Below are 107,203 nucleotides of genomic sequence, written 5' to 3'. Positions count from 1 at the left end.
ACCCAGAGTGTGGTGCGGATAGACTAAAAGTGTTACCTATGTTCCCGGTCTGATCTGTCACCTATGTATCCGGTCATACAGTAGCGCCACCGGGCAAAAGCGTCAGGCTATGGTGCAGGATAAGTATAAACCTGATGCACTGCTTCAATCTCCGCTAACACCTCTTCACTCAGGTTCAGGTGGAAACTCTCAATATTGGTTTTCAGCTGTTCCATCGTGGTTGCGCCCAGCAGGGTACTGGCAACAAACGGCTGACGACGCACGAAGGCCAGCGCCATCTGCGCAGGGTCAAGACCGTGACGCTTCGCGATATCCACATAGGCGGCAACGGCTTTCTGCGTCTGCTCGCCGCTGTAGCGGATAAAGCGGCTAAAGAGGGTGTTACGCGCCCCGGCCGGTTTCGCGCCGTTCAGGTATTTCCCCGTCAGGGTGCCGAAGCCGAGACAGGAGTAAGCAAGCAATTCCACTTCTTCATACTGCGTCACTTCGGCCAGACCCACTTCATAGCTGCGGTTAAGCAGGCTGTACGGGTTCTGAATAGTCACGATACGCGGCAGATCGTGCTTATCCGCCAGGTGCAGATAGCGCATGACCCCAAAGGCCGTTTCGTTAGACACGCCAATGTAGCGGATTTTTCCCGCACGCTGGCATTCGGTCAGCGCTTCCAGCGTTTCCAGCAGCGTCACCGCGGGGGCGCTCTCATTCCAGCTGTACCCGAGCTTGCCAAAGCAGTTGGTTGGCCGCTGCGGCCAGTGTACCTGGTACAGGTCGAGATAGTCGGTTTGCAGGCGCTTGAGGCTGGCGTCCAGCGCGGCGCGGATATTTTTGCGATCGAGGATCTGGTTCGGGCGGATCCCGGTATCGTTGTTGCGCGCGGGGCCGCTGACTTTGGAGGCAATCACCAGCTTTTCACGGTTGCCGCGTTTTGCCAGCCAGTTACCGACGTAGGTTTCGGTAAGTCCCTGCGTCTCAGGACGTGGCGGAACAGGGTACATCTCTGCGACATCAATCAGGTTAATGCCCTGGCTGACGGCATAATCGAGTTGTGCATGGGCATCGGCTTCGCTGTTTTGTTCACCAAATGTCATCGTGCCCAACCCCAGTTGGCTAATTTCCAGTGCGCTGTGGGGGATACGGTGATAATGCATAGCCGGCTTCCTCAGTAGACATATAAACCGCGTCAGGGCGTACCCGACAAAGGAATATAAACATGGCAGAGGGGAAGCAAAAGGGGAAGAAAAAAATCAAAAAGGCCAGCAAGCGACTGACCTCTCTCTGATTATCGCTCGATAATTTGCGATACTTCGTCGCGATTGATCTGCATTTTATTGCCTTCCTGGTCGCGGTAGCTGACCAGACCGGTATCATCGTCGACTTCGGGTTTACCGTCGGTCAGGATCATTCGACCATCTTTTGTCGCCATGACGTAATCGCTGCTACAGCCCGATACAGCAAACGCTAAACCGACTGCTGACACTAACACTGCCCATTTTTTCATCGTTATCGTCCTCATCTGGCTTGTATCAAATCATAATCTAGTATTAACCCGATATGGCGACTTGAGGAAGCGGTAAAATCTTAAAAAGCAGTCGATTATGTTTGAGAGCTCTCAAAATAAGTAAAAAACTATGTTTTCAACAGGAAATGACGTGCGAGTAGTGCGCCGGTGAAATTCTTTTTGAGATAAAAACCGCGCGGCAACGTCAGTATCGGCTCACCCTGCGCGCCGATTGCCTCGGTAAGGGCTTTACTGTTGGCGGCTTTTGGGCGCAGCTGTAATACCTCTCCGTGTCGGGCGGTGATGCGCTCAACCTGCCCAAGAACAATCATGTCCATCAGCTCCTCCCAGTCCAGACGCAGCTGATGCTCCTCATCCTCGTCCGGGCTCCAGAGCAGCGGCGCGCCAACGCGACGGTCGGCCAGGGGGATCTGACGCTCACCCTCAACCGGTACCCACAATACGCGCTTCAGCTTGTGACGAACGTGGCTGGTTTCCCACGTTACGCCGGTATTGCCGGTTAATGGCGCAACGCAGACAAAGGTGGTCTCAAGCGGCTTGCCCTGGCGGTCTACAGGAATGGTTTTTAGCTCCACGCCAAGGGCTGCAAAATCTTGCTCAGGTTTGCTCCCTGCGCTGGCACCCAGCCACAGCTCCAGCAGCATGCCGATCCAGCCTTTATCCCGTTTCAGATCCTTCGGGATCGGCAGCCCGGCCATTGCTGCCAGCTCGCCAAGCGAAAAACCGGCCAGACGCTGTGCCTGCAGTAGCAACTGGCTCTCGCTGGACGGTGGTGAGCCCAAGGGTGTAAGCGGATGCATGACGGTAACCTTTTGATTAAAAAATAAACGAAGAATTTGTCCCCTGTGGATAGAGTTTAACTTTTTCTGTACCAATATGACATCTCTATGATTTATAGGTTTTTTTATCGGTCTGAAATCGTTTTGCCTGGGTGGAAAAAGCGGTTGTTCAAATCTGGTCACTGACAATGAACAGGATCTTACACCATGTTATCCACAGAAAAATGGGATAACTGGGCATAACCCTGACTACTGTTTCCATTTACAGCCTTGACGTGCGATGAAAATCGAATTTTCACACAAATTGTGACTAACTTATTGGCACAATCTGTGGATAAAACCGACGCTGTTCGATCTTTCATCAGCACGACGATCCCTGGTGTGACGATCGTCACGCTATTCAGTTTTTTGTTTACGCAAATGCATCTAACTATATGAATATAATCATGTTAATGAATGCGAGCAAAAGAGGGTGTGCGACGGTCGTTGAGGTTGTTCATCGGTAATCAGACACTTCTTCACAACTATATCCACAGAAAAGGTGAATAAAATTCCCTTCGCTGTCGCTCATCTGTTTATAACTCAGCACTTATTTGTGAGTTATTCAATTGTTATTAGGTTGCAGGCCTGTAAGAGAGTGGTTTACCGCCTCCCTGTAGTGTGAAACAATCATTCATATATAAGGTTTAGTTTGGGGTAGTCCGGTGATTGATGACGATGGCTACCGCCCGAACGTAGGAATAGTAATTTGTAATCGTCAGGGCCAGGTGATGTGGGCCCGTCGATATGGTCAACACTCCTGGCAGTTCCCGCAAGGCGGGATCAATCCGGGAGAGTCCCCAGAACAAGCGATGTACCGGGAGCTTTTTGAAGAGGTCGGTTTGAGCCGAAAAGATGTTCGCATCCTGGCTTCGACCCGCAACTGGTTGCGTTACAAGTTACCGAAACGTTTGGTGCGTTGGGACACAAAGCCGGTTTGTATCGGCCAGAAACAGAAGTGGTTTCTGTTGCAGTTGGTGGGCAACGATTCAGACATCAATATGCAAACCAGTAGTACGCCGGAGTTTGATGGCTGGCGCTGGGTGAGCTATTGGTATCCTGTTCGTCAGGTCGTGTCATTTAAGCGCGATGTTTACCGTAGGGTGATGAAAGAGTTTGCAAGTGTGGTGATGCAGCTTCAGGAGATCCCGCCTAAGCCGCAGAGCGCACCTGCCTGGCGACGTAAAAGAGGTTAAGCTACGCAAATCATGCTCACCCGCTTGCGAGAAATAGTCGAGAAGGTGGCCAGCGCGCCGCGTCTGAACGAGGCGTTGAATATTCTGGTCACCGACATCTGTCTTGCGATGGAGACCGAGGTCTGTTCGGTGTATCTGGCCGACCACGATCGGCGCTGCTATTACCTGATGGCGACCCGTGGTTTGAAAAAACCACGTGGACGCACCGTTACGCTCGCATTTGATGAAGGTATCGTGGGTCTGGTTGGTCGACTGGCTGAACCCATTAACCTTGCTGACGCGCAAAAACACCCCAGCTTTAAATACATCCCTTCTGTAAAAGAAGAGCGCTTCCGCGCTTTCCTTGGCGTGCCGATTATCCAGCGTCGCCAGCTGCTCGGCGTGCTGGTTGTCCAGCAGCGTGAGCTACGTCAGTACGACGAAAGCGAGGAGTCTTTCCTCGTTACGCTGGCCACGCAGATGGCGGCGATCCTCTCTCAGTCTCAGCTTGCCGCGCTTTTTGGTCAGTATCGCCATACGCGCATTCGTGCCCTTCCGGCATCGCCAGGTGTGGCGATTGCTGAAGGCTGGATGGATGCCACGCTGCCGTTAATGGAGCAGGTTTACGAAGCCTCAACGCTTGATGAAGCGCTTGAGCGCGAGCGTCTCACCGCCGCGCTGGAAGAGGCGGCGAATGAATTTCGTCGTTACAGCAAGCGTTTTGCCGCAGGCGCGCAAAAAGAGACGGCGGCCATCTTCGACCTCTATTCGCACCTGCTTTCCGATGCGCGTCTGCGTCGTGAGCTTTTTGCGGAAGTGGATAAAGGCTCGGTCGCAGAGTGGGCGGTTAAGAAGGTCATCGAAAAATTTGCCGACCAGTTTGCGGCGCTGACCGACGGTTACCTGAAAGAGCGGGCAGGGGATCTGCGCGCTCTGGGGCAGCGCCTGCTGTTCCATCTTGATGACACCATTCAGGGCCCGAATGCCTGGCCAAAACGGTTTGTTCTGGTCGCCGACGAACTTTCGGCAACGACGCTGGCTGAACTGCCGCAGGACAGGCTGGCCGGTGTGGTGGTGCGCGATGGTGCCGCCAACTCACACGCCGCTATTATGGTGCGCGCGCTGGGCATCCCTACCGTTATGGGGGCGGACATTCAGCCGTCGGTGCTGCACCGACGTACGCTGGTGGTCGACGGCTATCGCGGTGAGCTGCTGGTCGATCCTGAGCCGGTTCTGCTCCAGGAATACCAGCGTCTTATCAGCGAAGAGAATGAATTAAGCAAGCTGGCGGAAGATGACGTTAACCTGCCCGCCCAGCTTAAGAGCGGTGAGCGGATCAAAGTCATGCTCAACGCCGGTTTAAGCCCCGAGCACGAAGAGAAGCTGGGCAGCCGCATCGACGGGATTGGCCTGTACCGTACTGAAATCCCGTTCATGTTGCAGAGCGGTTTCCCCTCTGAAGAGGAGCAGGTGGCGCAGTATCAGGGCATGCTGCAGATGTTTAACGACAAACCAGTCACCCTGCGAACCCTGGACGTCGGGGCGGATAAACAGCTGCCCTATATGCCGATCAGCGAAGAAAACCCGTGCCTGGGCTGGCGTGGGATCCGCATTACGCTCGATCAGCCGGAGATCTTCCTGATCCAGGTGCGCGCGATGCTGCGCGCTAACGCGGCGACGGGCAATCTCAGCATCCTGCTGCCGATGGTCACCAGCATCGATGAGATCGACGAGTCCCGGCGACTGATCGAACGTGCTGGCCGTGAAGTGGAAGAGATGATCGGCTATGCGATCCCAAAACCGCGGATTGGGGTCATGCTGGAAGTGCCTTCGATGGTCTTTATGCTGCCGCAGCTGGCAAACCGCGTTGATTTTATCTCTGTCGGCACCAACGACCTGACGCAATATATTCTGGCCGTCGACCGTAACAATACCCGCGTCGCCAGTATCTACGATAGCCTGCATCCGGCGATCATTCGCGCCTTAGCGATGATTGCCCGTGAAGCGGAGCAGTACGGCATTGATTTACGCCTGTGCGGTGAAATGGCCGGGGACTCCATGTGCGTTGCGATCCTGATTGGTCTGGGATATCGCCATCTGTCGATGAACGGTCGCGCTGTTGCCCGCGTGAAGTATCTGTTGCGGCATATTGACATCAATGATGCCCGCGAGCTGGCTGAACGTAGCCTTGAGGCGCAGCTGGCTGCTGAGGTTCGCCACCAGGTCGCGGCGTTTATGGAACGACGCGGTATGGGCGGTCTGATCCGCGGCGGCCGCTAAAGCCTTTCTCCCTCTCCCTGTGGGAGAGGGCACCAGCGCGCATAAAACCCTATACACATCTTTTACATCTCGGGCGCATCCTCCGCGCCCGCCTTGTGCTATGATTCGCAACTTTGGAGCCTCTGCTTACGGCAGAATCGCATTTCTACCGCTGTCCACTTTCAGCGGAATAACAACATCTTGTGGTGACAGATGAACAGTGGTTATCTGCATTTTCCGGAATTTGATCCGGTCATTTTCTCAGTAGGACCTGTTTCGCTTCACTGGTACGGTCTGATGTACCTGGTGGGCTTCATTTTTGCCATGTGGCTCGCGGGCCGTCGCGCCAGCCGTCCTGGCAGCGGCTGGACTAAAAACGAAGTTGAAAACCTGCTCTATGCGGGCTTCCTCGGCGTGTTCCTGGGTGGCCGAATTGGATATGTGCTGTTCTATAACTTCCCGGTATTCCTGAATGACCCTCTCTATCTGTTCCGCGTCTGGGACGGCGGCATGTCCTTCCACGGCGGCCTGATTGGGGTGATCCTGGTGATGGTGATTTTTGCCAAACGCACCAAACGCAACTTCTTCCAGGTTTCCGATTTTATCGCACCGCTGATCCCGTTTGGTCTCGGGGCAGGCCGTCTGGGCAACTTCATCAACGGTGAGCTGTGGGGGCGTGTCGACCCGAGCGTTTCCTTTACCATGCTGTTCCCGGGCTCGCGCGCGGAAGACATGGCGCTGCTGCCGTCGCACCCTGAGTGGCAGTCCATTTTCGATACCTACGGCGTGCTGCCGCGCCATATGTCCCAGCTGTACGAGCTGGCGCTGGAAGGCGTGGTGCTGTTTATCATCCTCAACCTGTTTATCCGCAAGCCACGTCCGATGGGGGCTGTTTCCGGGCTGTTCCTGATTGGCTATGGCGCGTTCCGCATCATCGTCGAATTCTTCCGCCAGCCTGACGCCCAGTTTACCGGCGAGTGGGTACAGTACATCAGCATGGGGCAGATCCTCTCCATTCCGATGATCGTCGCGGGTGCCATTATGATGATTTGGGCGTATCGTCGTCGTCCACAGCAACAACTTTCCTGAGGAACCATGAAACAGTATCTTGAATTGATGAAAAAAGTGCTCGATGAGGGCACGCCGAAAAATGACCGCACCGGTACCGGTACGCTCTCCATTTTTGGCCACCAGATGCGCTTCAACCTGCAAGAAGGCTTCCCGCTGGTGACGACAAAGCGCTGCCACCTGCGCTCGATCATTCATGAACTGCTCTGGTTCCTGCAAGGCGATACTAACGTTGCGTATCTGCACGAAAATAACGTTTCCATCTGGGACGAATGGGCAGACGAAAACGGCAACCTGGGCCCCGTTTACGGCAAGCAGTGGCGCGCATGGCCAACGCCTGATGGCCGCCATATTGATCAGATCACCACCGTGATGAACCAGCTGAAAAACGATCCGGACTCGCGCCGCATCATCGTTTCCGCCTGGAACGTCGGCGAACTGGATAAAATGGCGCTGGCGCCGTGCCACGCGTTCTTCCAGTTCTATGTCGCTGACGGCAAGCTCTCCTGCCAGCTCTACCAGCGCTCCTGTGACGTGTTCCTCGGCCTGCCGTTTAACATTGCCAGCTATGCGCTGTTAGTTCACATGATGGCGCAGCAGTGCGACCTGGAAGTGGGTGATTTCGTCTGGACCGGTGGGGATACCCATCTCTACAGCAACCATATGGAACAGACGCATCTCCAGCTTACCCGCGAACCGCGTGCGCTGCCGAAGCTGATTATCAAACGCAAACCGGCATCAATCTTCGACTACCGCTTTGAAGATTTCGAGATTGAGGGCTACGACCCCCATCCGGGCATCAAAGCGCCTGTCGCTATCTGATGCGGTAAAGCCTGACACAACCGGTGCTGTTTAGCGCCGGTTTTTTTTTCGCCTTTCTCCCGTTTCCCGAAGCGCTATCCAGAAGGCGTGCAACGCGCTGCAACCCTCCCAATTCTGCGGATGACGCCTCGTAAAACGATAATCCGATGCTCGTCATGTTCACGGCGCTTCGCCACACTCCCGGTATGAAAAAAGAGAACGGTTTTACGCTTATCGAAACGCTGGTCGCTGTTTCGCTTGTCGTTATCCTCAGCGCTTCAGGTCTGTACGGCTGGGACAGCTGGCAACGGCATCAGCGGCTGTGGCAAACCGCCAGTCAGGTGCGAGATTACCTGCTGTTTCTGCGCAACCATGCCAACCGCCACAACCGCGACCATGAAATTACCCGTCAGCGGGTTGGCGACAGGGACTGTCTGGTGAGCTCTGCCGTGCAGGGCTGTGAGAAGGACAGTCCCTTTGTGCTGCTCCCCCTCTGGCCTGAGGTCGCGATCGGCGAGGTCACGCCGTCGCTGGGGTTCTATGGATTACGGGATACGGCATGGGCAGGGCGGATACGCGTTCAAAGTCGTGCCGGAGACTGGCTGATTATCGTTTCAGACGGAGGGCGCATCAGGATGTGTAAGGTCTCCGAGGGAGGACAATGTCGATGAGACAGGGCGGCTTTTCGCTTACCGAAGTGCTGATTGCTACGGCCATCAGCAGCCTGTTATTGATAAACGCATCGCACTTTTTACCCGGATTGCAGCGGGTGGTATTACTGCAATCTGCCCAGCGAGAGCTGGAAGAAGAGGTCTGGCAACGCCTGTTCGCCCTCGGCAAACAGCTTCAGCGTGCAGGGTACTGCGCGGGAAATTGCCAGGGACAGGCGCTGACGATCGGCAGGCAGGGGCGCTGCATCATTGCGCGGTGGGATGCCAACAGTAACGGCTACTGGGATAGCAGCGCGTCAGAAAATGACAGCACCGGTTTTCGTCTGGAATCGGGGGCGCTGGAAACCCTGCGTGGCGCGACGTCGTGTGAAGGAAAAGGGTGGGAAAAGCTCACGGACCCGGACAGGCTTGCGATCGCGCATTTTGTCGTGAGGAAAGTCGAACATGCCGGTTTTGCGCCAGAGCTGAATATCGAACTGGCCGCGAGGCGTAAAGACGAAAAAGGGGAACCCTGGCAGGCGTTGTATACGGTCACGGGGTACAACCTGTGAATCGTCAACGCGGCATATCTTCGCTGGCGCTGGTTCTGCTTTTACTGGTGCTTGGTACTTTTATCCTGACGGGCCTCAATCAGCAGCTCACAACGTTCAGTGCACTCGTCGGCGGTGAGAGCCGCTCGCTTCAGCAGCAGGCGACGGTGCAGTCCGCGCTTGAGTGGGGGCGCGTTCAGCGCTGGGCGTCAGCGCCACCAGTCCAGTGCAAAACGACATCGGCATGGCGGGTGTGTTTGCGGCAGCTGAGCGAGGCGCGGGTACTGCTGATAGCCGGTGACAGCGACCTGCTGCTCTGGCGCACGGGAGAGATCGTCGGCGGGAAAATTCGCTTTTCGCCTCATGGCTGGAGCGATTTTTGTCCCCTTAAGGAGCGCGCGTTATGTCAGCTGCCGTGAGCAGAGAAAAAGGGTTTAGCATGGTTGAGGTCCTGCTGGCGATGGTGCTGCTGGTGGTGGTCGTGACGGCACTGTCCGGGTACCACCGGGCGCTGGCGGCGCGGTTTACCGTGTTTAATCAGTATCGCCAGCTCTGGCACCATGCCTGGAACCAGTCTCAGCTCTCAACAAATGTTCTCCCGGCAGGCTGGCAGGCCAGTCGGGGGCAGACAACGCTCGCAGGATGTGTCAGCATCACGGTTACACTTATTTCTCCTCTGGGTCGGCGCGGTGAGTTAACGCGTCTGCATTGCCCGGTTAGCCAGTAGTCGGGAGCGTCTATGTTAAGGGTCTACCACTCAAATCGTCTGGATGTGCTGGAAGCACTGATGGAGTTTATCGTTGAGCGCGAGCGGCTTGACGATCCTTTTGAGCCTGAAATGGTGCTGGTGCAGAGCACCGGTATGGCGCAGTGGCTGCAAATGTCGCTTTCCCGCAAATTTGGAATTGCCGCGAATATTGATTTTCCGCTGCCTGCGAGCTTTATCTGGGAGATGTTTGTCCGCGTGTTGCCGGATATCCCGGAGCAGAGCGCCTTCAACAAGCAAGCCATGAGCTGGAAGCTGATGGCGCTGCTGCCGGAAATGCTGCAGCACGATGAATTTGCCATGCTGCGCCACTACCTCAATGACGATACCGACAAGCGCAAGCTGTTCCAGCTGGCGTCGCGCACTGCCGATCTCTACGACCAATACCTTGTTTACCGCGCTGACTGGTTAATTCGTTGGGAAGCGGGCGAGTTGGTTGAAGGCCTGCCGGAGGCGCAAATATGGCAGGCCCCGCTGTGGAAAGCGCTGGTGGAGCATACCGAGAGACTGGGCCAGCCTAAGTGGCACCGTGCCAATCTCTACGATCGGTTTATCTCGATACTTGAAAATGCGTCGGAACGCCCGGCCCGACTGCCGTCACGCGTTTTTATCTGCGGGATATCCGCATTACCCCCTGTCTATCTGAAGGCGCTGAATGCGCTGGGTAAACATATCGATATTCATATTTTGTTTACCAACCCCTGCCGACAGTATTGGGGGGATATTCTCGACGAACGCTGGCTTGCACGGCTGGTAACTCGCCAAAGAAAGCGCCTTTTTGAAGAACGATCCATCCCGCTGTTTAAAGACGGCTCGACGGCCGGGCAGCTTTTCGATGAAGACGGTATCCAGAACCTGCCCAATCCGCTGCTTGCCTCGTGGGGGAAGCTGGGGCGTGACTACATTCACATGCTTTCAGACATCACTTCCTCAGGTGAAGGTGATGTGGATGCCTTTGTTGAGATCGCCCCGGACTGCCTGCTGCATAATATTCAGTTAGATATTCTGGATCTGGAAAACCGCGCCGTCATGGGCGTGACGGCGAACGAGTTCGAACGCAGCGACAATAAGCGAAAACTGGATCCTGACGATCGCAGCGTCACGATCCACGTTTGTCACAGCCCGCAGCGTGAGGTCGAAGTGCTTCACGACCAGCTGCTGGCGATGCTGCAGGAGGATCCCGATCTGACGCCACGCGATATCGTGGTGATGGTGGCGGATATCGACACCTACAGTCCCTTTATTCAGGCCGTCTTTGGCAGCGCGACGGGGGAACGGTACCTGCCTTACGCGATATCTGACCGTCGTGCCCGCCAGTCGCATCCGGTATTGCAGGCGTTTATCACTCTGCTTTCACTGCCGGATAGCCGGTTTATCTCCGAAGATGTCCTGGCGTTGCTGGATGTTCCCGTGCTGGCCGCACGCTTCAACATCAATGAAGAGGGTCTGCGCTGCCTTCGTCAGTGGGTGAATGAGTCTGGCGTGCGCTGGGGGATCGATGACGATAACGTTCAGGAGTTCGAGCTTCCCGCAACCGGACAGCACACCTGGCGATTTGGCCTGACGCGTATGCTGTTGGGCTACGCCATGGAAAGCAGCCAGGGCGAGTGGAATGAGGTGCTGCCTTATGATGAGTCCAGCGGGTTAATTGCTGAACTGGTGGGGCATTTAGCATCGCTATTAATGCAACTTAACCGCTGGCGATATGCGCTGTTGCAGCCGCGTCCACTTGAAGAATGGCTCCCGGTCTGCAGGGCGTTACTCAATGATTTCTTCCTGCCGGACAATGACACCGAAGCGGCGATGGCGCTCATTGAAACCCAGTGGCAGGCCATCATCGACGAAGGCGTGAATTCCCACTACCACGAGGCCATCCCGCTGTCGCTGTTGCGTGATGAGCTGACGCAGCGGCTTGACCAGGAGCGAATCAGCCAGCGTTTCCTGGCGGGGCCTGTCAATATCTGCACCCTGATGCCCATGCGTTCTATCCCGTTCAGGGTGGTCTGCCTGCTTGGCATGAACGACGGTGTGTATCCGCGCGCGCTGCCGCCGCTGGGGTTCGACTTGATGAGCGCAAACCCAAAACGGGGCGATCGTAGCCGCCGCGATGATGACCGCTACCTCTTCCTTGAAGCGCTCATTTCTGCTCAGAGCAAGCTCTATATCAGCTATATCGGCCGTTCTATTCAGGACAACAGCGAGCGTTTCCCCTCCGTACTGGTGCAGGAGCTGGTGGACTATATCGGCCAGAGCCACTACCTGCCGGGAGATGAAGAGCGCAACTGTGATGAAAGCGAGCAGAGGGTGAAAGCCCATATCACCTGTTCCCACAGCCGCATGCCGTTTGACCCGGTGAACTATATTGCCGGCGAGCGCCAGAGCTATGCCCATGAGTGGTTACCGGCGGCGAAAAAAGAGGGGAATGCGCATACTGATTTCATTCAGGAACTTGACCCGCGCCCCATCGACACCCTGACCTTCGAGCAGCTTCAGCGGTTTTGGGCACATCCGGTGCGCGCCTTCTTCCAGCAGCGACTGCAGGTCAACTTCCGCTCTGAAGAGAGTGAAATTCCTGATGCAGAACCGTTTACGCTGGAAGGTCTGGAGCGCTACCAGTTAAACCTGCAGCTGCTGAATGCGCTGGTTGAAGAGGAAGATGCGGACAAACTTTACCGTCGCTACCGTGCTGCGGGTCAGCTGCCCTACGGAGCGTTCGGGGAGATCGTCTGGGAGGCGCAGTGCCAGGAGATGACCGCTCTGGCAGAGCGCGTAAGAGCGTGCCGACAGCCGGGGAAAAGTATTGAAATTGATCTCAACTGCAACGGGATACAGCTCACGGGCTGGTTAACCCAGGTACAGCCGGATGGGCTGCTGCGCTGGCGGCCCTCAATGCTAAGCGTTTCGCAAGGATTGCAACTCTGGCTGGAACATCTTGTCTACAGTGCGGGTGGGCATAAAGGCGAAAGCCGAATTTTCGTGCGCAAAGAGGGCGAATGGCGCTTCCCGCCGATGGAAGCCGAGCAGGCGTTAGGGTATCTCTCTTTGTACATTGAAGGCTACCGTCAGGGAATGAACAAACCGCTCCTGTTACTACCGGAAAGTGGCGGCGCCTGGATAAAAGCCTGTTATGACGCGCAGAATGATGCGATGTTAACGGATGAGGCTTCGCTCCAGAAAGCGCGCAGTAAGTTTATGCAGGCCTATGAAGGAAACATGATGGTGCGGGGTGAAGGTGAGGATGTCTGGTATCAGCGTTTGTGGCGAGCGCTCGAGCCAGAATACTTTGAGGCGATCACGGAAGAGGCGCAGCGCTACCTGTTGCCGTTGTTTAGATTTAATCAGTCCTGAGCGCTGTATAAAAATTGCGCAGATAAAGGTGTTCATTTATGATGCACTTCTTATCACGGACTGATGTACCCAAAGAAAGAGATGTTGGCGTGTCCAGCACGCAGTTTGTTAATGATGTAGCCGTGATAAAGAGGTCGTAATGCCAGGCAGCACCTTGTTTAAAGCGTTTGTTTTGTTTATTGCCCTTTGGGCGCCCGTCACTCACGCAGACTCCGGTTGGCAACCCGTTCAGGAAACTATCCGTAAGAGCGAAAAAGATACCCGTCAATATCAGGCTATTCGCCTTGATAACGGGATGACCGTGCTGCTGGTTTCCGACCCGCAGGCGGTGAAATCCCTGTCGGCATTAGTGGTGCCGGTTGGGTCGCTGGAAGATCCTGACGCTCATCCTGGGCTTGCACACTATCTGGAACATATGACGCTGATGGGGTCAAAAAAATACCCGCAGCCAGATAGCCTGTCCGAATTTCTGAAGATGCATGGCGGCAGCCACAATGCCAGTACGGCACCGTACCGCACGGCCTTTTATCTCGAAGTCGAAAATGATGCGCTGGAAGGGGCTGTCGATCGCCTTGCCGATTCCATCGCCGCGCCGTTGCTGGATAAAAAATACGCCGATCGTGAACGCAATGCGGTGAATGCCGAGCTGACCATGGCCCGCACGCGAGACGGTATGCGCATGGCGCAGGTCAGCGCCGAAACCATCAACCCTGCGCACCCGGGTTCGCGCTTCTCCGGTGGTAACCTGGAAACCTTGAGCGACAAACCGAACAGCCCGGTGCTGGATGCCCTGCACGCGTTTCGCGATAAATACTACTCCGCCAACCTGATGAAAACGGTCATCTACAGCAATAAACCGTTGCCGGAGCTGGCAGCCATGGCGGCCAAAACCTTTGGCCGGGTGCCGAATAAAAATATCGACCTGCCGCAAATAACCGTTCCGGTGGTCACGGACGCGCAAAAAGGCATCGTGATCCACTACGTTCCTGCCATGCCGCGCAAAGTGCTGCGCGTGGAATTCCGCATTGATAACAACACGGCACAGTTCCGCAGTAAAACCGATGAGCTGGTCACCTATCTGATTGGTAACCGTAGCCCGGGTACGCTGTCTGACTGGCTGCAAAAGCAGGGGCTGGCGGAAGGCATTCGCGCCGACTCCGATCCGGTTGTGAACGGCAATAGCGGCGTGCTGGCGATCTCCGCGACCCTGACTGACAAAGGACAGGCCAACCGTGATGAAGTCGTAGCGGCTATCTTTAGCTACCTCTCCTTACTGCGTGAGAAAGGCGTCAATAAGCGCTATTTTGATGAACTCGCGCACGTGCTGGATCTCGATTTCCGCTACCCGTCCATCACCCGCGACATGGATTATGTGGAGTGGCTGGCGGACACCATGATCCGCGTGCCGGTGGAACATACCCTCGACGCGGTGAATATTGCCGACCGGTATGATGCCGGGGCGGTAAAAGACCGCCTGGCGATGATGACGCCGGAGAATGCCCGCATCTGGTACATCAGCCCGAACGAACCGCATAACAAGACGGCGTACTTTGTCGATGCCCCTTATCAGGTGGATAAAATCAGCGCCCAGACCTTCGCCGACTGGCAGAAGAAGGCCGGTGAGATTGCGTTGAAGCTGCCGGAGCTGAACCCCTATATTCCGGATGACTTCTCGCTGATCAAAACGACGAAAGATTACCCGCATCCGGAACTCATCATTGATGAGCCAACGCTGCGCGTCGTGTACACCCCAAGCCGGTATTTTGCCAGCGAGCCAAAGGCCGATGTTAGCGTGGTGCTGCGTAACCCGAAAGCCATGAACAGCGCCAAAAATCAGGTGATGTTCGCGCTCAATGACTATCTCGCCGGTATCGCGCTCGATCAGCTCAGCAACCAAGCCGCCGTGGGCGGGATCAGCTTCTCCACCAACGCCAATAACGGTTTGATGCTTAATGCAAACGGCTATACCCAGCGCTTGCCTCAGCTGTTCCAGGCCCTGCTGGAGGGCTACTTCAGCTACACGCCGACGGAAGAGCAGCTTGAGCAGGCTAAATCCTGGTATGCCCAGATGATGGATTCTGCCGAGAAGGGCAAGGCTTACGATCTGGCGCTTATGCCGGCGCAAATGCTGTCGCAGGTTCCTTATTTCCAGCGTGAGGATCGCCGCGCGCTGCTGCCTTCCATCTCCTTAAAAGACGTGCTGGCGTACCGCGATGCGCTGAAAACCAACACGCGTCCGGAGTTCCTGATCGTTGGCAACATGAGTGAGGATCAGGCCAAAACCCTGGCGCAGAATGTTCGCACTCAGCTCGGCTCTAAAGGCGACGAGTGGTGCCGCAACCAGGACGTGCTGGTTGAGAAAAAGCAGAATGTGATCTTTGAAAAAGCGGGTAACAGCACGGATTCCGCGCTGGCCGCGGTCTTTGTGCCAACGGGCTACGATGAATTTGCCAGTTCAGCGCAGAGCGCCGTGCTGGGACAGATTATTCAGCCGTGGTTCTATAACCAGTTACGCACAGAGGAGCAGCTTGGCTACGCGGTGTTTGCCTTCTCCATGAACGTCGGTCGTCAGTGGGGGCTGGGCTTCCTGCTGCAAAGCAGCGATAAACAACCGGCGTATCTCTGGCAGCGTTACCAGGCCTTCTTCCCGCAGGTGGAAGCAAAACTGCGTGCCATGAAGCCGGAAGAGTTTGCCCAGATCCAGCAGGCCGTCATCGCGCAGGTGATGCAGCCGCCGCAGACGCTGGGTGAAGAAGCCTCGCAGCTGAGCAAAGATTTCGATCGCGGTAATCTGAAATTTGATTCGCGTGATAAAGTAGTGGCCGAGATAAAACAGCTGACGCCGCAGAAGGTTGCCGACTTCTTCCATCAGGCGGTCATTAAGCCGCAGGGAATCACCATCCTGTCCCAGGTTTCCGGTAGCCAGAACGGGAAAACGGAATACGTGAACCCGAAAGGCTGGAAAGTCTGGAAGAGCGTCAGCGCGCTGCAGCAATCTATGCCCTGGAGTAAGAAAGAATGACCGATACCGCTGAGTCCCTTGATCCCTTACGTTTACCTCTGCAGGGTGAACGATTGATTGAAGCCTCAGCGGGAACGGGAAAAACCTTCACCATTGCCGCCCTCTATCTGCGCCTGCTGTTAGGGCTTGGCGGCAACGCCGCTTTTCCACGCCCTTTGAGCGTGGAAGAGCTGCTGGTGGTCACCTTCACCGAGGCCGCTACCGCGGAGCTGCGGGGCCGTATTCGTACCAATATCCACGAGCTGCGCATCGCCTGTCTACGTCAGAGCACGGATAACCCCCTCTACGCCAGCCTTCTGGAAGAGATTGCCGATAAGAAGCAGGCAGCCCAGTGGCTGCTGCTCGCTGAACGGCAGATGGACGAAGCGTCCGTCTTTACCATTCACGGTTTTTGCCAGCGCATGCTGAGCCTGAACGCGTTCGAGTCCGGTATGCTGTTCGAACAGCAGCTTATTGAAGATGAATCCGTGCTTCGCTATCAGGCCTGCGCGGATTTCTGGCGTCGCCACTGCTACCCCTTACAGCGCGATATTGCCGAAGCGGTACACGCGCTCTGGAAAGGCCCGGAGGCGCTGCTGCGCGCGATCGATCGTTATCTGCAGGGGGAAGCGCCGGTCATCAAATCCCCGCCGCCGGCAGATGAAACCCTGGCCACGCGGCATGAAAAAATCATCGCGAAAATTGCGGACATCAAGCAAAAGTGGATGGAGTCAGTCGGCGAGATTGACGCCATCATCGAAAATTCCGGCATCGATCGTCGCAAGTTCAACCGTGGCAATCAGGGAAAATGGATCGACAAGGTCAGCGCCTGGGCGCAGGAAGAGACGCGGGGCTACCAGCTCCCGGACGCGCTGGAGAAATTCTCCCAACGTTTCCTGGCTGAGCGGACAAAAGCCGACGGCATTGTACCTGAGCATCCCCTGTTTGTGGCGATTGAAACCCTGCTGGCGGAGCCCCTTACGCTCAACGATCTGATGATCGCTCGCGCCATGACCGAAATTCGTGAGGCCGTGGCACGCGAAAAGCGCCGCCGTGGCGAGCTGGGGTTCGACGATATGCTGAGCCGCCTGGATGCGGCGCTGTGCAGTGAAAATGGCGAAGCGCTTGCCGCCGCGATTCGCACCCGCTTCCCGGTGGCGATGATAGACGAATTCCAGGACACCGACCCTCAGCAGTACCGCATTTTCCGCCGTATCTGGCGCCAGCAGCCCGACACCGCGCTGCTGTTAATCGGCGATCCGAAACAGGCCATTTACGCCTTCCGCGGTGCGGATATTTTCACCTATATGAAGGCCCGCAGCGAGGTTGCCGCGCACTACACGCTCGATACCAACTGGCGCTCCTCCCCCGGCATGGTGGAAAGCGTCAACGCGCTGTTTAGCCGCATGGATACGGCGTTTATGTTCCGGGAGATCCCGTTTCAGCCGGTAAAATTTGCCCCGAAAAATGCCTCGTTGCGCTTCGAGTTTAACGGCGTGACGCAGCCTGCCATTAACTTCTGGCTGCTGGATGGGGAAGGCTTCGGCGTTGCCGACTATCAAAATGCCATGGCCCAGCACTGTGCCGCGCAAATCCGTGACTGGCTCAGTGCGGGAGCGCGAGGCGAGGCGCTGCTGTGGAAGGGGGATAACCCCACCCCGGTAAAGGCATCGGATATTACGGTGCTGGTGCGCAGCCGTCAGGAGGCCGCATTCATCCGCGACGCCCTGACGTTACTGAATATCCCCTCCGTCTACCTCTCGAACCGCGACAGCGTCTTTGAAACGCTGGAGGCGCAGGAGATGTTATGGCTGCTGCAGGCCGTGCTGGCCCCGGAGCGGGAAAGTACATTGCGCAGCGCATTAGCCAGCGCGATGCTCGGACTGAACGCGCGCGATATTGATGCGCTCAACAATGACGAAGCCGCGTGGGATGCGGTGGTGGAAGAGTTTGTCCACTACCGGGAAAGATGGCAGAAGCGCGGCGTGATGGCGATGGTGCGCGAGCTCATGGCTCAGCGGCACATTGCCGAGAATATGTTGGCTACCGCAGGCGGGGAGCGGCGGCTAACCGATATTTTGCACATCAGCGAACTCTTGCAGGAAGCGGGTACGCAGCTGGAGAGCGAGCACGCCCTGGTGCGCTGGCTGGCGCAGCAGATTGCCGATCCGAACAGCAATTCCTCCAGCCAGCAGATGCGCCTCGAGAGTGATAAACATCTGGTGCAGATCGTCACCATCCACAAGTCGAAAGGCCTGGAATATCCGCTGGTCTGGCTGCCGTTTATCGCCAATTACCGCGTGCAGGATCAGGCTTTTTACCACGATCGCGAGTCTTTTGAGGCGGTGCTCGATCTCAGCAACGCGGAGTCCAGCGTTGAGCTGGCAGAGGCCGAACGTCTGGCGGAAGATTTGCGCCTGCTCTACGTGGCGCTGACCCGCTCGGTATGGCACTGCAGCCTGGGCGTTGCGCCGCTGTTCCGTCGCCGTGGCGAAAAGAGCGGAGAGAGCGATTTTCATCTGAGCGCGCTGGGGCGGCTTATTCAGCAGGGTGAACCCAAAGACGCGGCGGGCCTGCGCCAGTGCATCGAATCGCTTTGTACTGAGCATGTTGCCCTGCATATTCCATCGCTGCCCGACAACAGCCGCTGGCACATGCCGGAGCCGCACGAGTCAGATCTCCATGCCCGTCAGGTGGTACGTACGATTGCCGACGACTGGCGCGTTACCAGCTACTCTGGCTTACAGCAGCACGGGCAGAGTATTGCGCAGGATCTGATGCCAAAACTGGACGTGGATGCCGCAGGCGCCGGTAGCGTACCCGCTGAGCCGGTGCTGACGCCGCACCAGTTCCCGCGCGGCGCCTCGCCGGGCACGTTTTTACACAGCCTGTTTGAAGAGCTGGATTTTACCCAGCCGGTTTCCGAAGAGTGGGTGCTGAAGATGCTACAGAGCGGTGGTTACGACGCGCAATGGCAGCCGGCTCTTACTGAATGGATCCGCGCGGTTCTGCACGCCCCGCTCACCGCACAGGGGATCTCGCTTAGCCAGTTGACCACCAAAGATAAGCAGGTGGAGATGGAGTTTTACCTCCCCATCGCCAGCCCGCTCAGGGCCGAGGCGCTTGATGCGTTGATCCGCGAGTACGATCCGCTGTCCGCCGGATGCCCGCCGCTGAACTTCCGCCAGGTGCAGGGAATGCTAAAAGGTTTTATCGACCTGGTTTTCCGCCACGACGGGCGCTACTACCTGCTGGATTACAAATCGAACTGGCTGGGCGAAGACAGCACAGCCTATACCCAACAGGCGATGGCGTCGGCTATGCAACTGCATCGCTACGATCTGCAGTACCAGCTTTATACCCTGGCGCTGCACCGTTACCTGCGCCATCGTATTGCCGATTACCGTTACGACGCGCATTTTGGTGGCGTGATTTACCTGTTCCTGCGCGGCGTGGATGCCAACGACCCGCGTTCCGGCGTCTTTAGCACGCGTCCGGCTGTGGAACTGATTGAAAAAATGGATAACCTGTTTGCCGCAGGCACGGAGGAGATGGCATGACGATGCAGGCGCTACTGCTGGACGCGGTTGAACAACGATTACTGCGCCACCTGGACGTGCAGTTTGCCATGATGGTGGCAGGCGAGGAGCCAGCCGTCATGCTTGCCGCCGCGATTCTGAGCAAAGACGCGGGGGAAGGGCACGTATGTCTGCCGCTGTCGCGTCTGGCGGTGGATGAGAAAATGCCTCCGGCTTTACAGGCGTGTTTCGCGCTGCTGGGTGACGCACTGGACTGGCAGGCGATACTACGCGGTTCGCCTGCCGTGAGCGGAGCCGATACCGGGACGCCAATGATTCTGGTCGGCGAGCGTTTGTATCTTAACCGGCTGTGGCGTAACGAACTGACGGTGGCGCGCTTCTTCAGCGAGACCAACGCCCCGCTTCCCTGCGATGAAACGCAGCTTCGGCAAACGCTGGATGCGCTGTTTTCTTCTGACGAGGCGACAGACTGGCAGAAAGTGGCGGCAGCCGTGGCCTTAACGCGTCGGATCTCGGTGATTTCAGGCGGACCGGGCACCGGGAAAACGACCACCGTGGCAAAACTGCTTGCCGCGCTGATTCAGCTCTCGGGTGAGCAAAAGTGCCGTATTCGCCTGGCGGCCCCCACCGGTAAAGCCGCGGCGCGTCTGACGGAATCGTTAGGCGGCGCGCTGCAAAAGCTGCCGCTAACCGGGGATCAGCTTGCGCTTTTCCCTAATGAAGCCAGCACGCTGCACCGTTTGCTTGGCGCACAGCCAGGTAGCCAGCGTCTGCGCTACCACGCCGGTAACCCGCTGCACCTGGATGTGCTGGTGGTGGATGAAGCGTCGATGATTGACCTGACGATGATGTCGCGTTTGATTGATGCCCTACCGCCGCACGCGCGCGTTATTTTCCTGGGCGATCGCGACCAGCTTGCCTCGGTGGAGGCAGGGGCTGTGCTGGGCGATATCTGCACCTATGCCAGCCTGGGATATACCGCAGAACGCGCTCAGGAGTTAGCCCGTCTCACCGGATGCTCGCTCACCTCTGAAAACCATTCGCTTGCAGGAGCGCTGCGCGACAGCCTGTGTCTGCTGCAGAAAAGCTACCGCTTCGGCAGCGATTCCGGTATCGGCCAGCTTGCGGCGGCCGTGAACCGGGGCGACCGGCGCACAACCACTGCGGTGTTTGACGGCACCTTTACGGATATTGAGAAAAAATCGCTGCAGACCGGGGAAGAGTATCAGGCGATGCTGGATGATGCCCTGCAGGGGTATCAGCACTTTCTGACGGGCGTACAACAGCAGCGTTCGCCGGAGCAGGTCATTGCCGCATTTGGTGAATATCAGCTGCTTTGTGCGCTGAGGGAAGGTCCCTTTGGTGTCCGGGGCCTGAACGACAGGCTGGAACAGCTGCTGGTGCAAAAGCGTAAAATTAACCGTACCCCGCACTCGCGCTGGTATGAAGGGCGGCCGGTGATGATTTCCCGCAACGACAGCGCGCTGGGGTTGTTTAACGGGGATATCGGGATTGCGCTCGACTGCGGCCAGGGGCTGCGCGTCTGGTTCCAGATGCCGGACGGGAGCGTGAAGTCTTTCCAGCCCAGCCGTTTGCCCGAGCATGAAACCGCCTGGGCGATGACGGTGCATAAATCCCAGGGCTCCGAGTTTAACCACGCGGCGCTGGTGCTGCCCACGCAGCTTTCCCCCGTCATTACCCGCGAGCTGATCTATACCGCCATTACGCGCGCGCGTCAGCGCCTGTCGCTGTATACCGATGAACGCGTGCTGGTGCAGGCGATTGCCACCCGAACGGAACGCCGGAGCGGGCTGGGCGCGATATTTGAGTCCCTCTGAATGAACGCCCTCGCCGCACGGTGAGGGCGTCGTATCATCCCAGGTCCGCCATCAGCACTTTTGAACGGCGCTGATAGTTGTACATCTCTTTCTTCGTTTCCGGCAGGGAATCGATATCCACCGGCGTGAAACCGCGCTCCTGGAACCAGTGAATGCTGCGCGTCGTCAGGACGAACAGCTTGCTCAGCCCCATCTGGCGCGCCTGTGCCGCCACGCGCTCAAGCAGCATTTCACCGCGTGAAGAGCTGCGGTAATCAGGATGCACCGCCACGCAGGCCATTTCACCGATCTTCTCTTCCGGGAACGGATAAAGCGCGGCGCAGGCGATGGTCAGGTTATCGCGCTGAATAATGGTGAATTTGTCGATCTCCATCTCCAGCTGCTCGCGTGAACGACGCACCAGAATGCCCTGCTGTTCCAGCGGGCGGATCAGCTCCAGAATACCGCCGATGTCGTTAATGGTGGCGCGGCGGATCTGCTCCGCGCTCTCCATGACAATCTGCGTACCAATACCGTCGCGGGAGAACAGCTCCTGCAGCAGAGCGCCGTCTTCCTGATAGCTGATCAGGTGGCTACGACGCACGCCGCTGCGGCAGGCCTTCACGGCGCCACGCAGGAAGCGGACCGTGCCGGAGTGGTAATCGCCTTCGGCTTCCAGCGCTTCCACGCGGGCCTGGGCTTCATTCGGGAAGAGTTCCGGCACGATCGTTCCTTCATCATTCACGACGCCCTGGGAGGAGCAGAACCCAATCATTTTTTCCGCCTTCAGCTTGATCGCCAGCTGCGTGGCGATCTCTTCTGAAGTGAGGTTGAAGCTTTCGCCGGTCACGGAAACGGCGACCGGGCCCATCAGCACGATGGCGCCGCTGTCCAGCTGGCGGTGAATGGCTTCTTCATCAATACGACGAATGCGGCCGCTGTGGCAGTAATCCACGCCATCGTCCACGCCGAGCGGCTGGGCAATGATGAAGTTGCCGCTCACGACGTTGATATGCGCGCCCTGCAGCGGCGTGTTGTTCAGGCTCATGGACAGGCGAGCGGTGATATCCAGCTGCAGCAGACCTGCCGCCTGCTTCACCAGCTCAAGGGTTTTGGCATCCGTGACGCGGGTATGCTTGTGGTAAATCGGCTCGTGATGGTGAGCGGCCAGGTTAGCGTCGATCTGCGGGCGCGCGCCATAGACCACCACCAGGCGGATCCCCAGGCTGTGCAGCAGGCCAATGTCATTGACGATGCTGGAAAAATTTTCATGCTCAATGGCTTCGCCGCCAAGCATGATGACAAACGTTTTTCCCCGATGGGCGTTGATATAGGGAACAGAATGGCGGAATCCCTGGACCAGTTCGGTTCTACGTTCCTTCACCATGGCACAACCCTTAATGAATGTTTATTCGTAATTTCTGTATTTTTATTCGATTGTGGCCGCGTGTGCAAGCGCAAATTTTCCGCGACCCACAGAAAATGATAAGTAATCCGTGCGTTAGCGTATGATTGTTTACCCTTTTATAGATGACAGTTTATGCGTCATTCGTTAAAGTTTTCGGTCAATCTGGACATTTTGTATATCAGTCAGTGTTCTTGCTCGGGAGAAGCATGTCGGGATCCAATTCAGCAATAAGCCGCCGCCGTTTGTTAAAAGGGGCCGGGGCAATGTGGTTGCTTAGCGTCAGTCAGGTCGGTCTTGCCGCCACCAGTCAGGTCGTGGCGGTGCGCGTCTGGCCATCGTCGACCTATACGCGCGTGACGGTCGAATCCAATCGCGTGCTGAAATATAAGCAATTTGCCCTCAGCAACCCGGAACGTGTGGTGGTGGATCTCGAAGGCGTTAACCTCAACTCCGTGCTGAAAGGGATGGCGGCGCAGATCCGCGGCGACGATCCGTTTATTAAATCGGCGCGCGTCGGGCAGTTCGATCCGCAAACCGTGCGCATGGTGTTTGAACTGAAGCAGAACGTGAAGCCGCAGCTGTTTGCCCTGGCGCCTGTCGCGACGTTCAAAGAGCGCCTGGTGATGGATCTCTATCCGGCCAATGCGACGGATATTCAGGATCCGCTTCTTGCCCTGCTGGAAGATTACAACAAAGGCGATCTGCAGCGTCAGGTTCCGCCAGCGCAAAGCGGCCCGCAGCCGGGGAAAGCAGGGCGCGATCGTCCGATTGTGATCATGCTCGATCCAGGCCACGGCGGCGAAGACTCCGGTGCGGTGGGGAAATACCGCACGCGTGAAAAAGACGTGGTTCTGCAAATTGCCCGTCGTCTGAAGGCGCTGATTGATAAAGAAGGCAACATGCGCGCCTATATGACGCGTAATGAAGACGTCTTTATTCCGCTGAAGGTCAGGGTGGCGAAAGCGCAGAAGCAGCGCGCAGATTTGTTCGTCTCGATCCATGCGGATGCGTTTACCAGCCGTCAGCCAAGCGGCTCGTCGGTGTTTGCGCTCTCAACCAAAGGCGCGACCAGTACCGCAGCAAGATACCTGGCGGATACCCAGAACGCCTCGGATCTGATCGGTGGCGTGAGCAAAAGCGGCGATCGCTACGTCGACCACACCATGTTCGATATGGTGCAGTCGCTGACCATTAACGACAGCCTGAAGTTTGGTAAAGCGGTGCTGGGCAAGCTGGGCAACATCAATAAGCTGCATAAGAACAGCGTTGAACAGGCCGGGTTTGCGGTACTCAAGGCGCCGGATATCCCGTCCATCCTGGTTGAAACCGCGTTTATCAGTAACGTGGAAGAGGAGCGTAAGCTCAAGACGGCAAAATTCCAGCAGGAAGTGGCGGAGTCGATTCTGGCAGGGATTCGTGCGTATTTCTCTGACGGGGCGACGCTGGCGCGGCGCGGGTAGATCTTTTGGCCGGGTTTACGCCCGGCAAATTCACAAATGACAGATACAAAAAAACACCCTTAAGGGTGTTTATTGTTTTAGAAGTGTTGGTTGCGGGGGCCGGATTTGAACCGACGACCTTCGGGTTATGAGCCCGACGAGCTACCAGGCTGCTCCACCCCGCGTCCGTCTTTCTACTCTCGCAGAAACTTACTTCTTCAAATTTGATTGGTTGCGGGGGCCGGATTTGAACCGACGACCTTCGGGTTATGAGCCCGACGAGCTACCAGGCTGCTCCACCCCGCGTCCGTCTTTCTACAGTCGTAGAAGATACTTCATCAAATTTTAATTGGTTGCGGGGGCCGGATTTGAACCGACGACCTTCGGGTTATGAGCCCGACGAGCTACCAGGCTGCTCCACCCCGCGTCCGTGGATGCGCACTATACTCGGATAGACTTGTGATGCAACCCCTTTTTCACATTTATCATGATTTTGTATGCAAATTGAACGACATGGCGCTGTTTGGACTATTTTTTGCGCAAAATTTGCCAAAGGGCATGCGATTGCATTTCATTAGCCCTGGCGGTTTGTTATCTTCATCACGCGGAAATGGGCAACTTAAAGACGAGACAGAATGAAAGGACGTTGGGCGAAGTATCTGATGGCGGGCGCAATGGTAGCGATTCTTGCGGCCTGTTCTTCCAAACCGACCGATCGCGGTCAACAGTATAAAGACGGGAAGTTATCCCAGCCTTTCTCTTTAGTTAATCAGCCTGATGCGGTCGGCGCACCGATCAATGCCGGTGATTTCTCCGAGCAGGTCTACCAGATCCGCAACGCGTCACCGCGTCTGTACAGCGCACAGAACAACGTTTATAGCGCGGTGCAGGACTGGCTGCGCGCGGGCGGCGATACGCGCAACATGCGCCAGTTTGGTATCGACGCCTGGCAGATGGAAGGGGCCGATAACTACGGCAACGTTCAGTTCACCGGCTATTACACCCCGGTTATCCAGGCGCGACACACGCGTCAGGGCGAATTCCAGTACCCTATCTACCGTATGCCGCCAAAACGCGGTCGTCTGCCGTCGCGCGCTGAGATCTACGCCGGTGCGCTAAGCGAAAACTACGTTCTTGCTTACAGCAACTCCCTGATGGACAACTTCATCATGGACGTTCAGGGCAGCGGCTATATTGATTTTGGCGACGGCTCGCCGCTTAACTTCTTCAGCTATTCCGGTAAAAACGGCCACGCCTATCGCAGTATTGGCAAGGTGCTGATCGACCGCGGCGAAGTGAAGAAAGAAGACATGTCGATGCAGGCGATCCGCGAGTGGGGCGAAAAGCACAGCGAAGCCGAGGTGCGTGAGCTGCTGGAGCAGAACCCGTCGTTCGTCTTCTTTAAACCGCAAAACTTCGCGCCGGTGAAAGGGGCGAGCGCGGTACCGCTGATTGGCCGTGCGTCGGTGGCATCGGATCGTTCGATTATTCCTGCGGGCACCACGCTGCTGGCTGAGGTCCCGCTACTGGACAACAACGGCAAGTTCAACGGCCAGTATGAGCTGCGTCTGATGGTGGCGCTGGACGTTGGCGGCGCGATCAAAGGGCAGCACTTCGATATCTATCAGGGCATTGGCCCGGATGCAGGCCACCGTGCAGGCTGGTATAACCACTACGGACGTGTGTGGGTACTGAAGGCCGCACCGGGTGCCGGAAACGTATTCAGCGGCTGATTGTGGTATTCTGAGCGCAATACGGATTACTGTTCAGGGTGAGGAGAACCTCACCCTTTTTACATCTGAGGTGTTATGTCTGTGGTAATCAGCGATGCCTGGCGCCAGCGTTTTGGCGGCACGGCACGTCTCTATGGTGAAAAAGCCCTGCAGCTGTTTGCGGATGCGCACGTCTGCGTCGTGGGCATTGGTGGTGTGGGGTCGTGGGCCGCAGAAGCGCTGGCGAGAACCGGTATTGGCGCAATCACGCTGATTGATATGGATGACGTGTGCGTCACCAACACCAACCGTCAAATCCACGCCCTGCGTGATAGCGTCGGCCTGGCAAAATCTGAGGTCATGGCGGAGCGCATCCGTTTGATCAACCCGGAGTGCCGCGTGACGGTGATCGACGACTTTGTGACGGCAGATAACGTCGCGGAGTACATGAGCAAAGGCTACAGCTATGTGATTGACGCCATCGACAGCGTGCGTCCAAAAGCCGCGCTGATCGCCTACTGTCGTCGTTACAAGGTCCCACTGGTGACGACCGGCGGCGCGGGCGGGCAAATCGATCCGACGCAGATCCGGGTGGCCGATCTGGCGAAAACCATTCAGGATCCTCTTGCCGCCAAGCTGCGTGAACGCCTTAAAAGCGACTTTAACGTAGTGAAGAACAGCAAGGGCAAGCTGGGCGTTGACTGCGTGTTCTCGACCGAAGCGCTGGTCTACCCGCAGGCGGATGGCTCCGTGTGTGCGATGAAAAGCACGGCGGAAGGGCCAAAAAGAATGGATTGTGCCTCAGGCTTTGGCGCGGCCACCATGGTGACCGCTTCCTTCGGCTTTGTGGCGGTGTCTCACGCCCTGAAGAAGATGATGGCGAAGGCGGAACGTCAGGCCTGAGCCTGACGTGCGGCGTCCAGTACCGCGTCGTTGAGCGCGATCAACCCCTGACCGCGCGAGGCGCTGAGCTGCGCGCGCAGCCCCAGCTCATCAAATAACGCCAGCGGCGAGTGCGCCAGCAGTTCCGCCGCGCTTTTCCCTTCCACTGCGGTCAACAATACGGCCAGCAGACCCCGAACGATGCGGCCTTCGCTGTCGCCGAAGAAGTGCAGTTTCTCGCCGGACACGCTTACGCCCAGCCAGACGCGGTTTTCACAGCCAGCGATCTCTTTCGCCTGCGCCTTGAGATCGTCAGAGAGGGTCGGTAATTGCTTACCAAGAAGAATCAGCTGGCGATATTTATCTTCCCACTGTGAAAGCGGGGCAAAGGTCTGTTTTAACGTCTCTTCAGTGATGACGGTGCCAAACGGATGTCCGGCTAAAGCAGCGTGAGTCATTAATCCACCAGTATTTCAAGCGCGCGGTCAACGGCGGAAACCAGCGCGTCAACATCGCTTTGTGTGTTATAGGGCGCGAACGAGGCGCGCAGCGTGCCGCTCACGCCGAGCGCCGCCAGCAGCGGCTGCGCGCAGTGCTGCCCGGCGCGCAGGGCGATGCCATACCCGGCCAGCAGCGTCACCATGTCGCTGTGATGCACGCCCACAAAATCAAAGGCGAGCAGGCTTGAATCCTGAACGCGGAACGAGCGGAAACCCGGGCGCTTCTTCAGTTCTTCCTCTGCCAGCGTCGCCAGTCCCCGGCTCCAGCTTTCAGCCTGAACAACGTCTGTTTCTGCCAGCCACTCCAGCGCCGCGCTTAGGCCAATCACGCCGGCTATGTTCGGCGTACCGGCTTCCAGGCGGTAAGGCACATCCTGCGTTTTGAAACCGTCAAAAGTCACTTCAGCGATCATCTTGCCGCCCCCGAGCCACGGGGTCATTTTTGCCAGCAATTCCGGCTTGCCGTACAACACCCCAATACCGGTTGGCCCGTAGAGCTTATGTCCTGAGAAGGCATAGAAGTCGATATCCAGCGCCTGCACGTCGGCGGGGAAATGCACCACGCCCTGGGCGCCGTCAACCATCACCACCATACCGTTGGCATGCGCGATGCGAATCGCCTGAGCCAGGTCCGGGCAACCACCGGTGACGTTAGACATCTGTCCAAGCGCCAGAATGCGGCTGCGGGGGGTAATCAACTCGGGGAGACGGGCCACATCGGGCAGAAGGTCTGCGCCCAGCGGAAGCTTCACCACACGTGCACCCGTTTGTTCGGCCACCATCAGCCACGGCACCAGGTTGGCGTGATGTTCCGCCTCGCTGACGACGATCTCATCGCCCGGCTGAAGCAGCGGGCGCGCGTAGCACTGGGCCACCATATTGATGGCCTCGGTGGTGCCGCGCGTCCAGACGATATTTTTCCCGCTTTCGGCATTGATCAGGTGCGCCACGCGATCGCGTGCGGCTTCGTAGCGCGCGGTTAATCGCTGCGCCTCGGCAAACTGGCTGCGATGCACGTTCCCGGCGCTCAGGCTGTAAAACTGCTGCGTGGCGTCAATGACCGCCTGTGGCTTGAGGGCGGTGGCGGCACTGTCCAGATAAATACCGGCATCGGCCAGCGCCGGAAACTGTGCGCGGAACTGCGCAGGACTGAAAGCGTTCATGGGATTCCTCATTTCAATATCACGATCGTCGCGCAATTTCCGCGGCAGGGCAAGGAGGTTGATATCTATCAGAATTGTCTGCTTATCCTCATGACCCCAAAAAAGCAGGTTATGCTAAATAGTGTTAGGCGGATGTTTTAGCCTGTTATAAATCGAGGTTTGAATAGCATTAATTGCTAAAGGAGAATAATCATGAATAAGACAGCTGCAATCATCTCTGCCTGTGCGTTTACTTTTGCCCTGAGCGCCTGTTCCGGTAACAACTACGTGATGCACACCAACGATGGTCGTTCCATCGTTTCGGAAGGGAAACCGACAACCGATAACGATACCGGGATGATTTCGTACAAAGATGCTAACGGGAACAAGCAGCAGATCAACCGCACGGACGTGAAAGAGATGAAAGAGATCGAGCATTAACCGATCGCAGGCGAAAAAAAAGCACCGCAAGTTGGCGGTGCTACATTAATCACTATGGACAGACAGGGTAAATGTACAGGAAGTGAAAAATTGGTAGCGTTGCTACCGTGGTCTGAATCGCAGACCAATTGCAAACACAACAACACAACATCACAACCGTAAGCCAAAAGCCCTTCAGAACACGCATTCCGAAAAAAGCTCTTCGTTCCGGCTCAGGAAGTGCCGCCACTATAGGTATTTGCTGGTAGTTCCTCAACGGACAAATTATAATGGCTCAGATAAAAAAAACTAATAGGTTAAACGTTGTTTCCTATTTGTTAAATTCCTTTAACATCTAAGCCATATAACCATGTCAAAGCGATTGCCCCCCCTCAACGCATTACGTGTTTTTGATGCAGCAGCACGTCACCTGAGCTTCACCCGCGCAGCCGATGAGCTTTTTGTGACACAGGCCGCAGTAAGTCACCAAATCAAGTCTCTGGAGGATTTTCTGGGCCTTAAGCTGTTTCGTCGACGCAACCGCTCGTTGCTGTTGACCGAAGAGGGGCAGAGCTATTTTCAGGATATTAAAGAGATTTTTTCGCAGCTTACTGAAGCCACGCGTAAGCTACAGGCCCGCAGTGCAAAAGGTGCTCTGACTGTTAGTTTATTGCCCAGTTTTGCCATTCAGTGGCTGGTGCCAAGACTCTCAAGCTTTAACTCAGCTTATCCGGGGATAGACGTTCGAATCCAGGCCGTGGATCGTCAGGAAGACAAGCTGGCCGATGACGTGGATGTCGCGATTTTTTATGGGCGCGGTAACTGGCCGGGCTTGCGTGTTGAGAAATTATACGCAGAATATCTCCTGCCGGTCTGTTCCCCTCTGCTGTTAACGGGCGACAAAGCGCTGAAGTCTCCCGCTGACCTGGCGCAGCATACGCTTTTGCATGATGCCTCTCGACGCGACTGGCAAACTTATACCCGTCAATTAGGACTTACACATATAAACGTGCAGCAGGGACCCATCTTTAGCCACAGTGCGATGGTGTTACAGGCTGCCATTCACGGGCAGGGCGTGGCGTTGGCGAACAACGTCATGGCGCAGTCCGAAATAGAGGCAGGTCGCCTGGTCTGCCCTTTTAATGATGTACTGGTCAGCAAGAATGCGTTTTATCTGGTTTGTCATGACAGTCAGGCAGAACTGGGTAAAATAGCCGCCTTCCGGCAGTGGATACTGGCGAAGGCGGCAAGCGAGCAAGAAAAATTCCGCTTCAGGTATGAACAATAACGTTTGTGTGCCGGGCACGCATCAATTCAGGACTTAAACATGACCAGCCGATTCATGCTGATTTTTGCCGCGGTGAGTGGCTTTATTTTTGTTGCACTGGGCGCCTTTGGCGCACATGTCTTAAGCAAGTCGTTGGGCGCTGTAGAGATGGGCTGGATCCAGACCGGCCTTGAATATCAGGCGTTCCATACGCTGGCAATCTTTGGGCTGGCGGTGGCGATGCAGCGCCGTATCAGCATCTGGTTTTACTGGAGCAGCGTCTTTCTGGCGCTGGGTACGGTGCTTTTCAGCGGCAGCCTTTACTGTCTGGCACTTTCGCATTTACGCCTGTGGGCGTTTGTTACACCTGTCGGTGGCGTCAGCTTCCTGGCGGGTTGGGTATTAATGTTTATCGGAGCTATCCGTCTGAAACGCAAGGGCGTTGTTCATGAATAAGGTTGTTTTATATTGTCGCCCGGGGTTTGAGAAAGAGTGCGCCGCGGAAATTACCGATAAAGCGGCGAAGCGCGAAATCTTCGGCTTTGCCCGCGTAAAAGAAAACGCGGGCTATGTGGTATTCGAATGCTATCAGCCTGAAGATGCGGATAAGCTGGCGCGCGAGCTGCCGTTCAGCTCGCTGATTTTTGCGCGCCAGATGTTTGTCGCGGGTGAGCTGCTCAAAGACCTTCCCCCGGAAGACCGCATCACGCCAATCGTGGGCATGCTGCAGGGCGTGGTGGAGAAGGGCGGCGATCTGCGCGTTGAAGTGGCGGATACCAACGAAAGTAAAGAGCTGATGAAGTTCTGCCGTAAGTTCACTGTTCCGCTGCGCGCGGCGCTGCGTGATGCGGGCGTGCTGACGAACTACGAAACGCCGAAGCGTCCGGTGGTGCATATCTTCTTTATTGCACCGGGCTGCTGCTATACGGGCTACTCGTATACCACCAACAACTCTCCTTTCTTTATGGGCATCCCGCGTTTGCGCTTCCCGGCCGATGCGCCAAGCCGTTCTACGCTGAAGCTGGAAGAGGCGTTCCACGTCTTTATCCCGGCGGATGAGTGGGATGAGCGTCTGGCAAACGGCATGTACGCTGTCGATCTCGGCGCGTGCCCGGGCGGCTGGACCTATCAGCTGGTGAAACGGAACATGTGGGTATCGTCCGTTGATAACGGCCCAATGGCGCAAAGCCTGATGGACACCGGACAGGTCACCTGGCTGCGTGAAGACGGTTTCCGCTATCGCCCGAACCGCAACAACATCTCATGGATGGTGTGCGACATGGTTGAGAAACCGGCGAAAGTGGCCGCGCTGATGGCCTCCTGGCTGGTGAACGGCTGGTGTCGCGAGACCATTTTCAACCTCAAGCTGCCGATGAAAAAGCGCTATGAGGAGGTGTCGCAGAACCTGGCCTACATTCAGGAGCAACTGGACGAACACGGGATTAACGTGGAGATCCAGGCGCGTCAGCTGTATCACGACCGCGAAGAGGTGACGGTGCATATTCGTCGCTGGTGGGCGGCCGTAGGCGGGCGTCGCGACGAGCGATAGCACGTACTTTGTTTTGCCCGGTGGCGCTGCGCTTACCGGGCCTACAAAACCCTGTAGTCGTTCTAACGTTCTAAGCGCAACTGCTGTAAATTCCCGTCCAGCTGTAAATCCGTCTGTAGCGTTGCGATTTCCCGGCAGATAAACGCCATCTCTTTATGCGCCTCCAGCTTCTTGCGCCATTTTTCGGGCACCTCGTCCAGACGGGCGTAAATGCCCTCCAGACTCTGAAAATCGGTTAGCAACTGCGCGGCGCTCTTCGGCCCAATACCGGCCACGCCCGGAACTTTAGAGCTGCTGATGCCTGCCAGGCCCCAGTAATCCGGCAATTGCTCAGGCGATACGCCAAACTCGCTGGCAATGAACGGCGCGTCCAGCCAGCGTTTTTGAAAATAGTCGCGAATGCGAATAGTCGGGGAGAGCAGCTGGCAGTAGCCTTTGTCCGTTGAAACGATCGTGGCCTGATGCCCGGCACTCGCCACCTTTACGGCCAGGGTGGCCGCGAGATCGTCGGCTTCATTTCCCTGTGCGCCCCAGCAGGGGACGCCCCGCTGTTCAAATGCGGCGCGCAGCATGGGTAATTCGGCGTGAAGATCGTCCGGCATCGGTGCGCGTCCGGCTTTGTAGTCGGGCAGACGCTGGTGCCGCCAGCCCGTGTTGCGGGCTTCGTCATCAAAAACCGCGACCGCATGGGTGGGTTCACTGTGGCGGATAAGCTGTTCCAGCGCGTGCAGGCAGGTGTCTTTACAAGGCGTCCCCTGTACCGCATGGATACGGCGAATCAGGTTAAGTGCATCGACGATAAGTAAATGAACGGCCACAGATAATCTCCCTTCTATCTAATGCGTGAAGGGTAACACTGTCAGCAGCGTGAAACTATGAATGGTGGGGAAAACAGGAAGAAGCCTCGCAAAACGAGGCTTCCTGAGAGGCTTAATCGCAGGTTACGATCTTCATCGCCAGGCCGCCGCGAGAGGTTTCGCGGTATTTGGCGTTCATATCTTTACCGGTTTCGTACATGGTCTCGATAACCTTATCGAGACAGACGCGCGGTTCGCTGGTGCGGCGCAGCGCCATACGTGCCGCGTTTACCGCCTTCACGGAGGCAATCGCGTTACGCTCGATGCACGGAACCTGTACCTGGCCGGCAACCGGATCGCAGGTCAGCCCCAGGTTGTGTTCCATGCCGATTTCCGCAGCGATGCACACCTGCGCCGGGCTTGCGCCCAACAGCTCCGCCAGACCTGCCGCCGCCATGGAGCACGCCACGCCGACTTCACCCTGACAGCCCACTTCCGCACCGGAAATGGAGGCGTTCATCTTATACAGCGAACCAATCGCACTGGCCACCAGCAGGTAGCGCGCCAGCGAGTTCGCATTCACTTCACGGATAAACTTGTCGTAGTACGCCAGTACCGCCGGAACGATGCCGCAGGCACCGTTGGTCGGCGCGGTGACCACACGGCCCCCTGCGGCGTTTTCTTCGTTTACCGCCAGGGCGAACATGTTGATCCAGTCCACCACGGCCATCGGGTCCGTTGTCGTTTTGTCGGTGCTCACCAGCATACGGCGCAGCGCTGCCGCACGACGCGGTACGCGAAGCTTGCCCGGCAGAACGCCTTCGGTGGTGATCCCGCGCTCAATACCGCCGCGCATCACTTCCCAGACGTTAGCGAAGTGCTGTTCCAGCTCCTCTTTGCTGTGCAGCGCCAGCTCGTTTTTCATCATCAGACCGGAGAGGGAAAGTCCCGTCTCCTGGCAGTGGCGCTGGAGGTCTGCCGCCGTTTTGTACGGATACGGCACCTCGACAGAAGAGGTACTGGTTTGACCAAAGTGGTCTTCGTCGACGATAAAACCGCCGCCGATAGAGTAGTAAGTCTGGCTGTATACCGCTTTGTCGCCGGCCAGCGCGGTAATGCGCATGCCGTTTTCGTGTAGCGACAGGTTGTCCGCATGGAAATTCATGCAGTGGTCAACCGGGAATTCAACCTCATGCTCGCCGTTCGCCAGCAGCAGGCGCCCGTGGGTGTTCACGTCCTGGATAAAGCCAGGGATCGCATCAATATCAACGGTATCCGGCAGGTTTCCCGCCAGGCCCATGATAATGGCGATATCGGTGTGGTGGCCTTTCCCGGTCAGGGAAAGTGAGCCGTATACATCGACAACCACGCGGGTGATGTCGTGCAGGATGCCGCGTGCAATCAAGTCATCCGTGAACTGCTTACCGGCTTTCATCGGTCCGACGGTGTGAGAGCTGGAAGGACCAATACCGATTTTGAAGATATCGAATACGCTAATCATGATGCGTCCATTGCTTTCAGTCAGAGAGGAGGGTGTGCGCCGTCCGGGGACGGCGCGGGTGAGAATCAGAACATGGTGTACAGGGAGTAGAAGATCGCAGAGATAGCGATAAGCCCCATGATAACCACAAAGACGTTGCTGACATGACCGCTGTACTTACGCATAGCCGGGACTTTCTGAATCGCGTACATCGGCATCAGGAACAGAATCATCGCGATGACCGGGCCGCCCAGGGTTTCAATCATGCCCAGGATGCTTGGGTTCAGCGTCGCTACCGCCCAGGTGGTGAGCAGCATGAACAGTGCAGTGATTTTGTTCAGCTTGTTGATTTCAATGCTCTTGCCTTTACCGCGCAGAGATTTAATCACCATACCGTTGAAGCCTTCACGTGCGCCGAGGTAGTGGCCCAGGAAGGATTTGGTGATGGCGATCATCGCGATGATCGGTGCCATCCACGCAATCAGCGGTGCGTTAAAGTGGTTCGCCAGGTAAGACAGAATTGAGATGTTCTGCTCTTTCGCTGCCGCCAGGTCCGCCGGGGAGAGGCTCAGTACGCAGCTGAAGACGAAGAACATAACGGTCAGCACCATCATGATGTGAGCGCGTGCCAGGATGCTGGAGCACTTCTTCTCTGCGCCATTACCGTACTCTTCACGTTTCGCCACGGCGAAAGAGGAGATGATTGGGGAGTGGTTGAAGGAGAAGACCATTACCGGGATCGCCAGCCACAGGGTCATCAGCAGGCCGTTACCGGTCGCAGACGCGCTGCTCAGGGACAGGGTTTCCAGCGCTGCGCCGTTCCACTGTGGGATCAGGTAGCAGGCCAGCAGCATCAGTGCGGCCACAAACGGGAACACCAGTACGCTCATCGCTTTCACAATCATCTGCTCACCGAAGCGCACGATGGTCATCATGCCGACAATCAGGATCAGAGACAGGATGGCACGCGGTGGCGGCGTCATGTGCAACTGGTGCAGCATGAAGCTTTCAACGGTGTTGGTGATCGCCACGCTGTAGACCAGCAGGATAGGGTAAATCGCGAAGAAGTAGAGCAGGGTAATCAGTTTACCTGCGCCCACGCCGAAATGCTCTTCAACCACTTCAGTAATGTCTTCGCCCGGGTTTTTACCGGACAGCACGAAGCGGGTCAGACCGCGGTGTGCAAAGAAGGTCATCGGGAAAGCAATGATAGCCATAATGATCAGCGGAATCAGACCGCCGACGCCTGCGTTGATAGGAAGGAACAGTACACCAGCGCCGATTGCCGTGCCGTAAAGGCCAAGCATCCACATGGTATCCGTTTTGCGCCAACCACTTCGGGATTCAATCGAAGCAACGGTGCTGGTTTGAGTGGTTTCCATCTGTATCTCCTGGAGGAAGCAAATTGTCAGGTTTTTAGTCAAATCCGATGAAAAAGTGCCTGACGGTAATATGAAATTCGTTCAGTGACGGTTTTTTAATAATTTTCGCCCGTAACTATTGGCGGGCGGAAAGATACATTCTCGTTATGAATCTATCAGTGATCGCGATCCCAAATGCAATAATCCACTTATGATGTGGGCATCTTTAGACCATTTATCTGTTAAAAAAACATCAAAGAGAATTTACGCGCGCGAAGGCTACCACCAACGACATGTGCGCTGAAAGACTGGCCCTTGATATAGGTGTCTTTCGCTGTAAAGAAATGGGTTTTTAGTATTTTCTGGCAGGTAATTTGGATTAAGGCTGATAATTTACGGTTGAAAAATACAGGTAATCGTTTGCGTATGTGCCGATTTTGTAAAAGATATAAGTGATGCCTATGAATTACATCAGGAATAAAAAAAGCCGGAACGCGCGACAGGGCGACCCGGCTTTGATGAGATGCCGCTAAGCGTTATGTGCAGATTTCGTAGCAAGGAATATAGGCGGAGCCCGGCAGCTTCATGCGGTGCTGGGCGACAAAGCCCTGCAGCATGTCATCCATGCGGCGCATCATCTCCGGATCGCCGTGGATCTTGTACGGACCGTACTGCTCAATGGCGCGGATACCGACCTCTTTGACGTTGCCCGCCACAATCCCGGAGAAGGCGCGACGCAGATCGGCGGCCAGGACTTCCACCGGCTGGTCCGGGTAGAGTTTCAGGTTCGCCATGTTCTCGTGTGAAGGCTCGAACGGGATCTGCAGGTCCGGCGCAATGCGGATTGACCAGTTAAAGCTGTAGGCATCCCCGGTATCGCGACGGTTCTCCTTCACCAGCGGCATCGCTTTTTTCATCTGGCGCGCCACTTCCGCAGCATCGTCGATGATGATGCGATAGTGACGACGCGCGGCTTCACCCAGCGTGTGTACGATAAACTCGTCCAGCACGCGGAAGTAGTCGGCGCTCTCTTTCGGCCCGGTCAGGATCAGCGGCAGGACCTGATCTTTGTTGGCCGGGTTCATCAGAATACCCAGCAGATAGAGCAGCTCTTCCGCTGTCCCCACGCCGCCCGGGAAGATGATGATGCCGTGGGCGATACGAACAAACGCTTCAAGACGTTTTTCGATATCCGGCATGATAATCAGCTCGTTAACCAGCGGGTTAGGTGGCTCAGCGGCGATGATGGACGGCTCGGTCATGCCGATAAACCGTCCCTCTTTGTAGCGCTGCTGCGCGTGACCCACTGCGGCACCTTTCATTGGCGCTTCCATCGCACCCGGACCACATCCGGTACAGATATTCAGCTCGCGCAGGCCAAGCTGGGTGCCCACCCGACGCGCATAAAGGTATTCGGTTTCGTTAATGGAGTGACCGCCCCAGCAGACGACCATGTTCGGCGCTTCACCCACGTGCAGGGCACGGGCGTTGCGCAAAATAGAGAACACCAGGTTGGTGATATGGACCGAGCTTTCCAGGTCGAGATGCTGGAAACGGCCTGCGTTGTGGATCTGCCCGTTAACAAATAGGATGTCACGCAGCACGGCAAACAGGTTAGCCTGAAGTGAACGGATGATGCGTCCGTCGACAAACGCCTCTTCCGGCGGGTTGATGACTTCAAGCTTCACGCCGCGCTCGCGGCGCAGCACGTTGATATCAAAGCTTTCGAAGCGGGACAGCAGTTCTTTACTGTTGTCTGTAAGGCTTCCGGAGTTCAGAACGGCAAGTGAACAGTTACGAAACAGTTGATAAAGATCGCTGCTGGCCGTGCGTTTAAGCATGTCCACTTCCAGCTGCGACAACATATCCATTGAGCCAAGCGGGCTAATATGTGTAATCAAGTGAGCTCCTTACGGGACGATTATCGTCTTTCCCTGTTGATTACAATAGCCCTGCCGCGTGACGTTTCACAACCTAAAGCGCGGAAGATACCGCGCATATTGTGAAAATATTTATATTACTGACGCACCAGCCGGCCCGTCGCCGGGACAAAATCGGTATTGGTGCGCCACGGGTTAATGTCCAGGCCGCCGCGGCGGGTGTAGCGCGCGTAAACGCTCAATTTTTCTGGCTGGCAGAAGCGTTGGATATCGCTAAAGATGCGCTCCACGCACTGCTCGTGGAATTCATTGTGATGGCGGAACGACACCAGGTAGCGCAGCAGCTTTTCCCGATCAATTTTCGGGCCGCGGTACTGGATCTGCACCGAGCCCCAGTCCGGCTGGTGGGTAATCAGGCAGTTGGATTTCAGCAGATGGCTCACCAGCGTCTCTTCAACCACCTTGCCGCTCGCCGCGTTTTCGAGGTAATCGGCGCTGAATTCATAATTCTCCACCTCGATATCCTGATCGTCGATGCAGGTCCCGTTGAAGTGGGCGACTGGCTGGCCTTCCAGCTCGTGCAGGCGATACAGTGATACGCTCACCTTTCCCTGCGCGCAGGCGCTTAAATCACGTTCCAGGGTGTGCTGAACGTCGTCCCAGCTGTTGAATTTGGTCTGGTTAAAACTGTTGAGATAGAGCTTAAAGCTTTTGGACTCGACGAGATTCACGCTGGCATAGTCCAGCTCAACGTGTCCCACCGCCACCTGCGGCAGGCCGCGCGCGTTGAGCCACGAGAGTTCGTACAGCGTCCAGATATCGCCACCCACGAACGGCAGCGCGTCCGCGTGCAGTCCCAGAGGGTCGCGGTTCAGGCTACGCGGCACCCCCTGCAGCAGGCTTGCATCGTAGGTATCGCGGTAATCGGTCGATTTACCCAGCGTTAAGCCGGTTAACGCCTGATGATTTTCGTAAGACATGTTTCATAGTCACTTTACAGGTACACTTATGGCCTGAGTTTATCCTGTCTGACAAGAAGAGAGAAATCGGTGGACATCGAAACTGCAAATGCCCTCACTACCTTCACGACCCGCTACTGCGACGCATGGCATGAAAAGCAGGGCACGTGGCCGCAAAGTGCTGATTTATATGGCGTCCCTTCGCCGTGCATTATCTCTTCGCTTGAGGATTACGTGATCTGGCAGCCGAAGCCGAATAACGGCGAGCAGAATGTAAATGCGGTTGAACGGGCAATGGACATTGTGGTACAACCAGCGGTTCATGCGTTTTATGCCACGCAGTTTGCAGGGGATATGCCCGCGCGCTTTGCGGACATGACGCTGACGCTGTTGCAGACCTGGAGCGAAGACGATCTGCAGCGTGTTCAGGAAAACCTGATTGGTCATCTGGTCACGCAAAAGCGCCTTAAGCTTTCTCCGACGCTCTTTATTGCCACGCTGGACAGCGAGCTGGACGTTATCTCCGTCTGTAACCTGTCAGGCGAAGTGATTAAAGAGACTATCGGTACCCGCAATCGCGAGACTCTCGCCCCTTCTCTTGCGGATTTCCTCACCCGACTTGAGCCCCTTCTGTAATCCATGCTGCTACAGCGCGTGTGAGAGATCTCTTACAAGGTTTGTGAGAGATCGCTGGAACATTCAGTATTACCTCATTAAATTCAGATTAATATCACTCTATTTTTCAACGAATTAGTTTTTCCTCCTATTATTTTTAGGGAGTCCCCGCGTCTTACAACGCTGGCTGAGTGGGTTGTAAGACGAAGCGGAATAGCGGATTCTATCTCCGTCGACAGGAAGCCGACACGAGAAACGAACATCAGGATGATGGCGTTTCTCACACAGGACTCGTCAGGATGGCGCAGCAGGAAGGCTTCTGGATGAAGCGAAGTGGATAACGCAGGATGCGTAAGGGACACCTCCAGGAAGGAGAACGAGAGCCGGTCAGGATGGTCGGTGGGTCAGGAAGGCCAGGACGTTTCAGGATGAAACAAACACGTCAGGAAGATGTGTGCAGGATGCGAAAGGTAGACGGATGACCAGGCCTTCGGGCTTCAGGAAAAGTTGTCACGGATGAGCAGGGAGCACGAATTGTAGCTGGAATGCTGCGGAACGAACCGGGAGCACTGTTTTTACAGTGCTCCCTTTTTTTATTTCTGCCTTTCGCAATGCTATGCTGCGCGCCGTTCACATTTTCAGTTGAGGTTACTATGACGCAACACGATAGCGTTCGTGCTCAGTTGCACGCCATCGAAGCCCTTTTGCGCCAACATCAGCTGTGGCAGGAGACCGCGCCGCAGCCAGAAGCGTTCGCCAGCACCCAGCCTTTCTGCCTGGATACGCTGGCGCCTTTCGAGTGGCTGCAGTGGGTGTTAATTCCGCGCATGCACGCCCTGCTTGAGGGGGGGCACCCCTTGCCGCAGGCGTTTGCTGTCTCTCCCTATTATGAAATGGCGCTCGACGCGACGCACCCTGCGCGCGACGTCATGCTGGTCGAACTGGAAAAGCTGGATGCCCTGTTTGCCGGTGAAGATGCATGACGCTTGAGATCCTCTATCAGGACGAGTGGCTGGTGGCGGTGAATAAACCGTCAGGCTGGCTGGTGCACCGCAGCTGGCTGGATCGCGACGAGAAAGTGGTGGTGATGCAGACCGTTCGCGACCAGATTGGTCAGCATGTGTTTACCGCCCATCGCCTCGACAGGCCGACCTCCGGCGTGCTGCTGATGGGGCTTTCCAGCGAAGCTGGCCGTCTGCTGGCCCAGCAGTTCGAACAGCACCAGATCCAGAAGCGCTACCACGCGATCGTGCGTGGCTGGCTGACCGAGTCCGCCACCCTGGATTATCCGCTGGTGGAGGAGCTGGACAAAATCGGCGATAAATTTGCCCGGGATGACAAAGGCCCGCAGCCTGCCGTGACGGATTATCGCGGCATGGCAACCACGGAAATGCCGGTGGCCACCAGCAAATTTCCGACCACACGCTACAGCCTGGTCGAGCTTCTGCCGAAAACCGGGCGCAAGCACCAGCTGCGACGCCATCTGGCGCATCTGCGCCACCCGATTATTGGCGACAGCAAACACGGTGATTTGCGCCAGAACCGCAGCGCGGCCGAACACTTTGGCTGCCATCGTCTGATGTTACACGCAAGCGAGCTGAGCTTGATGCACCCGTTTACCGGCGAGCCGCTGACTCTCCGCGCGGGGCTGGACGACGTCTGGATGCAGGCGCTGTCACAGTTTGGCTGGCTGGGACAACTCCCCGAAAATGAAAGGGTTGAGTTTGTATCGGGCAACATTCAGGATGAAGAGTAAGCGCATTCACTATGGGAAAATAGCATGGCTGAAGTAGGCATTTTTGTCGGCACAATGTACGGCAACTCGCTGCTGGTTGCGGAAGAGGCGGAGGCGATTCTGGCAAGCCAGGGTCATAAAGCCACGGTCTATGAAGACCCGGAGCTGGCGGACTGGGAAAAGTATAAAGATAAATACATTCTGGTGGTGACCTCCACTACCGGGCAGGGCGATCTGCCGGACAGCATCGTGCCGCTGTTCCAGGGCATTAAAGACCAGCTTGGCTATCAGCCAGACGTTCACTACGGCATCATCGCCCTCGGCGACAGCGCTTACGCCAACTTCTGCGGCGGCGGCAAGCAGTTCGATGCGCTGTTGCAGGAGCAGAGCGCCCAGCGCGTCGGCGAGATGCTGCTGATTGATGCGGGTGAGCACCCGGAGCCAGAAAGCGAATCAAACCCGTGGGTGGAGAACTGGGCCTCACTTCTCAAATAACACTCTGCCCGGCGGCGCTTCGCTTGCGTGGGCCTACGGGTTTTCCAGGCCGGGTCAGGCATAGCCGCCACCCGGCATTACACTCCGCACCAAACGCCATTTCCGTGAACCACCTTCCACTCCTCTGGGCTTATGCCCTAAACAACCTCCCTCACGCCCTTTAATACTGTGTTTTTGCACGGTGAGGTGAAGAGGCACTCCTTCATATACTTTTCCGGTCACGATAAAACGGCTTCAGGCCGTACCAAAACGACAAAAACCAATCTCATTCTGCTTACCCTACCGGTGCTGTACAGAATGAACCAGGCGAAAGCTATGTTTCAGGAGTGCAACAATGAGTTCATTAAGCCACGCAGCGAGCAGCGCTGAAAAGCGCACCAATGCCCGCTACTGGATAGTGGTGATGCTGTTTATCGTCACGTCCTTTAACTATGGTGACCGCGCCACGCTGTCGATTGCCGGCTCGGAAATGGCAAAAGATATCGGCCTTGATCCCGTGGGCATGGGTTACGTTTTCTCCGCCTTCTCGTGGGCCTACGTCATCGGGCAAATTCCTGGCGGCTGGCTGCTCGACCGCTTTGGCTCGAAACGGGTCTACTTCTGGTCCATCTTCATCTGGTCTGCCTTTACCCTGCTGCAGGGCTTCGTCGATATCTTCAGCGGCTTCGGCATTATCGTGGCGCTCTTCACGCTGCGCTTCCTGGTGGGCTTAGCGGAAGCGCCTTCCTTCCCGGGCAACAGCCGCATTGTGGCGGCCTGGTTCCCGGCGCAGGAGAGGGGAACGGCGGTGGCGATTTTCAACTCCGCACAGTACTTCGCGACGGTGATCTTTGCGCCCATTATGGGCTGGCTAACCCATGAGGTGGGCTGGTCGCACGTGTTCTTCTTTATGGGCGGACTCGGGATCGTCATCAGCTTTATCTGGCTGAAAGTGATCCACGAACCCAACCTGCACCCTGGCGTAAACAAAAAAGAGCTGGAGTACATCGCTGAAGGCGGCGCGCTGATCAACATGGATCAGAAATCCTCGACGGCGAAAGTCCCGTTCAGCCAGAAATGGGCGCAGATCAGGCAGCTTGTCGGCTCGCGCATGATGATCGGGATCTATCTGGGCCAGTACTGTATCAACGCCTTGACCTACTTTTTCATCACCTAGTTCCCGGTGTACCTCGTGCAGGCACGCGGCATGTCGATTCTGAAAGCGGGGTTTGTTGCCTCGGTCCCGGCCATCTGTGGCTTCGTGGGGGGCGTGCTCGGCGGGGTGATTTCCGACTGGCTGATGCGCCGCACGGGTTCACTGAACATCGCGCGTAAAACGCCCATCGTGCTCGGCATGCTGCTCTCCATGACCATGGTGTTCTGTAACTACGTCAATGCCGAGTGGATGATTATCGGCTTTATGGCGATGGCCTTCTTCGGCAAAGGCATTGGCGCGCTGGGCTGGGCGGTGATGGCGGATACGGCCCCGAAAGAGATCAGCGGACTGAGCGGCGGTCTGTTCAACATGTTCGGCAACATCTCCGGGATTGTGACGCCCATCGCTATCGGCTACATCGTCGGTACCACCGGCTCGTTCAACGGTGCGCTAATCTACGTGGGTGTGCATGCGCTGGTGGCGGTCCTGAGTTACCTGGTGCTGGTGGGGGATATCAAACGCGTCGAACTTAAACCTGTTGCGGAGCGTGGCTGATGACAACGCAATCGAGCCCTATCGTCACCGAGATGAAGGTCATCCCGGTGGCCGGACAGGACAGCATGCTGCTCAATATTGGCGGCGCCCATAACGCCTGGTTTACCCGTAATATCGTCGTGCTAAAAGACAGCGCAGGGAATACCGGCGTGGGCGAGGCCCCTGGCGGAGAGGTGATTTACCAGACGCTGGTCGATGCCATTCCGCTGGTGGTGGGGCAGGAGATTGCCCGTCTGAACAGGGTGGTTCAGCGGGTGCATAAGGGCAACCAGTCGGCAGACTTTGAGACGTTTGGTAAAGGTGCCTGGACGTTTGAACTGCGCGTCAATGCGGTCGCCGCACTGGAAGCGGCTCTGCTTGATTTACTGGGTAAGGCGCTCAATGTCCCGGTCTGCGAGCTGCTGGGGCCCGGCAAACAGCGCGATGCGGTCACCGTGCTGGGCTATCTGTTCTACATTGGCGATCGCAATAAAACCGATCTCCCCTATCTGGCTCGCGCCAGGGGCGAACACGACTGGTATCAGTTGCGCCACCAGGAAGCGCTCTCCAGCGACGCGGTGGTGCGGCTGGCCGAGGCGGCGCAGGATCGCTACGGCTTTAAGGATTTCAAGCTGAAGGGCGGCGTGCTGCCCGGCGAGCAGGAGATTGAAACGGCCCGGGCGCTGAAAAAGCGCTTCCCGGATGCGCGGATCACCGTCGATCCCAACGGTGCATGGCTGCTGGATGAAGCGATTAGCCTGTGCAAAGGGCAGGGGGATGTCCTGACCTATGCGGAAGATCCCTGCGGCGCGGAACAGGGCTTCTCGGGCCGCGAAGTCATGGCCGAGTTCCGTCGGGCCACCGGGCTGCCGGTGGCGACCAATATGATCGCCACGAACTGGCGCGAAATGGGCCATGCGGTGATGCTCAACGCCGTCGACATTCCGCTGGCGGACCCGCACTTCTGGACGCTCTCAGGCGCGGTCCGCGTGGCGCAGCTGTGCGATGACTGGGGACTCACCTGGGGCTGTCATTCGAACAATCACTTTGATATTTCGCTGGCGATGTTTACCCACGTTGGCGCCGCTGCGCCGGGTAACCCGACCGCCATCGACACGCACTGGATTTGGCAGGAAGGCGAAGCCCGCCTGACGAAAAATCCGCTGGAAATCATCAATGGCAAGATTGCCGTACCGGATGCGCCGGGCCTGGGCGTGGAGCTGGACTGGGATCGGATCCATAAAGCCCATGAGGCGTATAAAAAATTGCCGGGCGGCGCGCGAAACGATGCGGGCCCGATGCAGTACCTTATTCCCGGCTGGACATTTGACCGTAAGCGCCCTGTTTTCGGACGTCACTGATAAAAGGATTACACGATGAGTACTTTTACGACCCCTGTCGTCACTTCCATGCAAATCATTCCGGTTGCGGGCCATGACAGCATGCTGATGAACCTGAGCGGCGCGCACGCGCCGTTCTTTACCCGCAACATTGTCATTATCAAAGACAATGCCGGCCATACCGGCGTGGGTGAAATTCCGGGCGGGGAGAAGATCCGCAACACGCTGGAGGACGCCATTCCGCTGGTGGTGGGCAAAACGCTGGGTGAGTACAAAAATGTCCTCAACACCGTGCGTAACACCTTTGCCGATCGCGATGCCGGGGGCCGGGGTCTGCAGACCTTCGATCTGCGCACCACTATCCACGTGGTGACCGGCATTGAAGCCGCGATGCTGGATCTGCTGGGCCAGCATCTGGGCGTTAACGTTGCGTCGCTGCTGGGCGAGGGGCAGCAGCGTAGCGAAGTGGAAATGCTGGGCTATCTGTTCTTTGTCGGCGACCGCAAGCTGACGCCACTGCCGTATCAGAGCCAGCCGGATGAACAATGCGACTGGTACCGGCTTCGCCACGACGAGGCAATGACCCCGGATGCGGTGGTGCGCCTGGCGGAAGCGGCATACGAAAAATATGGCTTCAACGATTTCAAACTGAAGGGCGGCGTGCTGGCCGGGGAAGAAGAGGCGGAAGCCGTCACCGCGCTGGCAAAACGTTTCCCGCAGGCGCGCGTGACGCTCGATCCGAACGGGGCCTGGTCCCTTGATGAAGCGATTGCGATCGGCAAGCAGCTGAAAGGCGTGCTGGCCTACGCGGAGGACCCGTGCGGGGCTGAGCAAGGCTTCTCTGGCCGTGAAGTGATGGCGGAATTCCGTCGCGCTACGGGGCTGCCGACCGCGACCAATATGATTGCGACCGACTGGCGTCAGATGGGACACACCTTATCCCTCCAGTCAGTCGATATTCCGCTGGCTGACCCGCACTTCTGGACGATGCAGGGGTCGGTTCGCGTGGCGCAGATGTGCCATGAGTTTGGCCTGACCTGGGGTTCGCACTCCAACAACCACTTCGATATCTCGCTGGCGATGTTCACGCACGTCGCCGCCGCTGCGCCGGGCACGATCACTGCTATCGACACCCACTGGATATGGCAGGAAGGTAATCAGCGTCTTACTAAGCAGCCGTTTGAGATCAAAGGTGGCATGGTGCAGGTGCCTTCTACGCCGGGGCTGGGGGTTGAGCTGGATATGGATCAGGTCATGAAGGCCCATGAGCTGTATCAGAAACACGGTCTGGGGGCACGCGACGATGCGATGGCGATGCAGTATCTGATCCCTGACTGGACATTCGACAATAAACGCCCGTGCATGGTACGATAAACGCATTGGGACCGCTCCCATTAGCGGTCTTTTACGTGGTGTATGCTTAACGTAACGACTATGCGTAAGGATGGCTTATGAAAATTGTTATCGCACCGGACTCGTATAAGGAAAGTTTGAGTGCGCTTGAGGTTGCGACAGCGATAGAACGTGGTTTTCGCGAGATCTTTCCCGAGGCGGTTTACGTGAAGCTGCCGGTCGCGGACGGTGGCGAAGGGACGGTTGAGGCGATGATCGCGGCAACGCAGGGAAGCATTGTGCATGTTCCGGTGACCGGCCCGCTGGGCGAGCGCGTGGAGGGGTTTTATGGCTTGTCCGGTGATAAGCAGAGCGCCTTTATTGAAATGGCGGCGGCAAGCGGCCTGGAGCGGGTTGCGCCTTCGCAGCGTAATCCGCTGAAAACCACCTCCTGGGGCACGGGCGAACTGATTCGTCACGCGCTGGATGCGGGCGTTAAGCATATTATTATTGGCATTGGCGGCAGCGCTACCAATGACGGCGGCGCAGGGATGGTGCAGGCGCTGGGGGCGAAGCTGCTGGACGACAATGAACAGCCTCTTGGGCTGGGCGGGGGCGAGCTGGGAAAACTCGCGCGTATCGACCTGAGCGGGCTGGACAAGCGTCTGGTGGAATGCCGGATTGAGGTGGCCTGCGATGTAACCAATCCGCTTACCGGGAAGGATGGCGCGTCAGCGGTATTCGGCCCGCAGAAGGGCGCCACACCCGAGATGATCGTCACCCTGGACAACGCGCTTGCGCACTATGCAAGCGTGATTGCCCGGGACCTGGATATCGACGTGCTGAACCTTGCTGGCGGCGGCGCGGCAGGGGGCATGGGCGCGGCGCTCTACGCCTTTTGCGGCGCGCAGCTGCGCCAGGGCATTGAGATCGTGACCGATGCGCTACACCTGGCCGACCAGGTGGCCGATGCGGATCTGGTGATCACGGGGGAAGGCCGCATTGACAGCCAGACGATCCACGGCAAAGTCCCGGTGGGGGTGGCGAAGGTGGCAAAACGCTTTAACAAACCCGTTATTGGCATTGCAGGCAGCCTGACGGCGGACGTTGGCGTGGTACACGATCACGGCATTGATGCCGTGTTTAGCGTGATCTACACCATCTGCACGCTGGAAGACGCGCTGGAAAATGCCGGCGAGAACGTCAGGATGGCCGCAAGGAATATCGCGGCGGTGCTGAAAGTGGGGCAGGCATTTTAACTGTGATTGCCGGGTGGCGGCTTCGCCTTACCCGGCCTACGTTAGTGCACCTGTAGGCCCGGCAAGCGTAGCGCCACCGGGCTTTTACCTCAGCTCCCCAACACCTTCATCGCTTCCCGCGTCACGTTATCCATTTCATCCAGCAGCTCCAGGAACTCCGGTTCAAGCTCCGATTCCGGCGTACCGGCACGCAGCTGTTGCTCCAGAAGCTGACAGAGGTTTTTCAGCCGCGGTACGCCGCTGTACCCGCAGCTGCCGTGCAGCTTGTGGATTGCGTCCAGCAGATCTTCCGGGTTTTCACCCACCAGCTGCTCTTCCACCTTGTTGCGAATTTCTGGCAGAAACGCGACCAGCATTTGCAGCATGTCGCGGGCCAAATCGGGTTTACCTGCCGCCTGGCGCAGCGCGAGCTGCCAGTCAAAGGTCGCGTTTTGATTGATGCTGATTTCAACCGGTTCGCTGGAAACCGTGTACGTTCCGCCAATATGACCCGGCTTGTAGCGCAACAGCAGGCTATGAAGTTTCTCTTCATCGATGGGCTTTGCCAGATAGTCATTCATCCCGGCGCTCAGCAGCTTCTCCTTCTGGCCCGCCATCGCGTGCGCGGTGACAGCAATAACCGGCGTTTGCTGCTGATGCGGCAACTGGTGGATCAGCTCGCAGGCCCGGATGCCGTCCATGCCCGGCATCTGAATATCCATCAGGATTAAATCGAACTGCATCTGCTTAGCCTGTTCAATCGCCTGCGCGCCGCTGGTGCACAGCTCCACATGCTGAACCTGGTCCTCAAGCAATGCGCCAATGAGCTTCAGGTTGGCCGGATTATCATCCACCGCCATCACGCTCATCGGCAATTTTTGCTCATCGTTAATCAGCGGAAGGGCATGCTGGCTAAGACGGCAATATTCCGTGAGGGCTGGCAGCAAACGGGTTGCGGTCAGTGGTTTCAAAAGGCACGCGGCCGCGCCGTCGTTTTTCAGTTCTTCCGCGTTGAGCTGCCCATGGCACGGCAGCGCCAGCAGCAGGTAGTCGGTCATCGACGCGGCTTTCGCCAGGCGCTCCTGCTGCATGGTCAACTCGCCGGTGAAGGTGACCGGAATGCCCATCAGCAGAATATCGTAATGCTCTACGGCAAGCGCCGAGAAGGTGGGGCTGTAGACCACCTCCAGCGGCGTGGTGCTTAAGATGTCGAGCGTACACTGCGCCGCCGCAGCGTTAGGCTCAACGTAGGCCAGACGCTTGCCTTTCAGGCAGTCCGTCACCGGGCCATCGGTCAGCACGTTCGGATTAAGGTCCAGATTAATGTGGAACCAGAAGGTTGAACCGCGGTTTGGCTGGCTGTGGAATGAGATATCGCCGCCCATCTCGTTCACCAGGCGCTGGGTGATCACCAGCCCCAGACCGGTACCGCCATGACGGCGGGAGATGCTAGCGTCCGCCTGACGGAACGCCTGGAACAGACGCGACTGGTCGCGCTCCGGAATACCGATGCCGGTATCGCGGATCTGGACTTCAATCTGGACCTTATTGCTGCTGATCGAGCGTTTCTCTACCAGGATGTCGATATTACCGCTTTCGGTGAACTTAATGGCATTCCCGACAAGGTTGGTTATGACCTGCTGCAGGCGCAGCGGATCGCCAATAACGTTATCCGGCACGTCGTTTTTAATGTTAAGCGTCAGCTCCAGGCCTTTGTCGTGCGACGAGTGCGCGAGCAGCGTCACCACTTCATCCAGCGTGCTGCGCAGCGGGAAGGGGATACTCTCGAGGATCAGCTTGCCCGCTTCCAGCTTGGAGAAGTCCAGCACGTCGTTAATGATCGCCAGCAGGTTGTTGGCCGAGCGTTCAATGGTATGCAGGTGATCCCGCTGAGTGGGGTTGAGCTCGCTTTTCAGGGTCAGACGGGTAAAGCCGATCACGCCATTGAGCGGCGTGCGCAGCTCGTGCGACATATTGGCAAGGAATTCCGATTTAATACGCGCCGCTTCCTGAGCGCGCTTTTTCGCCAGATCCAGCTCAACGTTCTGGATCTCCATCTGCTCCAGCGTTTCGCGCAGGTCGGACGTCGCCTGGTCAACGTTGTGCTGCATCTCTTCGTGATACGCCGCCAGCGACATCGCCATCGAGTTGATGCCGTTTTTCAGCATGTCCAGCTCGCCCAGCATAAACCCTTCCACACGGCTGTCGAGCTGTCCCCGGCGGATGCGGTCAACCGTGTTAACCATGTTGCGGATGGGACCCGTCACGTCGCGCATCAGGCGCCAGCCGAAGATCAGCGCAATGCCGATGCAGAACAGCATCATCACGCCGGAAATGAAAATCTCTTTGTACTGCTGTAGCCGGACCGACTTGAGATCCAGCTCCAGCGCCACATATCCCAGCATATTATTGCTGGATTTGGCGTCGGACTGTGCAGACTCATCGGGGGAATAGCTTTCCGACACGATCGGCGTGCGCAGGATCATGATATCGCCGCGCCGCAATACGGTGAGGTGGCGCGGGAACGGCGTACCGTCCGGGATTTTCAGGGCCGCAGGATCGAGATGAAAGTTTGAGGTCACAAACAGGCGGTTATGTTCGTCGTAAACGGAAATGGCGCGTACGATGTCCGAGTGGCGGCGGTGGAGTACGCTGATTAACTGCCCAATGGATTCGCGGTTTTGCAGGTTCATGCCGTACTCGCTGGAGACGGCAAGCGGTTCGATAATACTGGCGCCTGCATCTTCCAGCTGTCGCTGCAAATCGTTATAGCGGTGCACCACAAAGAAGATACTCAGCAGCAAACCGATGAGAACGGTGGGGGCGAGGATCAAAATCATCATGCGCGCGCGCAGGCTGTAGTTGGTCATGGCGTTCCGTTATGGGACAATTAAGATAATTATGGTTATGTGAGAAAAATCTCGGCGATGGCGCAATTCTACTCTGCAAAGCGACGCGTGACGACGCGTCAAATCATCACTGTTGAGGCCACGGACCTCGATCCGTTTGGCCAGGGAGTGGCACGCCACAATGGTAAGGCTCTGTTTATAACAGGTTTACTGCCAGCAGAACGAGCAGAAATTACGCTGACGGAAGATAAACGCCAGTTTGCGCGCGGGCAGGTTAAGCGTCGCCTCAGCGATAGCCCGGAGCGTGTGGCACCCCGCTGCCCCCATTTTGGCGTGTGCGGCGGCTGCCAGCAACAGCATGCGAGCACAGAATTACAGCAAAAAAGCAAAAGCCGCGCGCTGGCGCGTCTGCTCAAACATGACGTTAACGAAATTGTTGCCGATGAGCCCTGGGGCTATCGTCGTCGCGCGCGCCTGAGCCTCAGCTATCAGCCAAAAACGGAGCGGCTGGAGATGGGGTTTCGCAAGGCCGGCTCCAGCGACATCGTTGACGTGAAGCAGTGCCCCATTTTGGTGCCCCATCTTGAGGCATTGCTTCCGGAAGTGCGCATCTGCCTCTCCGGGCTGGACGGCGTACGCCATCTTGGGCACGTCGAACTGGTCATGGCAAACAATGGCCCGCTGATGGTGCTGCGCCATACCGCGCCGTTGTCGAAGAAAGATCGCGAAAAACTGGAACGCTTTTCGCATTCCCACGACCTGGCGCTTTTCCTTGCACCACAAAGCGAGATACTTGAACAGGTTACCGGTGAGGCGCCCTGGTATGCGTCAAACGGGCTACGCTTAACGTTCAGCCCGCGGGATTTCATTCAGGTTAATGATGGCGTTAATCAGCAGATGGTGGCGAAAGCGCTGGCGTGGCTGGACGTTCAGAAAAGCGACCGGGTGCTCGATCTGTTCTGCGGAATGGGCAACTTCACGCTGCCGCTGGCGCGAGAAGCGGCCAGCGTCGTCGGTGTGGAAGGCGTTGAGGCGCTGGTGGCGAAAGGGCAGGAGAACGCGCGGCAGAACGGCTTGCAAAATGTGACATTCTTTCATCAAAATCTTGAGGACGATGTCACCCAACAGCCGTGGGCAAAGCAGGGCTTCGATAAAATTTTGCTCGACCCGGCACGTGCCGGTGCCCCGGGCGTGATGGCACATATTATTAAACTCGCGCCAAAGCGTGTGGTCTATGTTTCCTGTAACCCGGCAACGCTTGCCCGGGACAGCGAGGCACTACTCAGCGCGGGTTACCAGATTCAGCGTCTGGCAATGCTGGACATGTTCCCGCACACTGGGCATCTGGAATCGATGGTGTTGTTCGAGCACATCTAATTTGTTTGGCTTGTCGACTTCGACAGGCCCTGGTCCCTAAAGGAGAGGACAATGGTTGCGGTAAGAAGTGCACATCTCAATAAAGCTGGGGAGTTTGACCCACAAAAATGGATCGCAAGTCTGGGAATTTCCAGCCAGCAGTCGTGTGAACGCTTAACCGAAACCTGGGCCTATTGTCTGCGCACCACGCAGGGGCATCCCGACGCCGATCTTCTCCTGTGGCGCGGCGTGGAGATGGTTGAAATCCTGTCCATGCTGAACATGGACATCGAAACGCTGCAGGCCGCGCTGCTCTTCCCCCTCGCGGATGCGGACGTGGTCAGCGAAGACGTGCTGCGCGACAGCGTCGGAAAATCCGTCGTCGCGCTGATCCACGGCGTGCGCGATATGGCAGCCATTCGTCAGCTCAAAGCCGCGCATACGGATTCCGTCTCCTCAGAGCAGGTCGATAACGTTCGCCGGATGCTGCTGGCCATGGTGGATGATTTCCGCTGCGTGGTCATCAAGCTGGCCGAGCGTATTGCCCATCTGCGAGAGGTGAAGGATGCGCCGGAAGACGAGCGCGTGCTGGCTGCCAAAGAGTGTACAAACATCTATGCGCCGCTGGCGAACCGGCTGGGGATTGGTCAGCTGAAGTGGGAGCTGGAAGATTACTGCTTCCGCTATCTGCACCCGGCGGAATACAAACGGATTGCCAAACTCCTGCACGAGCGCCGCATCGACCGCGAGCACTATATCGAGGAGTTTGTCGGCGGCCTGCGCCAGGCGATGAAAGAAGAGAACGTGCGCGCCGAAGTCTACGGTCGACCAAAGCACATCTACAGCATCTGGCGCAAAATGCAGAAGAAACACCTCGCCTTCGACGAGCTGTTTGACGTGCGCGCCGTGCGTATCGTGGCGGAGCGTCTGCAGGACTGCTACGCCGCGCTGGGGATAGTGCACACGCACTTCCGCCATCTGCCCGATGAGTTTGACGACTATGTCGCCAACCCCAAACCGAACGGCTATCAGTCAATCCATACCGTGGTGCTTGGCCCTGGCGGTAAAACGGTCGAGATTCAGATCCGCACCAAACAGATGCACGAGGACGCCGAGCTGGGCGTTGCCGCGCACTGGAAATACAAAGAAGGCACGTCCGGCGGGGCGCGTTCTGGCCACGAAGACCGCATTGCCTGGCTGCGTAAGCTGATTGCGTGGCAGGAAGAGATGGCCGATTCCGGCGAGATGCTCGACGAAGTGCGCAGCCAGGTCTTTGACGATCGCGTCTACGTCTTTACCCCGAAAGGGGACGTTGTCGACCTGCCGGCCGGCTCTACGCCGCTCGATTTTGCCTACCACATCCATAGCGATGTGGGGCACCGCTGCATCGGGGCGAAAATTGGCGGGCGTATCGTACCGTTCACCTATCAGCTGCAGATGGGCGACCAGATTGAAATCATTACCCAGAAGCAGCCGAACCCGAGCCGGGACTGGCTTAACCCGAACCTGGGGTATGTCACCACCAGCCGCGGGCGCTCGAAGATTCACGCCTGGTTCCGTAAACAGGATCGAGACAAGAATATCCTTGCCGGTCGCCAGATCCTTGACGACGAGCTGGAGCATATCGGGATCAGCCTGAAAGAGGCGGAGAAATTCCTGCTGCCGCGCTACAACTTCAACGAGCTTGATGAGCTGTTAGCGGCGATTGGCGGCGGTGATATTCGTCTGAATCAGATGGTGAACTTCCTGCAGGCGCAGTTCAATAAGCCAAGCGCGGAAGAGCAGGACGCGGCGGCGCTGAAGCAACTGCAGCAGAAAACCTACGCGCCGCAGCAGCGCAGCAAAGACAACGGCCGCGTGGTGGTCGAAGGTGTCGGTAACCTGATGCACCACATTGCCCGCTGCTGTCAGCCAATTCCAGGCGACGATATCGTTGGCTTTATCACTCAGGGGCGCGGAATTTCGATTCACCGTTCCGACTGCGACCAGCTTGCCGAGCTGCAGTCCCATGCGCCGGAGCGCATCGTGGAAGCGGTCTGGGGCGAGAGCTACTCCGCCGGCTACTCGCTGGTGGTGCGCGTCACCGCCAACGACCGCAGCGGCCTGCTGCGCGACATTACGACCATTCTCGCCAACGAGAAGGTCAACGTGCTGGGCGTCGCCAGCCGCAGCGATACCCGCGAGCAGCTTGCCACCATCGATATGACCATCGAAATCTATAACCTGCAGGTGCTGGGCCGAGTGCTTGGCAAGCTGAACCAGGTGCCGGATGTGATTGACGCGCGTCGTCTGCACGGCGGCTAAACATCCTCTTCCGTAGGCCGGGTAAGGCAACGCCGCTACCCGGCATTTTTCATCAGGACAGTATTATGACTCAAATCGACCGCCTGCTCGGCATCATGAAACGCCTGCGCGACCCGGAAAACGGCTGCCCGTGGGACAAAGAGCAGACTTTCGCCACCATCGCCCCGTACACCCTTGAAGAGACCTACGAGGTGCTGGACGCCATTTCCCGTGAAGATTTTGACGACCTGCGCGGCGAGCTGGGCGATCTGCTTTTCCAGGTCGTGTTCTACGCGCAGATGGCGCAGGAAGAGGGGCGCTTTAACTTTGACGATATCTGCGCTGCCATCAGCGACAAGCTTGAGCGCCGTCATCCCCATATTTTCGGTGACGCTACCGCAGGGACCAGCAGCGAAGTCCTGGCCCGCTGGGAGCAGATCAAAAGCGCCGAGCGGGCAGAAAAATCCCAGCACTCCGCGCTGGACGACATTCCGCTGAGCCTGCCCGCGCTGATGCGCGCGCACAAAATCCAGAAACGCTGCTCCGCCGTGGGGTTTGACTGGACCTCCCTCGGCCCGGTGCTGGATAAAGTGCACGAAGAGATTGACGAGGTGATGCACGAAGCGCAGCAGGCGGTGGTGGATGAAGCAAAGCTTGAGGAAGAGATGGGCGATCTGCTGTTTGCGACCGTCAACCTTTCTCGCCACCTGGGTGTAAAAGCGGAAACGGCGCTGCAAAAAGCCAACCTTAAGTTCGAACGCCGCTTTCGCGAAGTGGAGCGGATTGTCGCCTCGCGAGGCCTGGAAATGAGCGGTATTGACCTCGACGCGATGGAAGAAGTCTGGCAGGAAGTAAAGCGCCAGGAATCTGATCTCTAACGAAATTTTGCGATCAAGCGCAATTTGTGTGATTTTTTAAATGACAAGCGCTTGATTTGCGTCAAAAACATTTACCCAAAAGGGGCTATTTTCTCACTCCTTATGTTTGTCATGGCCTGGAATGGAGACGGAGAATGAAAGTTTGTGGCGCTCGCCGTGTTCGGGTATACTACTTTCCCGTCCTGGTTATTCCATCGTTTCACCCTAACTTCTCAGGTTCAGCATGACAACGAACTATATTTTTGTGACCGGCGGGGTCGTATCCTCTCTGGGTAAAGGCATTGCCGCAGCCTCCCTCGCAGCCATTCTTGAAGCCCGTGGCCTCAATGTGACCATGATGAAACTGGATCCGTACATCAACGTCGATCCTGGCACCATGAGCCCAACCCAACACGGGGAAGTGTTCGTTACTGAAGACGGCGCTGAAACCGATCTGGATCTTGGCCACTACGAGCGTTTCATTCGTACCAAAATGACCCGTCGTAATAACTTCACGACTGGCCGCATCTACTCTGACGTTCTGCGTAAAGAGCGCCGTGGTGACTATCTGGGCGCGACCGTGCAGGTTATCCCACACATCACTAACGCCATCAAAGAGCGTGTCCTTGCCGGTGGCGAAGGGCATGACGTTGTGCTGGTTGAAATCGGCGGTACCGTGGGTGATATCGAATCCCTGCCGTTCCTCGAAGCGATTCGTCAGCTGGCGGTAGACATTGGTCGTGAACACGCGCTGTTCATGCACCTGACGCTGGTGCCTTACATGGCGGCGGCAGGTGAAGTGAAAACCAAACCGACCCAGCACTCTGTTAAAGAGCTGCTCTCTATCGGTATTCAGCCTGACATCCTGGTTTGCCGTTCCGATCGCGCCATTCCGGCGAACGAACGTGCGAAAATTGCATTGTTCTGTAACGTGCCTGAAAAAGCCGTTATTTCAATGAAAGATGTCGATTCCATTTATAAAATCCCGGGCCTGTTGAAATCACAGGGTCTGGACGATTATATTTGTAAACGATTCAGCTTGAACTGTCCGGAAGCAAACCTGTCTGAATGGGAACAGGTTATTTACGAAGAAGCCAACCCGGCAGGCGAAGTGACTATCGGTATGGTCGGCAAGTACATTGAGCTGCCGGATGCCTATAAGTCCGTGATCGAAGCGCTGAAACACGGTGGTCTGAAGAACCGTGTCTCCGTGAACATCAAGCTGATTGATTCGCAGGATGTTGAAACGCGTGGCGTTGAAATCCTGAAAGATCTGGATGCTATCCTTATCCCTGGCGGCTTCGGCTACCGTGGTGTAGAAGGTAAGATCGCCACCGCGCGTTATGCGCGTGAAAACAATATTCCATACCTCGGCATCTGTCTGGGTATGCAGGTTGCGCTGATCGAATTTGCGCGCAACGTAGCGGGAATGGAAAACGCGAACTCTACGGAATTTGTGCCAGACTGTAAGTACCCTGTTGTGGCGCTTATCACTGAATGGCGTGATGAAGACGGTAACGTCGAAGTCCGTACCGAGAAGAGCGATCTGGGTGGCACTATGCGTCTCGGCGCACAGGCCTGCCAGCTGACTGACGATAGCGTGGTTCGCAAGCTGTACGGCGAGCCGGTCATCACCGAGCGCCATCGTCACCGCTATGAAGTCAACAACATGCTGTTGAAACAAATTGAAGCTGCGGGTCTGCGTGTTGCGGGCCGCTCCGGGGATGATCAGTTAGTCGAGATCATCGAAGTGCCAAACCATCCGTGGTTTGTCGCCTGCCAGTTCCACCCGGAATTTACTTCAACGCCACGTGACGGGCATCCGCTGTTTGCAGGCTTCGTGAAAGCCGCCAGCGACTACCAGAAGCGTCAGGCGAAGTAAAAAAAGTTAGAACGGCAACGCGTACCTTTGGTACGCGTTGTTTGTCTGGAGTTTTAGTTTAACTTGTACTGAGGAAAATCTAATGTCCAAAATCGTTAAAGTCATCGGTCGTGAAATCATCGACTCCCGTGGTAACCCGACCGTTGAAGCCGAAGTTCATCTGGAAGGTGGTTTCGTCGGTATGGCAGCTGCTCCATCAGGTGCTTCTACCGGTTCCCGCGAAGCGCTGGAACTGCGTGATGGCGACAAATCCCGTTTCATGGGCAAAGGCGTACTGAAAGCGGTTGGCGCTGTTAACGGTCCTATTGCTCAGGCTATCGTTGGCAAAGATGCCAAAGATCAGGCTGGCATCGACAAGATCATGATCGATCTGGACGGTACTGAAAACAAATCTAACTTCGGTGCGAACGCAATCCTGGCCGTTTCCCTGGCGAACGCCAAAGCGGCTGCGGCGGCTAAAGGTATGCCACTGTTCGAGCACATCGCTGAACTGAACGGCACCCCAGGCAAATACTCCATGCCTGTACCAATGATGAACATCATCAACGGTGGTGAGCACGCAGACAACAACGTTGATATTCAGGAATTCATGATTCAGCCAGTTGGCGCGAAATCCCTGAAAGAAGCAGTACGTATGGGTTCTGAAGTGTTCCACAACCTGGCTAAAGTTCTGAAAGCTAAAGGTATGAACACGGCTGTGGGTGACGAAGGTGGCTATGCGCCAAACCTGGGTTCTAACGCAGAAGCACTGGCTGTTATCGCTGAAGCGGTAAAAGCAGCGGGCTACGAGCTGGGCAAAGACATCACCCTGGCGATGGACTGTGCAGCATCTGAATTCTACAAAGACGGTAAATACGTTCTGGCTGGCGAAGGCAACAAAGCGTTCACCTCCGAAGAGTTCACTCACTTCCTGGAAGACCTGACCAAACAGTACCCAATCGTGTCTATCGAAGACGGTCTGGACGAGTCTGACTGGGCTGGCTTCGCATACCAGACTAAAGTACTGGGCGACAAAATCCAGCTGGTGGGTGACGACCTGTTCGTAACCAACACCAAGATCCTGAAAGAAGGTATCGAGAAAGGCATCGTTAACTCCATCCTGATCAAATTCAACCAGATCGGTTCCCTGACCGAAACGCTGGCTGCGATCAAAATGGCGAAAGACGCTGGCTACACCGCGGTTATCTCTCACCGTTCTGGCGAAACTGAAGACGCGACCATTGCTGACCTGGCTGTGGGTACCGCTGCTGGCCAGATCAAAACGGGTTCTATGAGCCGTTCTGACCGTGTTGCTAAATACAACCAGCTGATTCGTATCGAAGAAGCGCTGGGCGAAAAAGCACCATACAACGGTCGTAAAGAGATCAAAGGCCAGGCATAATCGCCTAAGCCTTAACATGAAAATGCCAGTCGAATGACTGGCATTTTTTTGGGCTATTTAAAATCGACCGCCATTTGCTCCGGAATGGTCAGCCCCCGGGTGGTTTGCACGCAGCGGGCAATGTAATCCGTAAACCGGGGTGGCTTCGGCATCCCCATGCTCAGCAGCTTATCGTTGCTGAAGCGCACGTTAAGCGTGGCAAACGCACCGTATAACCGCATGGCTCTCAGCATCAGACGTTCGTTGCACGGGCCAAAAATCGTTTTCAGTTCACGGCGCATTCTGACCAGCGTTTCGTAGCTGACCTGCGCGTACTTATCGCCGACGGGGGCTTTCTCCAGCGCCTGCGCCATCGCATTATCAATATCCGCAAAGCGAACGCTGTTCTCTTCTCCGGCCGAAATGTGTACCACTTCCCCCGGACGCGCGTTGCTGTTGAGCAGCATTAACAGCGCGTCGGCACAATAATCCACCGGGACAACGTCGATCCGGTCCTCCATCGAGCACATAAACTTCTGCAGCATCAGGCCCATGCTGAAGACCCAGAAAATACTGCTCGAGGGCGTGCAGCCGTGGCGGGTATGGCCGACAACGATGGACGGACGCGCGATGAGCAGCGGCAGGTTCGGACATTCCTGGCGCATCAGCTGTTCGATGGTTGACTTCGAAAACGTGTATTCCACCAGGTGTTCAGCATTCTCTCTGAATTCGGCGCTTTCGGCGACCAGGGAATCCTGCTCCGGCGTACATGACATTGCCGTGCCCACGTGGAGGAAGCGTTGTAGCGTTGAAACCTGCTCCATGCGGCGCGCCAGTGCCAGCGTTCCTTCCACGTTGACCTTCCAGATGAGCGGGTTGTTACCAAATGAGGCAACAGCTGCACAGTTCACGACATGCGTGACCTGGTCCAGACGCGGATCGTTCAGGAAGGCTTCAGGCTGGCTGAGATCGCCAATGAGGATATTGTCCACGCTCAGAGTGGCCAGTTTGTCCTCAGGAACGTTGAACTTGCGCATGTTCTCCAGCACGCGCTCCAGCCCGCTCTGCGGATCGCTGGCACGCGCGAGCAAAAGCAGTTTTACGGATTGATCGCTGGTCAGAATTTTTTCCAGTACTGCACCGCCCAGAAACCCCGTCACGCCTGTAATCATTAACATCTTCATTAATACCGTCTCATTATGATTGATGAGGCGGATTGTAGGCGTGCAAAAGTAAACGGCATTTAAATAATAAAACGCCGAAATCGACAGCATCTTAAGCTTATTTTAAGGAAAGGAATTCAGGTGGAGATATTGGACATTACAGGCAGGGTGAAAATTCAATTTATTAAAATGAATATTTCAATATTATGATTTTAAAGTCCTTTTTGTGGCGCTCATCGGATGGTGAACTTAATTCGAAATGTAATAAATATAATACTTTGTTACACCAAACATTTACCGGATAAATGATTTAAACACCACTTAACTTAAATCAGGCGACATTAAGCGCAGGCTATTTTATTTAGCCTGCGAAGGGTTTTTAGAGTAACAGAGGAAGCGTGGCGCTCGCCGTTTGCTGGCTAACGTCGCCGTAACGGCCATCCAGCGCAATCATGGACGTGGTCAGCAGTTCGACCAGCAGCATGACCCCAACTTTGGCATTGAGCGCGCCCGCGCTAAGCGGCCCCTCTGGCTTGGCGGCCACCAGCTGCATGTCGCTCAGGGACGCCAGCGGGCTGCGAGGCGTATTGCTGAGTGCCAGAACCTTAACGCCGCGTTTGCGGGCAAGCTTCACTACATGGAGTAGATCCCGCGTTGAGCCGGAACTGGAGATTGCCACCACCAGGGTTTCTGACGAAAGCGTTGTCGCATTCATTGCCGCGCGGTGCATATCGCTAAACAGCTGTGCGGGTTTGCCCAGCCGCAACAGCTTGTAGTGCAGATACTCCCCGAGGATCGCGCTGGCTGCAACGCCATAAATCTGCACCGACTGCGCCTGATGCAGCGCCAGCGCGGCCTTTTCAAGCAGCGTGCGGTCAAGGAGCCTGGCGGTGTCCTGCAAAGCCTGCACCGACTCATCCACGACGTTATCAATCTCATCCCCCGCCTGACGCGCGGGCTGGCCCTGCTGAATATCCAGCGCAAGCGCCATTTTAAATTCGTTATAGCCCTTGCAGCCCAGCGTGCGGCAAAGACGCGTCACGCTGGCCTCGCTGGTGTGGCTCTCGCGCGCCAGTTCGGTGATCGTCAGGTAGAGCACCCGGGCAGGATCGCTGAGAACAAACTCACCGAGTTTTTGTTGTGTTGGGCTGTACCCGGAAGCCTCCTGGCGTAGCTTCAGCAGCAGGTTTTCATGGTCTGACATGCTCGATCCTTAATGCGTTTCTCTGCGACTAGTGTGGCGGAAAGCGGGGGAAGGATGCCAGTCATTTCGAAAAAGTATGATCGTCGTCCTGGTTTTTGATGATAATTTTCACTGCTTAAAATTAATATGGTAAAAATTTTCATCTATTAATGGGGGGATGAAAAAATGATGCAAATATTCAGTGGGGCTTCTTCAGGGGGATGGTTTGAAAAAGCGCAGCGCTTTGGCAAATCCTTTATGTTGCCGATTGCCGTGCTGCCTGCGGCAGGTCTGCTGCTGGGGATAGGCGGCGCGCTATCCAATCCCAACACGCTGGCGGCCTATCCGTTTTTAGACGTGAGCTGGCTGCAGGCCATTTTCACCATCATGAGCAGCGCAGGATCAATCGTGTTTGCGAACCTCTCGGTGCTGTTTGCGGTTGGGGTCGCCGTCGGGCTGGCAAAAAGCGATAAGGGCACGGCGGGGCTGGCGGCGCTTCTCGCGTTTCTGGTGATGAATGCCACCATCAACGCGCTGCTGATCCTCACCGGCAAACTGGCGCATGAGAACCCGGGTGCGGTGGGGCAGGGCATGACGCTGGGTATTCAGACGCTGGAAACCGGCGTCTTTGGCGGCGTGGTGATTGGGCTGGTAACCTGCGCGCTCCATCATCGGTTTAACAAGATTGCACTTCCGCAGTTCCTGGGCTTTTTTGGCGGCTCGCGCTTTGTTCCTATCATCAGCTCGCTGGCGGCGATACTCGTCGGTGCGCTCATGACCGTGGTCTGGCCGCATTTCCAGAAGCTGATTTTTGGTCTCGGCGGGCTGGTGGATGCGACCGGCTATCTGGGTACTTTGCTGTACGGCTTCATTTTACGCATGCTGGGCCCGTTCGGTCTGCACCACATCTTCTATCTGCCTTTCTGGACCACCGCGCTTGGCGGGAGTGAAATCGTCAACGGACACCTCGTGGAAGGCACACAGCGGATCTTCTTCGCTCAGCTGGCTGACCCGAACACGCAACATTTCTATGAGGGCACGTCACGCTTCATGTCCGGGCGCTTTATTACGATGATGTTTGGCCTGCTCGGGGCGTGCCTGGCGATGTACCACACGGCAAAACCCGAGAACAAAAAACGCGTTGCCGGGCTGCTGCTTTCTGCGGCGTTAACCTCGTTCCTGACCGGAATTACCGAGCCTATCGAATTCTCGTTCCTGTTTATTGCGCCGGTGCTCTACGTCATCCATGCGCTGTTTGACGGGCTGGCATTCATGCTCGCGCACATGCTGCATATCACCATCGGGCAAACCTTCTCCGGCGGTTTCATCGACTTCGTACTGTTCGGCATTTTGCAGGGAGAAGCCAAAACCAACTGGATGTTCGTTCCGCTGGTCGGCGTACCGTGGTTCTTCCTTTACTACTTTACCTTCCGCTATCTGATTAACCGCTTTGATTTCGCGACGCCAGGTCGGGAAAAGGAGGCAATGGCTGATGAGGTCAGTCTGCCGCAAAACGAACGCGCAGCCGCGGTGATCGCCGGATTAGGCGGAAAAGAGAATCTGGACGAGGTGGACTGCTGCGCCACGCGTCTTCGCGTCACGGTTAAAGACGGCAGCAAAGTGAATGAGTCGGCACTGAAAGCCACCGGGGCGCGCGGCGTTATCGTGCGCGGCAACGGCGTTCAGGTCATTTATGGCCCGCACGTCACGATTATCAAAAACGAAGTGGAAGAGATCTTATCGTAATGAAAACTGTACTGGATACCCTGAAGGGAAAACTGGTCGTCTCCTGTCAGGCGCTGGAAAATGAACCGCTGCACAGCCCGTTTATTATGTCGCGCATGGCGCTGGCTGCGGCACAGGGCGGGGCTGCCGCCATTCGCGCGAACAGCGTGGTGGATATCGAGGCCATCAGGCAGCAGGTGTCTTTGCCGGTCATCGGCATCATCAAACGGGATTATCCCGAAAGCGAGGTGTTTATCACCGCGACAATGAAAGAAGTGGATGAGCTCATGAGCGTCTCGCCGGACATCATTGCGCTTGATGCGACGGCGCGGTCACGTCCCGGCGGAGAATCTCTGGAAACGCTGGTCTCGCGCATCCGCGCACGTTATCCCGCGGTGCTGCTGATGGCGGATATCTCCTCCGTGGAGGAAGCCGTGACGGCGCAGGCGCTGGGCTTCGACTGCGTCGGCACCACGCTTTACGGCTACACGGCGGAAACGGCGGGCCATTCACTTCCGGAAAACGACTGCGCGTTCCTGAAGGCGGTGCTGGCGGCCGTGACGGTTCCCGTGGTTGCCGAAGGCAACGTGGATACGCCTGAACGCGCGGCCAGGTGTCTGGCGCTGGGCGCGCATACGGTGGTGGTCGGCGGCGCGATCACCCGTCCGCAGCAAATCACGGAACGGTTTATGGCGGCGATTGACGCGCAAAGCACCGATGGAGCATGACCATCCGGCGGGGATCTGCGATACTTATCGTTTATCCCCTTTACTGAGATGACTATGCAGTACCCGATTAACGAGATGTTCCAGACCCTGCAAGGCGAGGGTTACTTTACCGGCGTTCCCGCTATTTTCATTCGTTTACAGGGATGCCCGGTTGGCTGTGCCTGGTGTGATACCAAACATACGTGGGATAAGCTCGCAGATCGGGAAGTGTCGCTGTTTAGCATTCTGGCGAAAACCAAAGAGAGCGATAAGTGGGGCGCGGGCAGTGCCGAAGATCTGCTCGCCATCATTGGTCGTCAGGGCTGGACGGCGCGTCACGTGGTGATCACCGGCGGTGAACCCTGCATCCACGATCTGACGCCGCTGACCGGGCTGCTCGAAAAGAACGGCTACAGCTGCCAGATCGAAACCAGCGGCACCCATGAAGTGCGTTGCTCGCACACCACCTGGGTGACGGTATCGCCAAAAGTGAATATGCGCGGTGGGTATGACGTGCTGTCTCAGGCGCTGGAGCGCGCGGATGAGATTAAGCACCCGGTAGGACGCGTGCGTGATATCGAAGCGCTGGATGAACTGCTGGCCACGCTGACGGACGAAAAGCAGCGGGTCATTGCCCTGCAGCCTATCAGCCAGAAAGACGATGCAACGCGCCTGTGCATTGAAACCTGTATTGCGCGCAACTGGCGCCTGTCGATGCAGACGCACAAGTATCTGAATATTGCCTGAAAAAAAGCCCGGTGGCGCGAGCGCTTACCGGGCCTGGGTTTCGAGGCTTTTGTAGGCCGGGTAAGGCGAAGCCGCCACCCGGCAAGCATCACTCGCCGCGATACACGCAGCCTGCCGTACAGGTCTCTTTGATCATCACCGCGCTCAGCAGCGGTACCTGCGGTTTCATCTGATCCCAAATCCATTTTGCCAGCACTTCGCTGGTCGGGTTTTCAAGGCCCGGGATCTCATTCAGGTAGTAGTGATCCAGACGATCGTAGGTCGGCTTAAACGCCGCCTTCAGCTCGGCAAAATCCATGATCCAACCGGTATGCGGATCAACTTCACCGGTGATCTCAAGACGCACCATGAACGAATGCCCGTGCAGACGGCCACATTTATGCCCTTCAGGGACATGCGGAAGGTGGTGGGCGGCTTCGAAGGTGAAATCTTTAAACAGTGTGGTGGACATGATCGCTCTCAGTAATGCGGAAAAAACCGCCGCATAGTACCGGAAAGCACAATTTTTAGCATTAACTAAAACGGCTCTGAGCGGCAACCGCCTCGTATACGGGGTGTTTATCGATATTTCTTCTTATATTTCAAATAATTATTTAATCGGTTTTATCGCTAAGCATGACAACCAAAACAGGTTAGTCCATTTGGTTATTTATTATTTCCATCCCTTCTTTAATTGTTATTATCCTCGCCGTTAACCTTATCTTCAGTTTGGATTTATTCGCTTAAAGTCCGCTTGGCTACTGGAACATAACGACGCATGACAACACAGGCCCCACCTTCAAACTTGCTTCCCCTGAACCCGGAGCAGCTGGCGCGCCTTCAGGCTGCCACCTCTGATTTTTCTCCCACTCAGCTTGCCTGGGTCTCCGGTTATTTCTGGGGAATGCTCAATCAGCAGCCTGGCGCTGTGGCGGGTGCACCGGCCACGGCCGTAGAAATTCCGGCCATTACCCTGATTTCCGCCTCGCAGACGGGTAACGCCCGCCGCGTGGCCGAAGCGCTGCGTGACGACCTGCTGGCCGCCAGGCTGAATGTGAACCTGGTCAACGCCGGGGATTATAAATTTAAGCAAATCGCGTCAGAAAAACTGCTGGTGGTGGTGGCTTCTACGCAGGGTGAAGGTGAACCCGCAGAAGAAGCGGTGGCGCTGCATAAGTTCCTGTTCTCGAAAAAGGCGCCGAAGCTGGATGGCACGGCGTTTGCCGTCTTTGGCCTGGGCGATACCTCCTATGAATTCTTCTGCCAGTCCGGCAAAGACTTCGACAGCAGGCTGGCGGAGCTGGGCGCAGAGCGCCTGCTGGACCGCGTTGACGCAGATGTCGAATACCAGACCGCCGCCGCTGAATGGCGTGCCCGCATCGTCGACGTGCTAAAAGCGCGCGTGCCGAAAGAGACGTCAGCCCAGGCCGCGTTCACCGCGACGGGTGCTGTTAACGACATCCACACCAGCCCGTACACCAAAGAGGCGCCGCTGGCGGCGAGCCTGTCGGTGAACCAGAAAATTACCGGCCGCGATTCCGAAAAAGACGTTCGCCATATCGAAATCGATCTCGGCGACTCGGGCCTGCGCTATCAGCCTGGCGATGCGCTGGGCGTCTGGTATCAGAACGATCCGGCGCTGGTGAAAGAGCTGGTTGAGCTGCTGTGGCTGAAAGGCGACGAGCCCGTCACCGTTGACGGCAAAACGCAGCCGCTTTCTGAAGCGTTGCAGTGGCATTTTGAGCTGACGGTGAATACCCCGAATATCGTCGAAAATTATGCCACCTTAACGCGCAGCGATTCCCTGCTGCCGCTGGTGGGCGACAAGGCGAAGCTGCAGCATTACGCCGCGACGACGCCAATTGTCGATATGGTGCGCTTCTCTCCGGCTCAGCTGGATGCCGATGCGCTGATCGGCCTGCTGCGTCCGCTGACCCCACGCCTGTACTCCATTGCCTCGTCTCAGGCCGAGGTGGAGAGCGAAGTGCATATCACCGTCGGCGTGGTGCGCTACGACATCGAAGGTCGCGCCCGTACGGGTGGGGCATCGGGCTTCCTGGCAGACCGCGTGGAAGAAGAGGGCGAAGTGCGCGTCTTTATCGAGCACAACGACAACTTCCGCCTGCCTGCAAACCCGGAAACGCCGGTCATCATGATTGGCCCGGGCACCGGCATTGCGCCGTTCCGCGCCTTCATGCAGCAGCGTGCGGCGGATGGCGCACCGGGTAAAAACTGGCTGTTCTTCGGCAACCCGCACTTTACGGAAGATTTCCTCTACCAGGTGGAGTGGCAGCGCTATGTGAAAGAAGGCGTACTGACCCGCATCGATCTGGCCTGGTCCCGCGACCAGAAAGAAAAAGTATACGTACAAGACAAACTGCGCGAACAGGGCGCAGAGCTGTGGCGCTGGATCAATGACGGTGCCCACATTTATGTCTGCGGCGACGCCAATCGCATGGCGAAAGACGTTGAGCAGACTTTGCTGGAAGTGATTGCCGAATTCGGCGGTATGGATGCCGAAGCGGCGGATGAATTTTTAAGTGAGCTGCGCGTTGAGCGCCGTTATCAGCGAGATGTCTACTAATGAGCGAAAAACATCCAGGGCCACTGGTGGTCGAAGGTAAACTGACAGACGCCGAGCGCATGAAGCTGGAAAGCAACTATCTGCGTGGCACCATTGCTGAAGATCTGAATGACGGTCTCACCGGCGGTTTCAAAGGCGATAACTTCCTGCTGATCCGTTTCCACGGCATGTATCAGCAGGACGACCGCGACATCCGCGCCGAGCGTGCAGAGCAGAAGCTGGAGCCGCGTCATGCGATGCTGCTGCGCTGCCGTCTGCCGGGTGGGGTGATTACCACCAAACAGTGGCAGGCGATCGACAAGTTTGCCGGTGAAAACACGATCTACGGCAGCATCCGTCTGACTAACCGTCAGACCTTCCAGTTCCACGGCATTCTGAAGAAGAACGTCAAGCCGGTGCATCAGATGCTGCACTCCGTTGGGCTGGACGCGCTGGCGACCGCCAACGACATGAACCGTAACGTGCTCTGCACCTCGAACCCGTATGAGTCCGAGCTGCATGCCGAAGCGTACGAGTGGGCGAAGAAGATCTCCGAGCACCTGCTGCCGCGCACGCGCGCCTATGCAGAGATCTGGCTCGATCAGGAAAAAGTCGCGACCACCGATGAAGAGCCGATCCTCGGCCAGACCTACCTGCCGCGTAAGTTTAAAACCACGGTAGTGATCCCGCCGCAGAACGATATCGACCTGCACGCCAACGACATGAACTTCGTGGCGATTGCCGAAAACGGCAAGCTGGTCGGCTTTAACCTGCTGGTGGGCGGCGGCCTGTCCATCGAACACGGTAACAAGAAAACCTACGCCCGTACCGCGAGCGAGTTCGGCTTCCTGCCGCTGGAGCACACGCTGGCCGTGGCGGAAGCGGTGGTGACGACCCAGCGCGACTGGGGTAACCGTACCGACCGTAAAAACGCGAAAACCAAATATACCCTGGAGCGCGTGGGCGTGGAGACGTTCAAAGCGGAAGTGGAGCGTCGCGCGGGCATCAAGTTTGAGCCGATCCGCCCTTACGAATTCACCGGTCGCGGCGATCGCATTGGCTGGGTGAAGGGTATCGACAATAAATGGCACCTGACGCTGTTTATCGAAAACGGCCGTATTCTGGATTATCCGGGGCGTCCGCTGAAAACCGGTCTGCTGGAAATTGCGAAGATCCATAAGGGCGAGTTCCGCATCACCGCTAACCAGAACCTGATCATTGCCGGCGTGCCGGAAAGCCAGAAGGCGAAGATCGAGAAGCTGGCGCGCGAACATGGGTTGATGGATGCGGTGAAGCCGCAGCGTGAAAACTCAATGGCCTGCGTGTCGTTCCCGACCTGTCCGCTGGCGATGGCGGAAGCGGAACGTTTCCTGCCGTCATTCACTGACAAGGTAGAAGCGATTCTGGAAAAACACGGCATTCCGGACGAGCATATTGTTATGCGCGTGACGGGCTGCCCGAACGGCTGCGGTCGCGCGATGCTGGCCGAACTGGGGCTGGTGGGGAAAGCGCCGGGTCGCTACAACCTGCACCTGGGCGGTAACCGTATCGGCACGCGCATTCCGCGTATGTTCCGCGAGAACATCACCGAGCCGGAAATTCTTGATTCCATCGACGAGCTTGTCGGGCGCTGGGCGAAAGAGCGCGAAGCGGGTGAAGGCTTCGGCGACTTTACGGTGCGTGCGGGCATCATTCGCCCGGTGCTCGATCCCGCCAGGGATTTCTGGGAGTAAACACGAGAGGTAATTATGTCCGTACTCGATCTAAACGCCCTTAATGACCTGCCAAAAGTCGAACGCATTCTGGCGCTGGCAGAAACCAATGCCCACCTTGAAAAGCTGGACGCCGAAGGGCGCGTGGTGTGGGCGCTGGAAAACCTGCCGGGAGAGTATGTGCTCTCGTCGAGCTTTGGTATTCAGGCGGCGGTCAGTCTGCATCTGGTGAATCAGATCCGTCCGGACATTCCGGTGATCCTCACCGACACCGGCTACCTGTTCCCGGAAACCTACCAGTTCATTGACGATCTGACGGACAAGCTCAGGCTGAACCTCAAAGTTTACCGCGCGACGGAGAGCGCGGCCTGGCAGGAGGCGCGCTACGGCAAGCTGTGGGAGCAGGGCGTTGAGGGCATTGAGAAATACAATGAGATCAACAAAGTTGAGCCGATGAACCGGGCGCTGAAAGAGCTTAATGCGCAGACGTGGTTTGCGGGTCTGCGCCGCGAGCAGTCCGGTAGCCGGGCAACCTTACCGGTGCTGGCGGTGCAGCGCGGGGTGTTTAAAGTGCTGCCGATTATCGACTGGGACAACCGGACGGTGTACCAGTACCTGCAAAAGCACGGGCTGAAATACCATCCGCTGTGGGACCAGGGCTATCTGTCGGTGGGCGATACCCACACCACGCGTAAGTGGGAACCGGGAATGGCGGAAGAAGAGACGCGATTCTTCGGGCTGAAGCGCGAGTGCGGGTTGCACGAAGGGTGATAACCTTTTTGCCCGGTGGCGCTGCGCTTACCGGGCCTACTAAGGCTCGTTCCATATGTAGGCCCGGTAAGGCGTAGCCGCCACCGGGCTTAACGGCCTCAGGCTTTCCCCGCTTTCGCCAGCTCCTTCACCAGCGGCAGCATCACCTTCACCACATCACGACTGCGGTGTTCAATCCGCTGCGGCAGCGCGCGATCGATGTGCTGCTGATTGTCCAGCATCACGTTGTGCCAGCTCGTCCCGTCCGGGAAGGCCTTCGATTTAGCCCGCTGCTGGTAGCCATCTTTTTTGCCCAGCGCCCAGTTCGTCGCTTCCACGTACAGCACCGGAATGCCCGCCTTATCGAACACTTCCCCGTCGTTGCAGCAGCCTGTGCCTCGCGGATAATCCGGGTTACCGCCGGGATTGCTGGTGGCATAAACCCCATGGCTGCGGGCTATCGCCAGCGCCCGGTCGCGCGTCAGTTTCCGCACGGTACCCGGCGTACTCTGCCCACTGTTGAAATAGAGCTTATCGCCGACGATCAGGTTGTCGAGGTTGATCACCAGCAGCGTATTTTTCTTCTCCTCAGCGCTCATGCGCTTAAGGAGATTCTCAGCGCCGAGTTTGCCCTCTTCCTCACCGCTGGTGGCAACAAAACGAATGCCATATTGGGTGGGAATATCTTTCATCCGCTCGGCCAGTTCGAGCATCACACCCAGGCCTGCGGCATTGTCGTCCATGCCCTGCAGCGTCAGCCCGCCAAGATTGTTATCCGTATCGGCGTCACTCATCGGGGCGTAGGTATCAAGGTGCGCCATAATGATAATTTGCTCTTTTGCGCTGCCTTCGTGGGCCGCAATCACCGTACTGCCGGTCACGTTATGCCAGTTTTTCGTTTTATTTCGCGAGGTATAGACGTAGCGGCTATGAAACGATCGGATATCGCTCTGGTAACCCATGTCGGCAAACTGCTGGCGAAGATAGTCCGCGGAGAGCATTTCCGCAGGCGAGCCGGTCATGCGGCCAGGGAAAACGGTGGCAATATGCCGCGCCTGCATAGTGGCGATTTCACCATAAGGTTGGTTTTTTGCCTGGGCAGGAAGAATAAAGCAAACGCCGAGCGCCAGGGCAGCAATACGGTGGCGCGTTGCGGAAAACATAGTGAGTCCTTAAAAACAGAGCAAAATAATAACCCGCCTAGTATGAAACTGTGATCGTCCATACACAATTTGAATCGTTCTTAAATGCCCGAAATTTCGCGCGTTAAGCACTTTTTGGTATTAGCTTTTTCGCAGCGTTATTCCATTGAGTAACTACTCATTCCAATTCGTAATTTCATTCGGTCTAAGCCGCCCCCTATAGTCCCTCTATTCCTCGTTGTTAGTGAGTTGTTGCCTGTGGACTATCTGCCCTTATTTGCTGCGATTAAAGAGAAACCGGTGCTGGTGGTTGGCACGGGTGAAATCGCCGATCGCAAAATCGCGTTTCTGCAGCGCGCAGGGGCCCAGGTAAAAGTCGTTGAAGAGGCGGATTTCGACGAGTCACAAATCGACAGCGTCGTGCTGGTAATTGCGGCGACCGACGATCGTGAACTGAACCAGCGGATCTCCGACGCCGCTCAGGCCCGTTACCGCCTGGTGAACGTGGTGGACGACCAGCCTTTATGCTCGTTTATTTTCCCGTCGATCGTTGACCGTTCGCCGCTGCTGGTGGCGATCTCCTCCGGCGGTACCGCACCGGTGCTGGCGCGCGTGCTGCGGGAAAAAATCGAAGCGCTGCTGCCGACCAGCCTCGGGCGCATGGCGGAGAAAGCCAGCTACTGGCGCAACCATCTGAAAACCCGCCTGACCAGCGTGACGGAACGCCGTCGCTTCTGGGAACGCGTGTTTCGCGGCCGCTTTGCCAGCCTGATGCATGCCGGTAATGAGACAGCGGCGCAGAAAATCCTCGAGGACGAACTGGATAACCCCGGCAGTACGGGCGGGGAGATCATTCTGGTGGGCGCGGGGCCGGGCGATGCCGGGCTCCTGACGCTGCGCGGCCTGCAGGTGCTGCAGGATGCGGACGTGGTGTTCTACGACCACCTGGTCACCGACGGCGTGCGCGAGCTGATCCGTCGCGACGCGGAGCAAATCTGCGTCGGCAAACGGGCGGGCGAACACTCGGTGCCGCAGCACGACACCAACCAGATGCTAATTGACGCCGCGAAAGCGGGCAAAACCGTGGTGCGCCTGAAGGGGGGCGATCCGTTCATTTTCGGTCGCGGCGGCGAAGAGCTGCAGGCGGCAGCCGAAGCGGGCGTTCCGTTCCAGGTGGTGCCCGGCATCACGGCGGCTTCTGCGGTAACGGCCTACGCCGGTATCCCGTTGACCCACCGCGATTACGCCCAGAGCGTCACCTTTGTGACCGGCCACTACAAGGCGGACAGCACGCCGTTCGACTGGTCGCATCTCGCCCAGAGCCGCCGGACGCTGGCGATATACATGGGCACGATGAAAGCGGCGGACATCAGCGAACAGCTTATTCAGCACGGTCGCGAGGCGACGACCCCCGTTGCCGTCATTTCTCGCGGCACGCGCGTCGATCAGCATGTTGCTGTCGGCACACTTCAAGAACTTGCAACCCTGGCGAAAGACGCCCCGATGCCTGCCCTGATCGTGGTGGGGGAAGTGGTGCAGCTGCACAGCACGCTCGCCTGGTTTCAGCACACAACCGATACAGAAGGCTTTGGTTCTTCTGTTGTAAATTTGGCTTAAGGAACGGTTATGGACCAAAAACGTCTTACACACCTGCGGCAGCTCGAAGCGGAAAGTATCCATATTATCCGCGAAGTGGCCGCCGAGTTTTCTAACCCGGTGATGATGTACTCCATCGGTAAAGATTCCAGCGTCATGCTGCATCTGGCGCGTAAAGCGTTTTATCCGGGCACGCTGCCGTTCCCGCTGCTGCACGTGGACACCGGCTGGAAATTCCGCGAGATGTACGAATTCCGCGACCGTACCGCGAAAGCCTACGGCTGCGAGCTGCTGGTGCATAAAAACCCGGAAGGGGTGGCGATGGGGATTAACCCGTTCGTGCACGGCAGCGCCAAACACACCGATATCATGAAAACCGAAGGGCTGAAGCAGGCGCTGAACAAATACGGTTTTGATGCGGCCTTCGGCGGCGCGCGCCGTGACGAAGAGAAATCCCGCGCTAAAGAGCGTATCTACTCCTTCCGCGACCGCTTCCACCGCTGGGACCCCAAAAACCAGCGTCCGGAGCTGTGGCACAACTACAACGGCCAGATTAACAAGGGCGAAAGCATCCGCGTCTTCCCGCTCTCCAACTGGACCGAGCTGGATATCTGGCAGTACATCTATCTGGAAAACATCGAGATCGTTCCGCTGTATCTGGCCGCCGAGCGCCCGGTGCTGGAGCGTGACGGCATGCTGATGATGATCGACGACGATCGCATCGACCTGCAGCCGGGTGAAGTGATCAAAAAACAGATGGTCCGTTTCCGCACCCTCGGCTGCTGGCCGCTGACCGGCGCGGTGGAATCCAACGCCCAGACGCTGCCGGAGATCATCGAAGAGATGCTGGTGTCGACCACCAGCGAGCGACAGGGGCGCGTGATTGACCGCGACCAGGCAGGCTCCATGGAGCTGAAGAAACGTCAGGGTTATTTCTAAGGAGCCGCCATGAATACCACTATTGCTCAACAAATTGCCAACGAAGGCGGTGTGGAAGCGTATCTGCACGCGCAACAACACAAAAGCCTGCTGCGTTTTCTGACCTGCGGCAGCGTGGATGACGGGAAAAGTACCCTGATTGGCCGCCTGCTGCACGATACGCGCCAGATTTATGAAGATCAGCTCTCCTCCCTGCATAACGACAGTAAGCGTCACGGTACCCAGGGCGAAAAGCTGGATCTGGCGCTGCTGGTTGACGGCCTGCAGGCGGAGCGCGAGCAGGGCATCACCATCGATGTGGCCTACCGCTATTTCTCTACCGAGAAGCGCAAATTTATTATCGCCGACACCCCGGGGCACGAACAGTACACCCGCAATATGGCGACCGGCGCGTCGACCTGTGACCTGGCGATCCTGCTGATCGACGCCCGTAAAGGCGTGCTGGATCAGACCCGTCGCCACAGCTTTATCTCCACGCTGCTGGGGATCAAACACCTGGTGGTGGCGGTCAACAAGATGGATCTGGTGAACTTCAGCGAAGAGAAGTTCGAGGAGATCCGCCAGAGCTACCTGACCTTTGCCGAACAGCTGCCGGGCAACCTGGATATCCGCTTTGTGCCGCTCTCGGCGCTGGAAGGGGATAACGTCGCCTCCCAGAGCGCGAACATGCCGTGGTACAGCGGCCCGACGCTGCTGGAGGTGCTGGAGACGGTTGAAATTCAGCGCGTGGTCGACACTCAGCCGATGCGCTTCCCGGTGCAGTACGTGAACCGTCCTAACCTCGACTTCCGCGGTTTCTCCGGTACTCTCGCGTCAGGCTCCGTGAAGGTGGGTCAGCGCGTCAAGGTGCTGCCATCCGGTGTGGAATCGACCATCGCACGCATCGTCACCTTCGACGGCGATCTCCAGGACGCAGGCGCCGGTGAAGCGGTAACCCTGGTGCTGAAAGACGAGATTGATATCAGCCGGGGCGACCTGCTGGTGGACGCGCAGGAAACGCTGGCGGCGGTGCAGGGCGCGTCCGTGGACGTGGTGTGGATGGCGGAACAGCCGCTGACCGCAGGCCAGAGCTACGACATCAAAATCGCCGGCAAGAAGACCCGCGCCCGCGTGGACGGTATTCAGTTCCAGGTGGACATCAACAACCTGACCCAGCGCGAGGTCACCGAGCTGCCGCTGAACGGTATTGGTCTGGTCGATCTGACCTTTGACGAACCGCTGGTGCTGGATCCGTATCAGCAAAATCCGGTGACGGGCGGGCTTATCTTTATTGACCGCCTGACGAACGTCACCGTCGGCGCGGGGATGGTCCGTGAGCCAAACGAACAGGCGTCCGCAGCTTCAGAATTCAGCGCCTTTGAGCTGGAGCTGAACGCGCTGGTGCGTAAGCACTTCCCGCACTGGGGCGCGCGCGATCTGCTGGGAGGCAAGTAATGGCTGCCCATGATGAGAACGTCGTCTGGCATCCTCATCCGGTCACCGTCGCCCAGCGCGAACAGCTCCACGGTCACCGTGGAGTTGTGCTGTGGTTTACCGGGCTGTCCGGCTCGGGTAAATCGACGGTGGCGGGCGCGCTGGAAGAGGCATTGCATCAGCAGGGCGTAAGCACGTACCTGCTGGATGGCGACAACGTGCGCCATGGCCTGTGCAGCGATTTAGGGTTCAGCGACGACGACCGCAAAGAGAACATCCGTCGGGTCGGGGAGGTCGCCAGCCTGATGGCCGACGCCGGGCTGGTGGTGCTGACCGCATTTATCTCTCCACACCGCGCCGAGCGCCAGATGGTGCGCGAACGGGTCGGTCAGGATCGCTTTATTGAAGTGTTTGTGGATACGCCGCTGGAGGTTTGCGAAGCGCGCGACCCGAAAGGGCTGTACAAAAAAGCGCGTGCCGGGGAGCTGCGCAACTTCACCGGAATTGACGCGGTCTACGAAGCGCCTGAATCGCCTGAAATTCACCTGGAGGGTCAACAATTGGTAACAAATTTAGTAAGCCAATTATTAGACCTGCTCAGACGGGACGATATTATCAGATCCTGAGACGGTATCGTTCGGGAGCTGTCTTCCCGAACGATGAGTCACGGTCACAGGACTAGCTATGCGCAACAGTGAACATTACATCACCACCACCGGGTCGGAGCCGCTTGCGACCGACGACGAAACGACCTGGTCATTTCCTGGGGCCATCATTGGCTTCGTCTCATGGTTGCTGGCGCTGGGTATCCCGTTTCTTATCTACGGCGGCAACACGCTGTTCTTCTTTCTCTACACCTGGCCTTTCTTTCTGGCGCTGATGCCCGTGGCGGTTGTCGTGGGCATTGCGCTTCACTCGCTGCTCAACGGCAAGCTCCTGTACAGTACCGTGGTCACGATTGTGACGGTGGTGCTGATGTTTGGTCTGTTATTTTTGTGGCTCATGGGCTAACTTCAGCCATAATTCAAACCGTAACCAACTGTGTAACGATATTGAGCAGGACGATTCTGCGGAAAAAATGTGGTACATTTGCCCGCGATGTTGCGGCATCTCTGTTACCCCGGCGTAGTGCTCTGGGGAAGTCTTGGGATGATGATGCCGTTTTTCAGGGGGCAGGATGGGTAAACTAACGCTGCTGTTGCTGGCTTTGCTAATCTGGCTGCAATATTCGCTGTGGTTCGGTAAGAACGGACTGCACGACTATAGCCGGGTGAGCGATGACGTCGCGGCTCAGCAGGCAACAAACGCCAAACTTAAGGCGCGAAACGATCAACTCTTCGCTGAAATTGATGACCTCAATGGCGGGCAAGAGGCGATTGAGGAACGCGCACGCAATGAACTCAGTATGACTAAGCCGGGCGAAACCTTTTATCGTCTGGTTCCGGATGCGTCTAAACGCAATCAGGGCTCAGCACAAAACAATCGATAATCAGGCCCAGGATTACGACATGGCAGTAACTTTTTCGGACGTATGCGCCGTGGTGCCGGCCGCAGGTTTTGGCCGGCGCATGCAGACAGAATGTCCCAAGCAATACCTCTCTATTGGCGATAAAACGATCCTCGAGCACGCCGTGGCGGCGCTGCTGGCGCACCCGCGGGTGACGCGGGCGATCATCGCTATCAGCCCCGGCGATGAGCGCTTCGCGCAGCTCCCGCTGGCAAATCATCCACAGATTACCGTTGTCGATGGCGGTGCCGAGCGCGCCGATTCCGTGCTGGCAGGCATTCAGGCGGCCGGTAACGCGCCGTGGGTGCTGGTCCATGACGCGGCACGTCCGTGCTTGCATCAGGACGATCTCGCTCGTCTGCTGGCATTGAGCGAAACCAGTAAAGTGGGCGGCATTCTGGCCGCCCCCGTGCGCGACACCATGAAGCGTGCCGAGCCGGGCAAACGGGCTATCGCCCACACCGTCGATCGCGTCGATCTATGGCACGCGCTGACGCCGCAATTTTTCCCCCGCGAACTGCTCCACGACTGCTTAACGCGCGCGCTTAACGAAGGTGCGACCATCACGGACGAAGCTTCTGCGCTGGAGTACTGCGGTTTCCACCCTGAGCTTGTTGAAGGACGTGCTGATAATATTAAAGTGACGCGTCCGGAAGATTTACAGCTCGCGGAATTTTATCTTACCCGTTCGACCCATCAGGAGAAGGCATAATGCGAATTGGACACGGTTTTGATGTACACGCCTTTGGCGGCGAAGGCCCAATTATCATTGGCGGCGTGCGCATTCCTTATGAAAAAGGGCTGCTGGCGCATTCTGATGGCGACGTGGCGCTGCATGCGCTGACCGACGCGCTGCTGGGCGCGGCCGCACTGGGTGATATCGGCAAGCTGTTCCCGGACACCGATCCGGCGTTTAAAGGGGCGGACAGCCGTGAACTGCTGCGCGAAGCGTGGCGCCGCATCCAGGCGAAAGGCTACACCCTTGGCAACGTCGACGTGACGATTATCGCTCAGGCCCCAAAAATGCTGCCGCACATTCCGCAGATGCGCGTATTTATTGCAGAAGATCTGGGCTGCCATATGGACGACGTGAACGTCAAAGCGACGACGACCGAGAAGCTGGGCTTTACCGGTCGCGGCGAAGGGATAGCCTGTGAAGCCGTGGCGCTGCTGGTGAAGGCGAGCAAATGACAGACTTTGACAACCTGACATACCTGCACGGTAAGCCGCAGGGGAGCGGGGTGCTGAAAGCCAGCCCTGAAGATTTCCTCGTGGTCGAGGATCTGGGCTTTGAGCCGGATGGCGAAGGCGAACATATCCTGGTGCGTATTCTGAAAAATGGCTGCAATACCCGCTTTGTGGCCGACGCGCTGGCAAAATTCCTCAAAATTCATGCCCGCGAGGTGAGCTTTGCCGGGCAGAAAGATAAACACGCCGTCACGGAACAGTGGCTCTGCGCGCGCGTTCCCGGCAATGCGATGCCTGATTTAAGCAAATTTGAGCTTGAGGGCTGTAAGGTACTGGAATATGCCCGCCACAAGCGCAAACTGCGTCTGGGCGCGTTAAAAGGCAACGCGTTTACGCTGATGCTGCGCGAAGTGACTGACCGTGAAGACGTTGAAAAACGCCTGAATGCCATCAGCGACCGCGGCGTACCGAACTACTTTGGCGCCCAGCGCTTTGGCATCGGCGGCAGCAACCTGCAGGGCGCACTGCGCTGGGCGCAAAGCGACGCGCCGGTGCGGGACAGGAATAAACGCAGTTTTTGGTTGTCGGCGGCCCGCAGTGCGTTGTTTAATCAGATTGTGAGTGAAAGGCTGAAAAAACCAGACGCGAATCAAGTTGTTGTTGGCGATGCGCTACAATTAGCGGGACGCGGAAGCTGGTTTGTGGCAACGGCCGAAGAGATGGCGGATGTCCAGTCGCGCGTGGACGCAAAAGGGCTGCTGATCACCGCCGCGTTGCCCGGTACGGGCGACTGGGGAACCCAGGGGGAGGCCCTGGCCGCCGAGCAGTCAGCCGTGGCGGATGCGCCAGAATTGCAGTCCTTGCTGGTGCGGGAAAAAGTCGACGCGGCACGCCGCGCGATGCTGCTCTATCCGCAGCAGTTAAGCTGGAACTGGTGGGATGACGTGACCGTCGAGTTACGCTTCTGGCTGCCGGCAGGCAGCTTTGCCACCAGTGTTGTCAGGGAACTTATCAACACCTCGGGTGATTATGCGAATATTGCTGAGTAACGATGACGGGATCCACGCGCCAGGCATTCAGACCCTGGCGAAACACCTCCGTGAGTTTGCGGATGTGCAGGTTGTGGCGCCCGATCGTAACCGCAGTGGAGCGTCTAACTCGCTGACGCTGGAGTCGTCGCTTCGCACCTTTACCTTTGAAAATGGCGATATTGCCGTACAGATGGGCACGCCGACCGACTGTGTTTTTCTGGGCGTGAACGCGCTGATGCGGCCGCGTCCGGATATCGTCGTCTCCGGCATTAACGCCGGGCCTAACCTCGGCGATGACGTGATTTACTCCGGCACCGTGGCGGCCGCAATGGAAGGCCGCCATCTGGGATTCCCGGCGCTGGCGGTCTCGTTGAACGGCTACACGCACTACGACACCGCTGCCGCGGTGACCTGTTCGATCCTGCGGGCGCTCGGCCGCGAGCCGTTGCGTACCGGACGCATCCTCAACATCAACGTGCCGGATCTTCCTCTCGATGAAATTAAAGGCATCCGCGTCACCCGTTGCGGGAGTCGACATCCTGCCGATCAGGTGATCCCGCAGCAGGATCCGCGCGGCAACACGCTTTACTGGATCGGCCCTCCTGGCGATAAGTGCGATGCGGGTCCGGATACTGACTTTGCCGCCGTGGAGGAAGGCTATGTTTCGGTTACCCCGCTGCACGTAGATTTAACCGCGTATAGCGCGCATGATGTGGTGTCGGGCTGGCTGGAACGCGCAGGAGTGAACGCGCAATGGTAAACAAACGTGTACAAACTCTTCTGGAACAACTACGCGCGCAGGGGATCCGCGACGAGCACGTGCTCGAAGCGCTCGCCTTGGTTCCGCGTGAGAAATTTGTAGACGAGGCGTTTGAACACAAAGCGTGGGAAAACGTGGCGCTGCCCATCGGGCAGGGCCAGACGATTTCGCAGCCTTACATGGTGGCTCGCATGACGGAGCTGCTGGAGCTGACGCCCGATTCCCGCGTGCTGGAGATTGGCACCGGGTCGGGGTATCAGACCGCGATCCTGGCGCATCTCGTTCATCACGTATGCTCCGTTGAGCGGATCAAAGGTTTACAGTGGCAGGCGCGTCGTCGCCTGAAACAACTTGATTTACATAATGTTTCGACACGACACGGTGATGGATGGCAGGGTTGGAAGGCTCGTGCCCCGTTTGACGCGATCATCGTGACGGCGGCCCCGCCAGAAATTCCAGCTGCCCTGTTGTCGCAGCTGGATGAGGGGGGCATTCTGGTTCTGCCTGTCGGGGACGAGCAGCAGCTGTTGAAGCGCGTTCGTCGGCGCGGCGGCGAGTTTATTATCGACACCGTGGAAGCCGTGCGCTTTGTGCCTCTGGTGAAGGGGGAGTTGGCCTGAGACTCGGAATTATCCAGGGTTATTAAGGCAAATTCAGCGTATGGTGTGGCGCGAAAGATTCGTGCCATCACGGTAAATTTTAAGTCACTGGTAGTTAACACATTCCTGGGGGATAAATGAGCGCGGGAAGCCCTAAATTCACCATCAGCCGTGTTGCGGCATTATCACTGGTTTCGCTCTGGCTGGCAGGCTGTACAAGTTCTAACAACGCGCCTGCCCCCGTCAGTTCCGTCGGCGGAAACAGCGGCTCCGGTAACACGTCCAGCGGAATGTTAATCACGCCGCCACCTAAAATGGGAACGGCTGCGCCGCAGCAAACGCCACAAATTCAGCCTGTGCAACATCCTGTTACACAGCCAATGCAGGTTCAGCCAGTTGAACAGCCTGTTCAGACCCAAAACGGCCGCATAGTCTATAACCGTCAGTATGGGAACATTCCGAAAGGCAGCTACACCGGTGGCAGCACCTATACCGTGAAACGCGGCGATACGCTGTTCTACATTGCGTGGATCACCGGGAACGATTTCCGTGACCTCGCGCAGCGCAACAACGTCCAGGCCCCATATGGTCTGGAAGTCGGGCAAACGCTCCAGGTGGGCAACGCGACGGGTACGCCGCTTACGCCTGGCAACACGGTTTCAGCGGCCGATGTGACGGCTCAAAATAACAGCGTTAAGCCTGCACAAAAATCCACCACGGTGGTTGCTTCACAACCTGTAATTACGTATTCTGAGGATTCAGGTGATCAGACTGCTAACAAAATGTTGCCGAATAATAAAGGGACTGCGACTGCTGTCACAGCACCGGTTACGGCACCTGTGGTTAGCTCTACTGAACCGACTGCCAGCAGTATGACCTCCAGTTCGCCGATTTCTGCATGGCGCTGGCCGACTGACGGCAAGGTTATCGAGAACTTCTCTTCTTCCGAAGGGGGAAATAAAGGGATCGATATCGCAGGGAGTAAAGGACAGGCTATCATCGCGACCGCAGATGGACGCGTTGTGTATGCCGGTAACGCTCTGCGCGGTTACGGTAATCTTATCATCATCAAACACAACGATGATTACCTGAGTGCCTACGCCCATAACGACACAATGCTGGTCCGGGAACAACAAGAAGTTAAGGCGGGGCAAAAAATCGCTACCATGGGTAGCACCGGAACCAGTTCTACACGCTTGCATTTTGAAATTCGTTACAAGGGGAAATCCGTAAACCCGCTGCAGTACTTGCCGCAGCGATAATTTGACGGGGCATGCCAGCCAGGGTGTCTCGTTCAGGGATCACGGGTAGGAGCCACCTTATGAGTCAGAATACGCTGAAAGTTCATGATTTAAATGAAGACGCGGAATTTGATGAGAACGGAGTAGAGGCTTTTGACGAAAAAGCCTTAGTAGAAGAGGAACCCAGTGATAACGATTTGGCTGAAGAAGAGCTGTTATCGCAGGGCGCCACACAGCGTGTACTGGACGCGACTCAGCTTTACCTTGGGGAGATTGGTTACTCCCCACTGCTAACGGCCGAAGAAGAAGTCTATTTCGCACGTCGTGCTTTGCGTGGTGATGTGGCCTCGCGTCGTCGCATGATTGAAAGTAACCTGCGACTGGTCGTGAAAATTGCCCGCCGTTACGGCAATCGTGGTCTGGCTCTGCTGGATCTGATTGAAGAGGGCAACTTAGGTCTCATCCGCGCAGTTGAGAAGTTTGACCCGGAACGCGGGTTCCGTTTCTCAACCTACGCGACCTGGTGGATTCGTCAGACCATCGAACGGGCTATTATGAACCAGACCCGTACGATTCGCCTGCCGATTCACATCGTCAAAGAGTTGAACGTGTATCTGCGTACCGCGCGCGAGTTGTCCCATAAGCTGGACCACGAGCCAAGCGCAGAAGAAATTGCCGAACAACTCGATAAACCGGTTGATGACGTAAGCCGTATGCTGCGTCTCAACGAGCGCATTACCTCCGTTGACACCCCGCTGGGTGGCGACTCCGAAAAAGCGCTGCTGGACATCCTGGCCGATGAAAAAGATAACGGTCCGGAAGACACCACGCAGGACGATGACATGAAACAGAGCATCGTCAAATGGCTGTTCGAATTGAACGCCAAACAGCGTGAAGTGCTGGCGCGTCGCTTCGGTTTACTGGGGTATGAAGCTGCGACACTGGAAGACGTCGGCCGCGAAATTGGCCTGACCCGTGAACGTGTTCGTCAGATTCAGGTTGAAGGTCTGCGCCGCCTGCGTGAAATCCTGCAGGGGCAAGGTCTGAATATCGAAGCGCTGTTCCGCGAATAAGCAACCTTTCGTCAAAAAAGGCCCGTCGTGAGACGGGCCTTTTTCTTTTGTGTTACGGCTGCGTCGCCGTCTCGTGCAGCAGACGCCAGGTTATTTTGTCACCTTCCTGATTAAGCACCGCGGTTGACCAGCGCACGTTAACGGGCAGGTCTGGCCGGGTTTGCGTCTCCCGGTAGTGAAGCACTGCACCCCGTTCGCCGCTCTGGATCGTGGTTAATTCGTCAATGACGATTTTCAGCCCGGGACGGCTTCCGCGCTGTTTTTCCAGAAAACTGGCCAGGCCGTTATAGTCGACCTGCACACCGCCCGGCGGGATCATCAGAAAATCGCGACGGAAACGGGCGAGCAGGGCGTCGGCCTCGCCTTCACCTTTGCCTAACCATGCTTCAAGCGCAATGTGGAGGTCGATAATGTCGTGTTCGAAAGGCGTCATGAATTCTCCTGTCGCAGCGGGTTTAGCACCTGCGTATTGTTAAGACGAAAAACGTACGGTACAGGCAGCAAGGTCATGCCTGCGGCAAAAATAAACATCCCGTGCCAGGCGGCGTGTGGCGTCAGCCACGCCTGCGCCAGGTTCAGCACCTGCGCCAGCAGCAGGGCACCGGCAAAAAAGCTCAATTGACGATTGAGATTCCACAGCGCGCTGGCATCCGGCATCTCGTCCCGGCGCGTTGTCAGAAACGCGCTGCTCTGAGCCGTGCTGCTGCACAGGCTTCCCCCGGCGCCCATCAGGGCAAACGCGACGGCAGGCAACAGCGTAGCCGAACTGACGTTAATCAAAAGCAGAATGCCCGTCGCCTGCAACAGGCAGCCGATGACGATCAGGGGTCGGGGGCCGATACGGTTAAAATAACGTCCCGTTGCCGTGATGGCGATAAACGATGCCACAGACCACGGCAGCATGAGCATGCCCGTAGCGGCGGGACTCATGTTCGCCACGTTCTGAAGATAAAACATGCCCGTGACGTTCACCCCAATAAATACGCCAGGAACGCAGATATAGACAAGCATGGAAAAACGCAAAAGCGGGTCCGCGAGCAAGGTCAGGTTTAGCAGTCTGGCCGCGTTCATCGCAGGCATTTCGTGTTTAAGCCACAGGCAGGCCAGAACGAAGGTCACGATAGCCACCGGAAGCGTGGCGAAAAAGATCCATCGCCAGCCTAGCGTCTGCACCAGCACGCCGCCGATAGCCGGGGAGCAGGCCGGGGCAAGCAACGCAACCAGCATCACCGCCGAAGAGAGCTTCGCACGCTCCTGAGGCCTGAACTGTTGCCAGGTCAGCGCCTGTCCGACGGGGATCAGTAAGCCTCCTCCCACGCCCTGAAGCACTCGCCAGGCAATCAGACTTTCCAGCGTTGCAGACAGGCCCGCCGCAGCGGAGGCGGCACTGAACAGAAAAAGCGAGAGCAGGATGACGCGCTTTGGCCCGATGCGGCGCGAGAGCAGGCCGCTGAACGGGATCGCCAGCGTCAGGCCGGCAATGTAGCCGTTACTGACCCAGGCAAGGGCAGAAGGCGTGGTGTTAAAGGCGTGAGCCATCGCCGGAAAGGCGACGCTGGCAATAAACATGTTGATCAAATCAAGAAAAAAGCCCAGCAGATAGACAACGGCAACTTGGCTGCGATACGTCATGGTGGATCCTCCGGTGAGGTGGCGTATCGTATCGGCTCGGGAATCACGGATAAACCTGACAAAGCGCGATATACTGTCAAAAATATTTTGACAGTAAAGGGCGTGATGATGATTAACCTGCAGCGGACGCAGATGTTTATCGCGGTGGCCGACACCGGCAGTTTTACGGCGGCCGCCGAGGCGATGGGGCTGACAAAAGCGGTCGTCAGCTTCAATATCCGCCAGCTTGAAGATGAGCTGGGCGTTACGCTGCTGCTGCGCTCCACCCGCCGCCTGACGCTAACCGAGGCGGGCGTGCTTTTTCATCAGCGCAGCGTGGCGCTTCTGAAGGAGGCCGAACGGCTGCAGGATGATGTCCGTGCGAACCATGCGGGGCTCACCGGCGAGCTGCGGATCACGACCACGCCTGAATATGGCGCCCGGGTCGTGGTGCCGCTGCTGGCCAGGTTTAGCCAGCAGCACACGGATCTTCGCGTCCGACATGTTTCGTCGTCACTGCACGCAGACCTTATCTCGGAGCGCTTTGACGTGGCCATCCGGCTGGGGACGCTTGTTGATTCGCGCAACCACGCCGCACTGATTTCTCACTTTTCTATTCTCCCCGTCGCGACGCCCGAGTGGCTTGCGAGAAACCCGATCGAATCGCTTGCGCAGCTGGCGCAGGCCGACTGGATTATCCACGAGCGCTTAGCCTCGCCGCTGCGCTGGCAGGTGAAAGATGCCCGCGGTGCGCCTGACGTGCTGGAGATAAAAAAGGCGCCGCGTTTGTTTGCCGACAGCGCTCAGGCCCTTATGGCTTTTGCGCTCGCAGGCGGTGGGGTGGCGTTACTGCCGGAATGGCTGGTGCGCGATTCGCTTGATGCGGGAACGCTGGTGACGATTTTACCGGAGTATACCTTTGCGCGGCAGGGGATCTATGCGGTCTATCCTGATGCCCGGCATGTGCCCGCAAAAGTGCGCACCTTTATCGATTTTATGCGCACCAGCGTGAGTTAATCGTGCATCATCTTTTTGATGAGCGCAGAGAACTGCTCCCGCTCGGCCTTGTTAAGGCGTCCTAAAAAGGCCTCATCAACCTCATTGCCTACCGGCTTACAGTCTGCAAGCAGGGCTTCACCTTCTGGCGTCAGGAAGACAAAGCGACGGCGTTTATCCGCAGGGTCGTGCTCGCGTTTGACCAGCCCGCGCGCCTCCATGCGGCTCAGCATTTCCGCCAGGGTCGCTTTCGTGCTGACCGCGACTTCAGTCAATGCCACCTGTTCAATGCCCGGATGCTCGGCAATCGAGCGCATCACCGCATACTGCGGCTTGGTCAGTTCCGGCAGGGCATGTTGCCACTTCGCGGTATGCTGTTGAAAAAGCTGACGTAACAGGTGGAACGCCTCTTGTCTTAGTTCCATGAACACTCCGACAGAAAAAATCACCCCCTATGATAGCCGCTAAAGTCCAGGATGATAATGCGGCATTTTTTAGCATTTTGTGTGATCGTGTACGAACGATCTTGTCAGTAAAACAATCCGGGAGTAGTTTACCTACAATGTTCGCATACGAACAAATTGATTGAGGTGATGAATGAGATTGATCGTGGGAATGACGGGGGCGACGGGTGCTCCGCTGGGCGTGGCGCTGCTGCAGGCGCTGCGGGAAATGCCGGAAGTAGAGACGCATCTGGTGATGTCGAAGTGGGCAAAAACCACCATTGAGCTGGAAACGCCTTACACCGCCCAGGATGTTGCTGCCCTGGCTGACGTCGTCCACAGCCCGGCTGACCAGGCCGCCACCATCTCCTCCGGCTCGTTTCGTACCGACGGCATGATCGTCATTCCCTGCAGCATGAAAACGCTGGCCGGGATCCGCGCGGGCTATGCCGAAGGGCTGGTGGGCCGTGCGGCGGATGTGGTGCTGAAAGAGGGGCGTAAGCTGGTGCTGGTGCCCCGTGAAACGCCGCTCAGCACCATTCATCTGGAGAACATGCTGGCGCTCTCCCGCATGGGCGTGGCGATGGTGCCGCCCATGCCTGCGTACTACAACCACCCGCAAACCGCCGATGACATTACCCAGCATATTGTGACCCGCGTGCTCGACCAGTTTGGCCTGGAGTATAAAAAGGCGCGCCGCTGGAACGGGTTGCGGGAGGGGAAACATTTTTCACAGGAGAATAAAGATGGCATTTGATGATCTGAGAAGCTTCCTGCAGGCGCTCGATGAGCAAGGGCAACTGCTGAAAATTGAGGAAGAGGTAAACGCCGAGCCGGATCTGGCGGCGGCAGCCAACGCGACAGGCCGCATCGGTGACGGCGCACCCGCGCTGTGGTTCGACAACATTCGCGGCTTTACCGATGCCCGCGTGGTGATGAACACCATCGGCTCCTGGCAAAATCACGCTATTTCGATGGGGCTGCCTGCGAACACGCCGGTGAAAAAGCAGATCGACGAGTTTATTCGCCGCTGGGATAAATTCCCGATTGCGCCAGAGCGCCGCGCCAACCCGGCCTGGGCGCAGAATACGGTGGACGGTGAAGACATTAACCTGTTCGACATCCTGCCGCTGTTCCGCCTGAACGACGGGGACGGTGGTTTTTATCTCGACAAAGCGTGCGTTGTCTCGCGCGATCCGCTCGACCCGGATAACTTCGGCAAGCAGAACGTTGGCATCTACCGCATGGAAGTGAAGGGCAAGCGCAAGCTCGGCCTGCAGCCGGTGCCGATGCACGATATCGCCCTGCATCTGCACAAAGCGGAAGAGCGCGGCGAAGACCTGCCGATTGCGATTACGCTGGGCAACGACCCGATCATCACCCTGATGGGCGCGACGCCGCTGAAATACGATCAGTCGGAATATGAAATGGCCGGTGCGCTCCGTGAAAGCCCGTACCCGATTGCCACCGCGCCGCTGACCGGCTTCGACGTGCCATGGGGTTCTGAAGTGATCCTGGAAGGGGTGATTGAAGGCCGTAAGCGCGAAATTGAAGGGCCGTTCGGCGAGTTTACCGGGCACTACTCCGGTGGCCGTAACATGACGGTTGTCCGTATCGACAAAGTTTCTTACCGCACCAAACCGATTTTCGAATCCCTTTACCTCGGCATGCCGTGGACCGAGATTGATTATCTGATGGGGCCAGCCACCTGCGTGCCGCTCTACCAGCAGCTGAAAGCGGAGTTCCCGGAAGTGCAGGCGGTAAACGCGATGTACACCCATGGTCTGCTGGCGATCATCTCCACCAAAAAGCGTTACGGCGGCTTCGCCCGCGCGGTTGGCTTGCGCGCCATGACCACGCCGCACGGCCTGGGATACGTGAAGATGGTGATCATGGTGGATGAGGATGTCGACCCGTTCAACCTTCCGCAGGTGATGTGGGCGCTGTCATCGAAGGTCAACCCAGCAGGCGATCTGGTGCAGCTGCCGAACATGTCGGTGCTTGAACTCGATCCGGGATCCAGTCCGGCGGGTATTACCGACAAACTGATTATTGATGCGACCACGCCTGTCGCACCGGACACCCGGGGCCACTATAGCCAGCCGGTTCAGGATCTTCCCGAAACCAAAGCCTGGGCTGAAAAATTGACCGCGATGCTGGCTGCACGCCAATAAGGAGGAAAAGATGATTTGTCCACGTTGTGCCGATGAGCATATTGAAGTGATGGCGACGTCACCGGTGAAAGGGGTCTGGACCGTTTACCAGTGCCAGCATTGTCTGTATACCTGGCGCGATACCGAACCGCTGCGTCGTACCAGCCGCGAGCACTACCCGGAAGCGTTCCGCATGACGCAGAAGGATATTGACGAGGCGCCACAGGTGCCGACAATCCCGCCGCTGCTCTAAAAAAAAGCCCGGTGGCGCTGCGCTTACCGGGCGATAATATTGTGCGGTCTGTTTTGCCGGGTGGCGGCTTCGCCTTACCCGGCCTACAAAATTCGTAGGCCCGGTAAGCGCAGCGCCACCGGGCAAAGACCGCAGAGAACTAAACCAGACTCTTCAACCGATAAATCCACTCCAGCGCCTGACGCGGCGTCAGGGAATCAGGATCGAGATTCTCCAGCGCTTCCACAGCAGGCGATGTCTCTTCCGCTGGCACCAGCAGCGACATCTGCGTACCATCGATCTGCGTCGCCGCCGCATTCGGTGACAGGCTTTCCAGCTCACGCAGTTTCTGACGCGCGCGCTTGATCACCTCTTTCGGTACACCGGCCAGCGCCGCAACGGCCAGACCATAGCTCTTGCTTGCCGCGCCATCCTGCACCGTGTGCATAAAGGCGATGGTGTCGCCGTGCTCCAGCGCATCAAGGTGGACGTTAGCCACGCCTTCCATTTTCTCCGGCAACTGCGTCAGCTCGAAGTAGTGGGTGGCGAACAGCGTCATGGCCTTGATTTTATTCGCGAGGCTTTCCGCACAGGCCCAGGCCAGCGACAGGCCATCGTAGGTTGACGTTCCGCGTCCGACTTCGTCCATCAACACCAGGCTGTGCTCCGTCGCGTTATGCAGAATGTTTGCCGTTTCGGTCATTTCGACCATGAAGGTTGAGCGGCCGCTCGCCAGATCGTCCGCAGCCCCGACGCGGGTAAAGATACGGTCGATGGGTCCAATCTCCACGTTTTGCGCCGGAACGTAGCTGCCGATATAGGCAAGCAGGGCAATCAGCGCCGTCTGACGCATATAGGTACTCTTACCGCCCATGTTCGGACCGGTAATGATCAGCATTCTTCGCTGCGGCGACAGGCTCAGCGGGTTGGCGATGAATGGTTCGTTCAGCACCCGCTCGACCACCGGGTGACGGCCTTCGGTAATGCGAATGCCGGGCTTGTCGGTAAAGGTCGGGCAGGTGTAGTTCAGCGTTTCCGCGCGTTCGGCCAGGTTCACCAGCACGTCCAGTTCCGCCAGCGCGCTGGCGCTCAGCTGCAGGTCGGCCAGGTGTGGCATCAGCATGTCAAACAGCTCTTCATAGAGCTGTTTTTCCAGCGCCAACGCTTTGCCTTTCGAGGTGAGAACTTTGTCCTCGTACTCTTTCAGCTCGGGAATGATGTAGCGTTCAGCGTTTTTCAACGTCTGGCGGCGCACGTAGTGAATCGGCGCCAGGTGGCTCTGCCCGCGGCTGATTTGAATGTAGTAACCGTGAACCGCGTTATACCCCACCTTCAGGGTGTCGAGACCAAGACGCTCGCGCTCGCGGATCTCCAGCTTATCAAGGTAGTCCGTCGCGCCGTCGGCCAGCGCGCGCCATTCGTCCAGTTCCTCGTTGTAGCCCGGGGCAATCACGCCGCCATCGCGCACGAGAACCGGAGGCGCATCAATAATGGCGCGTTCAAGCAGCTCGCGGAGTTCGGTAAATTCGCCCATGGTTTCGCGGAGTTTCTGTACCGGCGCGCTGTCAACGTCGCTCAGCTGCGCACGCAGTTCCGGCAGCTGCTGGAAAGCATGACGCATCCGCGCCAGATCGCGCGGTCGCGCCGTGCGCAGCGCCATACGGGCCAGAATACGTTCCAGATCGCCCACCTGACGCAGGACCGGCTGCAGCTCGGTATAGCGATCCTGCAGGGCGGCAATCGTCTGCTGACGGCAAACCAGCGTAGCGGTATCGCGAATCGGCATATGCAGCCAGCGTTTCAGCATACGGCTGCCCATTGGCGTGACCGTATTGTCGAGGACCGACGCGAGCGTATTTTCTACGCCGCCCGCCAGGTTCTGGGTGATCTCCAGGTTACGGCGCGTGGCGGCATCCATGATGATGCTGTCCTGCTGGCGCTCCATGGTGATAGAGCGGATATGCGGCAGGGCGGTGCGCTGGGTATCTTTTACGTACTGCAGGAGGCAACCTGCCGCGCACAGCCCGCGCGGGGCATTTTCAACGCCAAAGCCAATCAGATCGCGGGTGCCAAACTGCAGATTCAGCTGCTGGCGCGCGGTATCAATTTCGAATTCCCACAGCGGACGGCGGCGCAACCCGCGACGGCCTTCAATCAGCGACATTTCGGCGAAATCTTCGGCGTAGAGCAGTTCTGCCGGGTTGGTGCGCTGCAGTTCGGCTGCCATTGTTTCTCGGTCAGCCGGTTCACTCAGACGAAAACGCCCGGAGCTGATGTCCAGCGTCGCGTAGCCAAAGCCTTTGCCGTCCTGCCATAGCGCTGCCAGCAGGTTATCCTGGCGCTCCTGAAGCAGGGCTTCATCACTGATGGTGCCCGGCGTGACGATGCGCACGACCTTGCGCTCAACCGGACCTTTTGAGGTCGCGGGATCGCCAATCTGTTCGCAGATGGCGACAGACTCACCCTGATTCACCAGTTTCGCCAGGTAGTTTTCTACCGCGTGGTGCGGAATACCGGCCATTGGGATGGGTTCACCAGCCGATGCGCCCCGTTTGGTCAGCGAGATGTCGAGCAGCTGCGATGCGCGTTTGGCATCGTCATAAAACAGCTCGTAAAAATCGCCCATACGGTAAAACAGCAGGATTTCCGGATGCTGTGCCTTCAGCTTCAGATACTGCTGCATCATCGGCGTATGTGCGTCGAAATTGTCGAGTGTGCTCATGGAGTTATGATGTCCATTTCTTTGAATATAAACCGTTTTGAGCGGCTCAGTGGCCGTTTGTTCCTTCTATTGTCGCATGAAAAAAAGGTACGGCGCAGAAAAATGTCGCCGCTTTACGAGGCGTCTTCCGACATGAGCTCAATGACGATTTTTCCATGCTCCACACCCACTCGCACCCGGGAGTGGGTGGTAAACCCTGCCTTTTCAAGCCAGTCACCTTTTAAGCTCAGCGCCGCATGCACGCTGTAGCGCTTCGGTATCTTGGTATTGCGGTCTTCATGGCGCTTTCTGAAATATCCCACTGTTAAATGGCGATAGGGTTTGTTGATAGCGAGTTCTTGCATAGGGTCTCCCGACAACACGGATAAAAGTCATTACTGATGCCTGTATAAAATACCAGTAATGGTTGGGCCTGGCAGGGCTAAAACTGGAATCAGGCTTCAGAAAACAACATGCAATAACTGAAATCCCGCATTGAAAGGTGTATTATTTTTGCACTTTATTGTTCGGTAAGTCGCTATGTCCGGTAAACGAATTTCACGCGAAAAAGAGACCATCGCGAAAATGATCGCGCTGTATCAGAAGCAGTGTCCTCAGGCCTCTGTGGAAGAGGGGCACTATCAGGCGCTAAATGCCTATGCCGATAAGCGTCTGGATAAATGCGTTTTCGGGGAGGAAAAGCCCGCCTGTAAACAGTGTCCGGTCCACTGCTACCAGCCTGCAAAACGCGAAGAGATGAAGCAGATTATGCGCTGGGCAGGCCCGCGAATGCTCTGGCGTCACCCCATTCTGACCGTCCGCCATCTGATGGATGACCGTCGTCCCGTACCGGAACTGCCGGAAAAGTATCGTCCGAAAAAGTGACCGGTTCAGCTTCTGAGCGGGCGGCAAATCACGTTAAGGGCCAGCGCGCTGCAGAGCGGGAAGAGGGCGAGCAGCAGCCAGGGGAGCATCGCCTGCGTTGAGGGCACCAGCGCGCGATCCAGCAGGCTGCCAAACAGCAAATTTCCGGCCAGTACCGCAATGCCTCCGGCGGTGGCGAGTGCGCCGTAGTGCGCCCCCAGCGTGGACTCCTCGGCAAACCGGGGGACCAGGTCCTTAGCCGAGGGTACCAGCAGCATCTGTCCCAGCGTCAACAGCGTCACGAAACAGACCGACGGCAGCAGGCGCAGCCAGCCCTCAGGCGGTGCCGTCGGCGCAAACATTGCCACGCTTGCAAAGGCGGCGGAGAGGAATAAAAAGCCCACCGGCAGGATCCTCACCGCGCCCACGCGCCGGGCGAATCGCGCCAGCGGCAGCTGTAAAGCAACAATCAGTACAGAGGCCAGCATAAAAAGCGGGCCGAGATCTTTCTCGTTACCGCCGGCGCGCTGGATCTCTACCGGCAGCGCCAGATAGAGCTGGTTATAGCTCAAAAGCCACGAGCTATAGGCAATGATAAAGGCGACAAAGCGGGGCTGGCGGAACGTCGTCCACCAGGGAACGAGCTTCAGCGTCCGCGCGGCGTGGCGTGACGCGGGCAGGCAAAAGTAGAGAACCACCAGCGCAACGAGAAAGACGCCAGCGCCCGCCAGCGCCACCTGGCGAAAGCCCAGGCCGGTGAGCAGTGCGCCGGCAACCGGGCCCAGTACCGCACCGAGTTCCCCGCAGACCGCAAAGAGCGCGAACCACTCCGCCCGGCTTCGTTTACCTTTCGCCTCGCTGTGCGTGCCCGCTTTCGCCAGCAATGCCTCAATAGAGGGAGAAAACAGCGCGCCGCCCACCCCCGTCAGGCACGCGCCCAGAATAATCGGCCACAGCGATTCTCCAAGCGCCAGCAGCAGATACCCCGCGACGCGAATAATGCACCCGCTCAGGATAACGATTTTCGCGCCAAACCGGTCCGAGAGCGCGCCGCCGACGATAAACATCCCCTGCTGAGAGAACGTGCGCAGGCCGAGGATCAGCCCAATCAGCCCGCCGGAGAGCAGCATATCGTCGCGCAGGAATATCGCCAGGAAGGGGACAACGGCGTAAAAGCCGATGTTAAAAACAAACTGGCTACCCAGTAAAACGGGGGGCCAGAGCGTGGTGGCAGGGCGAAGGGGCATCGTTGGTCACTCGCCCCTAAACGATATAGTGAATGTGTTTTTTGCCATGGAACGGCGAGATCTCGATTTTGGTTTTGACCCGGAAGACGTCCCAGAGCAACGACTCGGACAGGATGTCCTGCGGTGTCCCCGTCGCCACAATTTGCCCTTTCTGCATCACAATCAGCGAGTCGCAGAACATCGAGGCGTGGTTGAGATCGTGGATAGCGACAATGCTGGTGACCGGTAATTCGCTGATCAACTGCATCAGCTGCATCTGATGATGAATGTCCAGGTGGTTTGTTGGTTCATCCAGCAGGATTTCCGTCGGGGTCTGGGCCAGCGCGCGGGCAATATGGACGCGCTGGCGCTCACCGCCGGAGAGGCTCAGCCACCCCTGGTCGCTTTTATCCAGCATATCCACGCGCTGCAGAGCGGCGGTGACGGTTTCGTCATCGTGCGTGCTCCAGTTGGAAAAGGCGGAGTGGTGCGGAATCCGCCCTAGTTTGACCACGTCGCGTACGCGCATGTTGGCGTCAGTCATGCCGTGCTGCTCCACGAAGGCGACCCGGCGGGCCAGCTGCTTTTTGGCAATACGAGAGATGTCCTGGCCGTCCAGCGTCACACAGCCCGCATCCGGGCGACGCAGCCCCGCGAGGATACGTAAAAGAGACGATTTACCGCAGCCGTTAGGGCCAAGCAGTCCTACCGTTTCGCCCCGGGAAACCTTCAGCGAGACGTCATTAACGATGATTTTTTTGCCGACCTTCCAGGTAATATTTTCAGCGCAGATGCTCATCACTTATTCCTTGAGCGGTAGATAATCACGGCAAAGAACGGAACGCCAACCAGCGCGGTGACCACGCCGACGGGCAGGCTTTGCGGCGCAATCAGCATGCGCGAGGCAATGTCTGCCAGCACCATCAGGATCGCGCCTGCCAGCGCGCTGGCAATCAGCAGCGTGCGGTGCAGCGGCCAGAACATGAAACGCATGACGTGCGGCACCACCAGCCCGACAAAGCCGATTGACCCCGCCATGCTGACGATGGTCGCGGTGATCAGCGCGGTGGTGGTAAAGAGCGCCAGGCGCACCCAGGGGACAGCAATGCCCAGCGACGCCGCGGCGTCATCGCCGAACGTAAAGGCATCCAGCGCCCGGGAATAGTAGAGGCACACGGCTAACCCAATCAGCACCACGACCAGCGCCAGCTGGAATTCAGGCCAGCGTACGCCGCTGAAGCTGCCCAGCAGCCAGAACATCACGTCGCGCGCCTGCTGGGCACTGGCGGAGGTGCTAATGGTGTAGGCGGTAATGGCGTTAAAAAGCTGTGAGGCGGCGACGCCTGCCAGAATCGTACGTTCATTCCCGCCGCGCGCCCCGTTCGTCAGAAACGCGACAAACGCAAACGCGGCGAACGCCCCGGCAAAGGCTCCGGCAGAGAGCGACACCGCACCGGTGCCGATCCCCAATACGACGACAGAAACCGCCCCGGTCGACGCGCCCGCGGACACGCCGAGCACGTAGGGTTCCGCCAGCGCGTTCTTCAGCAGGCTCTGCAATACGGCCCCGCAGATGGCCAGACCTGCGCCGCAGCAGGCCGCCACCAGCGCGCGGCTCAGGCGGAAGTCCCAGATCACGCTCTCATAGATGCGAGTGAGCGGAACATCGGTGAGCCCCATTTTATTGCTGATGGCGTAAAACACGTTATCCAGCGGGATGGACAGCTCGCCGACGCTGACGCTCAGCGCGATAACCAGAAATAGCAGGACAAAGGCGAGCAAACACGAGGTCGTCAGAACCAGGCTCTGCCTGGCCTGAAGGACAGCGGTGGTCATCAGTTCAGCCCCAGTTTTCTGAGCTGTTCGCCAACCTGCTCAGCCCCGTAAATCGTGCGAATTGTCGGGTTCATGGCCTGACCGTCCATCACCACGATATGGCCTTTTTTCACCGCGTCCAGCTGGCTGACGGCCGGATCGCTTTTCAGGAATTTGATTTTCTCTTCCGCGTTATCCAGCGCCCAGCGGTTGCGGTCCAGGCTGGAGACCACAATCACATCCGGATTGGCGGCAATAATGCTTTCCCAGCCCACGGTTGGCCATTCGGTCTCGGAGGTGATGGCGTTATGCCCGCCCATCAGGCTGGCGATAAACCCGGAGGGGCTATTTTTACCGCCTACGTAGGCGTCCGCAGAGGGGGATGAGCTGGAGAACCAGAAAACAAAGGAGAGATCTTTTTTGTTCTTGCCGAATTCCTTACGCAAGTCGGCCTCACGTTTTTTGAAATCGGCAATCACGGCCTGACCGCGGTCTTCAACGTTAAAGATTTTGGCGAAATCCTCAATCTCCTGATAGAGATACGTCATATCCCACAGTTTCTGGCGGCTGCCGTACATATCGCCGGTGGCTTTTTTGGTCGCACACATTCCCGGGGACACGTAGCTGTTCACGCCCAGGGTCATCAGATCGTCGCGTTTTGCGACCTTGCTTTCTGGCCCCAGCAGCAGCGGTGACTGCGCGGGGACAAAGTCGGGATTTTGCGCAAGCACGGATTCAAGGGTAGGGATTTCGACCGTCAGGGTTTTGATTTTTGCGTTCTGGTCCGCCAGCTGCGGCAGCACTTTCGTCGGCCAGAAGGCGCTGGCCTTCACCTTATCTTCCAGCCCCAGCAGGAGCAGAATTTCGACGGTATTCTGACCCAGAGCCACGACGCGTTCCGGCGCTTTAGTGAATGTCTCTTTATAGCCACAGTTTTCAATCGTCAGAGGATATGTGGTTGCCAGAGCAGAACTGACCGACGCAACCGCCAGGCCTAACGCGCAGATGACCTTCTTCATGAAACGCTACCCTTGATTAATATTATTATTGATGCAAATGAAACTCATTATTAAGGCGGAATTTTATACAGAGGAAACGATTTTGTGTCAATGAGGGACAATTGCGCAGGGTAACGAAAGGCGGTGCCAGAAAAACACCGCCGGATTGGGGGCTTAAAGCAGGCTCTCTTTATCGATCCCGAGACGCTTCATGCGCGACAGCAGGGTAGTGCGTTTTAACCCTAAACGCTGGGCGGCACCTTTTGGCCCGGCAACCACGCCGTTGGTCTCTTTGAGTACGCGCATAATGAGCTGATATTCATCTTCTCCCTCTTTCGCCGTCTCGGCGGCGGGCACGGTCACGTCAGGCAGCGTCACTTCAGGCAGGGAGAGCTGCAGCACATTGCCGCGCGTCAGCAGCACCGCACGCTCGATGACGTTTTCCAGCTCGCGCACGTTGCCGGGCCACTCCATCGATGAAAGGGTACGTAACGTCTCGGCAGGAATGCTGTCGATGTTTCGCCCCATCCGACGCGCGATCTTGGCGGTAAACGCTTTGACCAGCAGGGGAATATCTTCCGGGCGCTCGCGCAGCGGCGGCAGGAAGATCGGGAAGACGTTCAGGCGATAGTAGAGATCGCTGCGAAACTCGCGGTCGGCGACCATTTTTTTCAGGTCGCGGTTGGTGGCGGCAATCAGCCGCACGTCAGTCTGGATAAGCTTGTTGCTGCCAAGACGTTCAAACTCCTGCTCCTGCAGGACGCGCAGCAGTTTCGGCTGTAGCTCCAGCGGCATATCGCCCACTTCGTCGAGAAACAGCGAGCTCTTGTCCGCCAGCTCAAAACGGCCCAGCCGCTGGCTGCTGGCCCCGGTGAATGCACCGCGCTCGTGGCCGAACAGGTCGCTTTCCAGCAGGCCTGCGGGCATCGCCGCGCAGTTCATCTTCACCATCCGACGGCTGTTGCGGTTGCTCAGGTTGTGGATGGCCCGGGCAATCAGCTCTTTACCCGTACCGGTTTCGCCAAGGATCAGCACCGTGCTGTCGCTTTGCGCCACCATCTCAACCTGCTTGAGCACGCTGTACATGGCGTCGCTGCGCCCGATGATTTCACCAAACTCGCTGTCCACGTTGTTGAGCTGTTCGGTCAGGGCCAGGTTCTCATCCACCAGCCGCTCTTTCAGGCGGTGGATCTCCTGATAGGCGAGGGCGTTATCCAGCGCGATGGAGATACGCTCGGCGATCTGGCGCAGCAGCTTCAGGTTGGCGGTGGTAAACACGGCTTCATCACACTGCGCCAGCTTCAGCACCCCCAGCATGGTGTTGCCGGACATCAGGGGAAGCAGGCACAGGGTCTGAATCTTGTTGCCCCAGGTGTTAAACAGCATCCGCTCGTACGGTGCCACCGGGTCCTGCTCGCTCAGGTTGAGCAGCAGGATCTCTTTGCTTTTAAATACCCGTTCAGACAGGGTGCCCGCTTCGTCCACTTCGCTCTGCTCGTGCGCCGGGTTGGCTTCATCCAGATAATGCGTGGAGTAGATGTTCAGCTTGCCCTTGCGATGGCCGCGCAGCGCGATGCTGATGGCATCGATTTTGAAATAGTGGTGGATCTCCTTCGAGACTTCGCTGACCAGCTCGTCCATATCAAGGCGCGACAGCACGGCGTTGGTGATGGCAACCAGAATGCGGAAGTTGTCGCGCTCGCGGCTCAGCAGGTCGTAATCCACGTTATTGGTCACGCGGGTTTGGATCTGCTCCGCGACGACGGCCACAATCTGGGTAAAGGTGTGCAGACGCTCGTATTCCGCCTCGCTCCAGGGCTGGTCGGTCGTGCGAATAAACTCGCAGCCACCAAAAATATGTCCCTCTGCCGCGAGCGGCAGCATGCTGTAGTGGCCGAACGGCTGGTAGAGGTTGCTCTCCGCGAGCCGCGGCCACGCCGTGCGGAACTCCTCAAAGTTGCAGTGCAGCGCTTCCGGACGGGAGAGAATACGGCGCACCGGGCCATGCGCGAGATACGTTTCGTCTTCGTACTCAAACGTTTTGCCATTATCGCGCGTTGAGTAGTAGCTCGCGCGGTGCGTTCCGCTATGCCACAGTACAATCGCCGCGCTGTCGGCCAGCGCTGATTGCCTGACCAGCCGCGTCAGGGCATCGCTTAGCGCGCCGAGATCGGGCTGCTGTAAAAGTGTGCGCGTGATATCAAACAGGCCCTGCTGTCCAAGATCGCTCATCGGTGTATACGGCATTATTGCTTTCCAATAGAAACTGGCAAAAAAGAGACATTCAGTGCTGACCGCTTATGGCGCGGCTCTAGCAAATTCGGGGTAACGGTTCCGCGTGCGGCAGGTCCAGCGTGCGCTTCACGCCGTAAAGTCCGGTCAGGCGCACCCCCTTGCGCTCGACCACTTCGCCTATGATGGCGGCCTCTTTCCCTAATGGATGCGCGCGCAGCTCAGCAAGAACGGCTTCTGCCGCCGCGCGTTCCACGCCGATCACCAGCTTGCCTTCGTTAGCAAAGTTCAGTGGGTCAAGTCCCAATAGTTCGCACAGCCCCCGCACGGCAGCTTTTACAGGCAGGCCACGCTCGGTCAGTTCAATCCCGCACCCGCTGCTTGCGGCGAATTCGTGAACCACGGCATTCACCCCGCCACGGGTGGCATCACGCAAGGCCTTCACGCCGGGAATAGCACACAGCGTCTGAATCAGCGGGGTGAGCACCGCGCAGTCGCTGCGCAGTTCACCGTCCAGCCCTAAGCCTTCGCGCAGGTTAAGGATAGTCGCTCCGTGGCAGCCCAGCGTGCCGGTTACCAGCAGCACGTCGCCCGCGCTAAGCCGCTGTGCGCCCCAGTGAATGTTGGCGGGGATAGCCCCCATTCCGGCGGTGTTGATAAACAGCTTATCGGCCGCACCGCGCTGGACCACTTTGGTGTCCCCGGTGACGATAGCGATACCCGCCTCGCGCGCGGTGTGTGCCATGCTGTTCACCACCGCCGAGAGCGTCTCCATCGGCAGACCCTCTTCAAGGATGAATCCGCATGAGAGGTAGCGGGGAATGGCGCCGCTGACGGCCACGTCGTTGGCCGTGCCGCAGACGGCGAGCTTGCCGATATCGCCGCCGGGAAAGAACAGCGGATCGATGACGTAGCTGTCGGTGGAGAAGGCCAGCCGGTCGCCCTGGGCGGTGAGGGTGGCGAGGTCAATGCGCGCGTGGTCTTCCTGCTCGGCGAGCCAGGGGTTGTTAAAGGCCTCCATGAACAGCCGGTTAATCAGCTGCTGCATCGCCTGTCCACCGCTTCCGTGCGCCATTTCCACCGTGTTCATGCTTCACACTCCTGGTTGCGATATTGATACCACGCGGCGCATGCCCCTTCGGAGGAGACCATCAGCGCGCCAAACGCCGTTTGCGGGTTACAGGTTTTGCCAAATAACGGGCACTGATGCGGTTTGCATTTGCCGGTGAGCACCTCGCCACAGCGGGCCCGGGGATCGTCGCAAACCTGCTGCGGCTGCGGGCGGAAATGCGCTTCGGCATCGAACGCGCGATAGGCTGGCGTCAGGCGCACGCCGGATTCGGCAATCAGCCCCAGTCCTCGCCACTCGCTGTCGCCTTCGACGCTGAACACCTCCGCAATGGCACGCTGAGCCCGTTCATTGCCGGCATCCGGCACCACGCGGCGGTACTGGTTTTCGATCGCGCTCAGGGCCGCTATTTTCTGCTCAACCAGCATGGTGACACCTTGCAGTAGATCAAGTGGTTCGAAACCAGCGACCACTAACGGACGATTGTACTGTTCAGCGATAAAACCGTAGGCGTCTGTGCCAATCACCATGCTGACGTGGCCCGGTGCCAGAAAGGCGTCAATGCCATTGCCTGGCGCTTCCAGCAGGCTGCGCAGGGTGGGGATAAGCGTAATGTGCTGGCAGAAGAAGAAAAAGTTATCGACGCCGCGCGCTTTCGCCTGCTGCAGCGTGATGGCCGTCGCGGGCATGGTGGTTTCAAACCCCAGGCCAAAAAATACCACCTTGCGCGCGGGGTTATCCGCTGCCAGCGTCAGGGCATCCATCGGCGAATAGACGATCCGGATGTCCGCCCCGCGCGCTTTCGCCTGCAGCAGCGAGCCGTTTTTCCCCGGCACGCGCATCGCGTCGCCAAAGGTGCAGAATATGACGTCGGGCCGGCTGGCAATCTCGATACAGCTGTCGATGCGTCCCATTGGCAGCACGCAGACCGGGCAGCCGGGGCCGTGGATAAACTCAATGTTCTCCGGCAGCAGCTGGTCGAGGCCAAATTTAAAGATCGCGTGCGTGTGCCCGCCGCACACCTCCATGATCCGCAGCGGCCTTTCTTTGGTGTAGTCCAGCAGCGCCGCGCGCGTTTTGAGGTGTCCGATAAGCTGCAGCACCTGCTCCGGCGCGCGGTATTCATCAACGTAACGCATGATTACCGCTCCTCGCCGTACAGCAGCGCGCCGACGTCCGGCTCCACGTCGAACATGTTTTGCAACGCATCCAGCGTGTCGCGGGCTTCCGCTTCGTTAATCACGCTCATGGCAAACCCCACGTGGACCAGCACCCACTGGCCGAGACGCGACGCGCCCGTTTCATCGGTGCTGCCCACCAGCGTCAGGTCTACATCACGCAGGATGCCGCAAACCTCGACTTTGGCCTGATTACCGTTGAGGGAATGGATTTGTCCCGGTACGCCTATGCACATCGTTCGTTCTCCAGCCAGCGTAACCAGCCGTCCATGCCGTCGCCGCGCGTGGCGGAGACCAGCAGGATCTCAATCTCCGGGTTCACTTCGCGGGCATACGCCAGGCACTTATCCACGTCGAAATTCAGGTACGGCAGCAGGTCGACTTTGTTCAGCAGCATCAGGGATGCCGCGGCGAACATGTGGGGGTATTTCAGCGGCTTGTCTTCGCCCTCGGTCACCGAAAGCACTGCCACCTTGTGTCGTTCACCCAGATCGAAGCTCGCCGGGCAGACCAGGTTGCCGACGTTTTCAATAAACAGGATGCCGTTATCCGCCAGCGGCAGGCGCGGGGCGGCGTCGGCAATCATCTGCGCATCCAGGTGGCAGCCTTTGCCGGTGTTAACCTGAATTGCCGGGGTGCCGGTTTCGCGGATGCGCGCCGCGTCGTTTACCGTTTGCTGGTCGCCCTCGATCACCGCGCAGGAGACGCGCCCGTTGAGGCGTTTGAGCGTTTCGGTCAGCAGCGTGGTTTTGCCGGAACCGGGGCTGGAGACCAGGTTCAGCGCCAGCTGTTTGCGGACGGCGAAGCGGGCGCGGTTGCGGGCGGCGATCTGGTTATTTTTGTCCAGCACGTTGATTTCCACGTCCAGCATCTGGCGCTGGCTCATGCCCGGCGCGTGGGTACCCGCTTCGCCGTGGCCGTAATGTAGGTCGCCCGCGTCGGAACGCTGCGGCGCAAAGGTAATGCCGGTCAGGGCTGCCGCAGGGCGCGGGGCAGGGGAAAAGGGCGCGGAGCGAAACGCGGAGTGGGGACGGTGCTCATCCCCTTCTATATACAGGTTGCCTTCGGCGCAACCGCAGGTACTACACATACTTTACTCCTTCTCGATTTCGAGGCGTTGGATCTGCATGCCGTCATCCGCCACGATGCGCAGCCCGGTGCTCTGACACTGCGGACAGCGCTGTACCTTTGATGAGAGCAGGGTGACGTACTGCTGACACTGTTCGCACCAGCACTCCGCCTGCTGCTCCTCAATATGCAGTTCGCAGCCTTCCGCCAGCGTGCCGCGGCACACCAGCTCAAAACAGAAGGTCAGGGCGCTGGTCTCGACGCAGGAAAACGCCCCGACCTTCAGCCAGACGCCGGTGACGCGTTTCGCGTGGTTTCGCACAGCCTGCTGTTCGATAAGTTCCAGAGCCCGCTGGCAGAGGGTGATTTCGTGCATGACGCCTCCTCAATGAATTGCCCCGGTAATGCAATAACAGTGCCAGCTTGATTTTTGTTAAGGCGTGTCGATGTCACCGCTGTCGAAATGACACGTCGACACCGCGATATTGACAGCGAATTTTTAACTAAATCCATTGAAAATCATAAGCATAAAAACTGGCATGGAATCTGCTTAACAGCCGCTATCTCCATTAAACGGATAACTTTTATGACTATTTGGGAAATCAGCGAAAAAGCGGAATACATCGCGCAGCGTCATCAGCAGTTACAGGACCAGTGGCACCTTTACTGCAACTCTCTGGTTCAGGGCATTACCTTGTCGAAAGCGCGTCTTCACCACGCGATGAGCTGTGCGGCGCAGGGCGATATGCGCTTTGTCCTCTTCGGCCATTTCATCATCAATGTCACCCTGGCGGATAACTTCAACAGCCACACCATCGAGTACCACCTCGAGACAAAAGACGGTGAAAAACAGTGTATTGCAAAGGCGCAGCTGATGGCTGACGGCATGGTGGACGGCCACGTCAGCAACCGCGATCGCCAGCAGGTACTGGAGCACTATCTGGAAAAAATCGCCCCGGTTTATAACGGCCTGTACACCGCCGTTGAACACGATCTCCCGGTCAACCTGAAGCAGCTGATGGACGGAAATACCTCAGCGAACGTGGCCTGACCCCCCGTGTGTCGAGAAGTGTCGACAAGACAGTTTTTCGTCAAAAATGACTATCACCAGAGGATAACCCGGTGAACCGTTTTGTAATTGCTGACTCGACGGTCTGTATTGGCTGTCGAACCTGTGAGGCGGCGTGTTCGGAAACGCATCGCCTGCATGGGCTACAGTCCATGCCGCGCCTGCACGTCATGCGTAATGAAAAAGAGTCTGCCCCGCAGCTCTGCCATCACTGTGAAGATGCCCCCTGCGCGGGTGTCTGTCCCGTGAACGCCATCACCCGCGTGGATGGCGCAGTCCAGCTGAACGAAAGCCTGTGCGTAAGCTGCAAGCTGTGCGGCATTGCCTGCCCGTTCGGTGCGATTGAATTCTCCGGCAGCCGCCCGCTGCATATTCCGGCCAATGCCAACTCGCCTAAAGCCCCGCCCGCGCCTCCGGCGCCTGCACGCGTTAGCACGCTGCTGGACTGGGTGCCCGGCATCCGCGCCGTGGCGGTGAAGTGCGACCTGTGCAGCTTCGATGAACAGGGCCCGGCCTGCGTGCGCACCTGTCCAACCAAAGCGCTGATTCTGGTGAACATTCGCGACATCGCCCGCACCAGCAAGCGCAAGCGCGAGCTGACCATTAATACCGACGTCGGCGATCTTTCGCTTCTGCAGGCGCTCAACGAGGGGGTGAAATGAACGCGATTACGATGATTACCAGCGCCGTGGCGTACTTTGCCGCCGCCGCCGTGCTGGCGTGGCTTCTGTCATTCCATAAAACCCTGAGCGGCTGGATCGCCGGGATCGGCGGGGCGGTCGGCAGCCTGATGACGCTGGCGGCGGGTGGGGTTGTCCTGCTCGGCGGGCAGTCCGCAGAGGCCGTGATGCCGCTGATTCGCCACACCGTTGCGATTACGCCGCTGAACGCCATCTGGCTGGTGACCTTTGGCCTGTGCGGGCTGTTTATCAGCCTGTTCAATATCGACTGGCACCGCCATCCGCACGCCAAAGCCAACGGCCTGCTGGTGAACCTGCTGATGGCGACGGCGGTGTGCACCGTGATCGCCAGCAACCTCGGCGCGCTGGTGGTGATGGCGGAGATTATGGCGCTGTGCGGCGTGTTCCTGACCGGCTGCAGTGCCTCCGGGAAAGTGTGGTTTGCGCTGGGACGCCTCGGGACGCTGCTGCTGGCGCTGGCCTGCTGGCGGGTGTGGCAGCGTTTCGGCACGCTGGAGTTCGCTGCGCTTAACGGGCATCCGCTGGGCAATGACGTCTGGCTGCTGGGCGTGATCGGCTTTGGCCTGCTGGCCGGGATTATCCCGCTGCACGGCTGGGTGCCGCAGGCGCATGCGAATGCCTCCGCGCCCGCTGCCGCGCTGTTTTCTGTGGTGGTGATGAAGGTCGGTCTGTTCGGGATTCTGGCGATGACGCTGACCGGCGGCCAGCCGCCGCTGTGGTGGGGCGTGGTGCTGCTGATTGCGGGCATGATCACCGCCTTCATCGGCGGCCTGTACGCGCTGATGGAGCACAATATCCAGCGTCTTCTGGCGTACCACACGCTGGAGAATATCGGCATCATCCTGCTCGGCATGGGCGCGGGGGTGACCGGGCTGGCGCTTAATCAACCGGCGCTGATTGCCGCCGGCTTTATCGGCGGTTTGTATCACCTGATCAACCACAGCCTGTTTAAAAGCACCCTGTTCCTCGGGGCGGGCAGCGTCTGGTTCCGCACCGGCCATCGGGATATCGAAAAGCTCGGTGGGATTGGCAAAAAAATGCCGGTGATTTCGCTGGCGATGCTGGTCGGGCTGATGGCGATGGCCGCGCTGCCGCCGCTGAACGGCTTTGCCGGGGAGTGGGTGATCTATCAGTCCTTCTTCGCCCTCGGTCAGAGCGAGGCGTTTATCGCCCGCCTGCTGGGGCCGCTGCTGGCGGTCGGGCTGGCGATTACCGGGGCGCTGGCCGTGATGTGCATGGCGAAAGTCTATGGCGTGACCTTCCTCGGCGCGCCGCGCACCCGCGAAGCGAAAAACGCCTGCTGCGCACCGTTGTTGATGGGGGTGAGCGTGGTCGCGCTGGCGCTGTGCTGCATTGCGGGCGGGGTTGCCGCGCCGTGGCTGCTGCCGCTGCTGGGCCACGCCATTCCGCTGCCGCTTGAGACGGCGCACACCGTCGTTTCCCAGCCGATGATTGCGCTGCTGCTGATTGCCGCGCCGCTGCTGCCGTTCGTGCTGATGCTGTTCTTCAAACGCGACCGGCTCACCTCCCGCTCGCGCGGTGCCGCGTGGGCCTGCGGCTACGAACACGAACAGTCGATGGTCATCACCGCCCACGGTTTCGCTATGCCGGTGAAAGAGAACTTTGCCGCCGTGCTGAAGCTGCGCCACTGGCTGAACCCGGTGGGCTGGGTACCCGGCTGGCAGAACGCTGCCGCGCCCGCGCTGTTCCGCCGTCTGGCGTTGATCGAGCTGGCGGTGCTGGTAGTGATTGTGATTTCACGAGGAGCCTGACATGAGTCTGTTACTGGCAATTCTTCAGGCGCTGGTGCTGTTCGCCGCCGCGCCGCTGCTGTCGGGCATCACGCGCGTGGCGCGTGCCCGGATGCACAACCGTCGCGGGCCTGGCGTACTGCAGGAGTACCGCGATCTCTTCAAGCTGCTTTCTCGCCAGAGCGTGGCCCCGGATGCCGCAGGCTGGGTCTTCCGCCTGACGCCGTTTGTGATGGTGGGCGTGATGCTCACCGTCGCCACCGCGCTGCCGGTGGTGACGGTGGCTTCGCCCCTGCCCGTGCTTGGCGATCTGATTACCCTTATCTACCTCTTCGCCATCGCCCGCTTCTTCTTTGCGATTGCGGGCCTGGACACCGGTAGCCCGTTTACCGGCATCGGTGCCAGCCGCGAGGCAATGCTCGGCGTGCTGGTTGAGCCGATCCTGCTGCTGGGGCTGTGGGTCGCCGCGCAGGTTGCGGGTTCCACGCACATCAGCTTTATCACCGACACCGTTTACCACTGGCCAGTTGCCCGCTCCCTTCCGCTGGTGCTGGCGCTGTGCGCCTGCGCGTTCGCCACGTTTATCGAGATGGGCAAGCTGCCGTTCGATCTGGCTGAAGCCGAGCAGGAGCTGCAGGAAGGGCCGCTCACCGAATACAGCGGCTACGGCTTTGCGGTGCTGAAGTGGGGCATCAGCCTCAAACAGCTGGTGGTGCTGCAGATGTTTGTTGGCGTCTTCTTCCCGTGGGGGCAGATGACGCACTTCTCCGCGGGTGGACTGCTGCTGGCCGTCGTGGTTGCCGCCCTCAAGCTGCTGGTCGGCGTGCTGGTGATTGCCCTGTTCGAAAACAGCATGGCGCGCCTGCGTTTTGTGGAAACGTCCCGCATCACCTGGGCCGGGTTTGGTTTTGCATTTTTAGCGTTCGTCTCCTTGCTGGTGGCGTGATTAAAGAGAGTATTTATGTCTGAAGAAAAGAAAGGTCAGCAGTATCTCGCCGCGTTGCATCAGGCTTTCCCGGGCGTGGTGCTGGAGGAGTCCTGGCAAACCAAAGACCAGATCACCGTCACCATTAAGGTGAACTATCTGCCGGAAGTGGTGGAGTTTCTCTACTACCAGCAGGGCGGCTGGCTGTCGGTGCTGTTCGGTAACGACGAGCGCCAGCTGTGCGGCAGTTACGCGGTGTACTACGTGATGTCGATGGAGCAGGGCGAGAAGTGCTGGATCACCGTGCGCGTCGAGGTCGACCCGAATAAACCGGAATACCCGTCCGTCACGCCGCGCGTGCCCGCCGCCGTCTGGGGCGAGCGTGAAGTGCGCGATATGTATGGCCTGGTGCCGGTTGGCCTGCCGGACGAGCGCCGTCTGGTGCTGCCGGACGACTGGCCGGACGAACTCTATCCGCTGCGCAAAGACAGCATGGACTACCGCCAGCGCCCGGCGCCGACTACCGACAGCGAAACCTACGAGTTCATCAACGAGCTGGGCAGCAAGAAGAATAACGTGGTGCCGATCGGCCCGCTGCACGTCACCTCTGACGAACCGGGCCACTTCCGCCTGTTCGTTGACGGTGAAAACATTATCGACGCCGACTACCGCCTGTTCTACGTCCACCGCGGCATGGAGAAGCTGGCGGAGACCCGCATGGGCTACAACGAAGTGACGTTTCTTTCTGACCGCGTGTGCGGCATCTGCGGCTTCGCCCACAGCACCGCCTACACCACCTCGGTAGAGAACGGCATGGGGATCGTGGTGCCGGAACGCGCGCAGATGATCCGCGCCATCCTGCTGGAGGTGGAGCGCCTGCACTCGCACCTGCTGAACCTCGGCCTGGCCTGCCACTTCGTCGGCTTTGACTCCGGGTTTATGCAGTTCTTCCGCGTGCGTGAGGCGTCGATGAAGATGGCGGAGATCCTCACCGGGGCGCGCAAAACTTACGGTCTGAACCTGATCGGCGGGATCCGCCGCGACCTGCTGAAAAACGACATGATCCAGACCCGCCTGCTGGCGCAGCAGATGCGTCGCGACGTGCAGGAGCTGGTGGATATGCTGCTCAGCACCCCCAACATCGAGCAGCGCACCGTGGGCATCGGCCGTCTTGACCCGGAAATCGCCCGCGACTTCAGCAACGTCGGCCCGATGGTGCGCGCCAGCGGCCACGCCCGCGACACCCGCGCCGATCACCCGTTCGTCGGCTATGGCCTGCTGCCGATGACCGTGCACAGCGAGCAGGGCTGCGACGTCATTTCCCGTCTGAAGGTGCGCATCAACGAGGTGTTCACCGCGCTGAACATGATCGACTTCGGTCTGGACAACCTGCCGGGCGGCCCGCTGATGGTGGAGGGCTTCACCTACATTCCAAACCGCTTTGCCCTCGGCTTTGCCGAAGCGCCGCGCGGGGACGACATCCACTGGAGCATGACCGGCGACAACCAGAAGCTCTACCGCTGGCGCTGCCGTGCGGCGACCTACGCCAACTGGCCAACCCTGCGCTATATGCTGCGCGGCAACACGGTCTCCGACGCGCCGCTGATCATCGGCAGTCTCGACCCGTGCTACTCCTGCACCGACCGCATGACCGTCGTGGACGTGCGCAAGAAGAAAAGCCAGGTGGTGCCGTACAAAGAGCTTGAGCGCTACAGCATCGAGCGTAAGAACTCGCCGCTGAAATAAGGATTCGTCATGTTTACCTTTATCAAAAAAGTGATCAAAACCGGCACGCAGACCAGCCGCTATCCGCTGGAGCCGATGCCGGTCGACAAAAACTTTCGCGGCAAGCCGGAGCACAACCCGCAGCAGTGCATCGGCTGCGCGGCCTGCGTCAACGCCTGTCCGTCGAATGCCCTGACGGTGGAAACGGATCTCAAAACCGGCGAGCTGGCCTGGCAGTTTAACCTTGGACGCTGCATCTTCTGCGGCCGCTGCGAGGAGGTCTGCCCGACGGTTGCCATCCGCCTGTCGCAGGAGTACGAGCTGGCGGTGTGGAAGAAAGAGGATTTCCTGCAGCAGTCGCGCTTTGACCTGTGCCGCTGCCGCGTCTGCGAGCGCCCGTTCGCCGTGCAAAAAGAGATCGACTACGCCATCGCGCTGCTGCAGCACAACGGCGACGCGCGCGCGGAACATCACCGTGAAAGCTTTGAAACCTGTCCGGCGTGCAAGCGACAGAAGTGCCTGCTGCCGTCCGACCGCATTGATATCACCCGCCACATGAGAGAGGCCAGCTGATGGAAAACCTACTGGGCCCGCGCGACGCAAACGGCATTCCGGTGCCGATGACGGTGGATGAATCCATCGCCAGCATGAAGGCGTCGCTGCTGAAAAAAATCAAACGCTCGGCCTACGTCTACCGCGTGGACTGCGGCGGCTGCAACGGCTGCGAGATTGAGATCTTCGCTACGCTGTCGCCGCTGTTTGACGCGGAGCGCTTCGGCATCAAGGTGGTGCCGTCCCCGCGTCATGCGGACATCCTGCTGTTCACCGGGGCCGTCACCCGCGCCATGCGCTCGCCCGCGCTGCGCGCCTGGCAGTCCGCGCCGGATCCGAAAATCTGCATCTCGTACGGCGCCTGCGGCAACAGCGGCGGCATCTTCCATGACCTCTACTGCGTCTGGGGCGGCACCGACAAAATCGTGCCGGTGGACGTCTACATTCCGGGCTGCCCGCCGACGCCCGCTGCGACGCTGTACGGCTTCGCGATGGCGCTCGGCCTGCTGGAGCAGAAAATCCACGCTCGCGAGCCGGGCGAACTCGACAACCAGCCGGCCGCCATTCTGCACCCGGACATGGTGCAGCCGCTGCGGGTGAAGGTTGACCGCACGGCGCGCAGGCTGGCGGGGTACCGCTACGGGCGCCAGATTGCCGATGACTATCTGCGCCTGCTGAGCCAGGGTGACCACCAGGTCGCACGCTGGCTGGAGGCGGAAAACGATCCGCGCCTCAATGAGATTGTGGCGAACCTGAACAGCATCGTCGACGAGGCGCGTATCCGATGAGTGAAACGGTGGTGTTCAGCCAGCTGAGCCGTAAGTTTATTGATGAGAACGATGCCACGCCGGATGCGGCGCAGCAGGTGGTCTATTACAGCCTGGCGATTGGGCATCACCTCGGGGTGATTGACTGCCTGGAGGCCGCGCTGAGCTGTCCGTGGCCGGAATACCTGGCGTGGATTGCCACGCTGGAGGAGGGCAGTACGGCGCGGCGCAAAATGGAAGGCGTGCCGAAGTACGGTGAGATCGTGATCGATGTGAACCACATTGCCATGCTCGCCAACGCCTTTGACGCGGCGCTCGGCAGACAAACCCCGGAGCAGCAGGCGTGGAGCAAAACGCTGCTCGGCATGCTGCATGATATTCATCAGGAGAGCGCCATCTACCTGATGGTGAGGAGATTACGTGACTGACGTTTTACTGTGTGTCGGCAACAGCATGATGGGCGATGACGGCGCGGGTCCGCTGCTCGCAGAGATGTGTGCCGCCAACCCGCAGGGCGACTGGGTGGTGATTGACGGCGGCAGCGCGCCGGAAAACGACGTGGTGGCCATCCGCGAGCTGCGCCCGGACAGGCTGTTAATCGTCGATGCCACCGATATGGGGTTCAACCCCGGCGAGATCCGCCTGATTGACCCGGACGACATCGCCGAGATGTTTATGATGACCACCCACAATATGCCGCTGAACTACCTCGTGGATCAGATCAAAGGTGACGTGGGCGAGGTGCTGTTTTTGGGCATTCAGCCGGATATTGTCGGGTTTTATTACCCGATGACGCCGCCGGTGAAAGAGGCGGTGGACGTGGTGTATTCACGGCTAGCGGGATGGGTTGGGAACGGAGGGTTTTCTCAGCTCTGAGCAGCGCCCGGTGGCGCTACGGTATGAACCGGAAACATGGGTAACACTTTAGACCGGATACATGGGTAACAGTTATAACTGGCATAGAAGAGGAGACTCGCTATGCCCTGGACT

96 protein-coding genes, 3 tRNA genes and 1 pseudogene are annotated in these 107,203 nt (G+C 57.7%); 65 read left to right on the top strand and 35 right to left on the bottom strand.

Annotated elements, in window-relative coordinates; genetic code table 11:
* Positions 1-107: 107 nt before the first annotated feature.
* The 3 genes from ACOTXF_RS13315 to mutH all read right to left on the bottom strand — a co-directional run bounded on the left by ACOTXF_RS13315 (position 108) and on the right by mutH (position 2,319).
* Positions 108-1,148: an NADP(H)-dependent aldo-keto reductase gene (locus tag ACOTXF_RS13315; RefSeq protein WP_232926935.1), complete on the bottom strand. Its 1,041-nt coding sequence runs from the start codon at positions 1,146-1,148 to the stop codon at positions 108-110.
* 131 nt (positions 1,149-1,279) lie between these two features.
* Positions 1,280-1,498: a YgdI/YgdR family lipoprotein gene (locus ACOTXF_RS13310; RefSeq protein ID WP_008499668.1), complete on the bottom strand. Its 219-nt coding sequence runs from the start codon at positions 1,496-1,498 to the stop codon at positions 1,280-1,282.
* A 128-nt stretch (positions 1,499-1,626) separates the two neighbouring features.
* Positions 1,627-2,319, bottom strand: a complete 693-nt coding sequence (gene mutH, locus ACOTXF_RS13305; RefSeq protein WP_047747241.1) for a DNA mismatch repair endonuclease MutH — start codon at positions 2,317-2,319, stop codon at positions 1,627-1,629.
* Positions 2,320-3,002: 683 nt separating this feature from the next.
* Here mutH and rppH point away from each other — a divergent pair.
* The 12 genes from rppH to recD all read left to right on the top strand — a co-directional run bounded on the left by rppH (position 3,003) and on the right by recD (position 21,333).
* Positions 3,003-3,533 carry an RNA pyrophosphohydrolase gene (rppH, locus tag ACOTXF_RS13300; RefSeq protein WP_013098553.1) on the top strand — a complete coding sequence of 177 codons (531 nt, stop codon included), beginning with the start codon at positions 3,003-3,005 and terminating at the stop codon, positions 3,531-3,533.
* 12 nt (positions 3,534-3,545) lie between these two features.
* Positions 3,546-5,792: a phosphoenolpyruvate--protein phosphotransferase gene (gene ptsP, locus ACOTXF_RS13295; protein ID WP_047747243.1), complete on the top strand. Its 2,247-nt coding sequence runs from the start codon at positions 3,546-3,548 to the stop codon at positions 5,790-5,792.
* A gap of 192 nt (positions 5,793-5,984) precedes the next feature.
* Positions 5,985-6,860, top strand: coding sequence for a prolipoprotein diacylglyceryl transferase (lgt, locus tag ACOTXF_RS13290; RefSeq protein WP_008499664.1), 876 nt, complete (start codon positions 5,985-5,987; stop codon positions 6,858-6,860).
* A gap of 6 nt (positions 6,861-6,866) precedes the next feature.
* A complete protein-coding gene (gene thyA, locus ACOTXF_RS13285; protein WP_008499663.1) occupies positions 6,867-7,661 on the top strand; it encodes a thymidylate synthase in 795 nt (264 codons plus the stop codon).
* A gap of 185 nt (positions 7,662-7,846) precedes the next feature.
* Positions 7,847-8,311 (top strand): prepilin peptidase-dependent protein, encoded by a 465-nt coding sequence (locus ACOTXF_RS13280; RefSeq protein WP_232926954.1) that lies wholly within the window; start codon positions 7,847-7,849, stop codon positions 8,309-8,311.
* Positions 8,302-8,862, top strand: a complete 561-nt coding sequence (locus ACOTXF_RS13275) for a prepilin peptidase-dependent protein (RefSeq protein WP_045415612.1) — start codon at positions 8,302-8,304, stop codon at positions 8,860-8,862. The genes ACOTXF_RS13280 and ACOTXF_RS13275 overlap by 10 nt, the downstream gene beginning before the upstream one ends.
* A complete protein-coding gene (locus ACOTXF_RS13270) occupies positions 8,859-9,260 on the top strand; it encodes a DUF2509 family protein (RefSeq protein ID WP_045415610.1) in 402 nt (133 codons plus the stop codon). The genes ACOTXF_RS13275 and ACOTXF_RS13270 overlap by 4 nt, the downstream gene beginning before the upstream one ends.
* A complete protein-coding gene (locus tag ACOTXF_RS13265; RefSeq protein WP_045415609.1) occupies positions 9,245-9,568 on the top strand; it encodes a prepilin-type N-terminal cleavage/methylation domain-containing protein in 324 nt (107 codons plus the stop codon). Before ACOTXF_RS13270 ends, ACOTXF_RS13265 begins: the two co-directional genes overlap by 16 nt.
* 12 nt (positions 9,569-9,580) lie before the next feature.
* Positions 9,581-12,955, top strand: a complete 3,375-nt coding sequence (gene recC, locus ACOTXF_RS13260; RefSeq protein WP_048962878.1) for an exodeoxyribonuclease V subunit gamma — start codon at positions 9,581-9,583, stop codon at positions 12,953-12,955.
* A 139-nt stretch (positions 12,956-13,094) separates the two neighbouring features.
* Positions 13,095-15,977, top strand: coding sequence for a pitrilysin (gene ptrA / locus ACOTXF_RS13255; RefSeq protein WP_232926937.1), 2,883 nt, complete (start codon positions 13,095-13,097; stop codon positions 15,975-15,977).
* Positions 15,974-19,516: an exodeoxyribonuclease V subunit beta gene (gene recB, locus ACOTXF_RS13250; protein WP_232926939.1), complete on the top strand. Its 3,543-nt coding sequence runs from the start codon at positions 15,974-15,976 to the stop codon at positions 19,514-19,516. Before ptrA ends, recB begins: the two co-directional genes overlap by 4 nt.
* Positions 19,513-21,333 carry an exodeoxyribonuclease V subunit alpha gene (recD, locus tag ACOTXF_RS13245; protein ID WP_045415602.1) on the top strand — a complete coding sequence of 607 codons (1,821 nt, stop codon included), beginning with the start codon at positions 19,513-19,515 and terminating at the stop codon, positions 21,331-21,333. The genes recB and recD overlap by 4 nt, the downstream gene beginning before the upstream one ends.
* A 34-nt stretch (positions 21,334-21,367) precedes the next feature.
* Here the strand turns inward: recD and argA are convergent, their stop codons facing one another.
* Positions 21,368-22,699 carry an amino-acid N-acetyltransferase gene (gene argA / locus ACOTXF_RS13240; RefSeq protein WP_008499655.1) on the bottom strand — a complete coding sequence of 444 codons (1,332 nt, stop codon included), beginning with the start codon at positions 22,697-22,699 and terminating at the stop codon, positions 21,368-21,370.
* A gap of 227 nt (positions 22,700-22,926) precedes the next feature.
* Here argA and amiC point away from each other — a divergent pair, with 227 nt between their 5' ends.
* A complete protein-coding gene (gene amiC, locus ACOTXF_RS13235) occupies positions 22,927-24,180 on the top strand; it encodes an N-acetylmuramoyl-L-alanine amidase AmiC (RefSeq protein ID WP_021242006.1) in 1,254 nt (417 codons plus the stop codon).
* Between the two features lie 87 nt (positions 24,181-24,267).
* Here amiC and ACOTXF_RS13230 read toward each other — a convergent pair.
* The 3 genes from ACOTXF_RS13230 to ACOTXF_RS13220 all read right to left on the bottom strand — a co-directional run bounded on the left by ACOTXF_RS13230 (position 24,268) and on the right by ACOTXF_RS13220 (position 24,586).
* Positions 24,268-24,344: transfer RNA gene (locus ACOTXF_RS13230), tRNA-Met, on the bottom strand.
* Between the two features lie 44 nt (positions 24,345-24,388).
* A tRNA-Met gene (locus tag ACOTXF_RS13225) sits at positions 24,389-24,465 on the bottom strand.
* 44 nt (positions 24,466-24,509) lie between these two features.
* Positions 24,510-24,586, bottom strand: a tRNA-Met gene (locus tag ACOTXF_RS13220).
* A gap of 208 nt (positions 24,587-24,794) precedes the next feature.
* Between ACOTXF_RS13220 and mltA the strand changes: the two genes are divergently transcribed.
* Positions 24,795-25,892: a murein transglycosylase A gene (gene mltA, locus ACOTXF_RS13215; RefSeq protein ID WP_021241890.1), complete on the top strand. Its 1,098-nt coding sequence runs from the start codon at positions 24,795-24,797 to the stop codon at positions 25,890-25,892.
* A gap of 75 nt (positions 25,893-25,967) precedes the next feature.
* A complete protein-coding gene (gene tcdA, locus ACOTXF_RS13210) occupies positions 25,968-26,774 on the top strand; it encodes a tRNA cyclic N6-threonylcarbamoyladenosine(37) synthase TcdA (protein ID WP_045417767.1) in 807 nt (268 codons plus the stop codon).
* Here tcdA and csdE read toward each other — a convergent pair.
* Both csdE and csdA read right to left on the bottom strand, forming a co-directional pair.
* Positions 26,765-27,211 carry a cysteine desulfurase sulfur acceptor subunit CsdE gene (gene csdE / locus ACOTXF_RS13205; protein WP_023344826.1) on the bottom strand — a complete coding sequence of 149 codons (447 nt, stop codon included), beginning with the start codon at positions 27,209-27,211 and terminating at the stop codon, positions 26,765-26,767. The two genes, tcdA and csdE, sit on opposite strands and share 10 nt — an antisense overlap.
* The gene (csdA, locus tag ACOTXF_RS13200) at positions 27,211-28,416 is read right to left on the bottom strand and encodes a cysteine desulfurase CsdA (protein WP_047746407.1); all 1,206 of its coding nucleotides are present in this window, start codon (positions 28,414-28,416) and stop codon (positions 27,211-27,213) included. Before csdA ends, csdE begins: the two co-directional genes overlap by 1 nt.
* A 192-nt stretch (positions 28,417-28,608) precedes the next feature.
* On the opposite strand from csdA, the gene ACOTXF_RS13195 reads away from it, so the two are divergent.
* The 4 genes from ACOTXF_RS13195 to rlmM all read left to right on the top strand — a co-directional run bounded on the left by ACOTXF_RS13195 (position 28,609) and on the right by rlmM (position 31,631).
* Positions 28,609-28,836, top strand: coding sequence for a YgdI/YgdR family lipoprotein (locus tag ACOTXF_RS13195; protein ID WP_008499648.1), 228 nt, complete (start codon positions 28,609-28,611; stop codon positions 28,834-28,836).
* A 349-nt stretch (positions 28,837-29,185) separates the two neighbouring features.
* Positions 29,186-30,103, top strand: a complete 918-nt coding sequence (gene gcvA / locus ACOTXF_RS13190) for a glycine cleavage system transcriptional regulator GcvA (RefSeq protein WP_008499647.1) — start codon at positions 29,186-29,188, stop codon at positions 30,101-30,103.
* A 39-nt stretch (positions 30,104-30,142) separates the two neighbouring features.
* Positions 30,143-30,538, top strand: a complete 396-nt coding sequence (locus ACOTXF_RS13185; RefSeq protein ID WP_008499646.1) for a DUF423 domain-containing protein — start codon at positions 30,143-30,145, stop codon at positions 30,536-30,538.
* On the top strand, positions 30,531-31,631 hold the full coding sequence (rlmM, locus tag ACOTXF_RS13180; protein WP_021241891.1) for a 23S rRNA (cytidine(2498)-2'-O)-methyltransferase RlmM: 1,101 nt from the start codon (positions 30,531-30,533) through the stop codon (positions 31,629-31,631). Before ACOTXF_RS13185 ends, rlmM begins: the two co-directional genes overlap by 8 nt.
* A 62-nt stretch (positions 31,632-31,693) precedes the next feature.
* Here the strand turns inward: rlmM and xni are convergent, their stop codons facing one another.
* The 5 genes from xni to queF form a co-directional block, all read right to left on the bottom strand.
* Positions 31,694-32,449 (bottom strand): flap endonuclease Xni, encoded by a 756-nt coding sequence (gene xni, locus ACOTXF_RS13175; RefSeq protein ID WP_021241892.1) that lies wholly within the window; start codon positions 32,447-32,449, stop codon positions 31,694-31,696.
* Positions 32,450-32,561: 112 nt separating this feature from the next.
* On the bottom strand, positions 32,562-33,929 hold the full coding sequence (gene sdaB / locus ACOTXF_RS13170) for an L-serine ammonia-lyase II (protein WP_023294463.1): 1,368 nt from the start codon (positions 33,927-33,929) through the stop codon (positions 32,562-32,564).
* Between the two features lie 65 nt (positions 33,930-33,994).
* A complete protein-coding gene (locus ACOTXF_RS13165; protein WP_008499642.1) occupies positions 33,995-35,290 on the bottom strand; it encodes an HAAAP family serine/threonine permease in 1,296 nt (431 codons plus the stop codon).
* A 515-nt stretch (positions 35,291-35,805) separates the two neighbouring features.
* Positions 35,806-37,170: a nucleotide 5'-monophosphate nucleosidase PpnN gene (ppnN, locus tag ACOTXF_RS13160; RefSeq protein ID WP_008499641.1), complete on the bottom strand. Its 1,365-nt coding sequence runs from the start codon at positions 37,168-37,170 to the stop codon at positions 35,806-35,808.
* Positions 37,171-37,286: 116 nt separating this feature from the next.
* Positions 37,287-38,129 (bottom strand): NADPH-dependent 7-cyano-7-deazaguanine reductase QueF, encoded by an 843-nt coding sequence (queF, locus tag ACOTXF_RS13155; protein ID WP_021241894.1) that lies wholly within the window; start codon positions 38,127-38,129, stop codon positions 37,287-37,289.
* Between the two features lie 69 nt (positions 38,130-38,198).
* Between queF and syd the strand changes: the two genes are divergently transcribed.
* From syd to ACOTXF_RS13115, 8 genes and pseudogenes are all read left to right on the top strand, one after another.
* Positions 38,199-38,744 (top strand): SecY-interacting protein, encoded by a 546-nt coding sequence (gene syd / locus ACOTXF_RS13150; protein ID WP_008499639.1) that lies wholly within the window; start codon positions 38,199-38,201, stop codon positions 38,742-38,744.
* A 632-nt stretch (positions 38,745-39,376) separates the two neighbouring features.
* Positions 39,377-39,706, top strand: a complete 330-nt coding sequence (locus ACOTXF_RS13145; protein WP_023294461.1) for a YqcC family protein — start codon at positions 39,377-39,379, stop codon at positions 39,704-39,706.
* Complete coding sequence (gene truC, locus ACOTXF_RS13140) at positions 39,703-40,479, top strand: tRNA pseudouridine(65) synthase TruC (RefSeq protein WP_232926943.1); 777 nt, start codon at positions 39,703-39,705, stop codon at positions 40,477-40,479. Before ACOTXF_RS13145 ends, truC begins: the two co-directional genes overlap by 4 nt.
* Positions 40,480-40,503: 24 nt before the next feature.
* Complete coding sequence (locus ACOTXF_RS13135; protein ID WP_023325989.1) at positions 40,504-40,953, top strand: flavodoxin; 450 nt, start codon at positions 40,504-40,506, stop codon at positions 40,951-40,953.
* A gap of 334 nt (positions 40,954-41,287) precedes the next feature.
* Positions 41,288-42,643, top strand: a pseudogene (locus ACOTXF_RS13130) (MFS transporter).
* A complete protein-coding gene (locus ACOTXF_RS13125; protein WP_047746410.1) occupies positions 42,643-43,983 on the top strand; it encodes an enolase C-terminal domain-like protein in 1,341 nt (446 codons plus the stop codon). Before ACOTXF_RS13130 ends, ACOTXF_RS13125 begins: the two are co-directional and overlap by 1 nt.
* A gap of 15 nt (positions 43,984-43,998) precedes the next feature.
* A complete protein-coding gene (gudD, locus tag ACOTXF_RS13120) occupies positions 43,999-45,336 on the top strand; it encodes a glucarate dehydratase (protein ID WP_045417782.1) in 1,338 nt (445 codons plus the stop codon).
* A gap of 77 nt (positions 45,337-45,413) precedes the next feature.
* Positions 45,414-46,553, top strand: a complete 1,140-nt coding sequence (locus ACOTXF_RS13115) for a glycerate kinase (protein WP_045417785.1) — start codon at positions 45,414-45,416, stop codon at positions 46,551-46,553.
* Between the two features lie 89 nt (positions 46,554-46,642).
* On the opposite strand, the gene barA is transcribed toward ACOTXF_RS13115, so the two are convergent.
* Complete coding sequence (gene barA, locus ACOTXF_RS13110) at positions 46,643-49,402, bottom strand: two-component sensor histidine kinase BarA (protein ID WP_196343355.1); 2,760 nt, start codon at positions 49,400-49,402, stop codon at positions 46,643-46,645.
* A gap of 57 nt (positions 49,403-49,459) precedes the next feature.
* Here barA and rlmD point away from each other — a divergent pair, with 57 nt between their 5' ends.
* The 5 genes from rlmD (at position 49,460) to eno (ending at position 57,140) form a co-directional block, all read left to right on the top strand.
* On the top strand, positions 49,460-50,758 hold the full coding sequence (rlmD, locus tag ACOTXF_RS13105; protein WP_023294454.1) for a 23S rRNA (uracil(1939)-C(5))-methyltransferase RlmD: 1,299 nt from the start codon (positions 49,460-49,462) through the stop codon (positions 50,756-50,758).
* Positions 50,759-50,809: 51 nt separating this feature from the next.
* The gene (gene relA, locus ACOTXF_RS13100) at positions 50,810-53,041 is read left to right on the top strand and encodes a GTP diphosphokinase (protein ID WP_008499628.1); all 2,232 of its coding nucleotides are present in this window, start codon (positions 50,810-50,812) and stop codon (positions 53,039-53,041) included.
* Between the two features lie 65 nt (positions 53,042-53,106).
* On the top strand, positions 53,107-53,898 hold the full coding sequence (gene mazG, locus ACOTXF_RS13095; protein ID WP_023344816.1) for a nucleoside triphosphate pyrophosphohydrolase: 792 nt from the start codon (positions 53,107-53,109) through the stop codon (positions 53,896-53,898).
* A gap of 223 nt (positions 53,899-54,121) precedes the next feature.
* Entirely contained in the window at positions 54,122-55,759 is a 1,638-nt protein-coding gene (pyrG, locus tag ACOTXF_RS13090; protein ID WP_008499626.1) for a glutamine hydrolyzing CTP synthase, read from the top strand.
* A gap of 82 nt (positions 55,760-55,841) precedes the next feature.
* Positions 55,842-57,140, top strand: coding sequence for a phosphopyruvate hydratase (gene eno / locus ACOTXF_RS13085; protein WP_003862715.1), 1,299 nt, complete (start codon positions 55,842-55,844; stop codon positions 57,138-57,140).
* A 53-nt stretch (positions 57,141-57,193) separates the two neighbouring features.
* Here eno and ACOTXF_RS13080 read toward each other — a convergent pair whose 3' ends face one another.
* Both ACOTXF_RS13080 and ACOTXF_RS13075 read right to left on the bottom strand, forming a co-directional pair.
* Positions 57,194-58,303 (bottom strand): SDR family oxidoreductase, encoded by a 1,110-nt coding sequence (locus ACOTXF_RS13080; protein ID WP_008499625.1) that lies wholly within the window; start codon positions 58,301-58,303, stop codon positions 57,194-57,196.
* A gap of 358 nt (positions 58,304-58,661) precedes the next feature.
* Positions 58,662-59,486 (bottom strand): MurR/RpiR family transcriptional regulator, encoded by an 825-nt coding sequence (locus tag ACOTXF_RS13075; protein WP_008499624.1) that lies wholly within the window; start codon positions 59,484-59,486, stop codon positions 58,662-58,664.
* A gap of 165 nt (positions 59,487-59,651) precedes the next feature.
* On the opposite strand from ACOTXF_RS13075, the gene ACOTXF_RS13070 reads away from it, so the two are divergent.
* Genes ACOTXF_RS13070 through queE form a run of 3 tightly spaced genes read left to right on the top strand, consistent with a single transcriptional unit; the run spans position 59,652 to position 62,644 of the window.
* Complete coding sequence (locus tag ACOTXF_RS13070; protein WP_023294452.1) at positions 59,652-61,211, top strand: PTS transporter subunit EIIC; 1,560 nt, start codon at positions 59,652-59,654, stop codon at positions 61,209-61,211.
* On the top strand, positions 61,211-61,918 hold the full coding sequence (locus tag ACOTXF_RS13065) for an N-acetylmannosamine-6-phosphate 2-epimerase (RefSeq protein ID WP_047746417.1): 708 nt from the start codon (positions 61,211-61,213) through the stop codon (positions 61,916-61,918). Before ACOTXF_RS13070 ends, ACOTXF_RS13065 begins: the two co-directional genes overlap by 1 nt.
* 54 nt (positions 61,919-61,972) lie before the next feature.
* Positions 61,973-62,644: a 7-carboxy-7-deazaguanine synthase QueE gene (queE, locus tag ACOTXF_RS13060; protein WP_047746419.1), complete on the top strand. Its 672-nt coding sequence runs from the start codon at positions 61,973-61,975 to the stop codon at positions 62,642-62,644.
* An 88-nt stretch (positions 62,645-62,732) separates the two neighbouring features.
* Here queE and queD read toward each other — a convergent pair whose 3' ends face one another.
* On the bottom strand, positions 62,733-63,095 hold the full coding sequence (gene queD, locus ACOTXF_RS13055) for a 6-carboxytetrahydropterin synthase QueD (RefSeq protein WP_023325982.1): 363 nt from the start codon (positions 63,093-63,095) through the stop codon (positions 62,733-62,735).
* A gap of 306 nt (positions 63,096-63,401) precedes the next feature.
* On the opposite strand from queD, the gene cysJ reads away from it, so the two are divergent.
* From cysJ to cysH, 3 genes are read left to right on the top strand one after another with little or no spacing between them, the layout of a single operon-like run.
* Positions 63,402-65,207, top strand: coding sequence for an NADPH-dependent assimilatory sulfite reductase flavoprotein subunit (cysJ, locus tag ACOTXF_RS13050; RefSeq protein ID WP_047746425.1), 1,806 nt, complete (start codon positions 63,402-63,404; stop codon positions 65,205-65,207).
* Positions 65,207-66,919 (top strand): assimilatory sulfite reductase (NADPH) hemoprotein subunit, encoded by a 1,713-nt coding sequence (gene cysI / locus ACOTXF_RS13045; protein WP_008499617.1) that lies wholly within the window; start codon positions 65,207-65,209, stop codon positions 66,917-66,919. The genes cysJ and cysI overlap by 1 nt, the downstream gene beginning before the upstream one ends.
* Before the next feature lie 15 nt (positions 66,920-66,934).
* A complete protein-coding gene (gene cysH / locus ACOTXF_RS13040; RefSeq protein ID WP_232926945.1) occupies positions 66,935-67,669 on the top strand; it encodes a phosphoadenosine phosphosulfate reductase in 735 nt (244 codons plus the stop codon).
* Positions 67,670-67,767: 98 nt separating this feature from the next.
* Here cysH and ACOTXF_RS13035 read toward each other — a convergent pair whose 3' ends face one another.
* Positions 67,768-68,811, bottom strand: a complete 1,044-nt coding sequence (locus tag ACOTXF_RS13035) for an aminopeptidase (protein ID WP_008499615.1) — start codon at positions 68,809-68,811, stop codon at positions 67,768-67,770.
* Between the two features lie 237 nt (positions 68,812-69,048).
* Here ACOTXF_RS13035 and cysG point away from each other — a divergent pair, with 237 nt between their 5' ends.
* The 11 genes from cysG (at position 69,049) to ACOTXF_RS12980 (ending at position 77,844) form a co-directional block, all read left to right on the top strand.
* The gene (gene cysG, locus ACOTXF_RS13030) at positions 69,049-70,407 is read left to right on the top strand and encodes a siroheme synthase CysG (RefSeq protein WP_394815761.1); all 1,359 of its coding nucleotides are present in this window, start codon (positions 69,049-69,051) and stop codon (positions 70,405-70,407) included.
* Between the two features lie 9 nt (positions 70,408-70,416).
* The gene (gene cysD, locus ACOTXF_RS13025; RefSeq protein WP_008499613.1) at positions 70,417-71,325 is read left to right on the top strand and encodes a sulfate adenylyltransferase subunit CysD; all 909 of its coding nucleotides are present in this window, start codon (positions 70,417-70,419) and stop codon (positions 71,323-71,325) included.
* 9 nt (positions 71,326-71,334) lie between these two features.
* Positions 71,335-72,759, top strand: a complete 1,425-nt coding sequence (gene cysN, locus ACOTXF_RS13020; RefSeq protein ID WP_047746431.1) for a sulfate adenylyltransferase subunit CysN — start codon at positions 71,335-71,337, stop codon at positions 72,757-72,759.
* Positions 72,759-73,364, top strand: coding sequence for an adenylyl-sulfate kinase (gene cysC, locus ACOTXF_RS13015; protein WP_021241908.1), 606 nt, complete (start codon positions 72,759-72,761; stop codon positions 73,362-73,364). Before cysN ends, cysC begins: the two co-directional genes overlap by 1 nt.
* Before the next feature lie 58 nt (positions 73,365-73,422).
* Positions 73,423-73,749 carry a DUF3561 family protein gene (locus ACOTXF_RS13010; protein ID WP_008499610.1) on the top strand — a complete coding sequence of 109 codons (327 nt, stop codon included), beginning with the start codon at positions 73,423-73,425 and terminating at the stop codon, positions 73,747-73,749.
* Between the two features lie 166 nt (positions 73,750-73,915).
* Positions 73,916-74,227: a cell division protein FtsB gene (gene ftsB / locus ACOTXF_RS13005; RefSeq protein ID WP_008499609.1), complete on the top strand. Its 312-nt coding sequence runs from the start codon at positions 73,916-73,918 to the stop codon at positions 74,225-74,227.
* A gap of 19 nt (positions 74,228-74,246) precedes the next feature.
* Entirely contained in the window at positions 74,247-74,957 is a 711-nt protein-coding gene (gene ispD / locus ACOTXF_RS13000; RefSeq protein ID WP_023344811.1) for a 2-C-methyl-D-erythritol 4-phosphate cytidylyltransferase, read from the top strand.
* On the top strand, positions 74,957-75,436 hold the full coding sequence (ispF, locus tag ACOTXF_RS12995; RefSeq protein ID WP_008499607.1) for a 2-C-methyl-D-erythritol 2,4-cyclodiphosphate synthase: 480 nt from the start codon (positions 74,957-74,959) through the stop codon (positions 75,434-75,436). Before ispD ends, ispF begins: the two co-directional genes overlap by 1 nt.
* On the top strand, positions 75,433-76,482 hold the full coding sequence (gene truD / locus ACOTXF_RS12990) for a tRNA pseudouridine(13) synthase TruD (RefSeq protein ID WP_047746433.1): 1,050 nt from the start codon (positions 75,433-75,435) through the stop codon (positions 76,480-76,482). Before ispF ends, truD begins: the two co-directional genes overlap by 4 nt.
* Entirely contained in the window at positions 76,463-77,224 is a 762-nt protein-coding gene (gene surE / locus ACOTXF_RS12985) for a 5'/3'-nucleotidase SurE (protein ID WP_023344809.1), read from the top strand. The genes truD and surE overlap by 20 nt, the downstream gene beginning before the upstream one ends.
* Complete coding sequence (locus tag ACOTXF_RS12980; RefSeq protein WP_008499604.1) at positions 77,218-77,844, top strand: protein-L-isoaspartate(D-aspartate) O-methyltransferase; 627 nt, start codon at positions 77,218-77,220, stop codon at positions 77,842-77,844. The genes surE and ACOTXF_RS12980 overlap by 7 nt, the downstream gene beginning before the upstream one ends.
* Positions 77,845-77,938: 94 nt before the next feature.
* On the opposite strand, the gene ACOTXF_RS12975 is transcribed toward ACOTXF_RS12980, so the two are convergent.
* Positions 77,939-78,070 (bottom strand): peptidase, encoded by a 132-nt coding sequence (locus ACOTXF_RS12975; RefSeq protein WP_369751013.1) that lies wholly within the window; start codon positions 78,068-78,070, stop codon positions 77,939-77,941.
* Between ACOTXF_RS12975 and nlpD the strand changes: the two genes are divergently transcribed.
* Positions 78,012-79,085: a murein hydrolase activator NlpD gene (nlpD, locus tag ACOTXF_RS12970; RefSeq protein WP_240613108.1), complete on the top strand. Its 1,074-nt coding sequence runs from the start codon at positions 78,012-78,014 to the stop codon at positions 79,083-79,085. The two genes, ACOTXF_RS12975 and nlpD, sit on opposite strands and share 59 nt — an antisense overlap.
* 59 nt (positions 79,086-79,144) lie before the next feature.
* Complete coding sequence (gene rpoS, locus ACOTXF_RS12965) at positions 79,145-80,137, top strand: RNA polymerase sigma factor RpoS (protein WP_008499600.1); 993 nt, start codon at positions 79,145-79,147, stop codon at positions 80,135-80,137.
* A 52-nt stretch (positions 80,138-80,189) separates the two neighbouring features.
* Here the strand turns inward: rpoS and ACOTXF_RS12960 are convergent, their stop codons facing one another.
* Positions 80,190-80,570: a DUF4440 domain-containing protein gene (locus ACOTXF_RS12960; protein ID WP_032675421.1), complete on the bottom strand. Its 381-nt coding sequence runs from the start codon at positions 80,568-80,570 to the stop codon at positions 80,190-80,192.
* The gene (locus tag ACOTXF_RS12955) at positions 80,567-81,769 is read right to left on the bottom strand and encodes an MFS transporter (RefSeq protein WP_048962669.1); all 1,203 of its coding nucleotides are present in this window, start codon (positions 81,767-81,769) and stop codon (positions 80,567-80,569) included. Before ACOTXF_RS12955 ends, ACOTXF_RS12960 begins: the two co-directional genes overlap by 4 nt.
* 108 nt (positions 81,770-81,877) lie before the next feature.
* Here ACOTXF_RS12955 and ACOTXF_RS12950 point away from each other — a divergent pair, with 108 nt between their 5' ends.
* Positions 81,878-82,765, top strand: a complete 888-nt coding sequence (locus ACOTXF_RS12950; protein WP_048962671.1) for a LysR family transcriptional regulator — start codon at positions 81,878-81,880, stop codon at positions 82,763-82,765.
* On the opposite strand, the gene ACOTXF_RS12945 is transcribed toward ACOTXF_RS12950, so the two are convergent.
* Positions 82,762-83,169, bottom strand: coding sequence for a MarR family winged helix-turn-helix transcriptional regulator (locus ACOTXF_RS12945; protein ID WP_008499596.1), 408 nt, complete (start codon positions 83,167-83,169; stop codon positions 82,762-82,764). The two genes, ACOTXF_RS12950 and ACOTXF_RS12945, sit on opposite strands and share 4 nt — an antisense overlap.
* Positions 83,170-83,341: 172 nt before the next feature.
* Here ACOTXF_RS12945 and ACOTXF_RS12940 point away from each other — a divergent pair, with 172 nt between their 5' ends.
* From ACOTXF_RS12940 to ACOTXF_RS12930, 3 genes are read left to right on the top strand one after another with little or no spacing between them, the layout of a single operon-like run.
* The gene (locus ACOTXF_RS12940) at positions 83,342-83,944 is read left to right on the top strand and encodes a non-oxidative hydroxyarylic acid decarboxylases subunit B (RefSeq protein WP_316937174.1); all 603 of its coding nucleotides are present in this window, start codon (positions 83,342-83,344) and stop codon (positions 83,942-83,944) included.
* A complete protein-coding gene (locus ACOTXF_RS12935) occupies positions 83,934-85,361 on the top strand; it encodes a non-oxidative hydroxyarylic acid decarboxylases subunit C (RefSeq protein WP_008499594.1) in 1,428 nt (475 codons plus the stop codon). Before ACOTXF_RS12940 ends, ACOTXF_RS12935 begins: the two co-directional genes overlap by 11 nt.
* A 10-nt stretch (positions 85,362-85,371) precedes the next feature.
* The gene (locus ACOTXF_RS12930) at positions 85,372-85,593 is read left to right on the top strand and encodes a non-oxidative hydroxyarylic acid decarboxylases subunit D (RefSeq protein ID WP_003862116.1); all 222 of its coding nucleotides are present in this window, start codon (positions 85,372-85,374) and stop codon (positions 85,591-85,593) included.
* Positions 85,594-85,732: 139 nt separating this feature from the next.
* Here the strand turns inward: ACOTXF_RS12930 and mutS are convergent, their stop codons facing one another.
* Positions 85,733-88,294 carry a DNA mismatch repair protein MutS gene (gene mutS / locus ACOTXF_RS12925; protein WP_150319510.1) on the bottom strand — a complete coding sequence of 854 codons (2,562 nt, stop codon included), beginning with the start codon at positions 88,292-88,294 and terminating at the stop codon, positions 85,733-85,735.
* Between the two features lie 113 nt (positions 88,295-88,407).
* Positions 88,408-88,638: a SymE family type I addiction module toxin gene (locus ACOTXF_RS12920; RefSeq protein ID WP_008499591.1), complete on the bottom strand. Its 231-nt coding sequence runs from the start codon at positions 88,636-88,638 to the stop codon at positions 88,408-88,410.
* A gap of 175 nt (positions 88,639-88,813) precedes the next feature.
* Between ACOTXF_RS12920 and ACOTXF_RS12915 the strand changes: the two genes are divergently transcribed.
* On the top strand, positions 88,814-89,158 hold the full coding sequence (locus ACOTXF_RS12915) for a nitrous oxide-stimulated promoter family protein (protein ID WP_008499590.1): 345 nt from the start codon (positions 88,814-88,816) through the stop codon (positions 89,156-89,158).
* A gap of 5 nt (positions 89,159-89,163) precedes the next feature.
* Here ACOTXF_RS12915 and ACOTXF_RS12910 read toward each other — a convergent pair whose 3' ends face one another.
* The 10 genes from ACOTXF_RS12910 to hypA form a co-directional block, all read right to left on the bottom strand.
* Positions 89,164-90,384, bottom strand: coding sequence for an MDR family MFS transporter (locus ACOTXF_RS12910; RefSeq protein WP_008499589.1), 1,221 nt, complete (start codon positions 90,382-90,384; stop codon positions 89,164-89,166).
* A 16-nt stretch (positions 90,385-90,400) separates the two neighbouring features.
* A complete protein-coding gene (locus tag ACOTXF_RS12905; RefSeq protein WP_048962684.1) occupies positions 90,401-91,162 on the bottom strand; it encodes an ABC transporter ATP-binding protein in 762 nt (253 codons plus the stop codon).
* Positions 91,162-92,199 carry a FecCD family ABC transporter permease gene (locus ACOTXF_RS12900; protein WP_232926950.1) on the bottom strand — a complete coding sequence of 346 codons (1,038 nt, stop codon included), beginning with the start codon at positions 92,197-92,199 and terminating at the stop codon, positions 91,162-91,164. Before ACOTXF_RS12900 ends, ACOTXF_RS12905 begins: the two co-directional genes overlap by 1 nt.
* Positions 92,199-93,197 carry an ABC transporter substrate-binding protein gene (locus ACOTXF_RS12895; RefSeq protein WP_048962686.1) on the bottom strand — a complete coding sequence of 333 codons (999 nt, stop codon included), beginning with the start codon at positions 93,195-93,197 and terminating at the stop codon, positions 92,199-92,201. Before ACOTXF_RS12895 ends, ACOTXF_RS12900 begins: the two co-directional genes overlap by 1 nt.
* A gap of 153 nt (positions 93,198-93,350) precedes the next feature.
* Positions 93,351-95,423 carry a formate hydrogenlyase transcriptional activator FlhA gene (gene flhA, locus ACOTXF_RS12890; protein ID WP_048962687.1) on the bottom strand — a complete coding sequence of 691 codons (2,073 nt, stop codon included), beginning with the start codon at positions 95,421-95,423 and terminating at the stop codon, positions 93,351-93,353.
* Positions 95,424-95,487: 64 nt separating this feature from the next.
* Positions 95,488-96,498 carry a hydrogenase expression/formation protein HypE gene (hypE, locus tag ACOTXF_RS12885; RefSeq protein WP_047747513.1) on the bottom strand — a complete coding sequence of 337 codons (1,011 nt, stop codon included), beginning with the start codon at positions 96,496-96,498 and terminating at the stop codon, positions 95,488-95,490.
* The gene (hypD, locus tag ACOTXF_RS12880) at positions 96,495-97,616 is read right to left on the bottom strand and encodes a hydrogenase formation protein HypD (protein ID WP_234115321.1); all 1,122 of its coding nucleotides are present in this window, start codon (positions 97,614-97,616) and stop codon (positions 96,495-96,497) included. The genes hypE and hypD overlap by 4 nt, the downstream gene beginning before the upstream one ends.
* Positions 97,617-97,618: 2 nt before the next feature.
* Complete coding sequence (locus tag ACOTXF_RS12875; RefSeq protein WP_008499582.1) at positions 97,619-97,891, bottom strand: HypC/HybG/HupF family hydrogenase formation chaperone; 273 nt, start codon at positions 97,889-97,891, stop codon at positions 97,619-97,621.
* The gene (gene hypB / locus ACOTXF_RS12870) at positions 97,882-98,745 is read right to left on the bottom strand and encodes a hydrogenase nickel incorporation protein HypB (protein ID WP_047747512.1); all 864 of its coding nucleotides are present in this window, start codon (positions 98,743-98,745) and stop codon (positions 97,882-97,884) included. The genes ACOTXF_RS12875 and hypB overlap by 10 nt, the downstream gene beginning before the upstream one ends.
* A 3-nt stretch (positions 98,746-98,748) precedes the next feature.
* Positions 98,749-99,099 (bottom strand): hydrogenase maturation nickel metallochaperone HypA, encoded by a 351-nt coding sequence (gene hypA / locus ACOTXF_RS12865; protein ID WP_047747511.1) that lies wholly within the window; start codon positions 99,097-99,099, stop codon positions 98,749-98,751.
* A 210-nt stretch (positions 99,100-99,309) separates the two neighbouring features.
* Here hypA and hycA point away from each other — a divergent pair, with 210 nt between their 5' ends.
* The 9 genes from hycA to hycI all read left to right on the top strand — a co-directional run bounded on the left by hycA (position 99,310) and on the right by hycI (position 107,089).
* A complete protein-coding gene (gene hycA, locus ACOTXF_RS12860; protein ID WP_023294428.1) occupies positions 99,310-99,774 on the top strand; it encodes a formate hydrogenlyase regulator HycA in 465 nt (154 codons plus the stop codon).
* A 71-nt stretch (positions 99,775-99,845) separates the two neighbouring features.
* Positions 99,846-100,454, top strand: coding sequence for a 4Fe-4S dicluster domain-containing protein (locus tag ACOTXF_RS12855; RefSeq protein WP_023294427.1), 609 nt, complete (start codon positions 99,846-99,848; stop codon positions 100,452-100,454).
* Positions 100,451-102,265, top strand: coding sequence for a formate hydrogenlyase subunit 3 (hycC, locus tag ACOTXF_RS12850; protein ID WP_048962691.1), 1,815 nt, complete (start codon positions 100,451-100,453; stop codon positions 102,263-102,265). Before ACOTXF_RS12855 ends, hycC begins: the two co-directional genes overlap by 4 nt.
* Before the next feature lies 1 nt (position 102,266).
* Positions 102,267-103,190 carry a respiratory chain complex I subunit 1 family protein gene (locus ACOTXF_RS12845; protein ID WP_023294425.1) on the top strand — a complete coding sequence of 308 codons (924 nt, stop codon included), beginning with the start codon at positions 102,267-102,269 and terminating at the stop codon, positions 103,188-103,190.
* A 15-nt stretch (positions 103,191-103,205) separates the two neighbouring features.
* Positions 103,206-104,915, top strand: a complete 1,710-nt coding sequence (gene hycE, locus ACOTXF_RS12840) for a formate hydrogenlyase subunit HycE (RefSeq protein ID WP_045336543.1) — start codon at positions 103,206-103,208, stop codon at positions 104,913-104,915.
* 9 nt (positions 104,916-104,924) lie between these two features.
* Entirely contained in the window at positions 104,925-105,467 is a 543-nt protein-coding gene (locus tag ACOTXF_RS12835) for a formate hydrogenlyase complex iron-sulfur subunit (RefSeq protein ID WP_032675404.1), read from the top strand.
* Positions 105,467-106,234 carry an NADH-quinone oxidoreductase subunit B family protein gene (locus ACOTXF_RS12830; protein ID WP_021241938.1) on the top strand — a complete coding sequence of 256 codons (768 nt, stop codon included), beginning with the start codon at positions 105,467-105,469 and terminating at the stop codon, positions 106,232-106,234. The genes ACOTXF_RS12835 and ACOTXF_RS12830 overlap by 1 nt, the downstream gene beginning before the upstream one ends.
* Positions 106,231-106,641 carry a formate hydrogenlyase maturation HycH family protein gene (locus ACOTXF_RS12825; RefSeq protein ID WP_008499571.1) on the top strand — a complete coding sequence of 137 codons (411 nt, stop codon included), beginning with the start codon at positions 106,231-106,233 and terminating at the stop codon, positions 106,639-106,641. The genes ACOTXF_RS12830 and ACOTXF_RS12825 overlap by 4 nt, the downstream gene beginning before the upstream one ends.
* Positions 106,634-107,089: a hydrogenase maturation peptidase HycI gene (hycI, locus tag ACOTXF_RS12820; protein WP_316937173.1), complete on the top strand. Its 456-nt coding sequence runs from the start codon at positions 106,634-106,636 to the stop codon at positions 107,087-107,089. The genes ACOTXF_RS12825 and hycI overlap by 8 nt, the downstream gene beginning before the upstream one ends.
* Positions 107,090-107,203 lie beyond the last annotated feature (114 nt).

This window comes from Enterobacter cloacae complex sp. IR53041, assembly GCF_049238285.1.
GTDB lineage: Bacteria > Pseudomonadota > Gammaproteobacteria > Enterobacterales > Enterobacteriaceae > Enterobacter > Enterobacter roggenkampii.
The sequence above is the reverse complement of the archived record's forward strand: the minus strand, read 5'-3'. Positions and strand labels throughout refer to the sequence as shown.

Bases quoted from the DNA above. Each gene is read 5' to 3' on its own strand.
- ACOTXF_RS13315 (WP_232926935.1), bottom strand. From the start codon at position 1,148: ATGCATTATCACCGTATCCCCCACAGCGCACTGGAAATTAGCCAACTG.
- ACOTXF_RS13310 (WP_008499668.1), bottom strand. From the start codon at position 1,498: ATGAAAAAATGGGCAGTGTTAGTGTCAGCAGTCGGTTTAGCGTTTGCT.
- mutH (WP_047747241.1), bottom strand. From the start codon at position 2,319: ATGCATCCGCTTACACCCTTGGGCTCACCACCGTCCAGCGAGAGCCAG.
- ptsP (WP_047747243.1), top strand. From the start codon at position 3,546: ATGCTCACCCGCTTGCGAGAAATAGTCGAGAAGGTGGCCAGCGCGCCG.
- lgt (WP_008499664.1), top strand. From the start codon at position 5,985: ATGAACAGTGGTTATCTGCATTTTCCGGAATTTGATCCGGTCATTTTC.
- thyA (WP_008499663.1), top strand. From the start codon at position 6,867: ATGAAACAGTATCTTGAATTGATGAAAAAAGTGCTCGATGAGGGCACG.
- ACOTXF_RS13280 (WP_232926954.1), top strand. From the start codon at position 7,847: ATGAAAAAAGAGAACGGTTTTACGCTTATCGAAACGCTGGTCGCTGTT.
- ACOTXF_RS13275 (WP_045415612.1), top strand. From the start codon at position 8,302: ATGTCGATGAGACAGGGCGGCTTTTCGCTTACCGAAGTGCTGATTGCT.
- ACOTXF_RS13265 (WP_045415609.1), top strand. From the start codon at position 9,245: ATGTCAGCTGCCGTGAGCAGAGAAAAAGGGTTTAGCATGGTTGAGGTC.
- recC (WP_048962878.1), top strand. From the start codon at position 9,581: ATGTTAAGGGTCTACCACTCAAATCGTCTGGATGTGCTGGAAGCACTG.
- ptrA (WP_232926937.1), top strand. From the start codon at position 13,095: ATGCCAGGCAGCACCTTGTTTAAAGCGTTTGTTTTGTTTATTGCCCTT.
- recB (WP_232926939.1), top strand. From the start codon at position 15,974: ATGACCGATACCGCTGAGTCCCTTGATCCCTTACGTTTACCTCTGCAG.
- recD (WP_045415602.1), top strand. From the start codon at position 19,513: ATGACGATGCAGGCGCTACTGCTGGACGCGGTTGAACAACGATTACTG.
- argA (WP_008499655.1), bottom strand. From the start codon at position 22,699: ATGGTGAAGGAACGTAGAACCGAACTGGTCCAGGGATTCCGCCATTCT.
- amiC (WP_021242006.1), top strand. From the start codon at position 22,927: ATGTCGGGATCCAATTCAGCAATAAGCCGCCGCCGTTTGTTAAAAGGG.
- mltA (WP_021241890.1), top strand. From the start codon at position 24,795: ATGAAAGGACGTTGGGCGAAGTATCTGATGGCGGGCGCAATGGTAGCG.
- tcdA (WP_045417767.1), top strand. From the start codon at position 25,968: ATGTCTGTGGTAATCAGCGATGCCTGGCGCCAGCGTTTTGGCGGCACG.
- csdE (WP_023344826.1), bottom strand. From the start codon at position 27,211: ATGACTCACGCTGCTTTAGCCGGACATCCGTTTGGCACCGTCATCACT.
- csdA (WP_047746407.1), bottom strand. From the start codon at position 28,416: ATGAACGCTTTCAGTCCTGCGCAGTTCCGCGCACAGTTTCCGGCGCTG.
- ACOTXF_RS13195 (WP_008499648.1), top strand. From the start codon at position 28,609: ATGAATAAGACAGCTGCAATCATCTCTGCCTGTGCGTTTACTTTTGCC.
- gcvA (WP_008499647.1), top strand. From the start codon at position 29,186: ATGTCAAAGCGATTGCCCCCCCTCAACGCATTACGTGTTTTTGATGCA.
- ACOTXF_RS13185 (WP_008499646.1), top strand. From the start codon at position 30,143: ATGACCAGCCGATTCATGCTGATTTTTGCCGCGGTGAGTGGCTTTATT.
- rlmM (WP_021241891.1), top strand. From the start codon at position 30,531: ATGAATAAGGTTGTTTTATATTGTCGCCCGGGGTTTGAGAAAGAGTGC.
- sdaB (WP_023294463.1), bottom strand. From the start codon at position 33,929: ATGATTAGCGTATTCGATATCTTCAAAATCGGTATTGGTCCTTCCAGC.
- ACOTXF_RS13165 (WP_008499642.1), bottom strand. From the start codon at position 35,290: ATGGAAACCACTCAAACCAGCACCGTTGCTTCGATTGAATCCCGAAGT.
- queF (WP_021241894.1), bottom strand. From the start codon at position 38,129: ATGTCTTACGAAAATCATCAGGCGTTAACCGGCTTAACGCTGGGTAAA.
- ACOTXF_RS13145 (WP_023294461.1), top strand. From the start codon at position 39,377: ATGACGCAACACGATAGCGTTCGTGCTCAGTTGCACGCCATCGAAGCC.
- truC (WP_232926943.1), top strand. From the start codon at position 39,703: ATGACGCTTGAGATCCTCTATCAGGACGAGTGGCTGGTGGCGGTGAAT.
- ACOTXF_RS13135 (WP_023325989.1), top strand. From the start codon at position 40,504: ATGGCTGAAGTAGGCATTTTTGTCGGCACAATGTACGGCAACTCGCTG.
- ACOTXF_RS13125 (WP_047746410.1), top strand. From the start codon at position 42,643: ATGACAACGCAATCGAGCCCTATCGTCACCGAGATGAAGGTCATCCCG.
- gudD (WP_045417782.1), top strand. From the start codon at position 43,999: ATGAGTACTTTTACGACCCCTGTCGTCACTTCCATGCAAATCATTCCG.
- ACOTXF_RS13115 (WP_045417785.1), top strand. From the start codon at position 45,414: ATGAAAATTGTTATCGCACCGGACTCGTATAAGGAAAGTTTGAGTGCG.
- barA (WP_196343355.1), bottom strand. From the start codon at position 49,402: ATGACCAACTACAGCCTGCGCGCGCGCATGATGATTTTGATCCTCGCC.
- rlmD (WP_023294454.1), top strand. From the start codon at position 49,460: ATGGCGCAATTCTACTCTGCAAAGCGACGCGTGACGACGCGTCAAATC.
- relA (WP_008499628.1), top strand. From the start codon at position 50,810: ATGGTTGCGGTAAGAAGTGCACATCTCAATAAAGCTGGGGAGTTTGAC.
- mazG (WP_023344816.1), top strand. From the start codon at position 53,107: ATGACTCAAATCGACCGCCTGCTCGGCATCATGAAACGCCTGCGCGAC.
- pyrG (WP_008499626.1), top strand. From the start codon at position 54,122: ATGACAACGAACTATATTTTTGTGACCGGCGGGGTCGTATCCTCTCTG.
- eno (WP_003862715.1), top strand. From the start codon at position 55,842: ATGTCCAAAATCGTTAAAGTCATCGGTCGTGAAATCATCGACTCCCGT.
- ACOTXF_RS13080 (WP_008499625.1), bottom strand. From the start codon at position 58,303: ATGAAGATGTTAATGATTACAGGCGTGACGGGGTTTCTGGGCGGTGCA.
- ACOTXF_RS13075 (WP_008499624.1), bottom strand. From the start codon at position 59,486: ATGTCAGACCATGAAAACCTGCTGCTGAAGCTACGCCAGGAGGCTTCC.
- ACOTXF_RS13070 (WP_023294452.1), top strand. From the start codon at position 59,652: ATGATGCAAATATTCAGTGGGGCTTCTTCAGGGGGATGGTTTGAAAAA.
- ACOTXF_RS13065 (WP_047746417.1), top strand. From the start codon at position 61,211: ATGAAAACTGTACTGGATACCCTGAAGGGAAAACTGGTCGTCTCCTGT.
- queE (WP_047746419.1), top strand. From the start codon at position 61,973: ATGCAGTACCCGATTAACGAGATGTTCCAGACCCTGCAAGGCGAGGGT.
- queD (WP_023325982.1), bottom strand. From the start codon at position 63,095: ATGTCCACCACACTGTTTAAAGATTTCACCTTCGAAGCCGCCCACCAC.
- cysJ (WP_047746425.1), top strand. From the start codon at position 63,402: ATGACAACACAGGCCCCACCTTCAAACTTGCTTCCCCTGAACCCGGAG.
- cysI (WP_008499617.1), top strand. From the start codon at position 65,207: ATGAGCGAAAAACATCCAGGGCCACTGGTGGTCGAAGGTAAACTGACA.
- cysH (WP_232926945.1), top strand. From the start codon at position 66,935: ATGTCCGTACTCGATCTAAACGCCCTTAATGACCTGCCAAAAGTCGAA.
- ACOTXF_RS13035 (WP_008499615.1), bottom strand. From the start codon at position 68,811: ATGTTTTCCGCAACGCGCCACCGTATTGCTGCCCTGGCGCTCGGCGTT.
- cysD (WP_008499613.1), top strand. From the start codon at position 70,417: ATGGACCAAAAACGTCTTACACACCTGCGGCAGCTCGAAGCGGAAAGT.
- cysN (WP_047746431.1), top strand. From the start codon at position 71,335: ATGAATACCACTATTGCTCAACAAATTGCCAACGAAGGCGGTGTGGAA.
- cysC (WP_021241908.1), top strand. From the start codon at position 72,759: ATGGCTGCCCATGATGAGAACGTCGTCTGGCATCCTCATCCGGTCACC.
- ACOTXF_RS13010 (WP_008499610.1), top strand. From the start codon at position 73,423: ATGCGCAACAGTGAACATTACATCACCACCACCGGGTCGGAGCCGCTT.
- ftsB (WP_008499609.1), top strand. From the start codon at position 73,916: ATGGGTAAACTAACGCTGCTGTTGCTGGCTTTGCTAATCTGGCTGCAA.
- ispD (WP_023344811.1), top strand. From the start codon at position 74,247: ATGGCAGTAACTTTTTCGGACGTATGCGCCGTGGTGCCGGCCGCAGGT.
- ispF (WP_008499607.1), top strand. From the start codon at position 74,957: ATGCGAATTGGACACGGTTTTGATGTACACGCCTTTGGCGGCGAAGGC.
- truD (WP_047746433.1), top strand. From the start codon at position 75,433: ATGACAGACTTTGACAACCTGACATACCTGCACGGTAAGCCGCAGGGG.
- surE (WP_023344809.1), top strand. From the start codon at position 76,463: ATGCGAATATTGCTGAGTAACGATGACGGGATCCACGCGCCAGGCATT.
- ACOTXF_RS12980 (WP_008499604.1), top strand. From the start codon at position 77,218: ATGGTAAACAAACGTGTACAAACTCTTCTGGAACAACTACGCGCGCAG.
- rpoS (WP_008499600.1), top strand. From the start codon at position 79,145: ATGAGTCAGAATACGCTGAAAGTTCATGATTTAAATGAAGACGCGGAA.
- ACOTXF_RS12960 (WP_032675421.1), bottom strand. From the start codon at position 80,570: ATGACGCCTTTCGAACACGACATTATCGACCTCCACATTGCGCTTGAA.
- ACOTXF_RS12955 (WP_048962669.1), bottom strand. From the start codon at position 81,769: ATGACGTATCGCAGCCAAGTTGCCGTTGTCTATCTGCTGGGCTTTTTT.
- ACOTXF_RS12950 (WP_048962671.1), top strand. From the start codon at position 81,878: ATGATTAACCTGCAGCGGACGCAGATGTTTATCGCGGTGGCCGACACC.
- ACOTXF_RS12945 (WP_008499596.1), bottom strand. From the start codon at position 83,169: ATGGAACTAAGACAAGAGGCGTTCCACCTGTTACGTCAGCTTTTTCAA.
- ACOTXF_RS12940 (WP_316937174.1), top strand. From the start codon at position 83,342: ATGAGATTGATCGTGGGAATGACGGGGGCGACGGGTGCTCCGCTGGGC.
- ACOTXF_RS12935 (WP_008499594.1), top strand. From the start codon at position 83,934: ATGGCATTTGATGATCTGAGAAGCTTCCTGCAGGCGCTCGATGAGCAA.
- ACOTXF_RS12930 (WP_003862116.1), top strand. From the start codon at position 85,372: ATGATTTGTCCACGTTGTGCCGATGAGCATATTGAAGTGATGGCGACG.
- mutS (WP_150319510.1), bottom strand. From the start codon at position 88,294: ATGAGCACACTCGACAATTTCGACGCACATACGCCGATGATGCAGCAG.
- ACOTXF_RS12920 (WP_008499591.1), bottom strand. From the start codon at position 88,638: ATGCAAGAACTCGCTATCAACAAACCCTATCGCCATTTAACAGTGGGA.
- ACOTXF_RS12915 (WP_008499590.1), top strand. From the start codon at position 88,814: ATGTCCGGTAAACGAATTTCACGCGAAAAAGAGACCATCGCGAAAATG.
- ACOTXF_RS12910 (WP_008499589.1), bottom strand. From the start codon at position 90,384: ATGCCCCTTCGCCCTGCCACCACGCTCTGGCCCCCCGTTTTACTGGGT.
- ACOTXF_RS12905 (WP_048962684.1), bottom strand. From the start codon at position 91,162: ATGAGCATCTGCGCTGAAAATATTACCTGGAAGGTCGGCAAAAAAATC.
- ACOTXF_RS12900 (WP_232926950.1), bottom strand. From the start codon at position 92,199: ATGACCACCGCTGTCCTTCAGGCCAGGCAGAGCCTGGTTCTGACGACC.
- ACOTXF_RS12895 (WP_048962686.1), bottom strand. From the start codon at position 93,197: ATGAAGAAGGTCATCTGCGCGTTAGGCCTGGCGGTTGCGTCGGTCAGT.
- flhA (WP_048962687.1), bottom strand. From the start codon at position 95,423: ATGCCGTATACACCGATGAGCGATCTTGGACAGCAGGGCCTGTTTGAT.
- hypE (WP_047747513.1), bottom strand. From the start codon at position 96,498: ATGAACACGGTGGAAATGGCGCACGGAAGCGGTGGACAGGCGATGCAG.
- hypD (WP_234115321.1), bottom strand. From the start codon at position 97,616: ATGCGTTACGTTGATGAATACCGCGCGCCGGAGCAGGTGCTGCAGCTT.
- ACOTXF_RS12875 (WP_008499582.1), bottom strand. From the start codon at position 97,891: ATGTGCATAGGCGTACCGGGACAAATCCATTCCCTCAACGGTAATCAG.
- hypB (WP_047747512.1), bottom strand. From the start codon at position 98,745: ATGTGTAGTACCTGCGGTTGCGCCGAAGGCAACCTGTATATAGAAGGG.
- hypA (WP_047747511.1), bottom strand. From the start codon at position 99,099: ATGCACGAAATCACCCTCTGCCAGCGGGCTCTGGAACTTATCGAACAG.
- hycA (WP_023294428.1), top strand. From the start codon at position 99,310: ATGACTATTTGGGAAATCAGCGAAAAAGCGGAATACATCGCGCAGCGT.
- hycC (WP_048962691.1), top strand. From the start codon at position 100,451: ATGAACGCGATTACGATGATTACCAGCGCCGTGGCGTACTTTGCCGCC.
- ACOTXF_RS12845 (WP_023294425.1), top strand. From the start codon at position 102,267: ATGAGTCTGTTACTGGCAATTCTTCAGGCGCTGGTGCTGTTCGCCGCC.
- hycE (WP_045336543.1), top strand. From the start codon at position 103,206: ATGTCTGAAGAAAAGAAAGGTCAGCAGTATCTCGCCGCGTTGCATCAG.
- ACOTXF_RS12835 (WP_032675404.1), top strand. From the start codon at position 104,925: ATGTTTACCTTTATCAAAAAAGTGATCAAAACCGGCACGCAGACCAGC.
- ACOTXF_RS12830 (WP_021241938.1), top strand. From the start codon at position 105,467: ATGGAAAACCTACTGGGCCCGCGCGACGCAAACGGCATTCCGGTGCCG.
- ACOTXF_RS12825 (WP_008499571.1), top strand. From the start codon at position 106,231: ATGAGTGAAACGGTGGTGTTCAGCCAGCTGAGCCGTAAGTTTATTGAT.